Annotated in this window: 95 protein-coding genes and 2 pseudogenes (2 of these 97 cut by a window edge); 43 read left to right on the forward strand and 54 right to left on the reverse strand. The window is 34.2% G+C overall.

The window, feature by feature from the left end:
• The 3 genes from K6T82_RS12550 to K6T82_RS12560 all read right to left on the reverse strand — a co-directional run.
• Positions 1–1,864 carry the start of a T9SS sorting signal type C domain-containing protein gene (locus K6T82_RS12550; protein ID WP_223706223.1) on the reverse strand. 2,348 nt of this gene lie to the left of the window's left edge, so 1,864 of the gene's 4,212 nt are visible here — the first part of the coding sequence; its start codon is at positions 1,862–1,864; the stop codon falls past the left edge of the window.
• Between the two features lie 483 nt (positions 1,865–2,347).
• Complete coding sequence (locus tag K6T82_RS12555; RefSeq protein ID WP_223706224.1) at positions 2,348–6,202, reverse strand: T9SS sorting signal type C domain-containing protein; 3,855 nt, start codon at positions 6,200–6,202, stop codon at positions 2,348–2,350.
• A gap of 149 nt (positions 6,203–6,351) precedes the next feature.
• Entirely contained in the window at positions 6,352–11,181 is a 4,830-nt protein-coding gene (locus K6T82_RS12560; protein ID WP_223706225.1) for a T9SS sorting signal type C domain-containing protein, read from the reverse strand.
• 292 nt (positions 11,182–11,473) lie between these two features.
• On the opposite strand from K6T82_RS12560, the gene K6T82_RS12565 reads away from it, so the two are divergent.
• Positions 11,474–11,944 carry a regulatory protein RecX gene (locus K6T82_RS12565; RefSeq protein WP_223706226.1) on the forward strand — a complete coding sequence of 157 codons (471 nt, stop codon included), beginning with the start codon at positions 11,474–11,476 and terminating at the stop codon, positions 11,942–11,944.
• Between the two features lie 407 nt (positions 11,945–12,351).
• Positions 12,352–16,575 (forward strand): Ig-like domain-containing protein, encoded by a 4,224-nt coding sequence (locus K6T82_RS12570; RefSeq protein ID WP_223706227.1) that lies wholly within the window; start codon positions 12,352–12,354, stop codon positions 16,573–16,575.
• Between the two features lie 44 nt (positions 16,576–16,619).
• On the opposite strand, the gene K6T82_RS12575 is transcribed toward K6T82_RS12570, so the two are convergent.
• The 13 genes from K6T82_RS12575 to K6T82_RS12635 all read right to left on the reverse strand — a co-directional run bounded on the left by K6T82_RS12575 (position 16,620) and on the right by K6T82_RS12635 (position 32,324).
• Positions 16,620–17,237, reverse strand: a complete 618-nt coding sequence (locus tag K6T82_RS12575) for a hypothetical protein (protein WP_223706228.1) — start codon at positions 17,235–17,237, stop codon at positions 16,620–16,622.
• On the reverse strand, positions 17,227–17,730 hold the full coding sequence (locus K6T82_RS12580; RefSeq protein ID WP_223706229.1) for an RNA polymerase sigma factor: 504 nt from the start codon (positions 17,728–17,730) through the stop codon (positions 17,227–17,229). Before K6T82_RS12580 ends, K6T82_RS12575 begins: the two co-directional genes overlap by 11 nt.
• A 7-nt stretch (positions 17,731–17,737) precedes the next feature.
• Positions 17,738–18,601: a TraB/GumN family protein gene (locus tag K6T82_RS12585; RefSeq protein ID WP_223706230.1), complete on the reverse strand. Its 864-nt coding sequence runs from the start codon at positions 18,599–18,601 to the stop codon at positions 17,738–17,740.
• Positions 18,602–18,683: 82 nt separating this feature from the next.
• Positions 18,684–18,872 carry a hypothetical protein gene (locus K6T82_RS12590; protein ID WP_223706231.1) on the reverse strand — a complete coding sequence of 63 codons (189 nt, stop codon included), beginning with the start codon at positions 18,870–18,872 and terminating at the stop codon, positions 18,684–18,686.
• 268 nt (positions 18,873–19,140) lie between these two features.
• Positions 19,141–20,277 carry an aminotransferase class I/II-fold pyridoxal phosphate-dependent enzyme gene (locus K6T82_RS12595; RefSeq protein WP_223706232.1) on the reverse strand — a complete coding sequence of 379 codons (1,137 nt, stop codon included), beginning with the start codon at positions 20,275–20,277 and terminating at the stop codon, positions 19,141–19,143.
• Positions 20,278–20,353: 76 nt separating this feature from the next.
• Complete coding sequence (locus K6T82_RS12600; RefSeq protein WP_223706233.1) at positions 20,354–20,992, reverse strand: NAD(P)-dependent oxidoreductase; 639 nt, start codon at positions 20,990–20,992, stop codon at positions 20,354–20,356.
• 190 nt (positions 20,993–21,182) lie between these two features.
• Positions 21,183–21,464 (reverse strand): F0F1 ATP synthase subunit delta/epsilon, encoded by a 282-nt coding sequence (locus K6T82_RS12605; protein ID WP_223706234.1) that lies wholly within the window; start codon positions 21,462–21,464, stop codon positions 21,183–21,185.
• Between the two features lie 82 nt (positions 21,465–21,546).
• The gene (gene atpD / locus K6T82_RS12610; RefSeq protein WP_179002957.1) at positions 21,547–23,058 is read right to left on the reverse strand and encodes a F0F1 ATP synthase subunit beta; all 1,512 of its coding nucleotides are present in this window, start codon (positions 23,056–23,058) and stop codon (positions 21,547–21,549) included.
• Between the two features lie 235 nt (positions 23,059–23,293).
• Complete coding sequence (locus tag K6T82_RS12615; RefSeq protein WP_223706235.1) at positions 23,294–24,865, reverse strand: SGNH/GDSL hydrolase family protein; 1,572 nt, start codon at positions 24,863–24,865, stop codon at positions 23,294–23,296.
• An 84-nt stretch (positions 24,866–24,949) separates the two neighbouring features.
• A complete protein-coding gene (locus tag K6T82_RS12620) occupies positions 24,950–27,742 on the reverse strand; it encodes a TonB-dependent receptor (protein WP_223706236.1) in 2,793 nt (930 codons plus the stop codon).
• 310 nt (positions 27,743–28,052) lie between these two features.
• Positions 28,053–29,903: a glutamine--fructose-6-phosphate transaminase (isomerizing) gene (gene glmS / locus K6T82_RS12625; RefSeq protein ID WP_223706237.1), complete on the reverse strand. Its 1,851-nt coding sequence runs from the start codon at positions 29,901–29,903 to the stop codon at positions 28,053–28,055.
• Between the two features lie 9 nt (positions 29,904–29,912).
• Positions 29,913–31,496: a BamH family beta-barrel-assembly machinery protein gene (locus K6T82_RS12630; RefSeq protein WP_223706238.1), complete on the reverse strand. Its 1,584-nt coding sequence runs from the start codon at positions 31,494–31,496 to the stop codon at positions 29,913–29,915.
• A gap of 21 nt (positions 31,497–31,517) precedes the next feature.
• Entirely contained in the window at positions 31,518–32,324 is an 807-nt protein-coding gene (locus tag K6T82_RS12635; protein ID WP_223706239.1) for a glycogen/starch synthase, read from the reverse strand.
• A gap of 77 nt (positions 32,325–32,401) precedes the next feature.
• Between K6T82_RS12635 and panC the strand changes: the two genes are divergently transcribed.
• The 5 genes from panC to K6T82_RS12660 all read left to right on the forward strand — a co-directional run bounded on the left by panC (position 32,402) and on the right by K6T82_RS12660 (position 38,500).
• A complete protein-coding gene (gene panC / locus K6T82_RS12640; RefSeq protein ID WP_223706240.1) occupies positions 32,402–33,280 on the forward strand; it encodes a pantoate--beta-alanine ligase in 879 nt (292 codons plus the stop codon).
• Positions 33,281–33,294: 14 nt separating this feature from the next.
• Positions 33,295–33,645: an aspartate 1-decarboxylase gene (panD, locus tag K6T82_RS12645; RefSeq protein WP_008465481.1), complete on the forward strand. Its 351-nt coding sequence runs from the start codon at positions 33,295–33,297 to the stop codon at positions 33,643–33,645.
• 204 nt (positions 33,646–33,849) lie between these two features.
• Positions 33,850–35,001 (forward strand): alpha/beta hydrolase, encoded by a 1,152-nt coding sequence (locus tag K6T82_RS12650; protein WP_223706241.1) that lies wholly within the window; start codon positions 33,850–33,852, stop codon positions 34,999–35,001.
• Between the two features lie 3 nt (positions 35,002–35,004).
• Positions 35,005–36,366: a DNA repair protein RadA gene (gene radA / locus K6T82_RS12655; protein ID WP_223706242.1), complete on the forward strand. Its 1,362-nt coding sequence runs from the start codon at positions 35,005–35,007 to the stop codon at positions 36,364–36,366.
• 169 nt (positions 36,367–36,535) lie between these two features.
• On the forward strand, positions 36,536–38,500 hold the full coding sequence (locus tag K6T82_RS12660) for a transglycosylase domain-containing protein (RefSeq protein ID WP_223706243.1): 1,965 nt from the start codon (positions 36,536–36,538) through the stop codon (positions 38,498–38,500).
• Positions 38,501–38,657: 157 nt separating this feature from the next.
• Here K6T82_RS12660 and K6T82_RS12665 read toward each other — a convergent pair whose 3' ends face one another.
• The 3 genes from K6T82_RS12665 to K6T82_RS12675 form a co-directional block, all read right to left on the reverse strand.
• The gene (locus tag K6T82_RS12665; protein WP_223706244.1) at positions 38,658–39,695 is read right to left on the reverse strand and encodes an aldo/keto reductase; all 1,038 of its coding nucleotides are present in this window, start codon (positions 39,693–39,695) and stop codon (positions 38,658–38,660) included.
• Between the two features lie 271 nt (positions 39,696–39,966).
• The gene (locus tag K6T82_RS12670; protein ID WP_223707091.1) at positions 39,967–40,911 is read right to left on the reverse strand and encodes an OmpA family protein; all 945 of its coding nucleotides are present in this window, start codon (positions 40,909–40,911) and stop codon (positions 39,967–39,969) included.
• 147 nt (positions 40,912–41,058) lie between these two features.
• Positions 41,059–41,820, reverse strand: a complete 762-nt coding sequence (locus K6T82_RS12675; protein WP_223706245.1) for an exodeoxyribonuclease III — start codon at positions 41,818–41,820, stop codon at positions 41,059–41,061.
• Between the two features lie 118 nt (positions 41,821–41,938).
• On the opposite strand from K6T82_RS12675, the gene K6T82_RS12680 reads away from it, so the two are divergent.
• Positions 41,939–43,747, forward strand: a complete 1,809-nt coding sequence (locus K6T82_RS12680; RefSeq protein ID WP_223706246.1) for a GNAT family N-acyltransferase — start codon at positions 41,939–41,941, stop codon at positions 43,745–43,747.
• Positions 43,748–43,814: 67 nt separating this feature from the next.
• Here the strand turns inward: K6T82_RS12680 and K6T82_RS12685 are convergent, their stop codons facing one another.
• From K6T82_RS12685 to K6T82_RS12700, 4 genes are all read right to left on the reverse strand, one after another.
• Positions 43,815–44,915 (reverse strand): suppressor of fused domain protein, encoded by a 1,101-nt coding sequence (locus K6T82_RS12685; protein ID WP_223706247.1) that lies wholly within the window; start codon positions 44,913–44,915, stop codon positions 43,815–43,817.
• Positions 44,916–45,087: 172 nt separating this feature from the next.
• The gene (locus tag K6T82_RS12690) at positions 45,088–45,360 is read right to left on the reverse strand and encodes a TM2 domain-containing protein (protein ID WP_223706248.1); all 273 of its coding nucleotides are present in this window, start codon (positions 45,358–45,360) and stop codon (positions 45,088–45,090) included.
• A gap of 79 nt (positions 45,361–45,439) precedes the next feature.
• Positions 45,440–46,087 (reverse strand): RDD family protein, encoded by a 648-nt coding sequence (locus tag K6T82_RS12695; RefSeq protein ID WP_223706249.1) that lies wholly within the window; start codon positions 46,085–46,087, stop codon positions 45,440–45,442.
• Positions 46,088–46,259: 172 nt separating this feature from the next.
• Entirely contained in the window at positions 46,260–47,207 is a 948-nt protein-coding gene (locus tag K6T82_RS12700; RefSeq protein ID WP_223706250.1) for a 2-hydroxyacid dehydrogenase, read from the reverse strand.
• Positions 47,208–47,450: 243 nt separating this feature from the next.
• Here K6T82_RS12700 and nhaA point away from each other — a divergent pair, with 243 nt between their 5' ends.
• Together nhaA and K6T82_RS12710 are read left to right on the forward strand one after the other, a co-directional pair.
• Complete coding sequence (gene nhaA / locus K6T82_RS12705; RefSeq protein WP_223706251.1) at positions 47,451–48,608, forward strand: Na+/H+ antiporter NhaA; 1,158 nt, start codon at positions 47,451–47,453, stop codon at positions 48,606–48,608.
• Positions 48,605–49,105, forward strand: a complete 501-nt coding sequence (locus K6T82_RS12710; protein WP_223706252.1) for a hypothetical protein — start codon at positions 48,605–48,607, stop codon at positions 49,103–49,105. Before nhaA ends, K6T82_RS12710 begins: the two co-directional genes overlap by 4 nt.
• A gap of 193 nt (positions 49,106–49,298) precedes the next feature.
• On the opposite strand, the gene proC is transcribed toward K6T82_RS12710, so the two are convergent.
• The 10 genes from proC to K6T82_RS12760 form a co-directional block, all read right to left on the reverse strand.
• Positions 49,299–50,075 (reverse strand): pyrroline-5-carboxylate reductase, encoded by a 777-nt coding sequence (gene proC, locus K6T82_RS12715; protein WP_223706253.1) that lies wholly within the window; start codon positions 50,073–50,075, stop codon positions 49,299–49,301.
• A gap of 111 nt (positions 50,076–50,186) precedes the next feature.
• Positions 50,187–51,536, reverse strand: a complete 1,350-nt coding sequence (gene mgtE, locus K6T82_RS12720; RefSeq protein WP_223706254.1) for a magnesium transporter — start codon at positions 51,534–51,536, stop codon at positions 50,187–50,189.
• On the reverse strand, positions 51,520–52,305 hold the full coding sequence (gene rsmA / locus K6T82_RS12725; RefSeq protein WP_223707093.1) for a 16S rRNA (adenine(1518)-N(6)/adenine(1519)-N(6))-dimethyltransferase RsmA: 786 nt from the start codon (positions 52,303–52,305) through the stop codon (positions 51,520–51,522). Before rsmA ends, mgtE begins: the two co-directional genes overlap by 17 nt.
• A 45-nt stretch (positions 52,306–52,350) precedes the next feature.
• Positions 52,351–53,004 carry a hypothetical protein gene (locus K6T82_RS12730; RefSeq protein WP_223706255.1) on the reverse strand — a complete coding sequence of 218 codons (654 nt, stop codon included), beginning with the start codon at positions 53,002–53,004 and terminating at the stop codon, positions 52,351–52,353.
• A gap of 163 nt (positions 53,005–53,167) precedes the next feature.
• Positions 53,168–53,479, reverse strand: coding sequence for a DUF4286 family protein (locus tag K6T82_RS12735; RefSeq protein ID WP_223706256.1), 312 nt, complete (start codon positions 53,477–53,479; stop codon positions 53,168–53,170).
• A gap of 60 nt (positions 53,480–53,539) precedes the next feature.
• A complete protein-coding gene (locus K6T82_RS12740) occupies positions 53,540–55,321 on the reverse strand; it encodes a tetratricopeptide repeat protein (protein ID WP_223706257.1) in 1,782 nt (593 codons plus the stop codon).
• A gap of 228 nt (positions 55,322–55,549) precedes the next feature.
• Entirely contained in the window at positions 55,550–56,380 is an 831-nt protein-coding gene (lgt, locus tag K6T82_RS12745) for a prolipoprotein diacylglyceryl transferase (RefSeq protein ID WP_223706258.1), read from the reverse strand.
• A gap of 89 nt (positions 56,381–56,469) precedes the next feature.
• The gene (serS, locus tag K6T82_RS12750; RefSeq protein ID WP_223706259.1) at positions 56,470–57,741 is read right to left on the reverse strand and encodes a serine--tRNA ligase; all 1,272 of its coding nucleotides are present in this window, start codon (positions 57,739–57,741) and stop codon (positions 56,470–56,472) included.
• Positions 57,742–57,900: 159 nt separating this feature from the next.
• On the reverse strand, positions 57,901–58,812 hold the full coding sequence (locus tag K6T82_RS12755; RefSeq protein WP_223706260.1) for a hypothetical protein: 912 nt from the start codon (positions 58,810–58,812) through the stop codon (positions 57,901–57,903).
• 147 nt (positions 58,813–58,959) lie between these two features.
• Positions 58,960–59,499, reverse strand: a complete 540-nt coding sequence (locus K6T82_RS12760) for a DMP19 family protein (protein ID WP_223706261.1) — start codon at positions 59,497–59,499, stop codon at positions 58,960–58,962.
• A gap of 69 nt (positions 59,500–59,568) precedes the next feature.
• On the opposite strand from K6T82_RS12760, the gene K6T82_RS12765 reads away from it, so the two are divergent.
• Entirely contained in the window at positions 59,569–60,123 is a 555-nt protein-coding gene (locus K6T82_RS12765; protein ID WP_223706262.1) for a hypothetical protein, read from the forward strand.
• A gap of 242 nt (positions 60,124–60,365) precedes the next feature.
• Complete coding sequence (locus K6T82_RS12770; protein ID WP_223706263.1) at positions 60,366–60,818, forward strand: protease complex subunit PrcB family protein; 453 nt, start codon at positions 60,366–60,368, stop codon at positions 60,816–60,818.
• 11 nt (positions 60,819–60,829) lie between these two features.
• Here K6T82_RS12770 and K6T82_RS12775 read toward each other — a convergent pair whose 3' ends face one another.
• The 3 genes from K6T82_RS12775 to K6T82_RS12785 form a co-directional block, all read right to left on the reverse strand.
• Positions 60,830–62,386 (reverse strand): patatin-like phospholipase family protein, encoded by a 1,557-nt coding sequence (locus tag K6T82_RS12775; RefSeq protein WP_223706264.1) that lies wholly within the window; start codon positions 62,384–62,386, stop codon positions 60,830–60,832.
• A gap of 154 nt (positions 62,387–62,540) precedes the next feature.
• Positions 62,541–62,768: a CDGSH iron-sulfur domain-containing protein gene (locus K6T82_RS12780; protein ID WP_144216700.1), complete on the reverse strand. Its 228-nt coding sequence runs from the start codon at positions 62,766–62,768 to the stop codon at positions 62,541–62,543.
• A gap of 355 nt (positions 62,769–63,123) precedes the next feature.
• A complete protein-coding gene (locus tag K6T82_RS12785) occupies positions 63,124–64,623 on the reverse strand; it encodes a family 43 glycosylhydrolase (protein ID WP_223706265.1) in 1,500 nt (499 codons plus the stop codon).
• 425 nt (positions 64,624–65,048) lie between these two features.
• On the opposite strand from K6T82_RS12785, the gene metG reads away from it, so the two are divergent.
• The 13 genes from metG (at position 65,049) to K6T82_RS12850 (ending at position 79,491) form a co-directional block, all read left to right on the forward strand.
• A complete protein-coding gene (metG, locus tag K6T82_RS12790; protein ID WP_223706266.1) occupies positions 65,049–67,184 on the forward strand; it encodes a methionine--tRNA ligase in 2,136 nt (711 codons plus the stop codon).
• Between the two features lie 165 nt (positions 67,185–67,349).
• A complete protein-coding gene (locus K6T82_RS12795; protein ID WP_223706267.1) occupies positions 67,350–67,913 on the forward strand; it encodes an NfeD family protein in 564 nt (187 codons plus the stop codon).
• 16 nt (positions 67,914–67,929) lie between these two features.
• Positions 67,930–69,444, forward strand: a complete 1,515-nt coding sequence (locus K6T82_RS12800) for a flotillin family protein (protein ID WP_223706268.1) — start codon at positions 67,930–67,932, stop codon at positions 69,442–69,444.
• A gap of 130 nt (positions 69,445–69,574) precedes the next feature.
• Positions 69,575–71,056: a hypothetical protein gene (locus K6T82_RS12805; protein ID WP_223706269.1), complete on the forward strand. Its 1,482-nt coding sequence runs from the start codon at positions 69,575–69,577 to the stop codon at positions 71,054–71,056.
• Positions 71,057–71,093: 37 nt separating this feature from the next.
• A complete protein-coding gene (locus K6T82_RS12810; protein WP_223706270.1) occupies positions 71,094–71,981 on the forward strand; it encodes a DMT family transporter in 888 nt (295 codons plus the stop codon).
• A 273-nt stretch (positions 71,982–72,254) separates the two neighbouring features.
• Complete coding sequence (locus K6T82_RS12815; RefSeq protein WP_223706272.1) at positions 72,255–72,962, forward strand: HAD family hydrolase; 708 nt, start codon at positions 72,255–72,257, stop codon at positions 72,960–72,962.
• Positions 72,962–73,591, forward strand: coding sequence for a chloramphenicol acetyltransferase (locus K6T82_RS12820; RefSeq protein ID WP_223706274.1), 630 nt, complete (start codon positions 72,962–72,964; stop codon positions 73,589–73,591). Before K6T82_RS12815 ends, K6T82_RS12820 begins: the two co-directional genes overlap by 1 nt.
• Before the next feature lie 25 nt (positions 73,592–73,616).
• Complete coding sequence (locus tag K6T82_RS12825) at positions 73,617–75,014, forward strand: hypothetical protein (protein ID WP_223706276.1); 1,398 nt, start codon at positions 73,617–73,619, stop codon at positions 75,012–75,014.
• 139 nt (positions 75,015–75,153) lie between these two features.
• Complete coding sequence (locus K6T82_RS12830) at positions 75,154–76,278, forward strand: OmpA family protein (RefSeq protein WP_223706278.1); 1,125 nt, start codon at positions 75,154–75,156, stop codon at positions 76,276–76,278.
• Between the two features lie 121 nt (positions 76,279–76,399).
• Entirely contained in the window at positions 76,400–77,851 is a 1,452-nt protein-coding gene (locus K6T82_RS12835) for a hypothetical protein (RefSeq protein WP_223706280.1), read from the forward strand.
• A 75-nt stretch (positions 77,852–77,926) separates the two neighbouring features.
• Positions 77,927–78,445 carry a ferritin gene (locus K6T82_RS12840; protein WP_144216678.1) on the forward strand — a complete coding sequence of 173 codons (519 nt, stop codon included), beginning with the start codon at positions 77,927–77,929 and terminating at the stop codon, positions 78,443–78,445.
• Between the two features lie 82 nt (positions 78,446–78,527).
• Positions 78,528–78,713, forward strand: a complete 186-nt coding sequence (locus tag K6T82_RS12845) for a hypothetical protein (RefSeq protein ID WP_144216676.1) — start codon at positions 78,528–78,530, stop codon at positions 78,711–78,713.
• Positions 78,714–78,795: 82 nt separating this feature from the next.
• Positions 78,796–79,491: a DUF2461 domain-containing protein gene (locus tag K6T82_RS12850; protein ID WP_223706281.1), complete on the forward strand. Its 696-nt coding sequence runs from the start codon at positions 78,796–78,798 to the stop codon at positions 79,489–79,491.
• Positions 79,492–79,590: 99 nt separating this feature from the next.
• Here the strand turns inward: K6T82_RS12850 and K6T82_RS12855 are convergent, their stop codons facing one another.
• A complete protein-coding gene (locus K6T82_RS12855) occupies positions 79,591–79,923 on the reverse strand; it encodes a single-stranded DNA-binding protein (protein ID WP_223706283.1) in 333 nt (110 codons plus the stop codon).
• A 177-nt stretch (positions 79,924–80,100) separates the two neighbouring features.
• Here K6T82_RS12855 and K6T82_RS12860 point away from each other — a divergent pair, with 177 nt between their 5' ends.
• From K6T82_RS12860 to K6T82_RS12920, 13 genes and pseudogenes are all read left to right on the forward strand, one after another.
• The gene (locus K6T82_RS12860) at positions 80,101–81,630 is read left to right on the forward strand and encodes a bifunctional GNAT family N-acetyltransferase/carbon-nitrogen hydrolase family protein (RefSeq protein WP_223706285.1); all 1,530 of its coding nucleotides are present in this window, start codon (positions 80,101–80,103) and stop codon (positions 81,628–81,630) included.
• Positions 81,627–81,974, forward strand: a complete 348-nt coding sequence (locus tag K6T82_RS12865) for a hypothetical protein (RefSeq protein ID WP_223706287.1) — start codon at positions 81,627–81,629, stop codon at positions 81,972–81,974. The genes K6T82_RS12860 and K6T82_RS12865 overlap by 4 nt, the downstream gene beginning before the upstream one ends.
• Before the next feature lie 16 nt (positions 81,975–81,990).
• Positions 81,991–84,381: a M28 family peptidase gene (locus tag K6T82_RS12870; protein WP_223706289.1), complete on the forward strand. Its 2,391-nt coding sequence runs from the start codon at positions 81,991–81,993 to the stop codon at positions 84,379–84,381.
• A 32-nt stretch (positions 84,382–84,413) separates the two neighbouring features.
• Positions 84,414–85,283 carry a tetratricopeptide repeat protein gene (locus K6T82_RS12875; RefSeq protein ID WP_223706291.1) on the forward strand — a complete coding sequence of 290 codons (870 nt, stop codon included), beginning with the start codon at positions 84,414–84,416 and terminating at the stop codon, positions 85,281–85,283.
• A 136-nt stretch (positions 85,284–85,419) separates the two neighbouring features.
• Positions 85,420–86,235, forward strand: a complete 816-nt coding sequence (locus K6T82_RS12880; protein ID WP_223706293.1) for a Rossmann-fold NAD(P)-binding domain-containing protein — start codon at positions 85,420–85,422, stop codon at positions 86,233–86,235.
• A gap of 180 nt (positions 86,236–86,415) precedes the next feature.
• Positions 86,416–86,892 (forward strand): methylated-DNA--[protein]-cysteine S-methyltransferase, encoded by a 477-nt coding sequence (locus K6T82_RS12885; RefSeq protein WP_223706295.1) that lies wholly within the window; start codon positions 86,416–86,418, stop codon positions 86,890–86,892.
• Positions 86,893–86,905: 13 nt separating this feature from the next.
• Positions 86,906–87,130 (forward strand): hypothetical protein, encoded by a 225-nt coding sequence (locus K6T82_RS12890; protein WP_223706297.1) that lies wholly within the window; start codon positions 86,906–86,908, stop codon positions 87,128–87,130.
• A 71-nt stretch (positions 87,131–87,201) separates the two neighbouring features.
• Positions 87,202–87,915 (forward strand): 3'-5' exonuclease, encoded by a 714-nt coding sequence (locus K6T82_RS12895; RefSeq protein ID WP_223706298.1) that lies wholly within the window; start codon positions 87,202–87,204, stop codon positions 87,913–87,915.
• Between the two features lie 84 nt (positions 87,916–87,999).
• Positions 88,000–89,073 (forward strand): winged helix DNA-binding domain-containing protein, encoded by a 1,074-nt coding sequence (locus K6T82_RS12900; protein ID WP_223706300.1) that lies wholly within the window; start codon positions 88,000–88,002, stop codon positions 89,071–89,073.
• A 109-nt stretch (positions 89,074–89,182) separates the two neighbouring features.
• A complete protein-coding gene (locus K6T82_RS12905; protein ID WP_223706302.1) occupies positions 89,183–90,622 on the forward strand; it encodes a nucleoside recognition domain-containing protein in 1,440 nt (479 codons plus the stop codon).
• Between the two features lie 309 nt (positions 90,623–90,931).
• Positions 90,932–91,392, forward strand: a pseudogene (gene tnpA / locus K6T82_RS12910) (IS200/IS605 family transposase).
• Positions 91,393–91,397: 5 nt separating this feature from the next.
• Positions 91,398–92,138, forward strand: a complete 741-nt coding sequence (locus K6T82_RS12915; protein ID WP_223706304.1) for a hypothetical protein — start codon at positions 91,398–91,400, stop codon at positions 92,136–92,138.
• A gap of 70 nt (positions 92,139–92,208) precedes the next feature.
• Entirely contained in the window at positions 92,209–93,813 is a 1,605-nt protein-coding gene (locus K6T82_RS12920) for a fumarate hydratase (RefSeq protein ID WP_223706306.1), read from the forward strand.
• Between the two features lie 136 nt (positions 93,814–93,949).
• On the opposite strand, the gene K6T82_RS12925 is transcribed toward K6T82_RS12920, so the two are convergent.
• Together K6T82_RS12925 and dinB are read right to left on the reverse strand one after the other, a co-directional pair.
• Positions 93,950–94,450, reverse strand: a complete 501-nt coding sequence (locus K6T82_RS12925; RefSeq protein WP_223706308.1) for a PAS domain-containing protein — start codon at positions 94,448–94,450, stop codon at positions 93,950–93,952.
• Positions 94,451–94,547: 97 nt separating this feature from the next.
• Complete coding sequence (dinB, locus tag K6T82_RS12930) at positions 94,548–95,630, reverse strand: DNA polymerase IV (RefSeq protein WP_223706310.1); 1,083 nt, start codon at positions 95,628–95,630, stop codon at positions 94,548–94,550.
• A gap of 139 nt (positions 95,631–95,769) precedes the next feature.
• Between dinB and K6T82_RS12935 the strand changes: the two genes are divergently transcribed.
• Entirely contained in the window at positions 95,770–96,504 is a 735-nt protein-coding gene (locus K6T82_RS12935) for a metallophosphoesterase family protein (RefSeq protein ID WP_223706312.1), read from the forward strand.
• Between the two features lie 51 nt (positions 96,505–96,555).
• A pseudogene (locus K6T82_RS12940) lies at positions 96,556–97,082 on the forward strand (DUF6646 family protein).
• 146 nt (positions 97,083–97,228) lie between these two features.
• Here K6T82_RS12940 and K6T82_RS12945 read toward each other — a convergent pair.
• The 6 genes from K6T82_RS12945 to K6T82_RS12970 form a co-directional block, all read right to left on the reverse strand.
• Complete coding sequence (locus tag K6T82_RS12945) at positions 97,229–97,885, reverse strand: CoA transferase subunit B (protein ID WP_223706314.1); 657 nt, start codon at positions 97,883–97,885, stop codon at positions 97,229–97,231.
• A gap of 282 nt (positions 97,886–98,167) precedes the next feature.
• Complete coding sequence (gene bla, locus K6T82_RS12950) at positions 98,168–99,049, reverse strand: class A beta-lactamase, subclass A2 (RefSeq protein ID WP_223706316.1); 882 nt, start codon at positions 99,047–99,049, stop codon at positions 98,168–98,170.
• A 131-nt stretch (positions 99,050–99,180) separates the two neighbouring features.
• Positions 99,181–99,882, reverse strand: a complete 702-nt coding sequence (locus tag K6T82_RS12955) for a CoA transferase subunit A (protein WP_223706318.1) — start codon at positions 99,880–99,882, stop codon at positions 99,181–99,183.
• Between the two features lie 166 nt (positions 99,883–100,048).
• Positions 100,049–102,349, reverse strand: coding sequence for a penicillin-binding protein 1A (locus K6T82_RS12960; RefSeq protein ID WP_223706320.1), 2,301 nt, complete (start codon positions 102,347–102,349; stop codon positions 100,049–100,051).
• A 10-nt stretch (positions 102,350–102,359) separates the two neighbouring features.
• Complete coding sequence (locus tag K6T82_RS12965) at positions 102,360–102,839, reverse strand: gliding motility lipoprotein GldH (protein ID WP_223706322.1); 480 nt, start codon at positions 102,837–102,839, stop codon at positions 102,360–102,362.
• Positions 102,823–104,214: a PSP1 domain-containing protein gene (locus tag K6T82_RS12970; protein ID WP_223706324.1), complete on the reverse strand. Its 1,392-nt coding sequence runs from the start codon at positions 104,212–104,214 to the stop codon at positions 102,823–102,825. Before K6T82_RS12970 ends, K6T82_RS12965 begins: the two co-directional genes overlap by 17 nt.
• Positions 104,215–104,563: 349 nt before the next feature.
• Here K6T82_RS12970 and K6T82_RS12975 point away from each other — a divergent pair, with 349 nt between their 5' ends.
• The 3 genes from K6T82_RS12975 to K6T82_RS12985 are packed head-to-tail and all read left to right on the forward strand — an operon-like array spanning position 104,564 to position 107,664.
• Positions 104,564–105,739, forward strand: a complete 1,176-nt coding sequence (locus K6T82_RS12975) for an ankyrin repeat domain-containing protein (RefSeq protein WP_223706326.1) — start codon at positions 104,564–104,566, stop codon at positions 105,737–105,739.
• A 21-nt stretch (positions 105,740–105,760) separates the two neighbouring features.
• A complete protein-coding gene (locus tag K6T82_RS12980; RefSeq protein WP_223706328.1) occupies positions 105,761–107,104 on the forward strand; it encodes an ankyrin repeat domain-containing protein in 1,344 nt (447 codons plus the stop codon).
• A 17-nt stretch (positions 107,105–107,121) separates the two neighbouring features.
• Positions 107,122–107,664 (forward strand): ABC transporter permease, encoded by a 543-nt coding sequence (locus K6T82_RS12985; protein WP_223706330.1) that lies wholly within the window; start codon positions 107,122–107,124, stop codon positions 107,662–107,664.
• Positions 107,665–107,727: 63 nt separating this feature from the next.
• Here K6T82_RS12985 and K6T82_RS12990 read toward each other — a convergent pair whose 3' ends face one another.
• From K6T82_RS12990 to K6T82_RS13030, 9 genes are all read right to left on the reverse strand, one after another.
• Positions 107,728–107,958, reverse strand: coding sequence for a ferredoxin (locus tag K6T82_RS12990; RefSeq protein WP_223706332.1), 231 nt, complete (start codon positions 107,956–107,958; stop codon positions 107,728–107,730).
• Positions 107,958–109,199, reverse strand: coding sequence for a peptidase U32 family protein (locus K6T82_RS12995; protein ID WP_223706334.1), 1,242 nt, complete (start codon positions 109,197–109,199; stop codon positions 107,958–107,960). The genes K6T82_RS12990 and K6T82_RS12995 overlap by 1 nt, the downstream gene beginning before the upstream one ends.
• Positions 109,200–109,685: 486 nt before the next feature.
• Positions 109,686–110,129, reverse strand: a complete 444-nt coding sequence (gene tnpA, locus K6T82_RS13000; protein WP_223706336.1) for an IS200/IS605 family transposase — start codon at positions 110,127–110,129, stop codon at positions 109,686–109,688.
• A gap of 23 nt (positions 110,130–110,152) precedes the next feature.
• Positions 110,153–111,511: an oxygen-dependent tRNA uridine(34) hydroxylase TrhO gene (gene trhO / locus K6T82_RS13005; protein WP_223706338.1), complete on the reverse strand. Its 1,359-nt coding sequence runs from the start codon at positions 111,509–111,511 to the stop codon at positions 110,153–110,155.
• Between the two features lie 245 nt (positions 111,512–111,756).
• Complete coding sequence (locus K6T82_RS13010; protein WP_125718339.1) at positions 111,757–112,167, reverse strand: BrxA/BrxB family bacilliredoxin; 411 nt, start codon at positions 112,165–112,167, stop codon at positions 111,757–111,759.
• A gap of 124 nt (positions 112,168–112,291) precedes the next feature.
• On the reverse strand, positions 112,292–112,735 hold the full coding sequence (locus tag K6T82_RS13015) for an ArsR/SmtB family transcription factor (protein WP_223706340.1): 444 nt from the start codon (positions 112,733–112,735) through the stop codon (positions 112,292–112,294).
• A gap of 128 nt (positions 112,736–112,863) precedes the next feature.
• The gene (locus K6T82_RS13020; protein ID WP_223706342.1) at positions 112,864–114,021 is read right to left on the reverse strand and encodes a lycopene cyclase family protein; all 1,158 of its coding nucleotides are present in this window, start codon (positions 114,019–114,021) and stop codon (positions 112,864–112,866) included.
• Between the two features lie 18 nt (positions 114,022–114,039).
• Positions 114,040–114,504, reverse strand: coding sequence for a thioredoxin family protein (locus tag K6T82_RS13025; protein ID WP_223706344.1), 465 nt, complete (start codon positions 114,502–114,504; stop codon positions 114,040–114,042).
• A 251-nt stretch (positions 114,505–114,755) separates the two neighbouring features.
• Positions 114,756–115,343 carry the end of a TonB-dependent receptor gene (locus K6T82_RS13030; RefSeq protein WP_223706346.1) on the reverse strand. The gene runs 1,665 nt beyond the window's last position, so only the last 588 of its 2,253 coding nucleotides appear in the window; its start codon lies off the right edge, out of view — the gene reads right to left on this strand; it ends in the stop codon at positions 114,756–114,758.

The following is a 115,343-nucleotide window of genomic DNA, read 5'->3' on the forward strand; positions in this document are numbered from 1 at the left end:
AAGAAAAAGTAAATGGTGTAGTATTCTGAGCAGCCAATGTGGTCCAGGCAATCGAATAACTTATAGGTGAATTTGTGGTAGCAGTGTATGCTAAAGAAGCAGTTGCTGTGTTTTGACAAACAGTTAAATTTCCAGTAGTTGTAATTGTTGGAAGCGGATTGACTGTAATAGTAAAAGTATTACCGGTAGAAGAACAGTTATTCGCATTTTTCACTACAAGCGTTCCCGTGTAAGTTCCCGCCAATGTACCTGCTGGAACTGGTATCGTAATCGAACCGCCCGTTAAAGTTGCATTTGAAACTGGCGCAAAAGTATTCGTTGGGTTTCCTGCAGACCAAGTTATACTATAGGCATTGGGTGCATTAGTTGGCGAACTATAAGTCAAAGTTGCATTTTGTACTGCCGAATTAAAACAGACCGAAGCATTGCTAACCGCAATTGTTGGCAATTCATTTACAACTACATTAAAATTAGCTGAAGTAGATACACATTCTCCCGCATTTTTCACGATAATTGTCCCAACATAAGTTCCTGCCGCAGTCCCCGCTGGAACAGCAATAGAAATCGGACTAGCTGGCAAAGGTGCATTATTCACCGCAGCAAAAGTATTCGTCGGTGATGTAGCCCATGTAATACTATAGGTTGTTGGAGCATTTGTTGCCGTATAATTTAATGCCGTAGACTGTGCACTCGCACTTCTACAAACTGCAGCTACAGACCCTAATGTTATTGTAGGAGGTAAAGCACTAACACCAATTGTAAAAGTATTTCCTGGACCTGAAATTGCACTTGTACAGTCCTGAGAAGCTATATTCGTTACTGTAATTGTACTGCTACCTGCAGCAGTTAATCCAGTTGCTGTAAAAGTACCTTTTCCGCTTCCATCGTTGATAACCATTGTTGCTGTCGAGGCAGGTCCTGAAGGAAGACTTTTAGTATAAGTTACAACATAACTACCGTTTGGTAAAGTCGTAGGTGTACCTGTCAATTCAACCAAAGAGGTAGTTCCATTTGCCAAACAAACATTGGCAGCTTTCATAGTGGTAAAACTATAGGTTTTACAAGTATATGAAAGGGTCATATGACCAGCAGCACCGGCACCTCCATTCATTCCATTTCCCGAACTGACAGCACCGCCACCGCCACCGCCATAAGTAGCTCCTGGATTTCCAGTGAAACTTGCCAATATTAATGTGTTAATTACAGCTCCACCAGCACCTCCACCTCCAGCTGTATTACCTGCGGCACCACCACCACCAGATGCAAGGCCTAAACTTACTGCAAAAGTACCTCCTGCTGTTCCGCTGACACCATTTGCCGTTGTTTGATTTCCTACAGCAAGAGGAGCAAGAACTCCTCCTCCTGATCCACCATTGGGTGGATTACCATTTCCACCAATACCTCCGACACCTCCGGGGGCATAAAAAGAAGAATTAAATCCGGTTATAAAAGATGCACCTCCATTCGCACCATCACCAGTGCCTATTGCTGTTGTTCCTCCTACGTTGATAGTTAAAACCTGAGATGGCTGAACAGTAATTGTTCCTTTTGCGTAGGCACCACCACCACCACCACCACCGCTTCGACCAGATAAAAATGCAGCACTGGCACCACCACCTGAACCACCAGCTCCCCATCCTTCGACGGTTATGCTTGTTAGTCCAGCAGGAACAGTTAAGCTACCATTGGATGGAAACTGACGAACTATATTTTGTGCTGTTAAAGGATTGCAGAAGAAGGATACAAACAAAATCAGAAGCAACCTTAATTTGAAAAGTATGTCAATTTTTTTTTGCTTTTCAATAATTCTTTCGAAAGACAAAAACTTTTGAAGATTAAACTGTATAAGTAATTTTTTTTTCATCTTGTGGTATTTTAATAATTGAAACATAAATTCAAACTCAATACAAGATCAATTGAAAAATCAGGAAAATTTAAATACCAAATAGTCTGAATGATAAATGTTATGCCAATTTATCATTGAGAACTATTTCCAGAATTTTGAATATTGCAATTTTCCAATCAACTTTTAGGCAGATAAAAATGATTTAGGCGTGATAAAAAAAATATAAAAAAGGCTTAACAAAAAAGCACTTTAGTCGATTTAAAATGCATTTTGTCGACTAAATACTACAACAAGGTACGATTTTATTTACATTGAAATTGTAATTGTAGTATTAAACTTTAAATTTTAACACCTAAATTGAGGAATTTATAAAAAATAGGAAAAAACTGTTAATTTTGATTTTAAACACATTTAAAATACTGATTATCAAAATTGTAAAATAAAAAAAGCCTTTTACTTATGAAAAATGTAAAAGGCTTTTTTAATTGGTACAAATCTATCTTAAAAGAGTATTTTCTTTGAAATTATGCTTCCGTTTTCTAAAAGCACTTTGACAAATAAAACTTGACGTACAAATAATTTTTGAACTGTTAATTTTCTTTCTTCGATCTTATCTTTTCTGTACAATTTCTTACCAGAAACATCATATACAATCACTTCTTTTAAATTTTCATTTGATGATTCTATGACAATTATTTGATTATTAACCGACACAAAAATCTCGTCCGGTTTTTTCTCAATATCATTTGTATGGAGCTGTTTATCATCAAAAATAATTAGAAATCGATTGTTAAAAGTTCCTGCTTCAGACTCAAACTCATATGCTTTTTCGCTAAGATTATGGATTCTATTTAAAGTCTTATCGACCAAAAAAATGTGCTTTTGATCAAAAAATTGATCTTGCTGCTCTTTTTCTAATTTAAAAATACCTTTGTTGGCTGTTTTATACCCTAAAACAATCGAATCACTTTCTACAAATGGCAATGCTTTTCCTTGAATTACGAGTTTTTTATTTTCCAAAAAGCTATAAAAATCAAACATCGGATTTGAGGATAAAGATTCTGCATCATAATTAAAATCCAAATCATTGGAAGCACCATCAATGTAACCAACCAGAATTTGTTTAAAGTTTCCTTCCTGAGTTTTTAAATTGAGCCAAAAACGATATTTTTCTATTTCGTTTATGGTTTTCAGGTCTTTCGCAGGTTTAAAAAAGGAACTATTGTTGCTTGAAATTCTCATTGCGTTGTTAAATTCTAAAGAACCAATTTCATTTGATTTCAAAAAGAATCCCTGACCCGAAGCAATTGTTCCATCTGGAATGACATTATTAACTCCAAAACTAGAAGCCTTACTTGTTCCAACTCCACCCAAAAGATTGTAAGTTGCAAAATCATCATTTGTATATTGATTACTTGTCAGTGGAGTGTTGTGTGTCCAAAAATATATTGCTCCTTTTATTTTGGTCAAGTTCTGCTTTAAGAAAGCATCTGCGCTCATGGCGGAAGGATACGGATTACCGACCAAATAGCAACGATTAGCAAACTCAACATCAACATAAAATTTTCCATTATTCGGAATTCCTTTAAAAATCCCTTCAAATACAGTTCTTTCGGTTATTGAAAAATTTTGTGGAGCTCTAATACTATACCCGTGGCCAGGCTTCATTATCATCGAGCCCCTTAAATCTGAGACCCAACCGGAAACAGGGTTGTACCAATAAAATTTATCCAGCAAAGTCTCAGGAGAAAAATCAATCATTTTTTGATTGTCGACGGGAGAAGACCAATATGTCAAATCATATCTAAGCAGAGGATTTGTCTTTCTTTTTAGATTGATAATTCCCGTATTGATTATCTCATCATCGTTCTGATAAAGACTCGCGGCATTTTCAAGCACCAAGGTACCGAAACCGGTATAGGCAAACTCAATGGAAAGTGTATTGTTTTCTAGTAACGTAACTATTTTATCCTTTTCTATATGGCATCCGCATATTGAGGTTGTGGTAAGATTTGGATAATTTTCATTAAAAAAAACATCTTTACCCACAGATGGAAAACCGTTTGACCATGAAATTCCGTTCCAGATGGTGGTATTTACACAAAGTTTCAAACGAGCAATTCTGTGCTTTGAAATTCCTGAAACTGAATTAAAATTACCTCCAATTAACAAGCGATAATCTTCGGTAAAATTCATTGAAAAAAGAGTATTATTTAAAGGTGCTGAAAACGAATTATCATAAGAGCCCGATGGCAATAATCGAATTAATCTTAAAGCTGTTACATCTTTATAAGTTCCAGAAAACGTTCCTCCGACCAAGATTCTGTCATCTGGCTGTATCAAAATAGTTCTAACATCTCCTTTGTTGAAAGCAATTCCTGAATCAAAAGTATTGTCTAGACTTCCATCATTGTTTAAACGAAGTATTCTCTTTTGCGAACTTCCATCGAAAGTTAAAAATGATCCTCCAACTATAATCTTTTGATTCGTTTGTAAAGCGATCGTATACACATTTTTATCAAAACCGGCTTTGATATTAAAATTAGAATCGATAGTTCCATCCGAATTTAAACGAACCAAACCTGCAAAAGGCAATCCGTTAAAAGTTTTAAAATGACCACCAACCAAAATCTTTCCATCTAGTTGCAACACTACACTTTCGATGATATTATCTGCACCTGAACCAATATTAAAATCCGAATCTTTTGTACCATCAGGAAGTAATCTCACTATTCTGTTTGTATTAACTGTAGATCCGTTGTATTTTGTAAATGCACCAGCAGCAATTATTTTAAAATCAGATTGAACTGCTATTGTATATACCTGACCATTAAACCCTTCTCCACTAACAAAAGAGTCGTCAATGGATCCATTTTGCAAAATCCGGACAATTCTATTATTTAAAACATCATTATATTTTGTAAAATTACCTCCCACAATTATTTTCTGATCGGTCTGTAGAACAGTCGTTTTGACCAGGTTGTTTGCCCCAGACATTCCTTCATTAAAAGAAGTATCTATGGAACCGTTTTCTAAAAGACAAACAATTTTTGAAACCGCAACGCCATTAAACTTTTTAAAATTTCCGCCAACAATAATTTTTTTATTTGGAAGTGGTAAAATATTCAAAACAGAACTATCAAATCCGATTCCTGAAGACAAATATTCAATATCATGTTCTCCCTCATTACTAATCTTAACCAATCTCCCTTGATTTTGTCCGTTAAAAACAGAAAAGGAACCTCCGGCGAACCATGAACCTTCATCATCAAATTCGAGCGCTAAAATGGAAGCTGAGGCGGGTCCTGAACCAATATCAAAATCCGGTTTCGCTTTTCCGTCAGGGTTGAGAAAAACCAATCTGGTAACTGGTGTAGTATCATAATAACCAGTAAAAGAACCTCCAATCATTATTTCATCATTTTGGTTGATTTTAATTACTTCAACTCCTCCTTTGCCAAAACCCGTCCCGGATATAAAACTTGGATCTATGGTTCCATTTTCATTTAAGCGAATAATCCGATTTGCATCTATAGAATTGTAAGCTGTAAAATCGCCTCCTAAAACAATCTTTCCATCTGATTGCATAGCAATTGCATTAACATCATCATTAAAACCATTTCCGGTTGCAAAACTTGTATCGACACTTCCGTTGTTATTTAAACGAATTATTCGATTCGCCGGCGTCCCATTAAATCCTGTAAAATTTCCGGTAAGAATTATTCTTTGATCATGCAAAATTTTTACATGAGTTACATTTGTGGCTGATCCTGAATTAGTGAGAAACGAATTATCTAGTGAACCGTTGGAAAATAAACGGGCAATTCGATTTACGGTAACTGAGTTATATTTTGTAAAACTGCCTACAATAATTAGTTTTCCATCCGATTGTAAAGCGATATCATAAACAATTCCTGTTGTGGCCCCAATTTTTGTATCAAAACTTGGATCGTAAGTTCCATCTGCATTTAAGCGTATGATTCTTCCGGCGCTGATTCCGTTGTACATTGTAAAACTTCCTCCAACTATAATTTTACCGTCGTCCTGCAAGATTGAAGAATAAATTTTTCCATTAAATCCAGTTCCCGTATCGAAACTTTCGTCTATTGAGCCATCGGGATTTAAACGGGTAAGATACGAAACCGGAATTCCGTTTAGACTTAAATAATCTCCGCCGACTATGAGGTTTCCATTTCTTTGAATTAGTAGTGTTCGTACTGTACTATTAAAACCGTCTCCGTTTTCTCCGTTATCTACAACATTAAACGAATTATCGACTTTGCCTTGCTGTGCAAAAACTATTGCTTGTAAAGAAAATAAAATCAATATCAACAAATAAGGTAACTTTTTAATCAAAACAATATAATTAAAGTTAAAAAATGTAAGAATTAAACTAAAATTATAAAGGATAGTTAAATTCTACAATACCTAGATTTAGGGATATTGCCAATAAAAAAAGCCCATTCTACAATAAGAATGGGCTTGGGGTTTATGTTTGTTTTTTATTATAAATTAGAGTAAATAACTTTTTTACTAAATGAATACCCATTCTCTAAAGTCACTTTTACCAATAAAACCTGATTACTTGAATTTAAATTTGAAATCACTAATTCAGATGAATTGACATTGTTCTTAGTATACATTAATTGTGCTCCGACATTGTAAATGCTCACTTCTTTTATTTCCTCTTTAGAAGAATTAATTTTTAACACTTTATTTTTTATCGAAACTACAACACTGTTTTCAAGATCTTCAAACTCTTCGTTTCCTAATGTTTTAGAAGTATAACGCAGTTTGAAACGATCTGTAAAAGTCCCTATTTCTGTTTTAAACTTATAATTTTCAGTACGTAAATTTATTATTTTACTTGTAGTCAAATCTTCCAAATAAACTTCCTGACTATCGAAAAATCCATCAGCGTCTTCAATTGCAATGGTAAACTCTCCAGCAATTGTTGTTTTGTATCCTAACGGAATGACATCTGTATTTACAAACGGAAGCGCTCGTCCCTGAATTGTAAACTTTTTAGATTCATTGATCGTGTAGAAATCCACATAACTATTAGAAGACATTGTCGTAGCATCATAATCAATATCAATACCGTTTGTTGCCCCCTCAATATATCCAAGTAGCAATTGTTTATAAGCACCCTGCGTATTGGTAAAACTTAGCCAGATACGATTTCTTTCCAAATCATCTGCATTATTGTTTTTGTAGAATTGTGAGTTGTTACCCGCTCTACGCATTGAATTAGTGAAATGAATAACTCCTCCCGCTGGTGGTTTTGCCAAGAACCCTTGTCCTGCTGCTATGAATCCGTCAAAGTTTCTTCCATTAAGCATGGCTCCTGCAGGTCCAGAAAGGTTATATGCTGCGTAATCTGTACTACCATAGTAAAAGTTTGTATCTCCTGGAGCTCCACTTTGTATAGGAAGTGAATTATGAGTCCAGAAATATACTGTCCCTACACCTGTATTTCCGGTAATAAATGCATTTGCGCTTACTGCCGAAGGGTACGGATTACCGATTAAATTAAATTTTCCTGATACTACAGTTACATCGACGTTTCCGTTATTCGGAACCCCTACAAACCTACCAATGAAATCTGCAGGCGTCGTAGGATCAAAATATTGTGGAGCCCTGATGCTATAACCTATTCCTTTTTCCATAGGCCATTCTCCGTTAAGCTTGGAAACCCAACCCAAAGTAGTATCATAAATGTAATATTTATCTAATAAAGTATCTTCCGATAAATCATGCATTGTAAAACCACCAACTTTTGTAAGCGGATTTGACCAATACGTTAAATCCATACGTCTTACAGTTATCTTTCTTTCGTATGTAATATTTCCTGAATTGGCAACGTCTGTAGTTTGCATTAAACTTGATTCACTTTCAAATGTCAATTGTCCATCGGTTGTTACAGCATTGGTAATTACCAAAGTTACTTCCTTAGGAACTGTGACATTTATACCTGGATTGATGGTCAAAGCACAACCGTTTACAACTGGTGTACCAGAAGGGAAAGGCGTACCGACGTTTGAATTAATTATAATTCTTTTTGTACTATCTGGATTTCCATTTGACCATCCTGTCGCCGTCCATGTTGTCGATGAATTATCGCTAATTGTTTGTACAGCAGTAGCTGCCGATACACAAGTATTCGGAGTTTCGACTGTAAAAGTATAGTTTCCGGCAGCAAGTCCCGTTATTTGACGAGATGCTCCTGTACCTGTTATGGTAGAAGTTGCTGATCCTGGCCCTGTTTGATTTATTGTCCAACCTGAAGCCGTTAAATTTCCTAATGTTATTGTTCCTGAACCCACACAATCGATATTAGTTTTGTCTAATATTGTTGGCGTTCCTTGTATTTGTTTTACTGTAATTACTGCATTTCCTGACATACCAGATGCAATAGCACTACAATTGGCATCACTTAAAGCTGTGATAGCATAGGTTGTAGTCGTTGATGGGCTAACAGTAGCTGTATAAGGATTTGTACTTGTGGTAAAAGTACCCGATGTTGCTCCGTATGTATAAGATATGTTCCAAGGTGCTGTACCTGTCAATGCTACAGAAACTGTTGTACTTTCTCCGTTGCATATTGTTCTTGTACCACTTACCGTTGAAGTTGGTCTTTCATTAACTCTTATTAATATTACTGGTGAAATATTTGTACATCCGCTTGAAGTAACAACTCTTCGGAAATAAGTAGTCTGAGTTAAAATTCCAGGCGAATAATTCTGCACATTACTACTCGGTATAGGTGCAAAACTTCCTGAAGTTCCCGTTGTACTACTTTCCCAACGATAAGTATAACTTCCCGGACCTGTTGGTGCACTTCCTGAAATAACTCCTGCATCTGTTCCATTACAAACTGGCTGAGAGTAAGAAGCTGAACCTCTATAACGTTTACCAGTTCCGTAACAAGGATCTCCAAAAGTATCATTATCTGCTCTGAAAGTTATTGTGTTGGAATTACCCAAAACCCTTCCTTCAGTTACCGATTGACTTGTAAGAGAATGACAAGTAGCTCCTACTGCATAAGAACCACATCCACCACTTGGTAAACCATAGCTAGCAAAAGTAACGGTATTGAAATAAGTTCCAGCCGGAGCAGTAAAAGCAACCGGATCATTCTCATTTACTTCTACACAAACTGATCCTGATGTACCATTATTATATGTTAGAACATTATTTCCAATACCAACAATGATATTACCACTCGCAGTTGCTACAGTACAAGAGTTACCCGTTGTTGTTATAGAATAACTATACACATCAATTACTGTTGGAGTACCACTAATTGTTAAAGTATTACCTGAAACGGAATAACTTACACCCGGTGGAAGATTCGACACAGTTGCATTTGTCGCACCACCGCCTAAAGTAAATGTAATATTACTCATGGCACTGTTTTGACAAACAGTTTGATTTACTGCTGTCGTTGCAGAAATAGTGTGGACTGGATTTACTGTAATGGCACCAGACACAGCGCTTGTAGTTGTACAATTATTAGAGTTTGTAACAATCGCATAATAGTATAATGTACCAGAAGTTGCACTAGACGGAGTATAACTGTTAGTTGTTGCACTTGAGTTAGCATTTTGAACTAATGTTCCTCCAGTATTTGAATTTGTGGTATTGCTATACCATTTGTAATTTGAAATTGTACCACTTCCTGCTGAAGCCGTTACAGATAATGCCGTCATAGCAGCATTTATACATACCGTCTGACCAGCCGGAGATGGCTGACTTAAAGTAGGACCTGAAACTACTGTTACTGCTAAATTTTTAACTGCAGTTGTCCCGCATGCATTTGTTGCTGTTACTCCAATATTCCCATTTTGTCCAGAAGTTCCTGTAGTTACTGTAACAGTATTTGTACCTTGTCCTGCTGTTATTGACCATCCTGTTGGAACTGTCCAAGTGTAAGATAAAGCATTTGTTGCTGTTACAGAATAAACCTGACCAGCTAAAGAAGGACACTGCGTTACTGTCCCGCTAGTTGGCGTTGTTTGTAAAACCGGCAAAGCAGGACTTGTTGTAATAGTAACTATATTGCTATCTGCATAGGTACATCCTCCTTTTACTCCGTTAACATCTGCCATACTACTGGCAAAAGTTACTACTCTTTTATAACGTTTCACAACATTTACAGATGTAGTTGTTGCAGGTGGATCATATGTTCTTCCTGTTGCACCTGCTATATTTGTAAAAGCACTTCCGTCTGTTGAAATTTGCCACTGAAAATTTAATTGAGGATTCTGCAAAGATGCATCACTAGAGCTATATTGCAAAGAGCCTCCAATTACCGCAGGATCGCCACCTGAACAAAAATTAACTGTAGCCGGTGCTGTAATAGTATTAGAATTGGAATCAAATGGAACCATTGAAAAACCAACGACATTACTTCCGGAATTTTCATAATAGTCCAGAATAAAATTATCATTTCCTGTCAAACGGACTAGAACATTACTGTATGTAGTTGAACTTTGCTGAACCCACCTGTCAAAAATTTGTGTTCCATTTAAAGATAACCTAATTCCATCATCTCCTGTTATCGAGACAATATAACATCCTGATTTAGTAGTATTCATTTTATATCTCACAGCAAAACCTTCTGTATACATTTGTGCTCTTTGGACATCATCTGAATATACCGGAAAACAAGCACCATCACCACCAAAGTTTTCATTTATAGTTTCTGAGGAAACATTATAATAACCTGCATAATTTGCAAGACTAAAAGGCTCCGGTGTAGAGCCACCTGCATTATAAATATGTCCAACCCAAGTATTTGATGCCGTTTCATTTTGGGTTTCTTGTGTATTTCCTAAAGAATTTAGCGTAATCGTTAATGCTCTATTTCCAGATCCATTTGTTGAACAAGTACCATTAGTCAACAAAACTTTTATTTGCCCGCTAATTGTTGATGTCCAAGAAAGATTGGTCCCACTACCTCCAGAACTATACCCAGCTGATCCAAAATTTACGTTTGTCGCTGCATTAAATAATGTCAAATTTTCATTTCCACTAAATGCATTGCCGACAGCAAAAGTATAATTAAAGCCCTTTATAACATTTAATGTAACATATTGTCCAGATGAAACATTTGATGTGTTTATCGTATTAGAATTATCTATACAAAAGCTATATACCGATCCAACTTGTGTAGCTCCACTAGGATATGAACATTGCCCATAATTTTTTGAGAACACAAAAAACAGCATTATGCAAGTAACACTTAAGCTTGGATTTAAAATCTTTCTCGAAGTAAGATCAAAGATTCTTAAAAATAAAAAGCGAATAAACAAAAGTAGTTTTCGTTTCATATCAATGTGGTATTTATTTTAAATTTGTTTTTGGTTGCTAAAAAGCAAAAAGGGCATTTTCTTTTGAAAAAGAGTGTGTTTTTTTATCTTTTTTCAGTCAAATTTAAAAGTTAAAATCCTGTTTATTAGCGGGATTACAAATCAGTTAAATTCTCGTACAAAAATATTTAAATTCGGCACATACACAACATTTTACAATCATTCTTTTCCAAAAATCTTAACAAATTTTAGAAGTTTTTTGTAAGTATTTATCCGTTTTTAGATTTAATCGTTAAAATGCAGGAAAAACCCGATGAAGAGCACATTTACACTCAAAGAAGCTTTACAAAAACTGGAACACTTTTGTGCCTATCAGGAACGTTGTCATGAAGAAGTTGTTTCGAAACTTTATAGTTTAAAAATGACTTCTGACGAAATTGACACTATTATCGTACAGCTTATTGAAGGTAATTTTTTAAATGAAACTCGGTTTGCTTGTAGTTTTGCACGTGGCAAACATCGTATTAAACATTGGGGAAAAATCAGAATCACCAACGAACTTAAAGCAAGACAAATTTCATCGACAAATATCACTTTGGCTTTAAAGGAAATTTCTTCGGAAGAATATTTCGAAACTTTCGAAAATCTGGCAGAAAGATGCTGGAATAGTTTATCAGAATCTAATGCATTAAAAAAACGCAAAAAATTTTGTGACTATATGCTTCGAAGAGGTTATGAAAGCAATTTGGTTTACGAAAAAGTAAAAGAATTAGAATCGAACTAATTCTACTTCGATCAAAAAAAGACAATTCTATAATTATTTAAAAATCAAAATACTTCCTTTTAAAATTGTCTTAAATTCCATACAAAAACACCTTACAACACTTGGTTATAAATTAATCCGATTTTGACGATTTTATAGCCAAACTAGCGTTTTTGAGTCCAAAAATTGAAAAATGTATCAAAAAAAAGCCCGAATATTGCGATTATTCTTATATATTTTTTCTGGTTTTTATAAGAATATCCGCAAATTGTTAATTTTTTTTATGCATTTCGTCGAGTATTTTAACAATTCATCGGATATATCTAGGTATTGAAAACCCTCCTTATTTCTAGCTCGTAGATGTATTTATCTTTGCGACGGCAAAAAAGTCCTATGCCAGCATAACAAACTGATAGAAAACATTTAACATGAAAAAAACTTTACTTTTATTTTTATTGTTGCCTTTTTTGGGGTTTGCTCAAAATGCGAATTTAGTAAAATGGGATAATCCTGCCGACAACGATCCTATCGTTCTTTCCCCTTACACAAACTCCGTTGAAGCTGAGCCGGTAAGCGCAGGGCCTGATTTAACTTTAGCTCCGCTAGATTATCAAGGATTTAGAGGAAGTCCTTGGACAACATCTTTTTCTATTGATGAAAGAAAATATTTTCAATTTGTTGTTGGCTCTAAACCTGGCTATAAAATTAAACTGAATACATTCAATTTTACTTACAGAGCAGAGAACATTAACAGCTTACAAAGATATCAAGTTCGTTATTCGAAAGATGGCTTCGCAACAAGTACGGTACTAATCGATGAAGCAACACAAAGTGGCAAAGTGAATAAATCTTTAGATTTATCAAAAATAACTTTGTACAATGGCGAAAAAATAACAATTCGCATCTATGGATATAAAATAAAAAGTCGCTCAGACTTAGGGTCACCTCTTTTTTTAATTAACAAAAACACTGTAGAAGCAGGAAACACAACACCGACAATTAACGGAGCTGTTTCGGTTTACAATCCAGCAGATTTAAATGCAAATGACGATCTTATCACAACACAAGAAAAAACAGCCATTTCTTTTAATCCGTTAACAAATGATACAAACACTACTGGTGCAACTATCACCAATACACAACCTCCATCAACAGAAGGAACAGTTTCTAGAAATGGCAATATTTTCGTATTTACACCTACAGCGACATTTACAGGAACAACTTCATTTACTTACACTCTGACGATTGGGGCAAAAAGCGCCACAGCAACTGTAGTAATATATGTTAATGCACTTACTCCTAAATTAATTATCTGGAATGGTGCAGATCAAACGCCAAAAGCAGTAGTGACTGATCAAAATATAACAGGAAATGACTTAACCGTTTCTCCACCAACTGCAAATCAAGCCAATTTGGAACTTGGTACATATAGTAACTATTTTAACATCAATGGCCTTCAAAATAATGGCTCAACCGCAGAAACTTTAAATCGCTACATTCAATTTAGTGTGACAGTTAAGGAAAAATACAAACTAACACTTAAACAATTAAAATTTGCTTATTTCTCTCAAAGTGATGATCAGGGAGCTTCAATGTTTCAAGTTCGTTACTCTAAAGATCCCAATTTTGCAGACAATGGTACTGTTTTTCTAGGTCCTACAACAGCTTTTAGAGGAACTGATACAGACGTTACTTTAAATTTTCCAAGTGGCACAACAATATCGAGCACTAAAAACGAGACTTTATATATAAGAATTTATCCTTATGCTGTTAGTAATTTATATAATGGATACTTTAAACTAAGAAACGACACTGGTGGAGAAGTTGGACCAACCATTTCTGGTATTGTGGAGCCTGCAAATTTGATTACTGCCAATGCCGATTTTATACAAACTAATCCAAATACAGCCGTTGTAGTTCCTATTTTATCAAATGATGAAAATTATACTCCCTTAGCATCAATAACAGCAACTCAACCAAGTTCTGGCGGAACTGTACAGGTTAATGGTACAAATAACATAACATTTACGCCAACAGCTGGTTTTACAGGAACTTCTAAATTTGAGTATACAATTTTTAATGGATTGAATTACTCAACAGCTACTGTAACAGTAAATGTTAGTTGTCAAATATCAGGTAATCAAGTAGCTTTTGGTAATGGATCATGGATTGGATATGTTTACAGTTTCACCGGAAATACGGCTCCAAATCCAGCATACAATACTTTACCAACAGGTACAGGTGTAAATTATTTAGGAACTGTTACTGAAACAACCCAAAACTTTGACAGAAATGTTGAAGCTGGTGCCGTAAACGGTGCTACGAGAAATTTTTGTGACCCAGCACCAACCGACAGGTTTTTTGTACGATACAAAATGACTGCAAATATTGCCGAAGCAGGACAATACAATTTCATGCTTGGAAGTGATGATGGAGTAAGACTATATGTTGATGGAGTTAAAGTTTTGGAACGTTGGAACCAACATAGTTATACGGTAGATTCTGTTCTTAGAAACATCACAACAACTGGAACACACGAATTTATTCTTGAATATTTTGAACTTGACGGTTCTTCTAGAGTTCAGATTTCTTTTGGCTTAGTAAAAGGAGACCAAACTCTTCCTTATGGTGACAAAGTTTGGAATGTTTATGGTTTTGTTAAAAACGACCTTAATTTAAGCAATGTAGTGTACGCTGGAAATTTTGTTGATCCTAGCCTTAATGTAAAATCTACAACATATTGGCCAGTTGACAAATCACCTGCAGCTGCAACAGCTTGGCAAGGTGCTCCAATGCCAAATGATAATTTTACTGTTTCGTACAGACGTCAAGGTTTTCCTTGTGGAACGTACAGAATAGAATTAGCAAATTCTGATGATGCAACTCAAATATATTTAGATAACAATTTGATATTTACTCAAGCTGGATATACAAATACACCTGCATATATTAATACAGGAGCAACATACATTTTAGGAAGTAACTCTAAAATTGAAGTTCGTTTAAGAGAAGACGGAGGAAATGCAAACGTAGCAGTCAATTTCGTAAGAGTAATGACACCTTACACAGGAAGTGAGACGGTTAACTCAAACAGTTCTATCGAAATTAGTTCAACCGTAAATTTAGGTTCAGACATTAGAGTTTGTTCTTGTACTGTAAAAGCAGGGGCTACGTTAAATATTCCTGCCAACAGAACACTTACTGTTGACGAAGACATAAATGTAATCAATACAGGAAAATTTGTAATACAAAGTGGCGGATCACTTCTTCAAACTTCTACAAGCACAACAATGTTTACAGGAAATAACGCAAATGCGCTTGAAGTTCAAAGAAAAATAACTGCAAGACGTATGGATTTGACGTATTGGTCTAATCCGATTACAAAAGCTGGTGGTTTTACAATGCACGATTTATCTCCAGACACTTTATTGGATAAATATTATATTTATGATACTTCTTTAGGATGGGTTTCCAAGCTTAACGGAGAATGGCCTATGGAAAAAGGAGTAGGTTATAGCATCAGGGCTCCACAATATTTTGATCCTACGACGCCTGCAGAATTTACAGGTACCTTTAAAGGAGGTGTTCCTAATAATGGTGATATCAATGTAGATGTAGTACAAGGAAAATTCAACTTAATAGGAAATCCTTATCCATCAGCAATTTATGCAGATGACTTAATTAGAGGAAATACTGGTTTGGGTACATTGTATTTCTGGACACATAATTCAGTTCCTACGCAAAGTAAACCAGGAGATACTAATTTCTATTACGGAAATGCGGATTATGCAGCTTACAATTTATCTGGAAATGTTGGTGGTGCAAAACTTAACGGAAAATATTTCGAAGGATATATCGCTGTAGGACAGGGCTTTTTGGCAAAACCATCTTCAACAAAGGTGAATTTCAATAATACAATGCGTAGAGCTGGTAATAACTCACAATTTTATAAAAGCAATACTACAGGTGAGCTTGAAAAAAATCGTGTATGGTTAAATATGAGCAACGATGAAGGTGCTTACAAACAGCTTTTGGTTGGATACATCGAAGGTGCAACAAACAGCATCGATATTGACTATGATGCCACAACTATGGGATCGAACAATTATGTTGATTTTTATAGTATTAATGAATCTAAGAAACTGGCAATCCAAGGACGTGCGCTTCCTTTTGATGATACAGATGTAATTCCTTTAGGATACAAAGCAACGACTGCTGGAGAACTAACAATTTCAATTGACCATGCAGATGGATTTTTTGACAAACAAGCTGTTTATTTAGAAGATGCAATAACAGGTAAAACAATAGATTTACGTACAGAAAATTATAAATTTACAACAGAAGTCGGAACTTTTGCAGATCGTTTCAAACTGCGTTATACTTCTAAAACATTAGGAACAGGAGATTTTGAAACGGCAGATAATACTGTTTTTGTTTCTGTAAAATCAAAAGTTGTAAAAATTAACGTTACTAAAGAAAACATAAAAGACGTACAGATTTACAACATCAGCGGACAATCTGTTTATAATAAGACTAAAATTGATTCAAATGAATTACAGATTACAAATCTTCCTTCAGGTTATCAGGTTTTATTAGTCAAAGTCATTTTAGAAAACGGCTCTCAGGTCACTAAGAAAATTATTTTCAATTAATATAAAAATAAGAAACCCATCGATTAACGATGGGTTTCTTGTTTTTATTCTTCTTTTAATTCGTCTATTACCTTTTTAATTTCCTTAGCATATTTTCCATAAAAACACTTTACCGACCATTCGAGAGAAAATCCCATAAATAAAATCGCAAACACTACAGTGACAAAAACACTAATTAATTGTCCATTGCTAAAGTCCGTTATTTGAAATCTACCAGGTTTCATAGAAAATTTTTCATATAAAAAACCAAGTAAAAACAACACTAAAAATGGTGTTAATGCAAATCCAAAAGTTTTATATAATTCCATATTAAGCCTTACATCAAAGTACGTTTCATACAAACTGTCCTTAGTTTTCAATGTAATATTATTTAGCCTTTTATAAAAGAAATAAAGTTTGGTCAAGTAGTAAACACAAATGGCAAAAAAGATACTGAAAAGCAAGTAAAATGGTGCAATCCATTTTTGCGAGAAACCATATAAGTAAGGTGTAACACCAACAACTACAACAGCTATAGTCTGCGTTATAAGATCATTTCTCAGATTTCTCTTGATCTTGCCTAAAGGCGTATTTGCCGAATTAATTTTTTCTAAATTATTTGGAAGAACTACATTTTCGGTCTTTTCGTTATTCCAAGCGTTTTGTATATCGTTAAAATCCATATCCTTGATTTTTAATTATCTCTTTTAATTTTTCTTTTGCTCGATTCAGCTTAACTCTCGCATTTCCTTCTGAAATTCCCAGATTCTCTCCTATTTCTTTATGAGAAAAGCCTTCCAGCTGATAAAAAATAATCGCTTTATCTATTTTTTCAAGTTTTTGTACCGCTTTATAAAAATGATCCAGCTGACTTTCTTTTATATGCGAATCGCTTTCATCTTCTTTGATGTTTTCTGAAGCGATTTCATATTTGTCTATTTTTTTCTTCTCCTTTCTAAGGAAAACGATCGCCGTATTTACAGCCACTCGATACATCCAGGTTGAAAATTGACTTTCATTTCGAAATGTATCATACGATTTCCAAAGCTGACAGACGATTTCCTGAAATAAATCTTGCTGATCATCATGATTATCCATGTACATCTTCGAGACTTTGTACAGAATTCCCTTGTGACTTTCGATCCGATTTAAAAACTCTTGTTCTTTTTCTTTCAAAATAGTTTTAATTCATTACTGGTTTTACAATATATCCTGCCTTTCTTAATAAATTAATCACTCCAAATTCTCCTGCCAAATGCCCCGCTCCAACTGCAAAAAATACACTTTCTTTTTTCATCATCTGAGGCATATCTATAATCCAGTTCAAATTTCTTTGATCTAGAATCATTTTTTTTGTTTTCTCGCTTGTAAATCTTTTATCTGTTACCGTATTATATATCTCTTCAATATTTTCGCTTTTATATGTAGCCACTAATTTAGTAGTTTCGTTTTGATTTGATTCTTCTAACATCGTAATCATTTCATCATTTGTATAAGCATTTCCAAGAATATCCAACTGCGATTTCACCGTTTCAAGTCCGCCAATCTGCATGTTTTTCTTTTTAGCCATTTCGATAAATTCCATCTCATAAAGCTTCATATCTGTACAGCCAAAAGTTTTCATAGAAATCAGACTCATTACCGTCATTAAACTAAAACCATCCACTTGCTGCACCGTAATTCCTGCTGTTCTCTTTAAGATCTCATCCAATTCAGACAACTGCTTCAAACTTAATGTTTTACTTAAAGGTTCTTTTCCCATCGCCATTTTTTGCATATTTGACATTTCTGTCGGATCAGCAAAGTTGATTTCTAAAATCAATTTATTTGATGCGTTGAATGCTTTTTTTGTTTTTTCAGAAAGAAAATAATCTGGTCCGCAAATCATATGAACCGTTCCATATAAATAGGAAGGTTTATCTAACCCATTTCCTGAAACTTCCCATAAAAGACTGTTTTCAAGTTTTACAGATTTTGCTTGTGCTTTGGCAGAAGAACTAAAAAGAATTACGATTACTGCGATTATAGATTGAATAAAATTTTTCATTTTGTTGATTGATTTAAGTTGATAATTGATTAATGATTTTATAATTGATTGATTTTTTTGATGATTGAAACTCTCTAAAATTTTATTTGCTGTATTTATTTCGTTGCCACGAAGAAACAGTTCCCAGGATTAAAGCTCCCATCATAACTAAAAAAACAACACTAATAATTTTGAATAAAATTTTGCAAAGCAAAGCGAATAAAAATCCTGCTAATGCAGCTAAGACACATTTGTAAATAGTATGTTTCGAAAAAGATGATTGTGTTTTCATAATTGTTTTGGTTTATTTGATTACGACTCGTAAGTGACCAAACATTCAAAACGTTACAAAAAAAATTAAACTTTTTTTAAAAAGTGAGGAAATTCAATCGTTGAGTAAAGAAAAAAAATAATCAGCCACCGATAAAACTGATTAAACTGGTTATCACAGATTTGTCAGGTTTTGTTTTCTGTCATTAGTATAAATAAGCCTCTTAAACTCCTGAGTTTCTCCAAAATTCAACAATAAAACCTACCCGTATTTGAGTATAGTCAGTGAGCTAAAACAGGTAATTTCTTACCAATAACAACACCTGATTAATTTCTTCTTCCGAGTTATAACTGTGAAGACAAAAACGCAAACGTTCCTGACCTTCTGGAACTTTTGGCGAAAAAATGGCCTGAACATCAAATCCTTTATCTTGAAGTTGCTCAGCCAACTGTTTTACATTTTTATTTCCCGGAACAATAGCCGAATGTATAGCCGATTTACTATGAACAAACATAGGTTTCAACCCCAATAAATTTTTCTGCTGATTGAAAAATACAATATTCTGTCGAAGTTTTTCGATACTTTCCTTTTCAATTTCCAACTGCTGGTAGGCTGTCAAAATTGTTGCGATTGCCTGAGGAGGTAAAGCTGTGGTATAAATAAAACTATTCGCAAAATTGATAAGATATTCTTTGAGTCCAATACTTCCTAAAACTGCGGCGCCCAAGCAACCTAAACCTTTTCCCAAAGTCACAATTCGGGCAAAAACACGATTATGTAATTTTAAATACTGCAAAAGTCCCTCTCCTTTTTCTCCAAAAACACCCAATGAGTGCGCTTCATCAACAATCAAATAACAATTATACTTTTCAGAAAGTTGTACTAGTTCTTCCAAATTCGGACAATCCCCATCCATAGAAAAAACAGTTTCAGTGACAATATAAATTGTTGTATTTGGAAATTTAGCAATTAGACGTTCTAAATCTTCAAAATCGTTATGAATAAATGAATGTGATTTTGCCTTAGACAATGAAATCCCATCTTTTATTGAAACATGACATAATTCATCGTACAAAACGACATCATTTTCTTGCGCTACAGCACTAAAAAAACCAATATTGGCATCATAACCCGAATTAAAAATTAACGCCGCTTCTGCTTCATGGAATTCAGCGATAAAACTTTCTGCAATTGGATAGACCGAATGATTTCCAGTACTTAATCTTGATCCAGTTGAACCATTTTGAAAAATTTCATTTTCCAGCAAATAAGCATGAGTGTGCTTAAAAATGACTTCTGATTTAGAAAACCCCAGATAATCATTAGAAGAAAAATCTACGAGATTATTAAAGGCAGGCAGTTTTTTAAACAAATCACTTTGTCTATGATTTTCTATTTTCTGATTAAGATGTTTCGGTAATTCCATAAAAACAAAGTTAGCCATTTGAAAGTTAGCATAAAAAAACAGCGGATCGTATCAACCCGCTGTTTTACATTCGAAATTAAATGCCACTAATAAAAGGCGATTGTCTGTTATATTTTGATTCAATCATTTCTTTGATCATAAAAGATGCAATATCTACCACATTAATTTTATCTCCTAAACAATCTTCAAGATTCACATTTATTTCAGAACTATCATCAGAAAACACAATAAGCGGAACACGAACTTGAGTCCAATCGACTGTACTTGCAACCAAAAGTTCATAAGCCAATTGTCGGTCTTTCTGGATTTCAGGAAAATTGGTTTTCATCCAATCCGTTGCTATAATTGTTTTAGGACTCTTATGATCGAATGGCGTGTCTATATTTAATCCTGCAAGCAAAATATATCTTCGAATATTATACATATTCATACTTTTTAAGATATTTTTGGTTGCTTGACTAGCTACCATTTGTTCTCCCGGACGCTGACCCACTGTATTCATTACAACTTGACAATCTTTAAGCAACAAATGAATTGCGCTTTCATCAACAGCATCACCTTCGATAATTTCTAAATTAGGATTTTGAATCGTAAAATTTTCAGGATTTCTTACTAATATTTTGACCGTAAATCCTTTTTCTAATAACTGGTTTACAAGATATTTTCCAGTTCTTCCTGCGCCGCCAAGAATGGCAACTTTTGATATATTTTTCATATACACTCTTTATAAAATTTGACATAAATAAATTGTGCCTCATCATTCAAGATGAAGCAAAAGTGCAAAAGCTTACTACGCTTTTACAATCAATCAAATATTTTATAAAGAGATTTTGATACTTCAAAAGTAAGAAAATAAAAAAAGCCAGACAATACTGTCTGGCTTCTCTTCTTATTTTCAAATTGTTTTAGTCAACTAATACAATTATTTTATTGTCTTTCATCTCGATTGTTCCTGACTTAATCTCTAAAGTATAAGTTTGGTCATTCACTTTCTTGAATTTATCAGCAGCCTCTTTCGTAAAATTGAAGCTTGGAGCAGCAATTTTAATTGTTCCTTTCTCTAAAATAGAAACAATTGGCGCGTGATGATTTAAAATCTGAAAGCTTCCATCAACTCCTGGCAAAGTAACCGAAGTAACTTCTCCTGAAAATAATTTCGCTTCTGGTGATACTATTTCTAAAATCATATTTTTTTTAGTTAATAGTTGATGGTTGATGGTTGATGGTTGCTTCTAACAACTAACAACTAACAACTAACAACCAATATTATTATGCTTCAGCTAACATTTTTTCTCCAGCTTCGATTGCATCTTGAATAGAACCTTTCAAGTTGAAAGCAGCTTCTGGAAGGTGATCTAACTCACCATCGATAATCATGTTGAAACCTTTGATAGTATCTTTAATATCAACTAATACACCTGGGATACCTGTAAATTGCTCTGCTACGTGGAATGGCTGAGACAAGAAACGTTGTACACGACGTGCTCTAGATACAGCAAGTTTATCTTCTTCAGATAACTCTTCCATACCAAGGATAGCGATGATATCTTGTAATTGTTTGTATTTTTGAAGAATTTCTTTTACTCTTTGTGCACAGTTGTAGTGCTCATCTCCTAAGATGTGTGGAGTCAAAATTCTTGAAGTAGAATCTAACGGGTCAACCGCAGGATAGATACCTAACTCAGCAATTTTACGAGACAATACCGTTGTTGCATCTAAGTGCGCGAAAGTTGTAGCCGGCGCCGGGTCAGTTAAGTCATCCGCAGGAACGTAAACCGCTTGTACAGATGTAATAGATCCTTTGTTTGTAGATGTAATACGCTCTTGCATAGCACCCATCTCAGTTGCCAATGTTGGTTGGTAACCTACCGCAGATGGCATACGTCCTAAAAGTGCTGATACCTCAGAACCTGCTTGTGTAAAACGGAAGATGTTATCAACGAAGAACAATACGTCTTTTCCTTGATCAGATCCAGCTCCATCACGGAAATACTCAGCGATAGATAATCCTGAAAGTGCCACACGTGCACGAGCTCCAGGTGGCTCATTCATTTGTCCGAAAACGAAAGTAGCTTTAGACTCTCTCATTCCTGGCATATCTACTTTAGATAAATCCCATCCTCCATTTTCCATAGAGTGCATGAAATCATCACCGTATTTAATAATTCCTGACTCTAACATCTCACGAAGCAAGTCATTTCCTTCACGTGTTCTTTCACCTACTCCAGCGAATACTGAAAGTCCACCGTGACCTTTTGCGATATTGTTGATCAACTCCTGAATCAATACTGTTTTACCAACACCAGCACCACCGAACAATCCAATTTTACCTCCTTTTGCGTAAGGCTCGATCAAATCGATTACTTTAATACCTGTAAATAAAACTTCAGATGAAGTTGATAAATCTTCAAACTTAGGAGCTTGTCTGTGAATTGGCAAACCGTTTTCTCCAGTTTTTGGTAATTCACCTAAACCATCAATTGCATCTCCAACAACATTAAATAAACGTCCATATACGTCTGGACCGATTGGCATTTGGATTGGATTTCCAGTTCCAACTACCTCATATCCTCTAGACAAACCGTCTGTAGAGTCCATAGAGATTGTACGAACAGTGTTTTCTCCAATGTGAGATTGTACTTCTAGAACTAAGATAGTTCCGTCTTTTTTAGTGACTTCTAGAGAATCATAAATTTTTGGAAGTTCAACATCTTTACCGTTGAAAACTACGTCTACTACTGGTCCAATGATTTGAGCAACTTTTCCTATTACTTTTGACATTACTTATGTATTTATTAAATAGCTATTTAGGTTTATCGAAAATACCTCTTTTTTCAGAGCGCAAAGATAATTTTTTAAAATATAAAATCAATTTTTTTTTCATAAAAAATAGCATGATTTTGTTTGATTCCTAAAACTCATCAAAAAAACAACCAAAACTCTCATTTTTTAGTTAAAAGAAAAAAGCCACTACATTCTAAAAATGAGTGGCTTTTTCTGTTTTCTTTTTATATTATCATGGAAGTGTTGAAGGATACTGAATTGGATAGATCGACAAATCAACATGACGCAATGTCGAACCATATTTCGCATTAATTGCATCAATAAAGATATTTGCAATCAAACCATAACCTCTTGCACTTGGATGTACACCATCTAGAGAAAATGCTCCACCAGTTGCAAAAGAAGAACTCATTACGAAATTTCCAAATCTAATTCCCCCGTTAGCCAACTGTGTCATAGTTGCTCTTGTATCTACAAATGCAAGGCCTTTTTCTTTAGCCACAGCCTCAATTGTCACGTTATAGGCATCAGTAGCTTTTTTAATCTCTGCAATTTCTGTTGGAATTAATACATGTTTATCTTGTAAAGGATAAGATATTCCAAATGCATTCAACGGAGCCGGAGGTGCAATACCAATTCCAGAATTCGCAGCTGTTGGCGCAGTTCCAATATCTGCTCTAGCTGTTAAAACAACTAAGTCTGTAGCTTTAGCTTGTCTTGCTTGCCCAAAAACAGCTCCATAAAAAGCCGCATTTTGCGCCCCAAGTGTTGGTGTAAATGCTGCAGTTAATTGCGCAGACAAATTTGTCAAACTTTCATCTTTTATTAATAAAGGACTTGCACCAGTCTCAGAAAGCAAATTAATTCTATCACCAGCATTAAAAGCTGTCAAGGCTTGTTTTAAAGGACCATATAATTGTGCATTAAGCGCTTTTATTGTAGCCACACCCACAGCTTCATTGTTTTTACCAATTAACTTAGGCGTAAGCGGATTATACGGAACTGTTGTAAAATGCGGCAAAGTAGTAATGTATGGCAAATTTGCCACAACACCTTTTGCTCCTTTTACTGTTAAAGCCGTCGCTAAATTAGTATACACACTTGCAAAAACTGAAGGATCTGTTATATCACTCGCTCCATAAGTTGCCGGATTAGGATTTCCAGTTTGATCTTTTCCTGTTCCCCCAGAAGTCGCATATCCTAAGACATCATTACCTCCAATAAACAAAGAGAAAAACGTTGGATCCTGCGAAATAGCATCTCCTAAAACTGTAGCTGTAGCAGTACTTGAAAATCTCGCATAATATGGATTTGCAGCACCTGTTGCCACACCAGCAACATTACCATAGCCAGCAGCTAGCAAATGATAACTTTTAGCACCCGGAACTCCTAAATTATTAAATGTTCCCGAAAGATGGGCAGTAACTTCTGTGGTTGGTTTCCCCACTACATTTACTGGAGTTTGGGTTGGGCCATCAAAATACAAACGCGTTGCCGCTACTACATTTCCTCCCAAAAGCAAGCCTCCAATATTATCATTCATTAGCGGTTGCGCAAAAGCTCCTCCTCCTGCAGCCACAAATTGTTGCGCCAAAATATTCGGATATGAATTCTCTTGTCCTTTCTTAAACAAAGCATTATCGCTATAACCTGCCGCAAAAGAATCTCCAAGAGCTACATATTTTGTAAAAACAGCAGAACCTGGCACTACCGGAACTTCTGCCGGAGCATTATTATCATCATTATTACAAGCTGCCATAACGGATAAAGAAACCAACAACAGCATTTTTATATTTTTTTTCATAATTAGTACTTTTAGATTTATTACCTCTTCATTTTTAAATAACTTCAGTGAAGCTATATCAATTTCACATAAATAATTACCTCGTTATGGGTTGATTGTCCAAGACGCAAACCACATTTGACCAATCATACCCGCTCCAATAACCTGAAGATAATCTGATCCAAAAAGATTTGTTGCTCCAACTTTGATTACTGATTTCCATTTTGGAAGCGCATAATTTACTTGAGCATCAAGAACCGTATTTTCAGGAATCATACCATCTCCAAAAGAAGATTCCCATAAATATTCAGAATTCCATCTTACATTTACATTAAAACCTAAGTTTTTAATCACTTTTGCATTCCCTAAAGAAGCTTTGATTCTGTGCTTTGGAGTATTAAATCCTGCAACGAAATCAGGGTCATCTTGCTGATTGAAATTAAATTGAGAATAATTATAATTTACACCAACCTCAAAATCTTTATATACTTTTTTAGACAATCCTGCTCCAAAACCGAAAGATGAAATCTGAGCAGTTGTATTGGTATATACCTGATACACTCTTCTATCGCCAAACGCAAGTGCTTGATATGTTTGTTGTACCGCAGGATTTGTTGCATCTGTTCCAACTGTTCCATAATATGGCGAAATAACTCTCGCTGTATTCATGAAATCATTATAAATATTATAGTAAGCATTCAAATCTACTGATAAGTCATTTTGAACTACTGTACGGTATCCTGCTTCAAAAGCCTGAACTTGCTCTGGTTTTACTAAGCCGATATCTGCCACCTGAAGATCTCCAGGATTAGATGAAGCTGCAAAAGCCTGCACAGATGCAACTGTATAAGCATTACGATAAGCATTTTGACCCGACATATTTACAGTTGCTGGCTGACCAGCTATTGCCTGACCTGCCGCACTTACATTTACTGTTTCTTGAAAACGATCTAAGTTTTCTGGAGCAGAACCAATTAAAGCAAATGGCCCTAGATCTAAACCAATATATTGATCTTGTGTAGTTGGATTACGAAAACCTGTTTGATAAGACAATCTGAAATTATGAGTTTTTGATGCTCCCGCAGAATACACAAACGAAATTCTTGGAGACACATTTCCATCAAAGTTCTGACTTTTGTCATAACGTAAAGATCCAGTAAATTTCAGCCTGTCGTCTAAGAATTTTTTCTGCAACTGAGCATAAGCACCATACTCTTTATATTCAATTGGACCATCATAATCTGTAAAAATAGTCCCTTCAGAATCCATGATATATTTTCTCCATGAACCCCCAACTTGAACTTCTGCCCATTTAATAATATCTCTAAAATTATAATTCACATCTGAGTGATATAATTTTGAATGATCAATAAATTTAGCTCCTTGTGTCAAATCTGGATTTGCTACTACATTTGCCAAAGCATTATTAAACTGAGCGCTTCCCGGTTCGAATCTTGGAGAACCCGTTGGTTTTGGAAGAAATGAAATTGCAGCTGGCAATACATTGTAATCTGCAAAGTTTCTTGCAATTGAAGCCGATTCATTTGCATTAGTTCCCATAACCGCTCCAGCATATTGATAAGCTGTAGCATAATTTGTAAACCACTCCTGATCAGATTTTGCCGCTCTGTTAACGTTCCATGCCGCAAATCTCATATCATAAGAATTCCCAGCGTCTTCGCTTGTAAAATAAACTCGTCCGAAGAAGTTTTTTCCTTTAACCTCAAATTTACCTTGTTGCATTAAGAAATCTTTCAAAGCATATCTGTTTGCTCCTTGATAAATGGTACTTCCTGTCCCTATTTTATATTGTAAAATGAATTCTGTATCATCAGCCCAAGGTTTAATATGCGCACTAAAGTCCGCTTTCATACTTTGAACCTTATTATCCGTCAAGTCCTGCTCGCGATAACCTGTTCTACTAACCTGCCCAACATTCGGAATAAAAGTTGTTACCTCGTCACCATATATATTCAAACCATCATAATTCTGATTTACTGCATGGCTATCGCCTCCGCTTGTCATACTTCTTTTATCAGCAGCAATCCACTCACTTGCTTCCATATAAGTAAAATTAGCCTTCATTGCAAAATGCTTTGTAAACGCTTTTGCTGCTCTAATTCCAAAATCATTATAATCATTTGTACCAGCAGCATCTTGACTTGTTTGTCCGTATTTGTAATAAACACTTATACCTTCATTTGTAAAAGGACTTTTACTAGTCATAAACATGATTCCGTTAAAAGCATTTGCACCATACAACGCAGAAGAAGCTCCTGGCAATAACTCAACACTTGCCACATCAATGTCCGATACCCCAATAAGATTTCCTAAAACGAAATTCAAGGCTGGAGAAGAATTATCCATTCCATCCACCAGCTGCATAAAACGCGTATTAGCTACTGTTGCAAAACCACGAGTATTTACAGATTTAAAAGAAATACTACTTGTATTAAAGTTTACCTCTTTCAAATTTTCCAAGCCATCGTAAAAAGTTGCAGCCGTCGTATTTTTAATTTCCTGAATTCCCATACGCTCAATTGTAACTGGCGATTCAATTACACGTTCTGGAGTTCTTGATGCAGAAACTACGATTTCGTCTAGTTTTGTTTCTTCATCTTTTAAAATCACATTAACTTTTTGATTTGCCGATGTCACGTTTATCGTTTTAGACTCAAATCCTATTGCCGAAACCTTTACAGAAAAAGGCAATTTAGCATTAGTAGTTAATTTAAACGATCCGTCAAAATCTGTGGATGCACCACTAGATTCTCCGACAACAACAACATTAGCACCAGGAATAGATTGTTTGTTACCATCTGTAACCGAACCTGTTATTGTATTCTGCGCAAAAGATACTCCGCTGAACAACAACATAATTAGCAAGTAGACTCTCATTTGGGTTTAGTTTTTTCGTTAGTATATATAGCCAAAATACATAAATATTTTAATATGCATAAAAAAACGTTAAATAAAATTCATATTTACCACCTTTTTTTACAATATTTTAACTATTTCTTAATTCAATTTATTAAACTAAAATCAAAGAAAACAAGAAGAAAAACCAATATACTATGCATACATATAAATTTTTATCAAAAAATTGAAAAATTCATAAAAATACATATGCCGAAAAAAATTTTTGACAATAAAAAAAAGCGAGACCTAAATCTCGCTTTTTTAACATTATTTATATTTAAAAATAAATTTATTCTACCGTAACAGACTTCGCTAAATTACGTGGTTGGTCCACATTACAACCTCTCATTACAGCAATGTAATAAGAAAGCAATTGCAACGGAATCGTTGTTACCAATGGAGATAATGCATCTGAAGTTTCTGGAATTTCAATTACATAATCTGCCAATTCACGAACCTGAACATCACCTTTTGTAACTACAGCAATAATTTTACCACTTCTTGATTTAATCTCTTGAATGTTACTTACAATTTTATCGTAATGTCCTTGTTTAGGAGCAATTACAATCACCGGCATTTGCTCATCAATTAAAGCAATTGGACCGTGTTTCATTTCTGCAGCTGGATAACCTTCTGCATGAATATAAGAAATCTCTTTTAATTTCAAAGCTCCTTCTAACGCTACAGGGAAATTGTATCCTCTACCTAAATAAAGACAGTTTGGAGAATCTTTAAACGCAGCAGCAATTTCTTTTGCTTTATCATTAGTTTCTAAAGCCTCAGCTACTTTCTCAGGAATAATTTCTAATTCTTGAAGATACGTATGGAAATCTGTATTTGACAATGTTCCTTTTGCTTTTCCTAATTTCAAAGCAATCATAGTTAAAACAGTGATTTGCGTAGTAAAAGCTTTCGTAGAAGCTACTCCAATTTCTGGTCCAGCGTGTGTGTAAGCACCCGCATGACTTTCTCTTGAAATAGAAGAACCAACAACATTACAAACTCCAAAGACAAACGCTCCGTTTTCTTTAGCCAATTTAATTGCGGCCATAGTATCTGCAGTTTCACCAGATTGTGAAATAGCAATAACAACGTCATCCTTATTGATAATAGGATTTCTGTATCTAAACTCAGAAGCATATTCTACTTCAACAGGAATACGTGTAAATTCTTCAAAGATATATTCTGCAACTAAACCTGCATGCCATGAAGTTCCACAAGCTACAATTAGAATACGTTTTGCGTTTAAGAATTTCCCTAAATTATCTTCAACACCAGCCATTTGAACAATCCCTTCATTTGCATGAAGCCTTCCTCTGTACGTATCTTTAATTACACTTGGCTGTTCGTAGATTTCCTTTAGCATGAAATGATCATACCCCCCTTTTTCAATTTGCTCCAAATTCATTTGAAGTTCTTGAATATAAGGATCTACTAAAGAGTCATCTTTAATTTTTCTGATTTTGATATCTTTATGCAGTCTAATATTTGCCATTTCACCATCTTCCAGGTAAACAGCATTAGAAGTATATTCAATAAATGGCGACGCATCTGAAGCAACAAAGTACTCTCCTTCACCAACACCAATCGCTAATGGACTACCTAATCTTGCCGCAACAATTTCGTTTGGATTTTTTTTATCAAAAACAGCAATTGCATAAGCCCCAACAACTTGGTTTAATGCAACCTGAACCGCTTTTCCTAATTTAATATTTTCTTTCTTTTGAACTTCTTCTATTAAATTAACTAAAACTTCTGTATCGGTATCTGATTTAAAAGTATATCCTCTTTTTATAAGCTCTTCTTTTAGAGGAGCATAATTCTCAATAATTCCATTATGAATAATTGCTAAATCTCCAGAATTAGAAAGATGAGGGTGAGAATTCACATCATTTGGAACCCCGTGAGTTGCCCAACGAGTATGTCCAATTCCAATATTACCGTTTACAGCAAAACCTTCATTGGCTTTAGCTTCAAGATCAGAAACCTTACCTTTGGTTTTGCAAACTTTAATGCCCGACTCTTCGTCATACAGCATAACGCCGGCACTATCATATCCTCTGTACTCAAGACGCTTTAATCCTTTGATAACAATAGGATAAGCATCTCGATGACCGATATATCCAACAATTCCACACATATATATTTATTAATTTGGTTTCGTGTAGTAGACTTCAAGTTTCAATCTCTTATCTGCAGCGGAAGCTTTTCCTCCATACAAGATTGTACCTAAAGTGCTCATAACAGATCCTCTTGGTACCTGAGAAAAATATTTGACTGGATCTGCCTGAAGCTGAATTCTGTCTTTCAACACATTTGAAGCCACAGCAGCGGTTCCACTTGATTGGGAAACAGAAATTCCTAAATCTACATTTTCAGCTGTTGCATCTTTGATAAGATTGCGAATATGATTTGTAATTCTAAATTTATAATACGTTCCTCTTTTGTCGGTGCCTTTGGTAATTGCTCCCCCATACGCCTCAGTCGAATAATCGGCTAAAACTGTATTATTTGTTAAATTATATAGATACAATCTCATTGGCTCAGTAGCTCCGGCCATTTTATCAGCATCAATATAGAAAACAAGATTTGCTTCATTAATTTTCCAGTTTTTATCTCTGATTGTTGCCAATTGCGACCCAAAACCGCTTAGACGAATAACAGCCACAGATCCCTGACCTCCTTTTAAATAAAGTCTTTCATCGCCATCCGTTTTATTCACATTTGTAGTGATAGCCGCTTCATAATCGGGTTTTCTAACATTTTGAAGGAAACTAGCTGTACTGGCACTGCTAGCTGTTGTACCACCTATATTAAGATTCAAAACAAGTGATTTTCTCTCTGTTAAATTAGGATCATCCGTTGTAGAAGCTGTTTTAGCTTTATAATATACAGTAATTTTCCCTCCAACAAAATTCAAAAGAGCCAAATTACTCGGACTTGATCCTGATCTCGCAACACTAAAATACAATCCTCTAAAATATTCAAGAAAAACATCCTCAGAAGCCAACTTTGATGCAGGCGCATTTAAAATTTTCTGTTGAAAAAAGTCTTTATTAAGATGCAGTACCATTTGAGGTGCTGTTCTTGTAATTACTTCCTTTTTATCAGCATCTAGTGTTTTGGTTACAATCTCCTTAGGATCAAAAAAGAATGCCGTATTTTCTGCTGGATTTGCTAAACTATCATTCAAAAAGGTTCCTTTTTTATCGTAAAACTCAGCATTCTGATCTGTATAATAGAATTGAGGCAATTGAGAACCACCACTAAAATAACTATTCCTCATCTGAATACCAGAATCATAAACTTTTAAATCAAGCTTTCCGTTTTTATCTCCATAAATTGAATCCAAAACATACGTACTATTTCCTTCTGCATCAGTCACTTTATTTTTAGTAAAATATGGAATAGTCAGAACAGCGCTTTCAATAACCGGAGACTCTCCAATAGTTGGAGAATAGCTTTCCAGCGATACCTGTGTAACAAAATTTGCAGTTGTAGTTCCAAAAAGCGGGTCATCATAAATACCTAAAGCATTTATAGGCATTAGATTAGACTGAACAGGAGTTACTTCTTGATTAAAGGCTAAAACGTCGTAATTTTCAGGTTCAAGACCAAAATGATCATCTACAATCAAACCATCACCAATCGCATTAAAATCTTTATCGCAAGAATATAAAAAAACTACAGTTAAAGCTAAAAGAAATTTCTTAATAAAAGAAGTATTAATCATTTTTTATAATAAGTTAAAATTTTAAAGTCCAAACGTTCTATAGAAATTTGTATAAGCTTCAGCAAATGCATCTTTCGTGGCGAAAGGTAAAAAAGGTTTTCCTGAAGATTCTATAAATTTTGTTAAACTTGGAGAAACATTTTCAGACGCAATGATTACTCCATCAGAATGTAAAATACTAGCTTTTAAAACATTCTCATAATTTGGAACTTCTAAATCTGATACGGAATCATGAGGAACACCGTCAAATTTGACTTTATTAATCATTTCTAAATCTAAATTTTCATCAAAAGATTGTCCATAAACAGACGTTATGATTTTAGTTTCAGAAAATAAGGCTTCATGCTTATAATAATGTTTCATGTAAATTGGAAGCATTGCAGCCAACCATCCATGAACATGAATAATATCCGGAACCCAGTTTAATTTTTTAACTGTTTCTACAACACCTTTAGCAAAGAAAATTGCTCTTTCGTCATTATCAGGATACAAAACACCTTCTTCATCAGCGAAAGTTGCTTTGCGTTTAAAGTATTCGTCATTATCGATAAAGTAAACCTGAATTCTTTCTTTCGGAATTGATGCTACTTTGATAATCAATGGCATATCTAAGTCATTCACTACCAAATTCATTCCAGAAAGTCTAATCACTTCATGCAATTGATGTCTTCTTTCATTGATATTCCCATATCTTGGCATGAAAATTCTTATCTGACCCCCTTGGTCATTAATCATTTTCGGAACGTCATAAGACATTAAAGAAACCTCATTTTCAGCCAAATAAGGCACGACTTCAGATGATACATATAATATCCTCTTATCTTTCATAATAGTATTTTACTTAATTTTGGTAATAAAAACGTCGCAAAATTACAAAATTTTATGCAGTTTATAACTAATATATTATGTTTGCACTAAATTTTAATAATACCTCAATGCATATTTTCTACAGTAAAGCCGCTTTGATAGCCTATTTAAAAACTATCAAAACTGCAAATTCAACCATCGGATTTGTACCTACAATGGGCGCTTTACACCAAGGACATTTGGCTTTAATGCAGCGTTCGATCAAAGAAAACGACGATACGGTCGTAAGCATTTTTGTCAATCCAACTCAGTTTAATAATCCGGAAGATTTAGCAAAATATCCTCGAACCCTTGAAGAAGATGTTAAGAAAATGCGTACATTAAGTGACAAAATCATTTTATACGCACCTTCTGTCGAAGATATTTACGAAGGAAATACTGTTTCACAAACATTTGATTTTGACGGATTAGAAAATCAGATGGAAGGAAAATTCAGACCAGGTCATTTCAACGGAGTTGGTACCATTGTAAAAAGGTTATTTGAAATTGTAACGCCGACAAATGCTTATTTTGGAGAAAAAGATTTTCAGCAACTTCAAATTGTAAAAAAACTGGTAGAGAAAAATAACTTGCCAGTACATATTATTGGATGTCCGATTTTTAGGGAAGACAACCAACTGGCAATGAGTTCGCGCAATGAACGATTAACAGCAGAAGAAAGAAAGGAAGCTTCTATCATTTACAAGACTTTAACCGAAGCAAAAGAGATTTTTCAAAACAAATCTCCGCAAGAAACAATCGAATTTGTAGAAAATTCTTTCAAAGACAATCCACAGTTTGAATTGGAATATTTCGTTATTGCTGACGAATCAACACTTTTATCTATCGATCAAAAAGAGAAAGACAAAAAATACCGTGCATTTATAGCAGTATTTGTTAATTCTATAAGACTGATAGACACCATTTCATTAAATTAATCTAACTTTGCACCATGCAAATTCAAGTTATAAAATCAAAAATTCATCGTGTTAAAGTAACCGGAGCCGATTTAAATTATATTGGCAGCATTACTATTGATGAAACTCTACTCGAAGCTTCCAATATTATTGAAGGCGAAAAGGTATCTATTGTTAACATTAATAATGGCGAGCGTTTTGAAACTTACGCTATTAAAGGTGAAAAAAATTCGGGCGAAATTACTTTGAATGGTCCTGCAGCAAGAAAAGTACAGAAAGACGATATCATTATCATTATTTCTTACGCTACTTTGGATTTTGAAGAAGCTAAAACCTTCAAACCATGGATTATTTTCCCGAATGAAAATGACAATTCTTTAACCTAAGATTTTCTTTTTCTTATTGAATTTTCTTGCCTTGTCAAAAGTCAATTTTGCACAAGACAATCTTCTTTTGCCTAACTCAAAATATTTTTAGGTTATAATTTTCTTTGCTTCAATTTTAAAAACCTACTTATAAAGAAGCAAATAAAATAGTATATTGCTACCCTGTTTTCAATACTTTTTAATACACTGAAATCCCCACAAATCATGAAAAAAGTTTACCTACTAATTCTTTTTATTTCATTTTCGTCGTTTGCTCAAAAAACATTCGACAACATTAAATCGGAAAAACTCGGAGAAGAACGAAGAATCACCATCGGGCTTCCTGCTTCTTATGAAGCCAACAAAGACAAAAAATACCCTGTTCTTTATTTATTAGACGGAGATTATTTGTTTGATCCTTTTTCTGGAGCTGCAAGTTATGGTAATTATTGGGATGATATTCCGGAAATGATCATTATCGGAATTCATCAAAATAAAGACGGAGAACGTTTTGACGACACAACAATAGACCAAAACGAAGGTTTGCCTTTTGAAAAAGGAGCAAAATTCTTCGAATTCATCGGAGCAGAATTAGTTCCGTACATCGAGAAAAAATATCGTACCTCTCCTTTCAGAATGATTGCAGGTCACGATTTGACGGCTAGTTTTGCTAATTTTTATTTGTATAAAGAAGTTCCACTTTTCAATGCTTATATCTGCTTAAGCCCAGAACTTGCGCCAAAAATGGAAGTACGTATCGCTGAAAAGTTTGCTAAAATAAAAAGTCCGGTTTTCTATTACCTTTCAGCAGGAGAAGGTGATATTAAGAAAATAAAAGAACCAATAGATAAATTAAACGGCAATATTAAAATCGCTAATAATCCGTTAGTGAATTATAAATATGATGTTTTTAAAGGCGCAACGCATTACACAGAAGTTCTACACTCTATACCAAGTGCATTGTACCAGATTTTTGAAGTTTACCGACCTATAAATTCTGCCGAATACAACGACAAAATTGCGGTTCTTCAAGAAGGTTATGCAGAATATTTAGAAAAAAAATATGCAACTATGTCTGAAGTTTTAGGAGTTCAGATTCCAGTTAGAATAAGTGATTTTAAAGTAGTTGAAAATCTTATTTTAAAAAGAAATGCTTACAGCGAACTAGGAAAAATGGCCGAAATAGGAAATGTAAATTACCCAAAAGCCATGTTGGGAGAATATGAATTAGGTTTGATGTACGAAAAACAAGGCGATCCGAAACATGCTTCAAAAAAATACCAAAATGCTTCTCAAATGGAGCCAATTGGTGATTTGAACAAAGACATGATGTATGAGAAAATCGACGAAATGAATACACTTGCGAAAAAAAAATAAATAATGTCAAAAGTTAAAACTTCCTTTTTTTGTCAGAACTGCGGAACTCAATATGCCAAATGGCAAGGTCAATGCAATGCCTGCAAAGAATGGAATACGATTGCCGAAGAAATTATCCAAAAACAGGATAAAGTTGCCTGGAAAAGTGAATCTGCTCCAACTGGAAAAGCACCGAGACCTTTAAAAATAAACGAAATTGATTCTGCTCAGGAAGTCCGTATGGATACGACCGACAGCGAATTGAATCGTGTTTTAGGCGGCGGACTAGTTCCTGGATCTTTAACACTTTTGGGTGGAGAACCCGGCATCGGAAAAAGTACACTTTTGTTGCAAGTCTCTTTAAAATTACCTTATAAAACTTTATATGTTTCTGGAGAAGAAAGTCAGAAACAAATTAAAATGCGTGCAGAAAGAATTACGCCAAACAGCGAAAACTGTTATATTCTAACCGAAACCAAAACGCAGAACATTTTCAAACAGATTGAAACGATTCAGCCAGAAGTGGTCATTATCGACTCCATTCAGACTTTGCATACCGATTATATTGAATCGACCGCAGGAAGTATTTCCCAAATTAGAGAAACAACTGCAGAATTGATCAAATTTGCCAAAGAAAGTAATATTCCAGTTATTTTAATTGGACATATCACGAAAGACGGAAACATCGCTGGTCCGAAAATTTTGGAACATATGGTTGATACCGTTTTACAGTTTGAAGGTGACAGAAATCACGTGTATCGCATTTTGCGTTCGCTGAAAAACCGTTTTGGATCGACTGCAGAATTGGGAATCTACGAAATGCTCGGAAGCGGATTAAGAGAAGTGAACAATCCTTCTGAAATTCTAATTTCTCATAAAGATGAAGAACTTTCAGGAACTGCAATTGCCACAACTCTCGAAGGCATGCGTCCGCTAATGATTGAAATTCAATCTTTGGTTAGTACCGCAGTTTACGGAACACCGCAAAGAAGCACAACAGGCTACAATGCTAAAAGACTGAATATGATTTTGGCTGTTTTAGAAAAAAGAGCGGGATTCCGTTTAGGCGCAAAAGATGTTTTCTTGAATGTTACTGGTGGAATTTCTGTTGATGATCCTGCAATTGATCTGGCTGTTGTGGCTGCCATTTTATCTTCAAACGAAGATATTCCAGTCGGAAAAGGATTCTGTTTTGCTGGCGAAGTTGGTCTTTCTGGAGAAATTCGTCCTGTAAATCGTGTGGATCAGCGTATTCAAGAAGCTGAAAAACTAGGTTTCGACACTATATTTGTTTCTAAATACAACAAAATTGCTTTAAAAAACACAGGAATTAAGATTGAATTGGTTGCTAAAATTGAAGATGTTGCCAGTATTCTTTTCGGCTGATTTTTTTTCACCACAAATTTCACAAATTAAACACGAATTTTATTTTTAAATTTACGTTCATTTCAAAATAAATACCACATCAGTTATAATTCGGGAAATTAGTGAAATTCGTGGCTAGAAAACTATCATTCTTTGCGAACAATCCTAAAATCTTTATGAAATCGACTTTATGAATTTTCCAAAACAAAAAATATACAAAGCCTTAAAAGTACTAGGAATAATAGTGGTTTTGCTTTGCATTGCACTTTACTATTTCCGTGATTCTCTTTTAAAGCAGGCTATAGCCAAAGTGACTCATAAAATGGCTGTCGAATACAATAGTAATTTCTCTGTAAAATCGGCAACATTTGATGGTTTGTCTACCATCCATTTGACAGATGTGGTTTTGGCTCCAATAAATGCTGATACACTCTGCAAAATTAAAAATGTAGAAACCAGTATCAGTCTAAGCAATTTACTAATTGGAGATGTTCAAGTTGGAACTTTAAAAATTGACAACGGTTACATTCAGCTAGTAAAAAAAGGCAAAAAAAGAAATTTTGATGCTTTTCTAAAAAGAGATCGCGAAGAAACAGAATCCAACGAAAAACGCAAATACGCTGCTTTTGCCTACAGAATTATTTCGAAAGTTTTGAATTTGGTTCCAACCGACATGGATTTGAAAAACTTCAAATTCAAAATCAACGATAATGACAAACTAACAACTGTCGATGTAGATAAACTGGTTTTAAACAACAAACAATTAGAAACCAATCTTCATGTTCAAGCCAAAGATTTTGATCAGCGCTGGAACATAAAAGGATTTGCTGATCCGAGAAACAAAAAAGCCGATATTCGTTTTTTCAATTTAGATACAGGCGCCATTCGTGTTCCTTATTTAGATCAGCGTTATAACTTAAAAGCAAGTTTTGATTCGATTCGGTTGAATGTTCAAAACATTGACAAAAGTGGTAGCGAATTGCATATTGACGGTTATACTTCTATCGCCAATCTTACCATCAATCACCCGAAAATTGCCAGCAAAGATGTAGTCATTAAAAATGCCCGTTTTGATTACCGCTTTTTACTAGGAGATAGTTTTATTTCGATTGACAGCACTTCGACAATGCAGTTAAATAAAATAAAAGTTCGTCCTTATATTTCTTATGATACTGAAAAAGACACGGTTTATACTTTGAAAGTGGATATTCTGAAAATGAAAGCGCAAGATTTTATCGTTTCGCTTCCTGACGGATTATTTACGCATTTTCAGGGAATGCAAGCAACCGGAAATTTTGATTATAAATTGGATTTCAAATTCAATAAAAACAAACCCAATACCCTTGTTTTTGATAGTAAACTCAACAAAGAAGATTTACGAATTACCAAATATGGAGAAGCCGATTTAAATAAGCTAAACGGCGAATTTGTATATCGAGCAATTATTCAGAATGTTTTGCAAAGACCTGTTTTGGTTGGAAATGCCAATCCGAATTACACGCCTTTGGATCAAATTTCTCCTTATTTGAGAAAATCTGTTTTAACTACAGAAGATCCTTCTTTCTTCTCACATCGCGGATTTATCAATGAAGCTTTCAAACAATCAATTCTTAAAAATATAAGAACTAAGAAATTTTCTCGCGGCGCGAGTACAATTAGTATGCAATTGATTAAGAATGTCTTTTTGACTCGTGAAAAAACGCTTTCGCGAAAGCTTGAAGAAATTCTTTTAGTTTACATTTTAGAAAACAACCGAATTGTAAGCAAGGAAAGAATGCTGGAGGTATATTTCAACATTATCGAATGGGGGCCAAACGTTTACGGAATTGGCGAAGCAAGTCATTTCTATTTCCAAAAAAGTCCTTCTGCTTTAAATGTGGATGAATGTTTATACTTGGCAACGATTATTCCGAAACCAAGAAAATTCATGTATCAGTTTAATGATCAAGGCAATTTGAAGGATTACGCCATTAAAAACCAAAAATTCCTAAAGAATTTGATGTTCAGAAGAGGGCTTTTAGTTCCTGAAGATACGACAGGTATATTACCAGTTTACATTTCTGGAAATGCACGTTCTTTCATAAAAATTAAAGTACCAGATTCTACAGCAATCAAAGCAGATTCTTTGGCAGTTGATGATGAATTTGATTTATAATTTGGAGCAAAGTTTAACCGCAAAGTTCGCAAAGATTTACGCAAAGCACACAAAGATTTTTCTACTCTAAAAAGGAAAATCTTTGTGTGCTTTTTTATTAATCAAAACATTGCGAACTTGGCGTAAATCTTTGCGCCCTTTGCGGTTAAGTATATTTTTAAGGTGCAGGATCAGGAATTACAGCCTGAACAGCATCAATTTCTGCCAAGATTTGTTTAGAAAGAACCACATCAATTGTATCGACGTTTTCTTTTAATTGCTTCATAGTTGTTGCACCAATAATAGCACTTGTTAAGAATGGCTGCTGCAAAACAAATCCCATTGCTAATTCGGTTAGTGTTAAACCATGTTTTTTAGCGATTTCCAGATACAATTTTGTTGCCTGAGTACATTGGTCGCTTTTGTAACGGGTATATTGCGGAAAAAGGTTAACTCTCGCTTTCGGGTGACTTTCTCCTGTTAAGAATTTTCCAGTCAAAACTCCGAACGCCAAAGGTGAATAACCTAACAAACCAACGTTTTCATATTTTGAAACTTCGGCAGAATTCACTTCAAACAAACGGTTCAATAAAGAATACGGATTTTGAACGGTTTTGATTCTTGGTAGATTGTTGTATTTGCTTTCCTCCAACAAACGCATCATTCCCCAAGCATTTTCATTAGAAACCCCGATATGTTTGATTTTCCCTTCTTTGATTAATCCGTCGAAAGTTTCTAGAATTTCTCTGAAATTATCTTCCCAAACATCATCATGTCCGTGAAAAGCGCGTGTTCCAAAATTATTCGTTTTTCTTTGTGGCCAGTGCATCTGATACAAATCGATATAATCTGTTTGCAGTCTTTTCAAACTATTTTCAACCGCATATTTAATACTTGCTGGAGAAAAATCCAGTTTCTCGCGCATATATCCAAAATTCGGATTCGGACCAGCGATTTTTGATGCTAAAATAACCTTCTCACGATTTCCTGATTTCTTAAACCAAGTTCCAATGATTTTTTCTGTGCTTCCGTAAGTCGCCTCGCTCGCAGGAACCGAATACATTTCGGCTGTATCGAAGAAATTTATACCTCTTTCAAGAGCATAATCCATTTGTCCGTGTCCTTCTGCTTCTGTATTTTGCTGTCCGAAAGTCATCGTTCCAAGACAGATTTTACTAACTTTTATATCGGTGTTAGGTAATGTAGTGTATTTCATTTTTTTCTTTAGGTTCAAAGTTGCAAAGAGACAAAGGTACAAAGTGATTTTTCAAATCGAAATGTGAGAAAGGTTAAAAAAAGTACAAGGTTTTTTATGCTTTCCTGCAAGGTTTCCAAAACCTTGTAGGTAATTGTAAGTTTGATTCAAACACAAAGCTAAACCTACAAGGTTTTATAAACCTTGCAGGATGACAATTCTAGAAATTGGAAAATTAAAAAAGGCTCAAAAGTAAAACCTTTGAGCCTTTGCACCTTAGAACCATAGTTCCTTAGTTTATGCTATTTAACATCTCAGCAATCTCATCTAATCTTGGCGTCAAGATAATTTCGATTCTTCGGTTTTTAGCTTTTCCTTCTGGAGTTGCGTTACTTGCCAAAGGAGAAAATTCGCTTCTTCCTGCTGCTGTTAATTTTTGTTTATTGATTTTTGGGTTTTCGCTCAAAATAGCCACGATTGCTGTTGCTCTTTTTGTAGATAAATCCCAGTTGTTTGCAATTGGTCCTGAACCTGCATACGGATCGTCATCTGTATGTCCTTCGATTAAAACAGAAAGATCTGGATTATCACCTAAAACTTTTCCAAGTTCTACAACGGCTCTTTTACCTTCTGTTCCAACAGCCCAGCTTCCTGAGTTGAAAAGCAATTTGTTTTCCATAGAAACATAAACTTTTCCGTTTTTGTGCTCCACTGTTAAACCTTTACCTTCAAAACCAGTTAATGCTTTAGATAAAGTTTCTTTTAGTTTACGCATTGCTTCTTCTTTCGCAGCAATCATATCTTCCAATTCTTTCAAACGATTTGCTGTTTTGTCCAAACGAGCTTGTTCGTCTGCAAGAGCTTTTCCTTTTGCTTCTAATTGTGCTAACAATTCACGGTTTTTAGCCAAATTTTTCTCTAACGCATCGTTGCTGTTTTTTTCTAATGCATTATAAGAATCTTGAAGCACTTTATATTTCTTTTGTTCCGCCGCAAGATCTGCTTTTTGTTTTGCCAAGTCATCTTTTGTGCTCGCCAAATCTTTAGTTAGTTTATCGCGATCCAGTTCTAACTGATTTTTTGCTTTCTTTAAATTATCATTTTCATCAGTTATAGAACGATTTTCTTTCTTCAAATCTGAATACTTCGTTTCTAAATCATTATAAATTTTCTTAGAAACACAAGACGTTGTGGACAAGGCTAATGCCAGCAATCCGATGGAAACTTTTTTAATCATCATTTTAATTGGTTTTATTTCGGGGCGTTTAACAAATCTGATTTTTCATCAAACTCCAAATTTTAAATTCTAAATTCCAAAAGCAAGAACTTGAACTCATACTTGAAATTTAAACTGCATTTTACTTTACAAGAACAATACCAAAGATTACTCAATTTCGACTAAAATCGGACAATGATCTGAATGCATAGCATCTGGTAGTATAACAGCTCTTTTTAATCTGCTTTCTAATGAGTCACTTACTAAATTATAATCGATACGCCAACCTTTGTTGTTACCTCTCGCCCCTGCACGGTAACTCCACCAAGAATAATGATGCGGTTCTTTATTAAAATGACGGAAACTATCAATAAATCCAGATTTCATAAAAGCATCCAACCAAGCACGTTCTGCCGGAAGAAATCCTGAAACCGTTTTGTTACGAACCGGATCGTGAATGTCAATTGCTTCGTGGCAGATGTTATAATCACCACAAATGATCAAGTTCGGAATCGTAACTTTTAATTCATTAATATAATTTTGAAAATCATCCATAAACATAAATTTATGATCCAATCTTTCGATGTTTGTTCCCGACGGAAGATACAAGCTCATAACAGAAACATCGTCAAAGTCTGCACGAAGATTTCTACCTTCAAAATCCATGTGATGAATACCTGTTCCAAAAACAATATTATTGGGTTTTGTTTTAGAAAGAATAGCCACGCCGCTGTACCCTTTTTTGGTTGCAGGATAGTAATACTGAAACGGATAACCCGCCGCTGTTATATCATCAACTGGAATTTGATCTTGTATTGCTTTTATTTCCTGAAGACATATTACATCAGGATTTGCTTGCTTTAGCCACTCAATAAAACCTTTGTTTATTGCTGCTCTAATTCCGTTTACATTATAAGAAATAATTTTCATCAGTGATTTTTTTAGGATTTCAAATGTAATAAAAAAGTGCAAAGTTTGTCTTGGAAACAATGAAAAGTAGACTTTTTTGTTATCTTTGCTCGCTGTTCTAATAAATTAAAAGTAGTACATGGGTTTAGTTACCGCGAAAGAAGTTGCAAAGGCAATAAATGTTGAAAAGTACGGAGTTTTCGGTACGTTTTCTGGCTGGATTCTTATGAAGGTTCTTAAGATCTCAACCCTTAATAAAATTTACGATCGTAATAAACATTTGGAAGACCTTGCTTTTTTGAATGGAATTTTGGATGAGATGGAAATCAAATTTGAAATACCTGAAGAAGATTTAAAACGTCTGCCAAAAGATGGTGCCTATATTACTATTTCAAATCATCCGCTTGGAGGAATTGACGGAATTTTACTTTTGAAATTAATGCTTGAAAGAGAGCCAAATTTCAAAATCATTGCCAATTTCCTATTACACAGAATTGTTCCGATGAAAAAATACATTATGCCGGTTAATCCTTTTGAAAATCATAAGGATGCAAAATCGAGTGTAATTGGTATTAAAGAAACTTTACGCCACTTGAGCGACGGAAAACCTTTAGGAATTTTTCCTGCAGGTGAAGTTTCTACTTATAAAGATGGCAAATTAGTTGTCGATAAACCTTGGGAAGAAGGTGCACTGAAATTAATCAGAAAAGCAAAAGTTCCTGTTGTTCCAATTTATTTCCACGCCAAAAACAGTAAATTATTCTATTGGCTTTCTAAAATCGATGATACTTTAAGAACCGCAAAACTTCCTTCTGAACTTTTAACGCAGAAAGACCGAGTTATTAAAGTTCGTATTGGAAAACCTATCTCTGTTAACGAGCAAAATGAAATCGAATCTTTTGAAGAATATTCAGAATTCTTAAGAAAGAAAACCTATATGTTGGCTAATCCTTTTGAAAAGGACACGAAACTGATCGATACAGCAACGGCAAGTCTTAAAATCACAAAAGCGCCAAAGAAAATTGCTACTGCAGCAAATGAATCAAAATTAATTGATGAAGTTCAGGCCTTAAGAAACAGTGACAGCAGATTTTTACAAAGTAAGAATTATGAAGTTTTCTTTGCTAGTGCAAAAGAAATTCCGAATATTTTACATGAAATTGGCCGTTTACGCGAAATCACTTTCCGTGAAGTTGGTGAAGGAACGAACGAATCTATTGACTTAGACGAATACGATCAATATTATCACCATATGTTCTTATGGGATGACGAAACCAAGAAAATCGCTGGAGCATACCGTATGGGATTAGGTTCTGAAATTTATCCAAAATACGGAATTGAAGGTTTCTATTTAACGGATCTTTTCAGATTTGAACCAGAACTTCATGATATGATGCACAAATCGATCGAAATGGGTCGTGCGTTTATTGTAAAAGAATATCAGCAAAAGCCAATGCCTTTGTTCTTATTATGGAAAGGTATTATTCATACTACTTTGCGCCATCCGGAGCATAAATATTTAGTTGGTGGTGTAAGTATCAGCAATCAGTTTTCAGATTTCTCTAAATCATTGATGATTGAGTTTATGAAATCAAACTATTACGATCCTTATATTGCACAGTACATTCACCCGAAAAAAGCATATAAAGTTAAACTGAAAGACGCAGACAAAGATTTCATCTTCGACGAAGCAGAATCGGATTTGAATAAATTTGATAAAATCATTGACGAATTAGAACCAGGAAACTTACGTTTGCCTGTTTTAATTAAAAAATACATCAAACAAAATGCAAGAGTTGTGGCGTTCAACGTCGATCCTCTTTTCAACAATGCTATTGATGGTTTAATGTACATTAGAATTGCAGATATTCCAGAAAGCACCATGAAACCTGTTATCGAAGAGTTTCAGATCGAACTGGAAAAGAAATTGTCTGAGAAAGAAGATTAAACTATATCATCATACAATAAAAAACTCATAAGTCTACACTTATGAGTTTTTCTTTTTTATAGTGTTCTTAAACCACTTCTTCCCTTTCTAAATTGAATATTTCTTCGCCAATGCTGTCCAGTTTATCCAATACAAATTGCGAACCAGATTCTTTCATTACTTGCCATTCTGCATTTGAAACAGGTACAATCCACAAGAAATTGGTTTTTGAATTTCCTAAAGTTGGCACACTCATTTTAGGCAAGACTTTTAATTTATTAGTAAGAACCGCATACTTGAATTTTTCGCTAACAGCGGCTTGAAATTCAACAGTATGTCCTTCTGCCAAAAAAGTGATATAATCCCACGGTATTGCTGTAGTGCCGCTTACAAAACTTGCCACACTATTGATTTGCTCGTTGGTTAATCCTGATTTCAAAATAATTCCAAGTTCAATTCTATTTATTTCGTCAGGATTTTCAAAATACATTTCGATTTTGGGCTGCGATCGCAATGATACTGCTACGGTAGCAAAAACAATCTTTTCTGGACCTTCATACACATACAAACCTTTCGGAGGCCATTCTGAATTATCTATTGCATAATACTTTTCGCTTTTCCCAAATACTTCATCATAATAATCCAAAATTTTTGGTTGTAATAACTGAAAAGGATTCTCATCTTCCTCCCATGCTTTTGCAAAATAAATTGCTTCTTTAATCCTTTTGTTCATTTCATTATCTGCTGAAAGTTCCCAAGCAAAATGTCCTTCTCCTTTACAATCACGTGCATATCCATAAAAATCACCACTGCCTCCCCAACTCGGAATTACACACAAAATTTCTCCATTTTCCAATAATGCTGCTCCATCTCCTTCTTCCAGCCAGACGATTTCAAGATCTTTAACATTAAGTAATTCCTGTCCTTGTGGAAATTTACAAAACTCTTTGGTCAACATAGGAGGAACGCCTTTTTCCATCAATTTTACCTCTATCTCTTCTGGTGCAGCAGTTAAATTTCTTATCCAACAGCTTTTTACACCAAAATCTTCATTATCTCCAAACAAATAAAAATAAGCCGTCCTGTTATCTTGTTCTACAATTGCTGTTAATGGACAACTAGGGCTTCTAACTTCAAGAACAACTTCTGGTTTTTCAATCTTATTATTGTTTCTACTAAATAATCCCATAATTTTATGATTAATATTTTTAGATTTAAACTTTACTCAAGTAACGAATTTTATTTAAAAAACACAAAAGCTCCATTTGCAAATGCCGACTAATTTTCATTATAAAAAAGCAAAATCTTTAAACATAAAAAAAGTCCCATTCAGAAATGAATGGGACTTTTTTTTATGTTTGTCAAAACCAGCCTTTGTAACCAACCTGATAGGTTTCGTAAAATTCGCGATCTGATTTTGTGAGGTAAATAATTCCTTCAATTATTCCTATCAAGGCTCCTATTCCTAAAGCCGCCGTTAGAAGTATTTGAATTAAACCTTCTTTGGTATAACCTAGATAGAATTTATGAATTCCTAAATACCCAAGTAAAATAGCCAAAATTCCGGCAATTATTTTTTTATTTTCCTGATCGTACCGCGGATTATTCCAATCTTCTCTTTTTGTATTTTCCATTTTTATTCCCTTTATAGTTAATAATACAGTTTTACAAATCGTTAAACTTCAGATTCAATCCGCGCAAACAAATCTACTTTTATTTGTCAACAACCATTGTTCTGGCAGCTAAATCATGAAGGGCTCTTTTATCGTCATTCAACAATGATGTCAAATAGATAAACGGAAAAACAGCACACATACCTTTAATTAAATTTCTCAAAATAACATTAAATGCAAGAATATCTCCATTTTGTTCATAATCAACAGCTTTGATAGACAAAGCTAATTTCCCTAACGAAGAACCTTTCAATAAAAGATCGCAGGCAATAAAATAAATAAAGGCAAACAAAATAACAAACAAAGTTGCTTCAGGCGCAATAAACGCAAGAGCAATATTTACAGCGTAGATTATTACTACATCCAAAATAAAAGCTCCTATCCTTTTTCCAAAATCGCAAGGAACAAGGCCAATGGCATGATTTTCTTCTTGCGACGTATTTCCTAATCTATTTCTTGTATCATACTCATGCGATGACAATACAGATCCAGGAACGTAAGTTGAGTTACAAAAGAAACAGTTTAATTCATCGCCCAGTTCTCTAATTTTAAGCAATGGAATAAAGAAAATATGAAAATAAAGTTGATAGTTTTTTAATTGATAACTTTCTTGTCTTCTGCAATTCGGGCATTCAAATTTTCCAGATTTAATAGTACTTTGAACTGTTTTTCTTCCGTAAATAATCATAAGGTTTTAAAATTTATAGGTTATGTTTCTTGTTTTTGGGGGAGTTTTGATTTAACAATCCAAAAAAATTGTTAAAAAAACCGAAACAATATTATTAAAAATTAACATACAAAACTAGTCTGCCCTATAATTAAAAAAGAAAAGATCTTCTACTTTAAATCTTTGCAACAATCTAAACGTTATAAATCGCTTTTATCTTATCTACAATTACTTGCGCCAAACGCTCATGGCTTTCAAAAGTCCATCCTGCGATGTGGGGCGTAAGTAAAACATTTTTTGATTCCATCAGATATTGAAGAGCTTCTGGGGTATTGTTTTCTTGAAAAAGCGTTTCAAAAGATAGTTTCTCATATTCCAAAACATCCAAACCAGCGCCAAATATTTTCTTTGCTTTCATCGCTTCAACCAAATCGGCAGTCACTATATTTTTACCACGAGAAGTATTTATGATCCAGAATGGCTTTTTAAATGCATTTATAAAGCTTTCATCGACCATTTTATCCGTTTCTGGTGTCCAAGGAAGGTGAAGACTTAAAACGTCTGTTTTTTCGCGTAATTCTTCAAGAGAAACTTGTTTGGCATTTTCGTCTCCAACATTATCCAAAATATCATAACATAAAACCTCTACATCAAAACCTCTCAACTTTTTAGCGAAAGCTTTGCCCATATTTCCGTAACCGATAATTCCGACTGTTTTCAAATCCAATTCATGTCCGCGGTTGCTTTCACGATTCCATTGTCCCGCTTTTACTTCGGCGTCGGCCTGATTCAAATTGTTGAATAAGGATAAAATTACACCAAGTGAATGTTCTGCAACAGCGTTGCGATTTCCTTCTGGAGCCGCAATGAGATGAATTCCTTTCGAGGAAGCATACTCACAATCAATACTTTCCAGACCTGCGCCAACTCTTGCAATAAATTGCAACTTTGTTGCAGCATCTAAAAAAGTCTTATCAATCTTGAATCGGCTTCGAATTACGATTCCGTTATAGTCTTGAATTTTTGCTTCGATTTCTTCTTTTGAAGATTTGAAATCAGCGTGATTTTCGAAACCAGCCTCTTCCAATTGATTCCAAAGAATTGGATTATTGCTGTCAATATGAAGAATTTTTATACTCATTTTGTGTTGAATTTTTATTAATACAAAAATACGGGAAATGTTTAAGATTTCATTTCAAGCGCTATGTTTTAATCTCGCAAAGAAGCAAAGTCGGAAACAAGAAACTCTAACAGCTAAAAAACAAAAAAATTTGTGCCTGTGTGCCTTCATGGCAAATCTCTTTTTATTGCACGATTTTTTTTTTAACTTTGAAAGTATTAGAATGACAAAGATCTGTCATAAATCTTCAGAAAATCTTCCCAAATGAAACTAACCAAGACTTTTAAAGCCTTTTTTGAAAACGAAAAATCAGGAGGAATTATCTTGCTCTTTGTCACGCTTTTATCACTTTTTCTTGCTAACTCATCTTTTCATGTTCCTTATGTTGCATTTTGGGAAAAAGAAATTGCAGGACACACCATAACCGATTGGATTAACGATGGATTAATGACAATCTTCTTCCTTTTAATAGGATTAGAATTGGAACGCGAAATTTACCACGGAGAATTATCTAATTTTAAAAATGCTTCATTACCAATAATGGCCGCATTTGGCGGAATGTTAGTTCCTGCTGCCATTTTTCTTGTTTTAAATTATGGAACTACAACGCAAAACGGCGCCGGAATTCCGATGGCGACCGATATCGCTTTTGCAATTGGTATTTTATCACTTCTTGGAAATAGAGTTCCCACTTCTTTAAAAGTCTTCTTAACTGCTTTAGCCGTAATTGACGATTTAGGAGCGATTATTGTCATTGCGATATTTTACACCACTTCGATCTCTTTTCTAAATCTCGGCATTGCGCTAGGAATCTGGATTATCTTGTTTGTTTTGAATCGAATGAAAATTCATAATCTTATTCCATATCTCGTTGGTGGCGTTATTATGTGGTATTTTATGCTGAATTCGGGAGTTCATGCGACAATAACTGGAGTTATTCTAGCATTTGTTATTCCGTTTGGCGATGGTGGCGAAAAAACTTCTTCGTACAAGTTACAGCATTTTCTACATCAGCCCGTCGCTTTTTTTATTTTGCCTCTATTCGCTGTTGCAAATACTGCTTTAACCATCGAATCAAACTGGCATGAAGGTTTAAACCACTCCAACACGTACGGAATTATTCTTGGCCTTGTAGTTGGAAAACCGCTCGGAATATTACTGTTTTCTTCTGTTGGTGTTACTTCTGGCCTATGCATGCTTCCAAAAAATTTAAAATGGTCGCATATTTTGGGCGCAGGAATGTTGGGCGGAATAGGTTTTACGATGTCCATTTTTATTACTGTTCTGGCTTTTAAAAATCCGGAAGTAATTGTTTTCTCAAAAATCGCTATTCTTATCGCCTCTTTCTTAGCCGGACTTTTAGGATTTATATTCTTAAAGTATGTTTTGAATAAAAAGCATAGTAATTTGCTCGATTTATGAATAAAATCCTAATCCTTATATTGTCTTTTTACCTGATTTTGAGTTCTTGCAATCAAAAAACAGAAACTGTTGCTGTTACCGAAAATGCAAAAAATGAAGCTATTTCAGCAGTAAACAATTCAAAAGATGAAATTGAAGGAACTTATAAAGCTGACGGATGTGATCTTTCGATAATAATTTCAAAAATCAAAAATGATTATCAATATGTTTTCAAATCCAATCTTAGAACTTTAAAAGGAAAAGCAAAGTATTCAAAAAGCAGTTCGGGTGAAAACTATATTACTTTAGAAGGAATTCAATGGGATGAATACGAAGGCGACATTAGCAATGAGGACGAAAATGATTCAATTCCCGAAAAAGAACTAGAAATCCCGATTGGAATTGATGCTTTGTATGTAAAAGATACGTTGACAATTCAGAATTACGGCAATGCAATGAATTATTACACAAAGATTTCGGAATGCGGATTGAAGTATATTCAGCTAATTAAAAAGTAATTCAGGTTGTCATCCTGAGGAACGAAGGATCACACCAGAAATTCTACAATCTAAATCGCCAATCTTTGCGGAATCTCAAGTGTGATCCTTCGTTCCTCAGGATGACAAATAGCACTTAACTAAAAAACAAAAATTCCAAATTCCACTAATAAATTGGAATTTGGAATTTTAAAATATTGGAATTTCTTTAAACCTATCCTTTGATTTGTTTCAAAGAAGTCTTGATTCCTTTAATTAATGACGAACTGAAACCATTGTGCTCCATTTCATTTAAACCCACAATTGTACAGCCTTGAGGCGTTGTTACGCGGTCGATTAATTGTTCTGGATGTACTCGTTCTTCTAAAAGCATTTTCGCAGCTCCTTTTACAGTTTGTGCTGCAATTGCTAAAGCGGTGTTAGAATCAAAACCGATTTCGATTCCTGCTTGCATAGACGCACGAATATAACGCAATGCATACGCTGTTCCGCACGCGCCTAAAACTGTCGCCGCATCCATTAACTTTTCGTCGATTACAGGAGCAGTTCCTAAATCTTGGAATAAATCAACAATTGGCGTAGCGTTTGCCGCATATTTTTCTGGGAAAGAAATACAAGTTGCCGATTCTCCAAACTGAGCCGCAATATTTGGCATAATGCGAACTACCGGATATTCGTAATTTGTTTTGGTTTGAAGCACTTCCAAAGACAATCCACTAACAGCAGAAGCTATTGTTTTGTTTTGAATGACAGGTAAAATTTCAGCCAAAACAGTATCAACCTGATACGGTTTTATGGTTAAAATTACCACATCTGCTTCCTGAATATTATGTTTATTATCATTTGAAACTGTAATTCCATATTCAGATAAATACTGAATACTTCCTGTGTTTCTTCTTGTGACAGTAACTTGGTTGTTTTTCGAGAATTTAGCAATTCCCAAGGCAATAGAAACCCCAAGGTTTCCTCCTCCAATAATGTGTACTTTCATTCTGGTTGGCTTTAATTATTTCTGGCTGATAAACAGCATTTTTTCCGCCTGTAAATTACGGAGATTTTAGAGATCTTAAATCACTGTAATCCGCTAATTTGTGGCAAAAATCTAAAATCCAAGAATTAAGTTTGCTACTCCAAAGTAGAGCATAATTCCAAAAACATCGTTGGTTGTCGTGATAAACGGACCAGTTGCAATTGCGGGGTCTATTTTATTTTTGTTAAGAAAGAGCGGCACTAAAGTTCCTAAAGTTGCGGCAAACAAAATCACCACAATCATGGAGATTGAAATCGCAAATCCGACCAAATATTGCTGATACATTATGGAATGATATCCTAACAAAAGCAATGAAATTATACTTCCAGAAATCATAGAAACGGTAATTTCTTTAGTAAAATAACCACGACTGAATTCTTTTAAAGTTCCGTTTGCCAAACCTTGAACCACGATTGCCGAAGCCTGAACTCCGATATTTCCTGCAGTTGCAGAAAGCAAAGGCACAAAAATGATTAAAGTTGAATATTTTTGAAAGGTACTTTCGTTTCCTTTTAAAACAAAAGAAGCCACAATTTCGATTACCATTCCGATTAAAAGCCAAGGTAAACGCGCTTTTGTCAATTCGTAAACGCTGTCATTCGATTCAACGTCTTGGGTAATACCCGCTGCTAACTGATAATCTTTATCGGCTTCTTCCTTGATTACGTCTACGATGTCGTCAATGGTAATTCTTCCAACCAAACGACCTAATTCGTCTACAACCGGAATTGCTTCTAAGTCATACTTCTGCATGATACGAGCGACCTCAATATCTTCTGTATCAACTTTTACAAAATTTAATTTTCGGATATAAACGTCACCAATTTGTGTTTTGGTTGACGAAGTCAATAGATCTTTAAGTGATAATCTTCCTTTTAAACGGTTTTCATCATCAACAACATAAATAGAATGTACTCTTGAAACGTTTTCTGCTTGAATTCGCATTTCCTTCACACAGGTCAAAACATTCCAGTTTTCATTTACTTTTACCAACTCTTTTCCCATCAAACCACCGGCCGTGTTCTCGTCGTAACGCAAAAGATCAACAATGTCTTTGGCGTGTTCAACGTCTACTAATTCCGAGATTACTTCTGCTTTGATATCATGCGAAAGTTCGGCAATAATATCGGCAGCGTCATTGGTTTCTAGCTCATCAAGCTCTTCCGCAATTTCTTTTGGTGAAAGTCGGCTTAAGATATTTTCACGTAGATCTTCTTCCAATTCCAGAAGAATTTCGGCTGTTTTATCACTATCTAAAACCTTAAAGATATAAGTAGCTTCGTCGAATTCTAGTTCTTCTAAAATTTCGGCTATATCGGCATGGTGCAAATCATTCAATAAAACTTCAAGTTCATTGTCGTTTTTACTAATGATTAGCTCTTCTAACTGGTGTATAAATTCTTTACTAACTTTGAACTCCATCGGCTTCTATTTTTTGAGTTAGTTCAATAAATTCATCGACACTTAACTGCTCGGGACGTTTATCAAAGATAGTGTCTTCTCGCAATTGGTCTGATAAATTTAATGTTTTCAAACTGTTACGTAATGTTTTTCGTCTCTGCTGAAAAGCCGTTTTTACAACCGTAAAAAACAACTTTTCACCACAAGGAAGACTGTAATCTTCCTTTCGGGTCATTTTCATCACACCCGATTTCACCTTGGGCGGAGGAATAAAAACATTTTCGTCTACAGTAAACAAATACTCAGTATCATAGAAAGCCTGTGCCAAGACAGACAAAATTCCGTATGTTTTTGATCCTTTTTTCTCGCAGATGCGCTCTGCAACTTCCTTTTGAAACATTCCAGAAAATTCTGGAATCTGATCTCTAAATTCTAATGTTCTAAAAACAATTTGAGAAGAGATGTTATAAGGAAAGTTACCAATAATAGCGAACTGCTTATTTTCGTAAACTTGATTTATATTGTATTTCAGGAAGTCTTCTGAAATAATTTTGTCTTTTAACTTTGGATAATTAGCATCTAAATACGCAACAGATTCCGTGTCAATCTCGATTACTCGAGTCACAACTGGTTTGTCAAGTAAATATTTAGTAAGCACACCCATCCCTGGTCCTATTTCTAAAACCTCATCATACCCTTTCATACTCAAAGTATCTGCAATGGCTTTTGCAATACTTTCATCTTTAAGAAAGTGCTGTCCTAAATGTTTTTTGGCTTTTACTTTTTCCATATTCATTATTCGCTTTCTGCTTTTATCAAAATATTAATACAATTTTTAATGAGCAGATCCTATAATCGTATTCATGAACATATATTGAAAATGAATAACGTCAAATTGAATTTTTTCTAAACCTGTCAACAGTCCAATGTTGGCTTTGTAACCGAATTTATAGTTTAAAAAATCTACACTTTTACCTTCCTTATTGATGAAGGTTTTATTCGTGTTAAATAGCTTTTCATTGTCCGCTTTAAAAGAAGCATAAACTCCAGGAGAAGACGTAATTATTTTATTTTGTTTGTAAAATTTATCTATTTTACCTTTTAAAACAGTATATTTTTGTTTTACAAATGCATCATAAAGTGCAGTATCATTTGTTACAAAACAATCTTCTTCTGAGATTTCTGATTTGATTTCGTCAATGTATTCATTAATTTCATTACCCGTATCATAAATCTGTGTTGCAAATCCTGTCATTTCTCCAAATGATTTAGGCGACTCTTCGTTTTTTACTTTCAACACTTGATATTTGGAAAAGACAATATTCTTTAAAATTTCCTTCGAAGTATTGTCAATTTCCCTAAATTCATTCAGCTGTAAAATAATCGATTTTGCTGTTTCTTCATCATTCTGCCCCTCTTTATTACTTTGACAACAAACATTCAGACTTAGCATTAGAAATAAGACGAGTTTAATTTGTAGTTTTTTCATAAAAAAGATGAGTGGACAAATACAATTTATTAAAAATTAATTTTTTGCAAATATACTTTTTTTAGCTATTAAGCAGATAGACCTGTTAATTTTAATCTTTAATATTATTATATCTTAGAAAACTGTTATTTCAGGCAAATTATAGTTGCTTCAAATTAAAAAATTAATGTTCTGAAATCACTTCCAATTCTGTTCTGAAAGAAAGCATTTTATCTGCAAACAAACTCAAAGCTTCTCTGTGAAATTCTGGTTCGTCTTCGATATAAAACTTATCCAAAGTTTCTTTGCTATCTGTTACATATTGTACAGAATAAGTAATGCCGCCCATTTCTTCTTCAACCAGAACTTTTACAATTCTTGCCGAGGAAAATTTCTGAGTTGCTAAAATTTCTGGTATGTGTTTTTCCTGCATCCATTTCAACCATTTTTCGTGGACGCTTTCGTGTATATTGGTGGTAACGTTGTAAATAATCATTTTTTCTTGTTTAATCGTTTATTCGGTTAAACGGTTAATCGATTAACCGCTTAAACAGAATTACAAATTCTTATCTCCTCTCAATTCTCGGTATTTTTTTCTGGCATCGACAAAGTAAATACTGTCTTGATGGTTAAAAATTACCTTTTCATATAAAGGCTTTGCTTTTTCTGGATCTTTTAGTTCGTCGTTGTAAATTTCAGCTGAGAAAAACAATGCTTCATCAACATAAATTCCGTCACTGTGATTGTCAATTATTTGTTGGTATTGGCTTAAAGCCGAAACATAATCCTTCTGACTTTCGTAAACCTTTCCCAAACGAAGTAATGTTACCGCTTCAATTTCTTGTCCTTTGTAGGTTTTTAAAATATTCTGAAACTGCGTTATCGCTTCTTGTTTTTTATTCTGATAAATTAAGAAATCTCCTTTTGCAAATTGTTTTAAAGCAACTTGAGTCGAATCTGCTGCCGTATTATCATTAATTAAAAGAAAATATTCAAGAGCGTCGTTTGCAATTAATTGTGTATTGGCTGCTTTTAATTCTTTGAATTGTTTGTTCGCCCATTCAAAATCGCCTTTGTAATAACTTGTTTTGGCTGCTTTCAAACTGGCTTCGTGCGCCATAACATCATTCTTTAAATCCAATTGAATCTGCGAATAATAAATCAATGCCTGATTGTACTTTTCTTCCAAAAGCAAAATATCGGCCAATTCCATTTTGGCATCGGCTTTTTGATATTCGTTTAAATTCAATTCTAACGCCTTTTTGACTACTGCCTTTCCTTCTTCTGTCTTCTTTAAATTAAAAGCCAGAAAATGAGCTTGAATCAGCTGCAAAGATAAGGTAAAAGGATTGATTTCGTAAGTTGCCAGCAATTGCTTTAATTCCTGATCGATTACCGGATAATCTTTTTCTTGTGCATTATTGATTTTGATCTGCATTAAATTCGCATTCGACTGTATCAATAAATCCAGATCTTTCGTGTTTTGAAGAATGAAAGTCAGAATTTCGATAGCTGTTTCATCATCCTCTTCATTCATTGCAAACTGACTCAAATTAACAATGCTCAATAAAGATTCTGGCTCACGTTTGTAAATTGCTTTTTCCTGAATAAATGCCTTTCCAAATTCTTTTTGCTGTACATAAAACCAACTCAAATAATGATTCCAGAAAACATCTTGATCTTTTTGGGTTTTTAAGATTAATGCTTTTCGCATGGCATCTTTAAAAGCGGTATTATCTGTTTCACCATTCATAAAACGAGACAATTGTGTCTGAATCAAATTCGTGTTTTGCGGATTGTTGAAAGATTCTGTCAATAATAAATCGATCATCTGATCGGTTTTCCCTAATTGACCGTACAACATTCCGATCTGAAAATTGAAATTGAAATTCGGCTGAATCTGCATCGCTGTTTGATAGGCTTTTAAAGCATATTCCAACAATACTTTTTTCTCAAATGAACTCGCAATTCCGTAAACATCGTTCGGACTTGTTTTTATTTTTTCGATTGCTTGTTCGTAGTAGTTTTTAGCTTTTGAATCATTTTTTTGCAATTGAAAATTATAACCTAATTCAACTAAAAAAACGCCTTGTTTGTAACGATTGTAACGATCCTGAATGGCTTTTTCTGCATTCGCAAATTGTTGCAATTGCTGGTAACAATCTACAGTTCGCAAAAAATATTGTGTATTGGAAGGAGCAGCTTTTAAAAGTTCTTCGTAACTGATTTTAGCTTTATCAAAATCTCCTTTATCATAATAATATTGAGCCAGCTGCTCGTTTTGACCAAATGCAAAACCAGAGTATAGTAAAACGATACAGATTAGAATGTCTTTCATATTTTTTAGTTTTCAGTCTCAGTCTCAGTTTTCAGTCGCAGCTCTCAGTCTCAGTCGCAGTCTCAGTTTACAAACTGTTACTGTAAAGTTTTCAGTTGCGGTCGCAGTTTTCAGTCTCCAAACTGTAAACTGTCACTGTAAACTGAGACTTTTTTAAGTTTCAAGTCGCGGTTGCAGTTTTCGGCATCACAAACTGTAAACTGCGACTGTAAACTGCGACTTTTTCAATTACTGTAAACTGTGACTCTTTTTACTTTTCCAAAAAATCAAACCTAAACCGATTAAAATAAACGGAATACTCAGAATCTGTCCCATATTAATCAGCATATTATTCTCGAAAGCTTCTTGATTTTCTTTGAAAAATTCAATTATAAAACGAGCTGTAAATAATAAAGTTAAGAAAGTTCCAAAGATTAATCCCTGCGCATTTCTGATTTTTTCTGATTTGTACATGTAAAGCAGGATTCCAAAAATCAACAAATAAGCAAAAGCTTCATACAATTGTGTTGGATGTCTCGGAATCAAATCGTCTCTTTGAAAAACAACTCCCCAATTTCCGTTGGTTGGTTTTCCGTAGATTTCAGAATTCATAAAATTCCCCATTCTGATAAAAGCGCCTGTTACAGGAACTGCGACCGCCATTTTATCCAAAAGTCCTAAGAATTGTACTTTATATTTTCGACAATATAAGATCATTGCCGTAATTACTCCGATTGAACCTCCGTGACTTGCCAAACCTTGATAACCCACAAATTGATAAACTCCTTTTATTTTTTGAATTGGTAAAAGAATTTCTATCGGATGTTTGAAGAAATAATCAGGTTCGTAAAAGAAACAATGCCCAAGTCTGGCACCTAAAACGGTTCCGACGATGACATAAATAAGTAAAGAATCGAGATTGTCTAAAGAAAGATTTTCTTTTTTGTAAATGTTTCTGACAATGTAAAAGCCAAGTAGAAGTCCGCAGGCAAAAAGAGCTCCGTAATATTTAAGAGGAAAACTATCTGTAATCCAGAATATAACGGGATCAACGTTCCAGTTTAAGATACCGTTTTTCATGTAGTCTCAGTTTTCAGTCTCAGTTTTCAGTTTTCAGTCTCAGTTAGCAGCCGAAACTGTAAACTGAGACTGTGACTGTAAACTAAAAACTAGTTTATAATATCAAATCCGCAGTAAGGACGTAAAACCTCTGGTATTACGATACCTTCTGGAGTTTGGTAGTTTTCAATAATTCCAGCTAAAACACGTGGAAGCGCCAATGAACTTCCGTTAAGTGTATGAGCCAATTGATTTTTTCCGTCTTTGTCTTTGAAACGTAATTTCAAGCGGTTTGCCTGGAAAGTTTCAAAGTTAGAAACAGAACTAATCTCTAACCAACGATCTTGTGCAGTAGAAAACACTTCAAAATCATAAGTCAAAGCAGATGTGAATCCCATATCGCCTCCACAAAGACGTAAAACTCTATATGGTAATTTCAATTCCTGAAGAATTTCTTTTACGTGTTCTACCATTCCGTCAAGCGCCGCATAAGAATTATCTGGATGCTCGACACGAACAATTTCTACTTTGTCAAATTGATGCAAACGGTTTAATCCACGAACGTGTGCTCCGTAAGAACCTGCTTCACGACGGAAACATGGTGTATACGCTGTATGTAAAACCGGAAGATCACTTTCGTTTAAAATAACATCACGGAATAAATTCGTAACTGGAACCTCAGCCGTTGGAATCAAATACAAATCATCAATTGTAGAATGATACATTTGTCCTTCTTTGTCTGGCAATTGACCTGTTCCAAAACCAGAAGCTTCGTTTACCAAATGCGGAACCTGAACTTCGTTGTATCCTGCAGCGGTATTTTTGTCTAAAAAGTAGTTGATCAAAGCACGTTGAAGTCTTGCTCCTTTTCCTTTATAAACAGGAAATCCTGCTCCGGTGATTTTTACACCTAATTCAAAATCAATGATATCGTATTTCTTTACCAATTCCCAGTGTGGTTGTGCGCCTTCGTGTAAAACTGGAATATCTCCTTCCTGAAAAACATTTAAGTTATCGTCTGGAGTTTTTCCTTCAGGAACAATATCAGCCGGAAGGTTTGGTAAAGTGTATAATTTATTGGTTAACTCAACAGCCAAAGCTTCTGCTTTTTCGCTCAGTTCTTTACTTTTTTCTTTTAGTGAAACTGTTTTTTCTTTTAAGATTGCTGCTTTAGCTTTCTCACCAGCTTTCATCAATTCACCAATATCTTTGGACAATTTATTAGATTCTGATAAAGTATTGTCTAATTCTACTTGTGCAGCACGACGGTTTTCGTCTAATTGAACCACTTCTTCAACAACGCTTTTAGCATCGATATTTCGTTTTGCTAAAGCTTTGATTACTTTCTCTTGATTGTCTCTAATAAATGCAATTTGTAACATAGCTTGTTTTTTATAACTATTCTATTTTTATAACGGAAGCAAATTTAATGAAATGTTTGTTAACATAAGGACAAAGTTTTAAAGGAAAACTTAAAACTCTTACAAACAGCAAAAGCACTCAAAAAGTGCTTTTGTTATGATTTGAAATTCGCAAAAAAATTACTCCAAGAAACGATGTCTGTCATCACGGTGAAAAGCATATTCTTTGCCATTATACTTTAGCTTTTCGGCTTCTTTTTTAGTTTTAAGATTGCTGTGTTCCTCTATACCATTTTCTGGATCACTTTCGACTGCTTCTTCGTAAGAGAAATTTTTAGTCACAATTAAATCGTAATAACCGTTTGTTTTTTGATCTCCAAAACTCATTCCGGTTTCTAAAGTCTCGATTTGGAAAGTTCCGCTTCCGTTAGAATCGCCGTTGGTTAAGAAAATTGGATATTCGTATAAGACTTTTTTAATTTCATTATTATCCAAAGTCAGCAAAGTAAATTTCTGTTCCGAGTACAAGACGATTCTGCTACTTGCACTTGCCTCTGTATAAAAAGCAACTGCCGGAGTGGTTTCGTTTAAATATACCAAATCTTTGAGAATATGCGATTTAGAAAAACGAATTGCTTCGTTATCATAATAACCTAAATTATTATCAAACTCTTCTGCAATTACACTTCCGTCTTCTCTATTTACAAACAAATATTTACGTTGAAAATAATTCCCAACTTCTCCTTCTTCTTCAGATTTGAGTATTTTTTTATTTTTTTCAACCGTAGTTAGGACAAAAAAAGTGGTTTTATCATCGTAATTGATAGAACTAGTTTCCCTAATTCTAATTGTAGAATATTTGATTTTAAGATTGGAGGCTACTTTTGAAAGCAATTCCAAATTCAATTCTTCTGAATCTGAAATGTCTTCCAGTTTTTTGAAAACCAGTTTTTTGAAAGGCTTTTTCAAACCTGTTTTTGTCTGCGAAAACAAATCCTGATTTTGAAAGTCTGTTTCGTTTTTGATTTTTTCGTTATTTCCGCAAGAAAGCAAAAACATCAAAACGGCACTTAAAAGTATAGTTTTTTTCATAGGCTAGATTTGGTTTGAAATTTTTGGGCGCTTCAAATATATAATTTTCTTACAAATACTACTAGAAAAATTAAAGTTTCGAAACCGTATTCTTAAAAACATTACTTATTTGCAACTAAAATACAGTTTTGTTATTACCAAAACAATTTAGTCTCTTTTAATTTCATGTCCGACAAACTCTTCTATAGCGGCAAACATTTCTTCAACCGAAAGTACTTCTGTGTCAGGATGCGATTTTAGAAATGCCGCATTCAATTCAACCAAATTTTCATCCAATTCAAAATAGGCATTGTTATTTAACACATCACGGAATGCACTTGGAACATCAAATTTTTCTTTTAGAAATTTCCCTAATTTAATGTTACTCTGCAAACGCAGTTTTCGACATTGTTCCTTAAATAACTCCAAATGTTTTTCGGCACCGATTAATGCCAAACCTTCTTCGATTAATTCGTTCAGTTCTTTATTCCAGCCTGAATCGTATACAAATTTCGAAAAGTTTCCTTCTGTATATTTTGAGGCATAAAAATCGAGATAATAACTCATCAAAGCATCTTCGTGAATCAGATCGTCGTCTATTTTTTCTTCGCGCATTAAATTGATTACTGAAATATTCGAATTCACAACATCTTGTGGATTTTCGCTGTTTGCCGCTGTTTCTGAAATAATGATTCTACCGAATTCCATTTGATTTTCTGTTTAAATGATAGTTTTGCAAAGTTGAGGGAAATAATTGATATAAAATTACTTTTATAATTGATTCACAAAAAATATCTTTGGATTACACAATCCTTTTACTCTTATTATATGTATAAGTCGTTTTTCCTCATAGCATTATTACTCATTGTGTTATCAAGTTGTCAAAAAAAAGAAATTGAGAAATATCAAATTGATGAAATTACATTCTCTTATCAGGGTGGATTAAAAATTCCCTATAATAAAGTCACAATATATGTCTTAAAAAATAACGACAGCGCAAAAGTTATTGTTCAATCTCGACCTTTGTTTGACCAACCAAAATGGAAATACAGCAATATTGACAAACGTTTTAACATCAATACAAAAACCTTTGAAGATTTTGCTGAAACCGCAAGGTCTTTTGATCAAATAAATATCGATAAAGCATATATCGTAGGCAATGACGGAAGTACGTGGGAAATAGAATTTGGTTCGAAAGGAAAAAATAAAAGCTATAGTTTTTGGAATCCTGAGTCAGAAACAAAAAATAGAGGTCTTACTGAATTTAGAAAAATGTTTGAGCGAATTATAGACATCTCTAAATTAAACAAAAAAGAAATTTTAGAGAATTAAAGCCTAATTTGTCTGATTTGGATTTGAATTGTAATGATAGAAATATTGAATAAGTAAAGGTCTAAAGAAATAGATTGAAATTTTTATTGTTTTTAAAGATATTCAGTACAATTTTTAATCAAAACTTTCGTTATCTTTAGATTAAATTGGAAATAACCTTCCTATTTAACGCAACCTTTTAAAAAGAATCACATCTTTTTAATAAAAGAACTTGCAAAAGTTCGACACCAAAACCAGAACTCATGAGACAGATTTACTTAATTTTCAGCATTCTGCTTGTTTTTTTAACAAGCTGTGATAAAGATGATTTACCACAATCTGATGTGCAATTTTCAGTAATTGGAAAAGGAGATTCTTTTCCTACTGATAAAAGCACAGCTCAAAGACATTTGGTTATTAACGACATAAAATCCTGGAACAACCTTAAAAAAGAAATGAATACTGCTGGCAATTTGTCTAAAAATCTAAAAGAAACCAACATTGATTTTAGTACGTTTCAGGTTATTGCTGTTATCGACAAAAACCAGAACAACAGCGGACATTCTATAGACATTATTTCACTAAATGAAAACCGAAACACGATAATTGTAAAAGTCGAAAAGCTAAAAAACGGTAATTCTTCTACTAAAAAATCGAGACCGTACGACATTATCAAAATAGCAAAAACAGACAAAAAAATTGTTTTTGAACAATAGTCAAATCGTTTTTACAATCCCTTATTCTCCGTCAACAAAGCTTTCAGTTCGTCTGTTTTTAGATATGCTGCAAAACGGCCGGAAAGTAATAACATTTCTTTTTCTTCGGGCGTTATTTTTAGTTTCGTTTCTACATGTGATGCATATTCATACAGCATCAGAAGTTCGCTGGCTCCGAAATCCTTAAAAGTTTCTTTGTCTAAACTAGAGAGCAAAGGTTCGCCAATTTTATCTTTTTTAAAACGTTCAACACCAAACTTTTCAATCAGATTGGCTTTAAAATCATCATGAAGTTTTAACCAGCTTGCCGCTTCGTCATCGGTATTTTTTAATTGCGTTACCAAATCTTCATATGCTTGATCTTTCTTCAATTTCAATAATTGATCACGTAAAGTCGTGAAACCGATAATCTGATAATTTGAAGTTGGAATTTTATAGCGATCCAAAATATTTTCGACATCTTTTTCAAAAGTCATATATCGGGTCTGAACCGTATATAAAGAAGCCGTTTCCAGCAAAGAAAGCAATCTTATTTTCTCATCATTTATAAAAGGAGCCTTTTTTCCTTGTCCCAAACAATCAATAAAAAGCGCTTTTTTATTTTTGTCTTTCACTTTTGAATCATTGTGAAGCAATTCAATCAACGTTTCATACCCCATATTATCAGATGCACCACCATCAATTACACATAAAATCTTATCTTGGTTTTTGATTCCGAATTTGGTTTTAGGAAGAACCCCTGGAAAAGCAGAACTTGCCGTAATAGCATAAGTAAGCGGAAAGTCGTAACCATTATTAATTTGATTTCCGTCAAGCGGAAGAGACGCTTTATTGGGAGCCAAAGACGAATTGATTTTCAGAGCACGAATAATATGCGGCATAAACGGAAAACGTTCTCCATTGTTATAAGCCGTTCCGTTGGCTACCATAATCGGCAATTGCGGATTGAGTTTGCTGTCTTTCGGAATAAAAAAATCAGATAATAACATTTGAGTTTTAAATTTATTCTGATTTTCTGGATTTGTGCTGTCGTATTGCAGTACTTCCAAATCTAAGCGCTGCGCCATAGAAACTTTCTCTCCTTTTTCGTTTCGACTATTATTTAAGAGCGAAAAAAGTGTTGCCGATTTATTGACATCCGATTTAAAAGCATCTGCCTTTGAAAAGTAAAATTCGTTAAAGGAACAATTATCATATTGCAATTTGTTTTTCAGAATCGTCAAATAATATCCCGCAGAATAGCAACCTCCAGAAACGGTAGAGAAATAATCAATTTCATTCAGAAAATTACGATTCGCATTGTCTTCCTTAACGTCTTCCAAACCCAAAAGAACGCCCATACTGAAAAACTGTGCCCGCGATCCACCACCAGAAATTCCGACTCCCAAAGCAATATTCGGATTCTGAATTCGATTATCACGATCCTGAACCGATTTGTATTCGTTTAAATTAACAGCCGGAATCGAATTATAATTGATCTCAGAAAAAAGATTGATCTTATTTTGAGCAATTCCTTCATTCATTAGAAAAAGAAAAAATAATCCTATCGAAAATCTTTTAAACATCATAAATGACAACTTTGTTTTTGATGGTTTAAAATTAGTTGAATTAATTCAAAATGAAAGATTTATGTCTCAATTTTTAACTTTTTTATAAAATATTAAAATAAAAAAACCGCATCTGGCAGAATACGGTTTAAATTATTTAAAACTAGAAAACTTCTTAGTTCGTTTTCATTGGTGGTAAATCGAATGCAACAGAATCGTGTTCGAAGTTGTTTCTGTGTCCTCCATCGCAGAATGGTTTGTTTTTAGACAATCCACAACGGCAAAGACCTAGTGCAGATCTTCCTTGTAAACCGTAAAGTGCTCCTTCTGGATCCATGATTTCAAAATCTCCTTCGATCTTGATAGAACCGTTTTTATTGATGATTAATTTAGTCTTGCTCATAAATTTTGTTTTTTTCGGCTGCAAAGATTGCGAAATATATTGTCATTTATAAGCTCGAAACGTAGTTTAAACTGGTTCTATTTTATTTGAGTTTTGCCACGAAGGCACTAAGGCGCAAAGTTTTTTTCTACATTAAAAGTTAAAGTAATCTCGCAAAGGCGCAGAGTCGCAAAATATTTTGTTTTAAGCTAAACATTAACCATGGGTTTGTCATTTCGAGGAACGAGAAATCACACTAGAAATTCCGTAAAGAAATTCACCAATCTTTGTCGATTAACGAGTGCGATTTCTCCTCCGTCGAAATGACAAACTAGAACAAAAATCTTCGTGCCTTAGCGTCTTAGCGGCAAAAAACCTAAAGCGTCTTATAAACAAAGTTTTTAAACTTTACACTTCCTTTTCCAATAGAACAAAGACCAATTCTTAATCCCAAGAAACCACTCAAAACATTATGATTGTATCCTGAAACTTCTACCGAGTTTTCGATTTTCTTCCAATCTTTTCCATCAAGGCTGTAGAACATATCAACCGTATTTTTGATATTTTTTAGTTTAAGAAAGACTTTTCGTTTATGCGTATTTTTCTCTGTTGGAAATTGCCACCCTCTCAAATTTGCCAAAATATTGTTCTGATCGGCTAATATTCCTGAGTAATATTTATTATCGTAAAAAAGCGTTAATCCGCCTATGGCATTGCCTTTAATTTCCATTTCAACCTCAGCAGAGTACGAATGTCCGCCTGGAACTACAACAAGTGGAGAACTGTTTCCTACTCCATCGCCTTCTCCTTCAATTGTTAATGTGTTGTTGGCTACTTTAAATCTTGAAGCTTCTACTCCATTATAAAATTTCCATTGTGGTTTAAGGGCCGAACCTCCGAAATTGTCACTCAAAGAAAATTCAGGAAGCGTTTTGCCTTTTGGTTTTGCAATGGGTTTATCGGTCTGTATGTTATCAGGAATTTTGTACCAACCATCTTTTGTCCATTCAACAGGTTGCAATAAAGTTTGGCGTCCTAAATTGTAATAATCTTTTTCGTAACCGTGAAAAATCATCCACCATTTTCCGTTTGCATCTTCAAAAACGGTGCTGTGCCCTTTTGACCACCAAGTTTCAGAACTGCTATTGGTTCTCACAATCGGATTATGTGGCGAGTTCTCCCAAGGGCCAAAAGGCGATTTTGATCTTGCCGAAATTACCATATGACTTGTCGCTGGTCCTGCGGTTCCGCCTTCGGCAACTGTCAAATAATAATATTCTCCGCGTTTGAACAATTTCGGCCCTTCCATACAAAAACATTCAATGCTCCATTCACGCGGAATTTTCCAACCATCGTAAACATGTTTTAATTCACTTGTTACCGAAAGTCCGTCTTTTGATAACGCTACATAACCGCCATTGCTGAAATATAAAAAGCGATTTCCTTTATCATCTGTCACGTGTCCCGGATCAATATTTCCGATTTTCAAATCTACAGGCTCACTCCACGGACCATTTATAGAATCGGCTGTTACGACAAAATTGGTATTATTGGCAGGAAAATAGATGTAATATTTGTTGTTGTATTTGATTAAATCGGGCGCCCAAACGGCTCCAACATATTTATGAAGCGCATTGGTTACAGGTTGCCAATTCATTAAATCGGTCGAATGCCAAATTAAAAGTCCAGGATAATAATCGAACGAAGAATGCACCACATAATAATCTTTTCCATCACGCAACAAACTCGGATCTGGATAATCGCCCGCAAAAATCGGATTAGAATATTGTCCTTGTTTTAGACTTTCTGCTGATTGCGATTGAGAATAACCACAATACGTAAACAATACTAAAAAGGTTAGATATATTTTTTTCATGTTTTTGATATTTTTTTCAAATATAGTCAAAAAGACCATAATGTTTTTGTGAAGGAGAATTTTGTTGGGTTATTACGCGGAGATGCGCTAAGGATTTTTATAGTTCTCGCAAAGACGCAAGGTCGCAAAGTTTTATTTTAAGCCAATAATTTACCGCACAGTTTGTCATTTCGAGGAACGAGAAATCACACTAGAAAATCCGTAAAGAAATTCACCAATCTTTGTCGATTAGCGAGTGCGATTTCTCGTTCCTCGAAATGACATACTAAGGAAAAAAACGCTACGTCTATGTTCCTTTGCGAGATTAATTTTCACTTCTTTCAAAAAAAATCTTTGCGAATCTCAGCGAAAAATCCTCCGTGCATCTCTGCGTAATAATGAAATCTCAATTCTATTGCTTATTTTTGCACTCTAAAATTCATATAATGACACAGAATCCAAAGAGATATACGATCACGGCGGCATTGCCTTACACCAACGGACCTATTCATATTGGTCACTTGGCGGGAGTTTATGTGCCTGCAGATATATATTCGAGATATTTAAGATTGCAAGGAAAAGATGTAGCATTTATTTGCGGAAGCGATGAACACGGGGTTGCGATCTCTATGAAAGCCAAAAAAGAAGGAGTTACACCACAGGAAGTTATTGATAAATATGATGGAATTATTCGCAAATCGTTCTCAGATTTCGGAATTTCATTTAACAATTATTCTAGAACTTCGGCAAAAATCCATCACGATACGGCTTCGGAATTCTTTAGAACATTATATGATAAAGGTGATTTTATCGAAGAAGTAACCGAACAATTATACGATGCAAAAGCAAATCAGTTTTTGGCAGACCGTTTTGTTGTGGGTACTTGCCCGAAATGTGATAATCCGGAAGCTTACGGAGATCAGTGTGAAAAATGTGGCTCTACGTTGAACGCGACCGATTTGATCAATCCAAAATCGACTATTACAGGAGAAACTCCTATTCTTAAAGAAACAAAACACTGGTTTTTACCTTTAGACAGATATACAGATTTCTTAACTAAATGGATTTTAGAAGGCCATAAAAGTGACTGGAAAACGAACGTTTACGGACAAGTAAAATCTTGGATCGATGCAGGATTAGAACCTCGTGCAGTAACACGTGACTTAGATTGGGGAATTGATGTTCCTGTTGAAGGTGCCGAAGGCAAAAAACTTTACGTTTGGTTTGATGCGCCAATTGGATACATTTCTTCTACAAAAGAATGGGCTGCTCGCGAAGGAAAAGATTGGGAACCATATTGGAAAGACGAAGAAACGAAATTGGTTCACTTTATCGGAAAAGATAATATTGTTTTCCACTGCATCATTTTCCCAGCAATGCTTAAAGCTGAAGGAAGTTATATTCTGCCAGACAACGTTCCAGCAAATGAGTTCTTGAATTTGGAAGGAAATAAACTTTCGACTTCTAAAAATTGGGCGGTTTGGTTGCACGAATATTTAGAGGAATTTCCAGACAAACAAGATGTTTTACGTTACGCTTTAACATCAAATGCGCCTGAAACAAAAGACAACGATTTTACTTGGAAAGATTTCCAAGCTAGAAATAACAACGAATTGGTTGCCGTTTTCGGAAACTTCGTGAATCGTGTTGTGGTTTTGACCAACAAATATTATGATGGTGTAATCCCAACTCCAAACGAATTTAGTGAAATTGACGAGGCTACTTTAAACGAATTAAAAGCTTATCCAGCTGTTATTGCAAGTTCGGTTGAGCGTTACAGATTCCGTGAAGCTTTGGGCGAATTGATGAATGTGGCTCGTTTAGGAAATAAATACTTGGCAGACGAAGAGCCTTGGAAAGTGATGAAAGACAATCCAGAGCGTGTAAAAACTCAAATGTATGTAGCGTTGCAAATTGCTGCTGCGTTGAGCGTTTTGGCTGAGCCATTTTTACCGTTTACAGCGGCTAAATTATCAAGAATCTTGAATTTAGGTGATTTGAAAGAACACTTTAAAGGATTCAGCAAATTCTTGAAAGAAAATCATCCAGGAGCTACAGATGTATTTTTGGATAAAACATTAGGTTGGAATGATATTTCTGAGCATTCAGATCTATTGCCAGCAGGACATAAAATTGGTGAAGCAGAATTGCTTTTTGCTAAAATCGAAGACGAAGAAATACAAAAACAAATAGATAAATTGGAAGCAACAAAAACAGCTAATTTGGCTGAAAACAAACAAGCTGAACCACAAAAAGATTTAATTCAGTTTGAGGATTTCGCGAAAATGGATATTCGTATCGGAACTATTTTGGAAGCTGAAAAAATGCCAAAAGCAAACAAACTTTTAGTGCTTAAAGTAGATACAGGAATCGATGTTCGTACCATTGTTTCGGGAATTGCTGAAAGTTTTTCTCCAGAAGAAATTATCGGAAAACGAGTTTCTGTATTAGCGAACTTAGCTCCAAGAGCTTTACGAGGTGTTGAAAGTCAAGGTATGATTTTAATGACAACAAATGCTGAAGGAAAATTAGTTTTCGTAAATCCAGATGCTGATGCACCAAATGGAGCGACTGTAAACTAAGATTTTAGACATTACAAATATTAAGCGTGAATCGATTGAATTTCTCAATTGATTCACGCTTTTTTCATTCTACAAATAGCTGTAAATACATTTTTCATCGAAATTAGTTTTCTTACAAAAAAAATGAGATATTAGCGCCAGAAGTTATTCGAAAAACTGAAAATTATGGAGCTATTAGAAAGTTTACCTACGTTGCTTAAATCTTTTTGGTACATCGCGATTCCAACAAGTTTGATTTTTCTTATTCAAACCATTATTACCTTTTCGGGTCTTGACATTGCCGATGGTTTCGACACCGATTTTGATGCACATCTTCATGATGGAGGCGATTTTCAATGGTTCTCTTTAAGAAACCTAATCAACTTTCTTTTAGGTTTTAGCTGGACCGGAATATCATTTTATTCTACGATTGGCGAAAAACCTTGGTTTCTAATTACGCTCGCTTTTGTTGTTGGAGTTTTGTTTGTGCTTTTGTTTTTCTTTGTCATCAAACAAGTGCAAAAACTAGCCGAAGACAATTCTTTTAAAATCACCAATACACTCGATAAAACTGCCAAAGTTTACCTGACCATTCCAGAAAACAAAACCGGAAAAGGCAAAATTATGATCAGTGTTAATGGCGCTTTTCATGAATTGGAAGCCATGACAGAAAAGGAAAGAATTCCTTCTGGAAGTGCAGTAAAAGTCATCAAAATCGAAAACAATATTTTAATCGTAGAAACCATATAACATAAATACAATGATAATGAACCCAATTATTTTGATTGCAGTTGCGGCAATCGTTCTATTCGTAACCATTTCGGCATTAATCTCGAGGTACAAACGATGTCCTTCAGATAAAATTTTAGTTATTTACGGTCGCACCGGCGGAACCTCAGCACGTTGTGTACATGGTGGAGGTGCTTTCATCTGGCCCGTTATTCAGGATTACTCTTTTCTGGATTTAAAACCGCTTTCTATCGAAGCCAATTTAACAAATGCTTTAAGCCGTCAGAACATTCGAGTTGATGTTCCTTGTCGATTTACCATTGCGATTTCTACAGAATCTGACAGTATGAATACGGCTGCTGAAAGATTGTTAGGTTTATCATCAGAACAAGTTCAGGAATTGGCAAAAGATATTTTATTTGGTCAGTTGCGTTTGGTTATTGCTACCATGACTATTGAAGAAATCAACTCGGACCGTGATAAATTTTTGGATAATATTTCTAAAAACGTTGATAGTGAATTGAAAAAGATTGGTTTGAAGTTAATCAACGTAAACGTTACCGATATTAGAGACGAATCTGGTTATATCGAAGCTTTAGGAAAAGAAGCTGCTGCAAAAGCCATCAACGAAGCAAAAATTAGTGTTGCCGAACAGGAAAAAATCGGGGAAATTGGTAAAGCTCTTGCCGATAGAGAAAAAGATACTCAAATTGCAGAAACGCACAGAGATCGTGATGTAAAAATCGCCATTACTCAAAAAGATAAAGAAATTAGTATTGCAACAGCTTCTAAAGATGAAACCATTGGTAAAGCCGAAGCTGAAAGAGATACAAGGGTAAAAACCTCTGAAGCCAATGCAATTGCGATTCAAGGAGAAAACGAAGCGAAAATTGCCATTGCAAATTCTGAAGCTATTCGTAGAGAAAGAGAAGCAGAATCTTTGCGTATTGCAATAGCAGCCGAAAAAGTACAACAAGCAAAAGCATTAGAAGAATCTTATCTTGCAGAACAAAAAGCTGAGTTGGCGCGTTCTGAAAGAGAACGTTCTACTCAAATTGCGAATATTGTAGTTCCTGCCGAAATTGCCAAACAAAGAGCGATTATCGAAGCACAAGCTGCTGCGGAAACCATCAGAGAAAACGCAAAAGGAGAAGCTGATGCCATTTTCGCTAAAATGGAAGCAGAAGCAAAAGGTCTTTTTGAAATCTTAACCAAACAAGCAGAAGGTTACAAAGATGTTGTGGCTGCAGCAGGCGGAGATCCTAGCAAAGCATTTCAACTTTTATTATTGGAGAAACTTCCTGAATTGGTTAAAACTCAAGTTGAAGCCGTTAAAAATATTAAAATTGACAAAATCACGGTTTGGGATTCTGGAAACGGTCAAGGCGAAAATGGTTCGACAGCCAACTTTGTTTCTGGAATGATGAAGACAGTTCCACCATTAAACGATTTATTCAATATGGCAGGATTAAATTTACCAACGTATTTAAAAGGTGAAGATACTCCGCCAGAAGTACCTCCAACAATTCAAGTTGAAGAAACGAAAGAATAAAAATCATTCTTTTTAAAATAAAAAAGCGCGAACCGATTATTATTTGTAATTGATTCGCGCTTTTTGCTTTTTGAATAACCAAAAGTGCTTAGATTTGTAAAAGAAAAACTTCTCAAAAACAAATCTTTTTATGCTCAAAAATTACATATTCTTAGTTCTTTTATTTTGCTGTTCAAGTATATTTTCTCAAGAAATTGTAAAAGAATTTGATTTTAAACTAGAAAGAAAAAGAGATTATTTTCAGGTTACAAACGAAGCCGAAAAAGAAGTTATTTTATTTCTAAATGATAAAGAAAAAATATCCTCCGTAAGATTTGATAGTAAATTTGAAATCAAAGATTCTCTTTCAACAGCAAGACCAGAAAAAACATATGCAGAAATCATCGGCTATAGCCAAAAAGAACACAATTATTTTCTTTTCTGGGGATCCAAAGACAGAAAACAGATAAATGTGCAGTCGTTTGATTTTGAAAAAAAAGAGATACAAGCAAAACCGCTTAATTTATCACTAAAAAAGGAAAAAGTAATTAAAGAAATTACGATCAACAATACATTTTATTTGATTACTATTATCAAAAACACGAGTATATTAAAACTCTATATTTCTGATGCTGATGGAAATTTAAATGAAAAAACGGTAGACTTGTCTAACTTTCAATTTAAGAATGATCTTGGTCACGATGTAGGTTTGTATTATATCTTATCTGATTTATTCCAGGATCCTACCATTGAAACTATTCATAATGATAGTCCGCCTTCATTAGCATTAAGCTCAAATAAACTTAAGGTCTACACGTATAAAAACGATGAAATCATTTTTACTTTTGACAACAATACCGATTTAACGGCTATACTGAAAATTAACCTCAACGATTTTACTGCAAGCTTAAAATCGATTGAACAACCTAAATTAGACAAAGAAGAATCTGATTTTATTTTACCTAAGTCAAATTCCTTTTTAATTGATGATAAGATTCTACAAATAAAAACAACCCCAAATGTTTTATTTTTCACCATTAGTGATCAAGATGGAAATAGAATTAATCAGTTTAAAACTTTACGAGATGAAGAGATAAGTTATAAAAACACAGATGTTTTTCAGGAAATGAAAAGCATTAAAAATAAAAAGGTTCTAGAAAAACCAAAACAGTTTATACGAAAAATCAATAACTCGGCTCCAGGAATATCTTGTTATAAATTAAATGGGTTGTATTATACTGTGATCGGAAGTTCACAAGATATCTCTCACAGTAGCGGTGGCGGAATGGGTCCAGGTTTTGGCGGTGGCGGTTTTGGCGGACCATCAATATCCTTCGGGTTTACATCCCGCTATACAATTGGAAATTTGGTTTCTTACCAAGACAAAAATGTTGTTTACACCAATTGTTTATTTGATGCTAATTTTAATCATTTAAATGATAAGATTGCCATTTCAGCGTTTGAAAAAGCGAGATTATTTTTAGAAGATAACAAAGAGCTTAACGAGAATACACCCCTTTTTAGCAAAGAAATATACAAAGACTTAATCGTTTTTAAATTCAACACCTCTTTGTATTTAGGAAACTATAATAAACAAAATAAAAAATATCAAATTTTTAGCTTTTCAGAGTAAACATTTCGTTTAGATAAGCTAATCAATATTACTTTCAATGAAAATTACCAAACCAAGATTAGCCTTAATTGCGGGAATACTTTGTATTTCAATCTTTCCAATCTTGGTAAAATTACGTTTAACTCCAGGGTTAATTTCGGCATTTTACCGAATGGCTTTTGCAGTTACTTTACTTTTACCTTATGTCATTATTACAGGAAATTTTAAACTTCCTAAACCAAAATTTTTGCTTTTGGCGGCTCTTTGCGGCGTTATATTCTCGTCGGATGTTGCCGTTTGGAATATCGCCATTCAGGAATCAAGCGCGACGCAGGCTTCGCTTTTGACAAATTTATCTCCAGTTTGGGTCGGAATCGGTTCCTTTTTCTTTTTGAAAGTTCGTCCAGCCACTAATTTTTGGATCGGAACTGTAGTTTCACTTTTCGGAATGATTACTTTGGTGGGTTTTGAGTTTTTTGTGGATCTGAATTTTGATAAAGCATTTCTTTTTGCGGTTTTATCCGGAATCTTATATTCGATTTATCTTTTAATCAGCAAAAATGTTTTATCGCAAGTTGATGTTCTTTCGTTCATGACGATCAGTTTGACCTCTTCCAGCATTTATTTGGGAATTTTATGTTATTCTCAAAACGAACCTTTTACAGGTTTTACAAATGCGGGCTGGTTTGTTTTGGTACTTCAAGCTGTAATTTGTCAATTGTGTGCCTGGCTTTCGATCAGTTACGCAACACAACACATGCGCGCAACCAGAGTTTCATTGAGTTTATTGAGCCAAGCGGTAATTACCTCGATTTTGGCTTGGTTGTTTTTGGAAGAAAAAATAACTTTACAAATGGTTTTCGGCGGAATCATTCTGCTTTTCGGAATCCGAATTACTTTTTACGATAAAACGATTTCTTTGAAAAGATTGTTTTCTAAGAGTTAAAGAACAGAACGCGGATGACGCGGATTTAAACGAATTTATAAAGATTAATTTTTGTATCTTAACAAAAAGGAATTTGTGCTAATTTGCGGAATTTGCGGTAAAAAAACAGATTAAACTCTAGACATTCAAGGCAAAAAATCCTCGCAATCATTTTAATCTGTGGCTAAAAAATTAGTGGAAATTCGTGAAATTGCTTCGCCAGTTCGCTATTGCTCTGGTCGTGGCAAACGAACCTGAAACTTGAAACAAAAAACACTTGAAACAAAAAACATCATGTTACATAAAACTAAAATACCAAACCTAAAAGTAATTGCATTTGATGCCGACGATACTTTGTTTGTAAACGAACCGTATTTCCAAGAAACCGAACATAAATTTTGCGCTTTGATGGAAGATTATCTTTCGCATCAAGGAATCTCTCAGGAATTATTCAAAATTGAAATTGCCAATCTGCCTTTTTATGGATACGGAATAAAAGGTTATATTCTTTCGATGATTGAGGCTGCGATGAACATTTCAAATAATACCATTCCTGTTGAAGTCATTGCAAAAATCATTCAATACGGAAAAGAACTGCTTGAAAAACCAATCGAACTTCTAGACGGAATCGAAGAAACTCTTGAAGCCTTAAAAGGAAAATATAAATTGGTTGTTGCCACAAAAGGCGATTTAAAAGATCAACACAGTAAATTACATCGTTCTGGTTTGGGACATTATTTTCATCATATCGAAGTAATGTCAGACAAACAAGAAGTTGATTACCAAAAATTGCTTGGACGTTTGGACATACAAGCACATGAATTTTTGATGATCGGAAACTCATTAAAATCAGATGTTCTTCCCGTTTTAGGAATTGGTGCTTATGCCGTTCACATTCCGTTTCATACGACTTGGGAGCACGAAAAAATTAATCATACCATAGAACACGAGCACTTTAGTTCCTTTGAAACTATTGCAGAAGTTGTTCCGAATTTATTATAATGAAAACACTTTTAGACTTAGAAAACTGGAATAGAAAAGAGCATTTTGCGCATTTCAAACAGATGGAAGAACCATTTTTTGGTGTCACTGTAGAAATAGATTGTACCAAAGCGTATCAAACCGCAAAAAGCTTGAATGCTTCTTTTTTCATTTTCTATTTGCATAAAACCTTGGCTGCTGTCAATGCCATTGAAAATTTTAAATATCGAATTTCAGACAATCAAATCTTCATTAATGATCGTGTTGATGCATCGGCAACAATCGGTCGCGAAGATGGCACTTTCGGATTTTCATTAATCGAATATCATCCAGATTTTAAAACATTTGAGCAAATTGTATTAACGGAAATCGATCGTATTCAAAAAACGACAGGACTTTTTACAAGATCTTTTGATGATGATAACCTAATACATTTCTCAGCAATTCCATGGTTGAATTTTAGCTCCATTACACACGCAAGGAGTTTCACGTATCCAGACAGCTGTCCAAAAATTTCATTTGGCAAAATGATGATTTCTGAAACCGGAAAAAGAACCATGTCGATGGCCGTTTACGTTCATCATGGATTAATGGACGGAATGCATGTGGGGCAGTTTGTAGATTATTTTCAAGAACTTATGAATGATTAAGAAATAATCCTTTTTAGTGTAAAACATGAAACAAATCTTTCTTTTTTTCTTTTTACTCTTTAGTACTGTTTTACTAAGTCAAACAGTATTGACTTCTTACCCCGTAGATTTTAAAAACAAGAAAGAACAAAGTGCCATTTTAAACGCAGAAAACAGCGTCACTCATGAGATATTTGCTTTTATAGCAACACCAGACAGTCTCTCTATATTAAAATACAACAGTGCCATTTTTTTAAAAGAAAAAATAACTACCTCACGAAAATTCGTTGAAGACAAATCTTTAATCGGTTATAGTTTTAGCGAAGATGGAAATCCAACTTTATACTGGTTTTCTGCGGTAGAAAAAAGCATTGTTTTGATCAAGTATTATCTGGAGAACAACACGAATAGAGCCTTAAAGTTTCAAATTCCGCTTGACGAAAAATCACTTTTGACTTACTATCAAAAAGACAATAATTTTTATATTTTGATGAAAGATAGGAAAAAACAGGGATTGACTGTTTTTATCTTTAAGAACGGAATAGCAGAAGAAAAATTCCTTGACTTCTCTCCTTTTGTTTTCCGTGATCGAAAAACCCAGCAAAAATCATTTAATCAGATTCTGATGGAAAATCCGATTGAAAAAATGGATGCTGGAGAATATAATCCGTTATTTAAAGTTTCGGCTAAAAGCAAATTATACACACTTCCCAATCGGTTAATTTTAACTTTGGATCAAAGTCTCAGAAAGACTCAATTGTTTGATATTAACTTGGAGAATTTAGAGATTAAAGAGAAGACTTTTTTACAGCCTGTTCCTCAAAAAAATCCAAAAAGAACAAATTCTTATTATCATGAAAACAAGTTGTATCAAATCTGTGTTAATTCTGATCAGCTTTTATTTGATATTAAAGATTACGAATCGGGCGAATCCGTAAAAACATTTTCAGTTTCAAAAAAAGACACGATTCAATTTAAAAATTCTCCTTTACTACTTCAAATCAATGATCGCAAACCGAAAGAATTAAAAAACACCGCTAAGTTTTTGCAATCGTTATCCTCTACAGATGTTGGTATTTCAGTTTTCAAAAACAGACAAAATCTCTTTTTTACTTTGGGAGGAACAGGTATAGAATCAAAATCAATTTCTATAAATCCTTTCAGTTTGATGGATGATTTTTATGGCGATTTTGCTTCTCCGAATTATTATAATCTGGACACCTATTATTCTGTCTTTTTCGAAAGTGTTTGGACCAAAAAACTGGAAACAACCAACCAAAACCAAGAACCTTTAGCAGCTGATAAAATCTATTCGTTTATCAACAGTCGTAAAGAAGTTTTTCTTCCAAATATTCTAAAATTAAACCATTACAGTATTTTAGGTTACTATGACCTATATTCCAAAGAATATGTTTTGCGAAAATTTACAGATGGATTCAACTAAAGTCAAATTACTTTTTAAAAACAGATTAACCATCCACAAACCCAAATTAACCTTATACTAACATATTTTAGACTTTTAAAGGAAGTTTTTACTTACAAAATATTGTTGTTTTGAGTCAAATTTAAAATCTCAAATAACAATGAAAAAAATTGTAATGACTCTTGCACTTGCCCTGGCTTTAACAGGAGTACATGCGCAAACAGAAAGTAACAACGGATTTAATAAATGGTCTATAGAATTAGCTGGTGGGCTTAACAAACCTCAACGCCCATTCTCAGAGAATTATTTTACTTCTACGCCAAGCCCGTTTGTAGCTGATTTAGGAGTTCGATATATGTTTAACAACAAATTTGGTTTAAAAGTTGACTTTGGCTACAACAGTTTTACTGCAAAATCTAGCTCTCTTGATTTTGATTCAAAATATTATAGAGTAGATTTACAGGCTGTTGCCAATTTAGGTCGAATCATGAATTTTGAAACTTGGACTAATACTTTTGGTTTATTAGGTCATGCTGGTTTTGGCTATGGTCAGTTAAGAAATGACAATTTTAAAGGAGCTGATGAAGTGGGGAACTTTATTGCTGGTGTAACTGGACAAATCAGATTATCAAACAGAATTGCTTTAACTGGAGATTTCTCTACTATTTTAAACGCATCGCAAGATCGTACTTTTGACGGAGCATATGTTGCAGATAACAGAGGTTTTTCTGGGTTGATTTTTAACGGAACTGTTGGTTTAAATATTTACTTAGGTAAAAACACAAAACATGCTGACTGGACGGTAATTTCAAATGACAACGTTGATCTATCTCCTTTAGAGAATAAAATTGCAGAGCTTGAAAATAAAATCAAAAATATCCCTGCGCCAAAAGAAACAATTATTGAAAAACAAATTGCTCAGCCAGTTGATAATGATTTGATCAAAAAAATGATCAATGACAAATATTACAGCGTGTATTTCGATTTCAACAAAACAACTCCAATCGAAAACTCAACTGCTGCTATCGATGTTGTTTTAAATTATTTAAGAAAAAATCCATCTGCATCACTTGATCTTGTGGGTTATGCTGATCAGGTTGGAAGTGCACAATACAATGAAAAATTATCAAATACTAGAGCAAACAACGTAAAAACGATTTTCGAAAAGGCAGGAATTGCTTCTTCTCGTTTAAATGTTATTGCAAATGGAGCAGATACATCAATTCAAAAAGATTCTGATGAAGCTAGAAGATTAGCCAGAAGAGTTACTTTCATCGTAAAATAATTCTCTTATTAATTGTTTTTCAAAAGTCCTTAAGAAAGTTTCTTAAGGACTTTTTTATTGCGTAAATTTAATACAATATAAATGTCTTTACGTTTGGAATAAAATTTGATGCATTATATCTATGAAAAAACTACTACTACTTTCACTTTTGTTTTCTAAAACAATCCTGTTGAGTCAAACAGTTTTAAATACTTTTCCCCTAAATCTAAATAATTTAGGACAGACTCAAATTTTAAATGTAGAAGATGAAAAAACGAATGACATCTACGCATTTGCATGGGACAATAAAAACATAACCATTTTGAAATACAATAAATCTGTATTTCTTACCAATCAATTTACTGATTCCATAAAGTATGAAAAGGACAGAAATTTACTTGGTTACACCATAAATCAGGAAAACAAACCAATGTTATTCTGGATTTCCAAAAATTCTAAAAATATCTTAATTAACAAATATGATCTAGATACCAAGACTTCGAAATCCTTAAATTTCAATTTCCCTGGTAATCACGAATACATCATTACCTCTTTCCAACAACACGATGCTTTTTATATTCTTGCAAAAGAAAAAGACTTCGAACATTTGCTTCTTTACAAATTCAAAGACGGTAATTGCGAAATAAAAATGCTTGATTTTTCAACTTTTGTTTTTAAAAATGACAGAAACGTAAACTTTTCTTTTAACGCACTGATAAAATACTTTCCCATTACCAAAATGGAATCGGATATTCTTAATCCAATAGACCTTGCCTCAAAAATAAGCAAGCTTTATGTACTTGACGATAGTATGATTCTGACATTTGACAATAGTTTGATAAAAACACAAGCCTTTGATATTGATATGAAAAGTGGAATCATTAAGGAAAAAACTTTTAACTTACCTGATTCTCAAAAAGAATCGCGAACATCAAATTCATTTTATAATGATAAAAAACTATTTCAAATGTTTGCCAGTAAAGAAGAGCTTTTGTTTGAAGTAAAAGATTTTGATTCAGGAAATACAATTAAGAAATATTCAATTTCAAAAAATGATAGTATTCCGTTTAAAACTTCTCCTTTCTTTGTTCAAATTGACAATAGAAGGCCTCAACAAATAAATAATACTGCAAAATTTTTAAAACATCTAGACGGACTTCCAGCTGGTATTTCTGTACTTAAAAACAAAAAAAGCAATTTTATTACTTTTAGCGGCTATGGAGAATATTCAGACTTCTATTATCAACCTGATTCTTTTGGTGATTTCGGAGAACGGGTACCTTACTCTATAAGCAAAATGGTTTATTTCGATGCTGTATTTGATGAAAAATTTGATCTTACAAAAGACAAAAAGCAAGAGCCATTTGCAATAGATAATTTATTCTACTTTTTAAATATCAATAAAAAGATATCATTGTTTACTACATTGAAACTAAAAGATTATTACATTTTAAGTTACTACGACAGTGCTACCAAACAATTTATTATGCGAAAATTTACCGATGGTTTTATGATGGAAGACAACGGAAATCCAATTATGAATAAGGCATTATTTTCAAACCCAGCTTCTTTTGGCAGCATTAAATCGCAATAATTTCATTGCGTTTTTCGTGTTCCCGAAAAAACGGAATGAATAATTTTTATTAATTTTACCAAAAAGACACATATTATGCTATCAAAAAATATTGAATCGGCTTTAAATAAGCAAATCAGAATAGAAGCAGAATCTTCACAAACTTATCTTTCAATGGCTTGTTGGGCTGAAGTACAAGGATTAGAAGGAATTGCTCAATTTATGTACACTCAGTCAGACGAAGAGCGTGCGCATATGCTTAAATTGGTAAAATACGTAAATGAACGTGGCGGACACGCTCAAGTTACAGATCTAAAAGCGCCTAAAACAACGTATTCAACTTTCAAAGAAATGTTCGAGGAGCTTTACAACCATGAACTTTTTGTTTCTCAATCAATTAACGAATTGGTGCATATTACTTTTGAAGAAAGAGATTATGCAAGTCATAATTTCTTACAATGGTACGTTTCTGAACAAATTGAAGAAGAAGCTACAGCAAAATCAATCTTAGACAAAATCAATTTGATTGGTGATGACAAAGGTGGACTTTACTTGTTTGACCGTGATATTCAGCAATTAACAGTTACTAGCTCAATTGCTATTAATCCAAAATAAAAAAAGTTAAAGTTTATTTAGAATATTTAAAAATTACTTTTTTCCTTTATATTTGTCTCTGTTTTTATAATACAGAGGAAAATTGGGCAAGAAAGAAAAAGACAAGGACAAAAAAAAGGATAAAAAAGACAAAAAAAATAAAGTTATCCTTGAGAAGATTAAGAAGATTGAAAACTGCAAATCTTCTTGCTGTGAGAAATATAAAAAAAGCGAAAAGAAGCGTTGCTCACGTTGTCCTATGTTTGATTTATTCAAAAAAACTGCTTAACAAAATATAGAAAAACCCATCAGATTTCTCTGGTGGGTTTTTTAGTTTTAAATTGCAGTCTCTTTCGATTTTTAAATTCATTATGGAAAACACTATTACAATCCCGAAATCAAGTCTTGATTTTTTAGTTCAATTAAAAGAAAACAACAACAAACCGTGGTTTGAAGCCAATAAAACACAATATTTAATCGAATTAAACCATATTGAAAACTTTGCTGGTGCTTTGCTGAAAGAACTTTCCAAAACCGATGTTTTAGAAAACACTTCGGGCAAAAAAAGCGTTTACAGAATTTATCGAGATATTCGTTTTTCTAAAGACAAAACTCCTTTCAAATATTATTGGGGCGGAAGTTATACTCGTGCAACTGCTGCAAGACGCGGTGGCTATTATTTTCATCTGGAAAAAGGAGGAAACAGCTTTTTCGCAGGAGCTTTTTGGGGACCAAGCGCTGCGGATTTGAAAAGAATAAGAGCAGAGTTTGCACAGGATCCTGAAACTTTTCAGAAAATACTAAATTCAAAAACTTTCAAAAGCAACTTTGGAACTTTACAAGGAGAACAATTGAAAACAAAACCAAAAGGTTTCGAAATGGACCATCCTGCAATTGATTTGCTTCGTTACAAACAATTTTTGGTTATAAAACGATTTTCGGATGAAGAAGTTTTGAGTGAGAATTTTTTGGAGCTCGCTTTAGATGCCTTTAAAAACATGCGTCCATTTTTTGATTATATGAGCGAAGTTTTAACCACAGATGTAAATGGAGCATCCATAATTTAACGTAAGTTATAAAAATAGCAAACCCGAAAGGTTTTAAGACCTATCGGGTTTTATTAAGTTAGCTTTGTCAAAATTTAAAACTTTGATAAAGCTTTTAATTTATTTGCTTAGAAGTAAAATTTCATTGACAACAACTTCTGTCACATAACGTTTTTCTCCGTTTTTATCATCGTAACTTCTGTGTGTCAATTTTCCTTCAACTGCAATTTCTTTTCCTTTTACGACATACTTCTCGATAAGTTCTGCAGTTTTTCCCCAAGCAATAACGCGATGCCATTCTGTTTGTTCTACTTTTTCACCTTTGTCATTCGTGTATTTTTCGTGCGTTGCAATGGTAAGTTGCGCATTTTTCTTACCATTATCAAAATTCTTGATTTCCGGATCATTCCCTACATTTCCGATTAATTGTACTTTGTTTCTCATTGCGTTCATGGCGTATATTATTTTAAGGTTATTATTAAATTGAATTCTTTTCCAAATCCAACAGTGCAAAGATGAAACAACCCAACAAAAACAGTCGGTAACTAACTATTTACTATCGAATGTAACTATTTGTAAGCGTTTGTAATTGGAAATTGTTTTTTGTATATTTGAGATAAATCTTACTATATGCAGGCAAAAATTAATAAAGTCGAATTACGAAATTTAGAAATTGAAGACTATAAACAACTGAAAAAATCAATGATTGAATCGTATCCTGAAATGGCCGATTCATATTGGGGTTCTGAAGATATTGAAAGACTTCTTTCTATATTTCCTGAAGGGCAATTGGTTATTTTGGTGGATGGAATTGTAGTAGGTTCTGCATTATCTCTTATTGTTGATGAAAAACTAGTAGAAAAAAGACATAATTACCAACAGATTAGTGGAGATTACACTTTCTCTACACATAATGACAACGCAGAAATTTTGTACGGAATTGATGTTTTTATTCACCCAAACTACAGAGGTTTGCGTTTAGGGCGTCGATTATACGATGCTAGAAAAGAACTGTGTGAGCAATTGAATTTGAAAGCCATTGTATTTGCAGGTAGAATTCCGAGTTATAGAGAACATGCTAAAAAAATGTCCCCTAAAACCTATATTGAAAAAGTACGAACCAAAGAATTATATGATCCCGTTTTGACTTTCCAGTTGAGCAACGATTTCCACGTTTTGCGAGTTATCAAAAATTATCTGGAAGGCGATGAAGAATCCAAAGAATTTGCTGTTTTACTGGAATGGAATAATATTTATTATGATGATAGTCCAAAACTGATTAATCTAAAGAAAAATGTAATTCGTTTGGGATTAATCCAGTGGCAGATGCGTCCGTTGAATAATGTGGAAGCACTTTTTGAACAAGCAGAATTTTTTATTGACGCCGTCTCTGGTTACGGATCTGATTTTGCCTTATTTCCCGAATTATTTACGGCACCATTAATGGCCGATTACAATCATTTATCTGAAGCAGAGGCAATTCGTGAACTCGCGAGACACACAGATCCAATTAAAAAGCGTTTTCAAGAATTTGCTATTTCATACAATATCAATATTATCACGGGAAGTATGCCTTATGTAGAGGGCGGAAATCTTTACAATGTCGGTTTTTTATGCAAACGAGACGGAACTTACGAAATGTATACCAAAATTCATATTACACCAAATGAAGTAATTCATTGGGGAATGAAAGGCGGATCAGAATTTAAAACTTTCGATACCGATTGTGGTAAAATCGGAATTTTGATCTGTTATGATGTCGAGTTTCCGGAACTTTCCAGACTTTTGGCAGACGAAGGAATGAACATTTTATTTGTACCATTTTTAACGGATACACAAAACGGTTACACGCGTGTAAAACATTGTTCACAGGCTCGTGCGATCGAAAATGAGTGTTATGTAGCCATAGCAGGTTGCGTTGGAAATCTTCCAAAAGTAAACAATATGGATATCCAATATGCGCAATCTTCTGTCTTTACGCCATCCGATTTTGCTTTTCCAAGTAACGGAATCAAAGCGGAAGCTACGCCAAACACAGAAATGACGCTTATTGTTGATGTTGATCTGAATTTATTGAAGGAGCTTCACGAACATGGAAGTGTAAAAACGCTAAAAGACCGTAGATCTGATCTTTATGAAATTAAAAAATTGAATTCATGAAAACCTGTCCCGAATGTTCTGCCAAAATTGTTGGCCGTGAAGATAAAAAATTTTGTTCCGATGGCTGTCGCAACGCCTTTAATAACAAAATGAATAAAGATAGTACGAATTTCATGCGAAATATAAACAACAAGTTACGCAAAAATTACCGTATTTTGGCAGAGTTAAATGTAGATGGAAAATCTAAAGCTACTCGGGACAAAATGTTAAACAAAGGTTTTGATTTTGAGTTCTTTACCAATATATTGCAAACCAAGACAGGAAATACATATTATTTCTTGTACGATCAGGGCTATCGTTCCTTGGACAATGATTATTTTATGCTTGTTAAAAAAGAAATATAGATAGTATTTATTCACCATGAGAAAAAACCAAACCTCAATTCTAGCCATAACCTGCGTTTTAGCTTTACTTGGCATAATATACGCCACGATGATGCCGCAAGGAATCTCTAAAGATGATGAAGCGCTCGCAGAATTTTCGACGGAAAGAGCCTTAAACCAAGTTGAGATTATTGCACAGAAACCGCATTACGTCGGATCAACCAATCATGAATTGGTTGCTAATTATCTTAAACTAGAACTAAACAGGATTGGTTTAGAAACAAGCGTTCAAGAAGGTTTTACTCTAAATGATAAAGGTCTTTTAGTAAAGTCAAAAAATATTTTGGCTCGCATTAAAGGAACAAACAATACCAAAGCACTTTTACTACTTTCACATTATGACAGTGCGCCCCATTCTTTTTCAAAAGGAGCGAGCGATGACGCTTCGGGAGTTGCCACTATTTTAGAAGGTGTTCGTGCTTTTCTTTACTCCAAACATCCTCAAAAAAATGATATTATTATCTTATTTTCTGATGCTGAAGAATTAGGTCTAAACGGAGCCGCTTTATTCGTAAACAAACATCCGTGGGCAAAAGATGTAGGTTTGGTTTTGAACTTTGAAGCTCGAGGGACTTCTGGACCAAGTTATATGCTGATGGAAACCAATAAAGGAAATGAAGCGATGGTAAGAGAATTTTCTAACGCCAAAACTACTTATCCGGTTTCAAACTCATTGATGTACAGCATTTACAAAATGCTTCCAAATGATACTGATTTAACTGTTTTTAGAGAACAAGGAAATATTCAAGGCTTCAATTTTGCTTTTATCGACGGACATTTTAATTATCATACACAACAAGATGATGTTCAGCATTTGAACAAAACAACTTTAGCTCATCAAGGAACTTATTTAATGCCTTTATTGAGATACCTAACCAACATTGATTTAACAAAAACAGAATCTACCGAAGACAATGTTTATTTCAGCGCTCCATTTTCATTCATCAGTTATCCTTTTTCTTGGGTAATGCCAATGACTTTGATTGCCTTTGGATTATTGGTTTTATTTTTATTTGTTGGAAAAGCAAAAAAAATCATTTCATTTAGAGATATTTTTAAGGGGTTTGTGCCACTTTTAGGTTCTATAATCATCTCCGGATTAGTAACTTTTTTAGGATGGAAACTTATTCTTGAAATTTATCCGCAATATTCTGATCTCTTAAACGGATTTACTTATAATGGTCACGCGTACATTGGCGCTTTTGTAACTTTGAGTATCGCAATCTGTTTTGCTTTTTACCATCATTTTTCTGAAGCAAAAATTACGATGAACCATTTTGTTGCGCCTTTGCTACTTTGGATTGTCATCAATGCTTACTTAGCCAATAGTTTAACGGGTGCAGGTTTCTTGATTATTCCGGTCTATTTCGGCATATTATTGTTCGGAATATTTGTCTTTACCCAGCATTATAGCTTAGGAATGAACTTAATCTTCAGCATTCCTGCTTTGGCAATCATTGCTCCTTTTATTGTAATGTTCCCTGTTGGTTTAGGACTTAAAATTTTGTTTGGAAGTGCCATTCTAACCGTTCTACTCTTCGGATTATTGTTGCCAATTTTTGGCGCATTCGCCAGAAAAGGCGCTTGGATAGTGGTTTTCTTTTTGGCTTCAATTTCATTTTTCGTATACGCAGGTTATAATTCTGGTTACGAATACGGAAAAGCAAAATCGAACAGTTTGTTGTATGTTTTAAACGCCGACAATAATTCTGCTTCTTGGACCACTTACGACACCAATTTAGACGAATGGACAAAATCTTATTTGGGTGAGAAAAATCAAAAAGCGGTTGGCTTAAATACGCTTCCGCTTGCGAGCAAATACAATACAACATTTACTTACAGCGCTATCGCTCCAGTTGTCGAGGTTCCGAGACCAACAATTGAATTTTTAAGAGACAGTGTTATTGGAAATAATAGATATTTGAAAATCAAGATTACTCCAAACAGAAAAGTAAATCGTTATGATATTTATGCCAATCCGAAAATGACGTTTTATAACTTTAAAGCAAATGGAGTTGCAACTTCAGGAGAAAAAGGAAACCGTTTACAAAGGGAAGACAGCAAAATTTTATGCTATTATGTTGTGGGGAATGAACCACTTGTAATGGAATTCTACATTCAGAAATCATCTCTTTTTGATATGGATTTAATGGAAAGCTCTTTTGATTTGATGAGCAATCCGTTGTTAAACGTTAAACCAAGAAGCAATTGGATGATGCCAACACCTTTTGTTCTTAATGATGCCGTTTTACTGCATCAAAAAATAAAAAGATATACTGCTCCTGTAAAAACCATTGAACCAGTTGTTGTAAAAGATAGTTTGGCTGTTTCTAAAGACAGTATAATACCCGTTGCGAAACCTGAATAGATATTCTGCTAACCCTTACATTCGACCATAAAATGAAAAAAAATTACCTTCTTTTTTTAGTTTTTACGAGTTTCTCTGCGATGCATTCTCAAACTATTGAAGAGAAAATTGCTTCAAAAGCATGTGAATGTCTTCAGAAAAAAACGAATATTACAAGAGATATTTATATAGAATGTCTAACCAGTAATATGGGCGAATTGGTTTTGACAGATAAAGATCCGAAGATTCGGGAATCAATTAATACTGTTGACGGAATTCAAAATATGATTCTGAGAGCCGAATCTTTAGTTGCTAAGAAATGTCCTGATTTGGTACCGCCTGTAGTGGAAAATAAAGAAGATATTTTTTATGGTAAGTCCAAAAATAAGAATGCGCAAAATTCTTATACAATCGGGCAGGATTTCATGAACCAAGAAAACTATAAGATGGCCGTTGAAAGTTTTCAGTTAGCCATTAAAGAAGATCCTACTTTTGTTTTGGCACTAGATGACATGGCCGTTTCTTACAGACAATTAAATGACTATGAAAATGCCATAAAATATTATAAAAAATCTCTAGAAATCTATCCTGAAGGTAGTTTTGCTTTAATGAATATTGGCGTTGTTTATACTTTTAAATCAGATTACAAGACCGCTCTTTCGTATTATGAAAAATTAATACAATATCATCCTGATAATGCCGAAGGATATTTTGGAGCTGGAAAAAGTTATTTCTTACTCAAAGACGATGAAAAAGCATTGGATAACATTTGTATAGCACATATCATTTATACTAATGAAAAGTCAGATTATGTTAAAGATTCTGAAAAACTTTTAGCGGGAATCTACCAAAAAATGAAATCGGAAAACAAAGAAGAAGTATTCAAAAAAATTGCCGCAAAAAACAATATTAAAATAGATTAAAAAGACAACAGGTATTTCTATAAACATCCAGGAGATCTTAAAAAAAGTAATTCTTCAGACATAAAAAACAGCCGTAGAGTCTTAAAGGCAATAATCATTTGCAACTTTGTACCTTTGCGTCTCTGAACTTCGCAAAATGACAAAAATAAGCATACTCGGCTGTGGTTGGCTAGGCCTTCCTTTGGCAAAAAACTTAATTCTCAAAGGAAATGCTGTAAATGGCTCAACTACATCTGAAAACAAACTCTCTATTTTAAAAGATGCCGGAATAAATCCGTTTTTAGTAACGCTTGAAAGCGAAGGTGTTTCTGAAAGCATTCAAAATTTTTTGAACGAAAGCGAAATCTTAATTATTGATATTCCACCAAAATTACGAGTAGATAATCCTGACTCTGACAAGAAAGTTTTTGTAGAAAAAATCAAAAATCTGATTCCATTTATAGAAAAATCAACTGTTACAAAAGTTCTTTTTGTAAGTTCAACTTCTGTTTATGGTGATAATAATGATTTTATCACAGAAGAAACTATTCCAAACCCAGAAACAGAAAGCGGCAAGCAATTGCTTTTGACCGAAAAAATCCTTCAAGGAAATCAAAACTTCGAAACCACAATTTTACGTTTCGGCGGATTAATTGGCGAAGATCGTCATCCTGTGAAGTTCCTGGCTGGAAAGGAAAACTTAGAAAATCCAGATGCTCCCATCAATTTAATTCATCTAAATGACTGTATTGCTATTGTTGAAAAAATCATCAATGAGTCCAAATGGAATGAAGTTTTTAACGCCGTTGCGCCTTTTCATCCAACAAGAGAGGAATATTATACACAAAAAGCCATCGAAATAAATTTGGCAACTCCAAAATTCAGTTCAGAAAAAACGAATATCAAAAAGATAATTTCCAGCGAAAAAATTGAAAGCATTTTACAATTTTCTTTTAATTTAGAAAACTATTAGATTTATATGTTAGGCTGAGCGAAGTCGAAGCCATTACAAATTTAATAAGACTTCGACTTCGCTCAGGTTGACACTCGTTTAAGAACAGGAAATAAGTTTTAAATGAACTTATATCACTTATCTGGTTCAAAAATATTTGCGAACTTTGCGTAAACCTTAACGCCTTTTCGGTTAAAAATTATGGAAACAGTTTTCATCAACTCGCCTCTCGGAATCACCAAAATTATTGGAGATGAGAATGGTATTTCGGTAATTTCTGTTTCTGATGTAGGTACAAATGATGTTTCGGAAACCATTCCAGAAGTTTTACAAGATGCCGTTTCGCAGTTAAATGAGTATTTTGAAGGCAAAAGGACCGATTTTGATCTGAAATTAAATCCAAAAGGAACCGAATTTCAACAAAAAGTTTGGAAAGCATTATTGGAAATTCCATACGGAAAAACGGTAAGTTATACGGATCAAACTAAGAAATTGGGAGATGTAAAAGCAATTCGCGCCGTAGCATCTGCAAATGGTAAAAATCCGCTTTGGATTGTAGTTCCCTGCCACCGCGTTATCGGAACAAACGGATCTTTAACTGGATATGCCGGCGGATTGTCTCGCAAAAAATGGCTTTTGGAACATGAATCGCCATCTCAACAACAAAGTTTGTTTTAATGTTTATTAGATTATGGCTAAAATAATTTTAGAAAGTTGGAGAGAGGGTATAAAAGGAGTTTCGTTTGTAAAAATGCAAAATGAAATCTTAAGAATAGGTTTGAAAGAAAGCAAAGCTAATTTTGATAGTCTTTTAGAAAATATTCCAATAACTCTCGAAATTGAAGATGAAAATTTAGCTCAATATTTTTTTAAAGAAGCAGTAAGACTTGGAGTCAATTGTCAATTTATAAAATAAAATCTTAAAAATAGTAAGAATTTTACGCATATTTGCAAAACTTAAATCTAATATCTAAGAAGTCTAAAAATATGATTGAAAAAATAAACCTCAATAACATTTTATTTCTTGATATAGAAACCGTTCCAGAAGAAGAGAATTTCAATTCGCTTGACGCGGAAATGCAATCACTTTGGGATTTAAAAACACAATATCAACGAAAAGATGAGTTTTCTCCAGAAGAATTCTACGAACGCGCCGGAATTTGGGCTGAATTCGGAAAGATAATCTGTATTTCTGTTGGCTTTTTTACTATCAAAGGAGATATTAGAAATTTTAGAGTAACTTCATTTTTTGGCGAAGAAAAGAAAATCCTAAAAGATTTTTCGAATCTAATCAACAATCATTTCAATCAGCCGCAGCATTTAATGTGCGGACATAATTCAAAGGAATTCGATATTCCGTTTATTGCAAGAAGGATGATCATTAATCAAATACCCATTCCTGAAAAGCTGAATTTATTTGGCAAAAAACCTTGGGAAATTCCGCATCTAGATACTTTAGAATTATGGAAATTTGGTGATTACAAGCATTTTACCTCTTTAAAATTGTTAACCAAGATTCTCGGAGTTCCTTCTCCAAAAGGCGATATCGACGGAAGTCAGGTGGCACATGTTTTTTATGTAGAAAAAGACATTGACAGAATTGTAACGTATTGCGAAAAGGATACGATTGCCGTGGCGCAGATTTTTCTTCGTTTAAGAAGAGAAGATTTATTGATTGAGGAAGAAATTATTCATGTGTAATTGAAGCGACAAAGCGACAAAGGGACAGAGAAACAAAGGCACAAAGTTTTAAATGAACTTATATAACTTATATGGTTTAAAAAAATGACACACGAGGAGATTTCACATTATCGTTTGGTTGCTCAAAAGCTTTACAAAACAAGTTTGTGTTCGCCACAGGAAGTAGTCAAACATTTTGGTGCCATGCAAGCTCAGGATTATGCAATGGCAAAATGGGCAATTGGTTCTCGCTGCGATTCATCTGAAAAAGAGATTGAAGAAGCTATTAATTCAGGAAAAATTATTCGAACTCATATTTTGCGCCCAACCTGGCATTTTGTTTCTCCAGACGATATTTTTTGGATGTTAGAACTTTCAGCTCCGCAAGTGAAACGTTTTACAGCTTCTGCAGCCAAAAATTTTGGTTATGATGAAAAAAAGCTAAATCAAACCAATAATTCAATTGAAAAACTATTAGCTGGAAATAATCATTTAACCCGAAATGAAATCATGCAGGCACTTGGAATTACAAAAACCGGAAGCGATGATTATTTGAGTGCTGCGATTATGATGAACGCCGAATTGGATGGTTTGGTTTGCAATGGACAAATGAAAGGCAAACAAATTACTTACGCTTTGCTTGAAGAAAGAGTTCCGAAACCAAAAACTCAATTATCAAAAGAAGAGGCTTTAGCAAAACTCGCTCTCCGTTATTTTGAAAGTCATGGTCCTGCAACTGTCTCTGATTTTTCGTGGTGGTCAGGATTTCCTGTTACCATCTGCAAGAAAACACTAAATGCAATAGAGTTGCAATTAAATCAAATTACCATTGATAATCAGCAATATTGGTTTAAAAAAGGGCTTTTAGATCAAGATAACTTTCGCGAAAGCGTACTTTTTCTTCCTTCTTTTGATGAGATTTTAATTTCGTATAAAACGCGTGAAGCTTCTTTTAATACCGAACATCAATCTAAAGTTTTTACCAACAATGGTATTTTTAAACCCATCATTTTAGAAAACGGAAAAGTAATCGGAATCTGGAAAAGGACTGTTAAAAAGGATCATGTTAAAATAGAAACGGAATTTTTTAAAGAAATTGAATCAAGCAAAAAACAGATTCTTTTTGAAGGAATTAAATCTTTTGAAACGTATTTGGGAACTAAAAGTGTCATTGAATAGACTTTTTTTGATTTAAAAAATACCTTTCATATCCATTCTATCTTGTTTCGTTACTAAAATCTTTATGCTTATTATTGCTAAATAATTACATTTACAAAAAATTAGAATTATGGTATTGAGCAGATTTTGGTTAACGATTTTTATTTCTTCTATTGTTTTTATTGTGTTCAGTCTGTTTACAGTCAATACGTATACCATTGATTCTGTTTTGAATGGAAAGAAAGACGATCCTATTTTAGTTTCAGAAAAATACATCGAAGAACTTCCTTCTTTCATCAAAGACAGCATAAAAAAGGCGCCAGATCAGACCATGATTGTCAATCGTGATACGCTAAATGCTGACTCGACTTACGTTTACAAAAATAAAACAGTAAAAATTTATAGTGGACTACAAAAATCTGATGGTTTATTACCAACTTGTAAAAGCACTTTGGTAGATTTAATTCTGCCACTTATTGCCTATCTGGCCTTTTTCTGCGGATTGATGGAACTTTTAATCGTTTCTGGAGCTTCTGGGAAATTAGCAAAAGGTTTAAGTCCAGTTTTTGTGAAGGTATTTCCAAGTATTCCTAAAAATCACCCGTCTATTTCATATATGACATTGAATTTTGCTGCCAATTTCTTGGGATTAGATTCGGCTGCAACTCCATTTGGATTAAAAGCCATGGAAAGTTTACAGGAAATAAATCCAGAAAAAGATAAAGCAAGTGATGCACAAATCATGTTTATGTGTCTTCATGCTTCTGGATTGACCTTAATTGCCACTTCAATTATCGGATATCGCGCAGCTGCAAACGCAAGTAATCCAGCTGATGTTATGTTGCCATGTATAATTACTTCCTTTATCGGAACTATTGCGGCGTTCTTAATTGTCGGAATCAAACAAAAAATCAATTTTAGAAGTGCTTCACTTGTAATTGGTTTGATGGTTCTAATTGCTGCAATAGTTGGTTTACTGATGTATGTGAATCATTTGGATTTAATTGGAAAAAACTACTTCACCTCTAACCTTTCGGGATTAATTTTACTTTCAATTGTTGTTTTTACTTTGATTTTTGCATTCGTACATGAGAAAAAATTCAAAGAAGCAGATACTACTCCTTTTGACACTTTTGTTGTTGGAGCCAACAATGGAGTTAAAACCGGCGTAACCATTTTTCCTTATGTTTTAGGAATGTTAGTTGCTATTTCATTATTCAGAAACAGTGGTTTATTCGAAATTATTAGTGACGGAATCGGATTTGTATTTTCGAATTTGGGAGTAAGCAAAGAAATTACCAATGCTCTTCCTGTTGCAATGCTTCGTCCTTTTAGTTCTGCTGGTTCAAGAGGATTCTTAATTGACTCGATGAATACTTTTGGAGCTGATTCTTTAACGGCAAGATTAAGCAGTATTTTTCAATGTAGTGCAGAGAGTACCTTCTACGTAATTGCCGTTTATTTTGGTTCTGTAAATATCAAAAATACGCGTTATGCTCTAGGCACTATGCTTTTGGTTGATTTAATCTGTGTTATTACAGCAATTTTTGTGGCGACCTGGTTTTTTTAAAATTTGATAAATCATTCATTATCAATATCAATACCCATTATCAATTATCAATAACCATAAACTGGACTGAAGTCCAGCCCTACAATATGGTTTGAGCCGCTGGCTCATTCGCTGTTCTAAAGGAACAAGCAAATAGCGGATCTGAATATCCATAAGTGAAATGAGCCAACTGCTCATTTTTCTGTTCCAAAGGAACAACCCATATTATAGGGCTGGACTTCAGTCCAGTTATTAGCATGAAATGGAATAATTATTTTTATAAGATATTTCGTATTTTTATCAAAAATAGTAATCGATAAAAAATACACAATGTCAAACACATTTCATCAAGTTTATATTCAAGTTGTTTTTGCAGTTAAATACAGAGAAGCGGTAATTGAAAACGAATGCAAAAATGAAATATTCAGCATCATTGGAAATTTAATAAATGAAACAGGTTGTAAAACCTTAATTGTAAATGGTTTTGAAGATCACGTTCATGTCTTTTGGCGCTTAAGCCAACAATCTCTATTTCAGATTTGATGAAAGCCATAAAAGGAAAATCATCAAGATATATCAACGAAAATAAATTGACAAAACAAAAATTTGAATGGCAAGAAGGTTACGGCGCTTTTTCTTACAGTAAATCTCAAATTGATTCTGTTTATAAATATATAGCCAATCAGGAACAACATCATAAAAAGCAAAGCTTTCAAGATGAATATCTGAACTTTCTAAATAAATATAATATTAATTACGATGAAAAATATATATTTGGGAATCTAATATAACCACTATGAAATTAGCCCCCCTCTTCTTCGTATTGCTTTTGATCGGATGCCAAAAAACAAGACCTACAGACGCACCTCCAATTGCAGAAATACTTGAACCTCAAGAAATATTAACAATTGCAGATGACGAAAAAATCATCAAAACCGATACTATCGGAATTTATACCGATGGAACAGAATCTTCAACAGATTATATTTTAGCACATCTAGTAGATCAAAAAGCAGATCAGGATAGTGTTGTTACCGTAAAATACCGATTAGATTTTTATCAAAATAAAACGAAGACTGCTTCTTCTGGAATTGCCATTAAAGGTTTTGAAAAAGGTTCAGAATGGATGGCTTCTTACGGACTGACTTCAGATAACGCCAAAAATTCTCCATTTTTACAAATCTCCGTTGGATATCCAGCTTGTGGTTATTCGCATGAAAATTATTTATATTATCTAAAAAATAAAGATTTGCAATTGGTACACCAATGGAGCACCATGTCAGACAGCGGCTGGGGTAATTGGCTGGAAATCATCAATCCAGGTAAAAATTCTGATCCAAAATCTTTTTATTGCAAAACTGTTGCATTTGTCCCAGATGATGAAAATGAGAACCTTGATATGGGAATCCTAACTTATTCTGATTCAATTGCTTTTGAATTAAAAGGCAATCAATGGAAAAAGAATTTACTCTCTGCAAAAGACAAAGCATACTTCGAAAAGAAAATGACTTTTGATCAATTTAATAGTCAAGAATAAAACTGTCTAGAGCGCTTATTCAAACTCTTTCTAAAATAAATTCTTTCTAACTTTGTGAAAAAACAAAGCAATGATTGATTTTATATACCAAGATCCTTATCCGATCTTAAAGGATGATACGCAGTACCGCAAAATCACTTCAGATTTTGTGAAAGTAGAACAGTTTGGAGAACGTGAAGTTTTGACCGTAGATCCAAAAGGTTTAGAATTATTGGCTGAAGAAGCTTTGACTGATGTTTCGTTTATGTTGAGAACGACACATTTACAAAAATTAAGAAAAATCCTTGATGATCCTGAAGCAACAGACAATGATCGTTTCGTAGCTTACAATTTACTTCAAAATGCTTCTGTAGCTGCTGAAGGTCAGTTGCCAAGTTGCCAAGACACAGGAACAGCAATTGTAATGGCTAAAAAAGGTGAAAGTATCTTCACAGGTGTTGATGATGCAGAATGGTTAAGCCGTGGAATTTTTAATACTTATCAAAAAAGAAATTTACGTTATTCGCAGATTGTTCCGATTTCGATGTTTGAAGAAAAGAATTCAGGATCAAATCTTCCGGCACAAATCGATATTTATGCTAAAAAAGGAGCTTCTTACGAATTTTTGTTCATGGCAAAAGGCGGAGGATCTGCAAACAAAACATACTTATACCAACAGACAAAATCGTTGTTGAATGAAAAATCTTTAGACGAGTTCATTCGTACTAAAATCAAAGATTTAGGAACTTCTGCTTGTCCTCCATACCACTTAGCTTTGGTAATTGGTGGAACTTCTGCGGAAGCGAACTTAAGCGCTGTTAAAAAAGCATCTGCAGGATATTACGATCATCTTCCAACTTCAGGAAACATGTCTGGCCAGGCTTTTCGTGATTTTGAATGGGAAGAAAGAGTTCAGAAAATCTGCCAAGAAAGTGCGATTGGAGCACAGTTTGGAGGAAAATATTTCACGCACGACGTTCGTGTAATCCGTTTGCCTCGTCACGCGGCTTCTTGTCCAGTTGGATTGGGTGTTTCTTGTTCTGCGGACAGAAACATTAAAGGAAAAATTACAAAAGACGGAATTTTTGTGGAGCAGTTAGAGGTAAATCCTAAACAGTTCTTACCAGAAACAGCACCGCATTTAGAAGCTCCTGTCGAAATTGATTTAGATCAGCCTATGGCAGATATTTTAGCAAAATTGTCTCAATATCCAGTTAAAACCCGCCTAAAATTAAACGGAACTGTAATTGTTGCAAGAGATATTGCTCACGCAAAAATCAAAGAATTATTAGACGCCGGAAAACCAATGCCGGATTATTTTAAAAATCACCCTGTTTACTACGCTGGACCAGCAAAAACCCCAGACGGAATGGCTTCAGGAAGTTTCGGACCAACAACAGCGGGTCGTATGGACGTTTATGTAGACGAATTCCAGAAAAATGGCGGAAGTATGATTATGTTGGCTAAAGGAAACCGTACCAAACAAGTTACTGATGCCTGCAACAAATACGGCGGATTCTACTTAGGTTCTATTGGAGGTCCTGCTGCAATTTTAGCTCAGGATAACATTCTAAAGGTTGAAGTTGTTGATTTTGAAGAGTTAGGAATGGAAGCGGTTCGTAAAATCACTGTTAAAGATTTCCCTGCTTTTATTATTACAGATGATAAAGGAAATGATTTCTTCGCTAATTTGTAGTTTTTCTTAACCGCAAAGAACGCAAGGATTTACGCAAAGTTCGCAAAGAAAAAAACCGTCCTATTTGGACGGTTTTTCTTTTTTTATGGTAGCGTGCCTTGCGTCAAACCTTGCGTTCTTTGCGGTTAAACAAAAGCTAAGCACTTAAATCCTCTTTTTCGAAAGCCATAAAGTGCGATATTTCGCCTTTTAGGTTATAAACAGGAGAAGCATCTATTTTACATTTATACGTTTTTCCGTTTTTTCTATAGTTTTCAATTGTTTTTACAAAAGGAACTTTCTTTTTTAGAGCTTCCCTAATTTCTTTCAAATCTCTTTGTGAAGTAGCTGGCCCTTGAAACATTTTTGGTGTTTTGCCTAGAATTTCTTCTTCTTTAAAACCAGTCATCTTTTTTATTCCGCTTGACGCGAAAACTATTTTCAATTCCAGGTCAGTAACCACAACAACTTCTTCTTTAATTCTTTCCTTAATATTGAGTTTTTGTTCATCCCAAGTAAATTGGCTTGAAATTTCATTTAGTTTTTTTAAATCAATAGCAAGTGCTTTCAATTCATTAATATATTCATAATGAAAATCCCATGCGAGAATTGGAACTGAATTTCGTTGTAAAAAATCGTCCGAGTTAGTATTTTTCATAATAAACTTTTTAGATAATCAACAAATCTTTACTCAAAGATAGAGGAAAAATCTTGTTATTAAAAATAGATCCTCCTATTTTAAGTCCAACACATTATCAAAATGTAAACTTTAACTGTACTACCACTGCTTTTTTAACTTCATTATTCAAATTGCTGAGCGAAATACCGAGCAATCTAACCGAATCTTTCATTTTTTCTTGATATAATAATTCTTTAATATTTTCCATAATCAAACTTTTATCTGAAATAAAATAGGGAAGCGTTTTACTTCTTGTCTGTTGCGAAAAATCACTATATTTTATTTTTAAAGTTATTGTCTTTCCTGAAAGCTTATGTCTTTCCAAACGTTTTTCGAGTTGAGCTGCAATTCTTTCCAGCTGTTCCATCATAAAAATTTCTGAAGATAAATTCACATCAAAAGTATGTTCAGCCGCAACCGATTTTGTAATTCTCGACGATTTTACTTCACTATTATGAATGCCACGAACCACATGATAATAGAAAACTCCAGATTTCCCGAAATGCTTTTCTAGAAACTCTAATGATTTGCTTTTTAAATCTGTTCCTGTAAAAATGCCCAGTTGATACATTTTTTCGGTGGTAACTTTCCCGACACCATAAAATTTCCGAATTGGCAAAGCTTCCAGAAAATCTTCCACTTCATCAGGATTTACCGTTTTCTGTCCGTTTGGTTTGTTGTAATCGCTGGCAATTTTGGCAACGAATTTATTGATTGAAATTCCCGCAGAAGCCGTTAAACCTACTTCATTAAAAATTCTTGCTCTAATTTCCTCTGCCAATAAACTTGCGCTCGGACTTCCTTTTTTATTTTTGGTAACATCTAAATAGGCTTCGTCAAGCGAAAGAGGCTCAACCAAATCGGTATATTCATTAAAGATTTTATGAATTTTGGCTGAAATTTCTTTGTAACGATCAAATCTTGGACGAACAAAAATAATATCTGGACAATATTTTTTTGCCAAAACCCCACTGATGGCGCTTCGAACTCCGAACTTTCTTGCCTCATAACTTGCTGCCGAAACCACTCCTCTATTTTCTGAACCACCAACTGCAACAGGTTTACCACGAAGTTCAGGATTGTCCATTTGTTCTACCGACGCATAAAAAGCATCCATGTCAATATGAATAATTTTGCGATATGTGGGCATTTCAGACATGCTACAAATTTACAGCGGAAAGCAATAAAAAAGCGCTTCAAATAGTTATAAATAGTATCAATTTTTAAAGAATATAAATTAGGTGGGTTCAAACCAATAATTCTTTTTATTTTTGTTCTTCTACTCGAAAAATTAAATAATGAGAACATTTGTTATAGGTGACATTCACGGCGGATTACTTGCACTGCAACAAGTGTTGGAAAGAGCCGAAGTTACCACAGAAGATACTCTAATTTTTTTGGGCGATTACGTTGACGGCTGGAGTCAGTCTGTTGAAGTGATCGACTATTTGATCGATTTGAAAAGCAGACAAAACTGCATCTGCATAAGAGGGAATCATGATCAGCTGGCTTTGGATTGGCTCGAAGAAAGAAATGATGATTTTGACGAGGAAATGTGGTACAAACATGGCGGAAAAGCTACTGTTGAAGGATATGCCAAAATTTCTCCTGAAAAAAAGAAAACCCATATCGAATTTCTGGAAAATCTTCAGGATTATTATCTTGATGATCAAAATCGTCTGTTTGTTCATGCCGGTTTTACCAATTTAAATGGTGTAAAATGGGAGTATTTTCCGAAACTATTTTATTGGGACAGAACACTTTGGGAGTCTGCACTTGCTTTAGACCCAAAATTAAAGGAAGACGATGTACACTATCCGAAAAGATTTACCGTTTATAAAGAAGTTTACATCGGTCATACGCCTGTTACCAGAATTGGGAAAACTGTTCCTGTGAATAAAGCATGTGTTTGGAATGTCGATACAGGTGCTGCCTTTAGAGGTCCATTGACTATTTTGAACGTTGACACCAAGGAATACTGGCAAAGCGAACCGTTAAACGAATTGTATTTTAACGAAAAAGGTAGGAATTAATTGATATAAAATTTATTTTTGCCTAAGCAAAATAATTAATATTTAAAGTTTATGAAAAAAGTTTTTACACTCTTGTTTTTAGTATCATTCGGATTTATTAATGCACAAAGCGCCTTTACTGGAAAAGGTGATACAAGAGTAAATGTTGGGGCAAATCTTCAAGATGGTGGTTCTGGAATTCAGGGATCTATAGATTTTGGTTTAGGAGAAAATTTCTCATTTGGTTTTGTTGCTAATTACCTACTTGGAGTGGATAATTTTCCGGCTTTTATAATGGAAATACAACCTCTTATACTGAAGCAAAACCAGATTTTGGTGACCGTTTTGATGCAAAAGCAAGAATTAACGCGAACTTATCTAGCGTAATTGGCGTGGAGCAATTAGATGTCTACCCTGGATTAAGTTTAGGTTTACATAATTTTGGTGCCCACGTTGGTGGTCGTTATTTCTTCACTGACGGATTCGGAGTTTTCACAGAAATCGGTTTTCCAATTGCAAAATACGGTTCAAACAATGATCCATTTTATCATTTGAATAATCAGGCTACTTTTAGTTTAGGAGCTTCTTTCAACTTGTAGTTTTTAAAAGTTGCTGAGATGCTGAGATACTAAGTTACTAAGACTTAAAAAAACCGCTTTTAGCGGTTTTTTTCTTTTTTTATAAAATCTACTTACAACTTGCACTCTTAGCAACTTAGTATCTCAGCATCTTAGAATTCTTAGAATTAAATCACCATCTCAGGAATTTCGCCTTCAATTATCAAATCAGCTTCGGTTGAAGCGATGATGTGCTCGACTGAGACACCTGGCGCTCGTTCTAAGAGCTTAAAACCTTTTTCTGTTACTTCGAGAACTGCAAGCTCAGTTACAACCTTTTTAACGCATCCTACGCCTGTTAATGGTAAAGTGCATCTTTTTAAAATTTTTGACTCGCCTGCTTTGTTCACGTGCATCATCGCTACAATGATATTTTCGGCAGAAGCCACCAAATCCATTGCGCCTCCCATTCCTTTTACCATTTTGCCCGGAATTTTCCAGTTGGCTATATCTCCATTTTCAGAAACTTCCATTGCTCCCAAAATAGTCAAATCTACTTTTTGGCTGCGGATCATTCCGAAACTGAAAGCCGAATCGAAGAAGCTGGCACCTGGAAGCGTTGTAATGGTTTGCTTTCCTGCGTTAATAATATCGGCATCTTCTTCTCCTTCAAAAGGAAAAGGTCCCATACCAAGAACCCCATTTTCACTTTGGAATTCAACTGCTATATCTTCTCGAACATAATTCGCAACCAACGTCGGAATTCCAATTCCTAGATTTACGAAATAACGGTCCTTTACCTCTTTTGCAATTCGCTTTGCTATATCTTCTTTACTAAGTGCCATAATTTTTTAATGTGTCTTTTTAATGTGTCAATTAGTCAATTTGATAATTAGATAATGCTTTCGCAATCTGAAAGAATTGTCTAATTATCTGTATTATTTCAATGTGTCAATTTGTGAATTTGCTAATTAGAGAATTCTTTTCACAATCTGAAGAAATTATCCAATTGCCAAATTGTCTAATTATCTGTATTATTTTCAATGTATCAATTTGTGAATTTGCCAATTAGAGAATTCTTTTCGCATTGTCAAGTAATTATCTAATTGCCACATTTTCTAATTATCTCAATTATTAAAATAACTCCAGACTGCTTTTGTTATATCTGCAATTATCTTTTCTGTATCTTCTCTTTTCTCTGTGATATCTTTCAAATAAACCGACAGAATGAAATGTTTTCCGTTTGGAAGCTTTACAATTCCAATGTCGTTCATTGCTACTCTCAAATTAGCATCATTAGTTCCAGAAATTCCAGTTCTGTGTGCTAATTCAGTGTTTTCAGGAAGTCCGGCTTTCATCCAAGTAAGACCTCTTGAGGTTTCAACCATTATTTGATACAAATACTTTGTTGTATCTTCTTTTAAAACTTCACCTTTAAAAAACTTCTCCAGCAATTCTGTGGTTGCCAGCGGAGTTGTGGTATTGACATAAAGATTTTTCCAAGTCCTCATTTGATCTTCGTTCATTTTAATAACGAAATCCTTGATTCCCTGATCATTTATAAACTTCTGAATGTACTTTGTACCGCCAACTAAATTGATCAAAATGTCGCAACCATTATTGTCACTATGTGAAACCGTGTAACGAAGTATTTTATCCAAAGTCAAACTTATATTTCCTTCTGGATATTCTTCTTTCATAGGACTCCATGTATCTTCCTTCAAATCTTTCTTTTTTATAAAGATTTCTTGTGAAAGATTGAATTTTCCTTCGTCAACTTTATGCAAAACTGCCAAAGCAATATGAAATTTAAACACGCTCATCATTGGCATTTTCAAATTTCCATTAATACTCAAAGTATCCTTATTTTCAACACCTTTTACAGAAACACCCACAGTAACGCTTTTACTCGAAATGATTTGTTTCAATTGATTTCGAAGTTCAATTGTACTTTGAGAAAAAGCTTGAAACGATAAGAACGAAAAAAGAACTATACTAAATCTTGTCATATTTTTTAATGTGTCAATTGGGGGCAATGTGTTAATTAGTCAATTTGATAATTAGAAAATGAGGCAATTAGATAATTTGATAATTTTTCGCAATCTAAGATAATTATCTAATTGCCTCATTTTCTAATTGTCTAATTTCTAGCTCTCACTGTTCGTTGCTCGATTCTTTTCTCGAATTTTTCTCCTTGAAAGATACGCTGTACCATAATTCCAGGAATATGAATTTGATTTGGATCTAAAGTTCCAACAGGAACCAACTCTTCCACTTCTGCAATTGTGATTTTTCCAGCACCAGCCATACAAGCGTTGAAGTTTCTTGCAGTTCCTTTAAAAATCAGATTTCCTGCTTCATCGCCTTTCCAAGCCTTTACAATTGCAAAGTCAGCTTTAAAAGCTTCTTCCATAATGTGCATTTTGCCGTTGAATTCACGAGCTTCTTTTCCTTCTGCAACTTCGGTTCCATAACCTGCAGGTGTAAAGAAAGCTGGAATACCTGCTTGTGCGGCCCGGCAACGTTCTGCTAGAGTTCCTTGAGGAGTCAATTCAACTTCTAATTCTCCTGAAAGCATTTGACGTTCGAATTCCGCGTTTTCTCCCACATAAGAAGAAATCATTTTTTTGATTTGCTTTTTCTGGAGCAACAATCCCAAACCAAAATCATCAACTCCTGCATTGTTTGAAATACAAGTCAAATCTGAAATTGAAGTGTTTACCAAAGCCGCAATTGTATTTTCTGGAATACCGCATAATCCAAAACCTCCAAACATGATCGTCATGCCGCTTTCGATTCCGTTAATAGCTTCCTGAACGTTATTTACTTTTTTTGTTATCATAACAAACTATCTTTATTACTGTATATTTTTGATAAAAATAAGATTTTTAGATTAAATTATAACGATTTCGTAAAAATAAAACCCAAATAAAAATCCCTTTACGAATCTTTTGAAAAGAGTTGTAAAGGGATTGAAATATAATTAGATATAATTTATTGCAACATTGTTACAATTCAAACTCATCTGTATTTTGTTCTGTTTGCGTAGTATCTTTTACAATTGTTGGTCTAACGTAACAGTCTACTTTAATAGAAAGGTTTGCTGGACGCTCAAACTCAGATTTAGAAACCTGAAGACTTTGATCAGCATAACATTTTTTCATAAAATAACCCCAAATTGGAAGTGCCGCTGTTGCTCCTTGTCCGTAAGTTAAACTTTTGAAACGAGCTGAACGATCTTCACATCCAACCCAAACTCCTGTTACTAAGTTCGGAACCATTCCCATAAACCAACCATCTGATTGATTTTGCGTTGTTCCTGTTTTACCAGCAATTGGATTTTTAAACATATATGGATATCCTGTCCAACGATTATCTCCACTTCCTCCGCCTTGCGTACGTAAACGTGCTCCAGAACCAGTTTCTGTAACTCCTTGAAGCAATTTAATTACGGCAAAAGCGATATCTTTATTTAAAACGTCGTGAGATTCTGGAATTGGCTCATAAATAACTTCGCCACTTTTGTTCTCAATTCGGCTTAAAAACTGTGGTTTAACATAAACTCCTTGGTTAGCAAATGTACTATAAGCTGCAACCATGTCTTCAACTGTAATATCTACCGCACCTAATGCAATTGATGGTTGTACAGGAATTTCTGTTTTAACTCCTAATTTTCTAGTCAAGTCTACAACTGCTTCTGGACCTGTTCTATCAATTAATTTAGCAGAAACGGTATTAATCGAAGCGGCTAGAGCTTGTTTTAAAGTTACCATTCCGCGGTATCTGTTGTCAGAGTTTCTTGGTTCCCAATCTTCTGTTACGTGGTGACGTCCTTTATGAATCATAAACGGTCCATCTAAAATAGAGTCACAAGGAGACATATTCAATTCTTCGATAGCTGTTGCGTAAACGAAAGGTTTGAAAGTAGAACCTACTTGTCTTGCTCCCTGCCCTACGTGATCGTATTGGAAATATTTGTAGTTGATTCCTCCAACCCAAGCTTTAATTGCTCCAGTCTGAGGTTCCATAGACATTAAACCTGATTGTAAAAAGTGTTTGTAGTAACGAATAGAATCAAGTGGTGTCATTGTTGTGTCGCGTTCTCCTTTCCAAGTAAAAACGCGCATTTTTGTTTTTACTTTGAATGAAGCGATAATATCATCTTCGCTTTTGTCCATCTCTTTCATTTGAGCCCAGCGAACAGAATTTTTCATTGCCTGCATCATGATTCTCTCCGTTTCAGCTTGCGTAATGTTTACGAATGGTGCGTTTTTATTGGTTTTCATTTCAATAAAAAACTGCTGCTGTAAGTTTTTCATGTGCTCAGAAACTGCTTCCTCTGCATAAGCCTGCATTCTAGAATCGATAGTGGTATAGATTTTTAAACCATCTTTATAAATATCATAATCAGAACCATCAGGTTTTTTATTTTCTGCCATCCATTTTTTCATGTAATCACGAAGATACTCTCTAAAATAGGTTGCCATACCTTCACGGTGGCTTTCTAATTTAAATTTCAAAGCAATTGGTAATGCTTTGTATTTTTCTTTTTGAGCCTCAGTAATCATTTTGGCTTTAACCATTTGTCCTAATACAACATCACGACGGTTTTTTACTCCAACTGGATTACGTAACGGATTGTAAAGAGAGGAATTATTAAACATTCCCACTAAAATTGCCGATTCGTCAATTGTTAAGTCTTTAGGATCTTTAGAAAAATAAGTTTGAGCTGCTGAACTTACCCCAACCGCATAATTTCCGAAATCATAAACGTTGCAGTACATTGCCAGAATTTCATTCTTAGTATATTGTCTTTCTAGACGAATAGCAATAATCCACTCTTTTATTTTTTGTACTATCCTAAAAGGCAAAAAGCTAGATCCACCACGGTGAAATAACTGTTTTGCTAATTGTTGTGTTAATGTACTAGCTCCTCCATTTGTTCCCAAAGAAAAAGCGGCACGCAAAGTACCACGACCATCAATTCCTGAATGTTCGTAAAAACGAGCATCTTCAGTTGCAACCAAAGCATCTACCAGATTTTTAGGTAAATCAGAATATTTAAGTTGTGATCTGTTGGTTTTGAAATATTTACCAATTACTACTCCATCAGCAGAAATAATTTCTGTTGCAAGGTTTGAATCTGGATTTTCTAAATCTTCAAATGAAGGCATAGAACCAAATAATCCCCATGAAGCAAACAAAAAGAAGGCTAAAATCCCCAGCAATGTGTAGGCAAAAACCCGCCAGAATTTCTTTTTGTAATAATTAATATCCTTGTTTGATTGATTGTTTTTTTTAGCAGCCATAACTATTTATCTAATCTTTTTGTTCTATTCTAAAACCAACGTCTGTAATTCCTTCTAAAGCTTCAACACCAGGTATTTTTCCTGATTGTCTTACCGCTTGTTTGATGTGTACTTTATAAGTTCCCTTAAATTTCACATCTTCTTTGTAAAACAATTTACTTTCTTTAATATCAGTAAATCCGTTTCCTAGCAAAGTTCCGTCTGGAGCAGCCATTTGGTATTCTAAAGTATCCACTTTTGTAAATCCGCTTGGCGTTTCAATAGCAACAATTAAAAACAAATTATTAAAAGGATAATTGTTGTTGTCTCTAACGTTTACAAATAAATTGTACTTTTTTGTAGAATCTAAAGCCGGCAGATCAAAGCTTATAATACTGTCTTTATGCCAAGCACTTCCAACAGACTTATACTCGTCAAATACTCTTTTTTTATCGCAAGAAAAAAGAAGTATTGCTGCCAAGAGAAGAATTCCGCTATTTTTTATTCTCATTTTTAGTAATTATTGGTTTTCTAGGTTCAGCAGATTTGTTTTCATTAGAATTTTGCTTGTTCGAATTGTTTTGTCTATTCGGATTCGGCTTATTCTTATGATTTTGCTTATTTGAATTATTCTGTTTGTTCTGCTGATTCGGATTTCCATTTCCAGAAGGTTTGTTATTTCCTGCAGGTTTTGGATTATTGTTCGTGTTTTTTTCTTGTTGTGGTTTCTGCGGCGTTGCCACACCAGCAGGTTCAGCATTTTTGCGTTTGCGATTTGGTTTTTTCTTTCTTTTTGGCTGATCGAAACGAGTCAAACTTTCTTGTCCCATCGCGTTGTTGAAGTCTTTTTCTGGTTCTGCAACTACCTCAACCGCAAAATCTTCTAAAGAAGAAACTTTATTTTTTTGTTTATTTTCTGCAATAATTTCTTTTACCTGATCGATTTTTAAAACGTGCCAGTTTGCGAAATTGTTCGTGTAAGCAAACCACATTAAACCTTTAAAAATATCTTGTTTTTGGCAAACAGCATCTCCTTTTTCTGTGATAAGTTTGGTATCGTAATCAGGAAAATCCTTTAATGCATCCATGTAGGTGTCTAACTCATAGTTTAAACAGCATTTTAATTTTCCGCATTGTCCCGCTAATTTCTGCGGATTCAATGATAATTGCTGATAACGTGCTGCAGAAGTATTTACACTTCTAAAATCAGTTAGCCAAGTCGAACAGCAAAGTTCACGTCCGCAAGAACCAACTCCACCTAAACGAGCTGCTTCCTGACGGAAACCAACTTGTTTCATTTCTACTCTCGTGCTAAATTCTTTAGCAAAATCTTTAATCAGCATTCTAAAATCGACACGATCATTTGCGGTGTAGTAAAACGTCGCTTTTGATCCGTCGCCCTGAAATTCAATATCAGAAATTTTCATTTCCAATTTGTGCTGAATCGCCAATTCACGTGCACGAACTTTCATTGGTTCTTCACGATCTCGTGCTACAGACCAAATATCAATATCTTTTTGAGATGCTTTTCTGTAAATTTTTGGAACCTCATTACTTTCGTAATTTACTCCTTTTTTCTTCATTTGAATCTTTACCAATTCTCCTGTAAGAGTCACAATTCCAATATCATGTCCTGGCGAAGCAACAGTTGCTACAATATCGCCCATACTTAAAGTTAATTTCTCCGAATTTCTAAAAAATTCTTTACGGCCATTTTTAAAACGTACCTCAACACAGTCAAAAATCGCCTCTCCATTAGACGGACTCATGTTTGAAAGCCAGTCAAAAACCGTCAATTTATTGCAGCTATCGGTGCCGCAAGTCCCATTATTTTTACAACCTTTTGGTGCGCCACCATCTGAGGTTGAACAACTTGTACATGCCATAATTATATATGTAGTGCTGCCAAAATGCAGCTTAAGTTCATAAACGTTCGATCGGTAAAGATAGTATTTTTTTTATTTGGCTTTTTATCGATTAAAACTAATGGTTTGTTAAATAAAACATACTTCCGTTTTTTTCAATAATTTTTCTCCATTTTCCTTCACTTTGAAAAAATTTTTAACCAAAATCGGGCATTCGGTCACTTTCAGACTGTAAATAGTCGTTTTTACTTTTTATCCTGAAATATATTTCCGATTTTTATGTTTTATCTTACAGCAACGTTTGCAAAATCAATATTCGCAGACAAAACTGATTTCGAAACTTAAACTTTCATTTTTAAATATATTTCAAATGCAGACAAACCAGATTGAAAATTTCCTTTTTCAGGGAAAATTTGACGAGGCCAGAGAATGCCTAAATAACGGAGAAAAATTTAATGAACAATATCTTAAAAACAACTTTTCGCAGATAGCTTCCAAAATTATCGAAGCAAAAGAGCTTGATTTTATCGAAAAACTGATAAAAGCGGGTTTTATTGAAACTGATATTTATGAACTGGACAATTTTGACCAATCGATTTTTAGACCCTTGACGCTGTATTTAAAAGATGACGAAGAATCGGTTGCTTTTTTCAAAGAATTGATGTCGAAAATGGACAACATCAATGACGAAATCAGCGATAAAACGTTACTTGGTTATTTCCTAGAAAAAGGAATGTCTCCAAAAATAGTTCAAGTTTTAGTTGAAGATTTTGGAGCTAACACTCAGTATAAGAACAATGCAGGAGAAAATTTTATTTATACTATTCTAAACACTTATGGGCTTGATGCAGAAAAAGTAAAAGAATATAGCAGCATTTTGATCAACAATGGTGTTGACATTAACGAGAAAAATATTGTTGGGACTACTCCGCTAATTTGTGCTGTTAAAAGAAATCGAAAAGACGTTTTGTCATTTTTATTAGAAAATGGAGCCGATCCGAATGAAACTGATAATCAAGAAAACAGTGCTTTTTATTACGCTGCAGCTGAACAGTTTTCTTTTCCGATGTACGAACTTTTAGCAGAATCATCAGCAGCCAATTTTAATAGTATCAATAAAAACGGAAAAACTTTACTTACAGAGTTTATTAGAATGATGTCTGATTCTGAATACGATTTGAATTCATTACAAAGATTTCTCTCAGATGGAGCTGATTTAAACCACTGCGCTGAATATTACGGAAATCCTAAATCAGGTATAGATTATATTTCAGAGAAAAAATCGGGTATTCTAAAATCGGTATTAGAAAATGGTTCTATCGATATTAATGAACAAGATAATCTAGGAAACACTTTATTACACAAAGTCTGTGCGTACAATGTAAATTATGATGCCGAAGCTGCAAAAGAAACTTACAGAAAAGTAAAATTGCTTCTTGAAAATGGCGCAGATAAAGAAATTACCAACGATAAAGACGAAACTGCTTTAATGCTTGCCTCTGGTGACAACCTGAAGATTAAAACGGTTGAACTTTTAATGAAATAATAAAATCTAAAAAGCGAAAACATGTCAATGTCATTTATAGTTGCCTGTGAAAACGGCAACAGAAAAATAGCCGAATTACTGCTTCAAAACAAAGAAGTAGACGTAAAATATACCGATGAACTAGGAAGAACCGCTCTTCATTATGCTGCACATAGAGGTTATCTGGATATTGTAAAAATTTTAACCGAAGACGGAGCCGATATCAACTACGAAGATCATCAGGGAGAAACACCTTTGTATTTTTCTTGTCTTCAAAAACAAAAACAAACTGCTTTGTTTCTTTTAGAAAATGGTGCAGAAATAACTAAAAATGATAAGTACGGAAATAGTCTGTTGCATCTAGTAGTTCAGACGGCTCAAATTGAAATTGCAACAAAGTTGCTTGAAGCCGGAGTCGATGTTAACTTATTGAATAACAATGGAGAAACTCCGTTATTATTGGCTTCAGCAAAACTAAATCGTGAAATTATTCAGTTGCTTTTAGACAAAGGCGCCGATATTAATATAACCGATAAACAGGGAAATACACCTTTATTGTATGCTTGTTATACCAAATCGATTCCAATGGTTACTTTGCTTTTGGATAATGGTGCCGATGTAAATCACGTGAATCACTCTGGCGAAAATGCACTTTTGATTGCGTGTTATGAAACCAACAGAATGCTTGCCAAATTATTGGTAGAAAGAGGAGCCGATGTCTTTACTTCAAATAATAATGGATATTCTCCAATCTGGTACGCTTGCGCGAATAATCAAAAGGAAATTGTGTCTTTGTTTTTAGAAAATGGAGTTGATGTCAATTACAGCAAACCTGTCGCTCAAGATACTTCATCAATGAATGATTATCTGGATTGGATTGTGAGTGCAACTAATATTTCGAACGAGGCTAGTTTTACTTTAAACAATTCTTATACGTATGGTGGAGAAAGTCTTTTGCACGTGGCAACCAAAAAAGGTAATTTGAGTATGGTAAAATTGCTTATCGAATCAGGTGCAAACATCAATATTCAAGACGAATCCGGAAATACGCCTTTGCATTACAGCGCAGCAAACGGAAAAAAAGATGTGGTGAAATATCTATTGGATAACAAAGCCGATGCTTCAATTGTAAATGTGAAAGAACAAAAAGCAATTGATTATTCGAATGTAAAAGGCTTTAATGAAATTACAGAATTGATTTTGAAATACGCACCTTCTGGAACCGTTGTAACTCCAATTCATAAAGAAGAACCTCCAAAAACCGATTCAGGAAATTCGATGGAAGCCAAGAAAAAGGCTTTACTAGATTTGAAAGAACTTTTGGATGCCGGAATTTTAACGTCGGAAGAATTTGAAAGTGAAAAAAGTAAAATTTTAAAAGGATAAATAAACAAATTTAAAAAATGAAAAAAATCTTAAATACCACGATTCTATTTTTAATAACAATCATCGGAAGTCTAACTTTTACTTCTTGCAACAACTTTTCACCAGAGAAAACTTTTGATGTAGCCGTTTTAAATTCGAATCTATTATCTCGATTTGGAGGTAAGGAAATCAGCAGTAAATTAGAATCTGAAGCTCAGGTTTATGATGAAAGTCAAAAAAAGATGATTCCTTCTTCTTATCAGGATGCTTTTAAATATGACATCTCAAACTTAGAGATTCGGTTAAAATCTATTTCTGAAATACCAGAAGATGATGACAATAAAGAGATGCTACAGGCATCAAAAGACTTGTTTTCTTATGTAATTGCTAAACAAAAAGAAGGTTATTTGCCAATTGCTAAAATGAAGGATGAAAAAGCTTCTCCTGAACAAATACAACAAGCAATAGCCGATTTTGATGCTTCAACTCAAACTGAAGTTGATGCCAAATTCAACAAATTAATGGCTGTTGGAAAAGCCTATGCAGAAAAACATAATATTGATGCTAAATTTGGAATTTAACGAATTTGGAATTTTAAAAACAAGAAACCCTATTTCGTAATGAAATAGGGTTTCTTGTTTTTTCTAAGTTTCTTTAACCGTAATAATTTTAACCGGACAAGCTTTTGCAGCCAATTCACAGCTTTCTACAATAGTATGATTTGGCGATTTTAAGGTAAAAAATCCTTTTGCGTTCTGCGAATGGACTAATACTGATTTTCCATCTTTTTTAGACATTTGAAAATGAATCGGATCCATTTCGACACAGTAATTACAGCCAATGCATTTAGCTCTTTGTAAAGTAATAATTACCATTACGATTCAACGATTTTATATAATTTGTCGGACATTCGGATTCTGAATGGCAATTTGAAAGTACAATCGTCTCCTTTTGTTGCTTTTTCTGCTGTTAGGTCATTTACATACATTTCCTCAATAATCATTTCCTGAGCACCTGTACTTGGTCCGGTTACCAAAATTCTATCTCCGACTTTGATATCGTAAGCTTCAATTTTAAATTGTCCAATTGCTGCTTTTGGGAAATAATGTGTTCCTTTCCCCACATAAACCTTTTTCTGTGTTGCAGCAGATCCAGGAATTTCGCTCCACTCTCCTAATTCTTGTCCCAAATAATATCCAGACCAAAAACCACGATTGTAAACGGTATTTAAAGCTTCCATCCAAACTGCCGTTTTCTCTTTTGAGAAAGTGCCTTCGTAATAGGCATCGATTGCTTCACGGTACGTTTTGATAACCGTGGCTACATATTCCGGTGCACGTCCGCGGCCTTCGATTTTTAAAACCTGAATTCCAGAATCGATTACCTGATCTAAAAAATCGATGGTACATAAATCTTTAGGCGACATCATGTATTCGTTGTCCAATTCGATTTCGAAACCAGTCTCTTGATCGATAACAGTATATTTTTTTCGGCAGTTTTGTTTGCAAGCACCGCGATTTGCAGATGAATTGTGCGAATGCAAACTCAAATAACATTTTCCTGAAACTGCCATACATAAAGCGCCGTGACCAAAGATTTCGATTTCGACTAAATTCCCGTTCGGACCTTTGATTTGTTCTTTTTCAATTTGTTCTGTGATTTTCTTTACTTGACGTAAACTCAATTCACGGCTTAAAACCATTGTATCTGCAAACAAACTGTAGAATTTAATGGTTTCGATATTAGTAACATTCAATTGGGTCGAAATATGAACTTCCATTCCAATCGATCTTGCCATTGCAATTACAGCTTGATCTGATGCAATTACAGCTGTGATATTGGCTTCTTTAGCTTTATTCAATAGTGTTTTTACAACCGATAAATCATGATCGTAAATAATTGTATTTAAAGTCAAATAGCTTCGAACGTTTTTCACTTCACAGCGATTGGCGATTTCTTTTAGATCTTCGATAGTAAAATTGACCGTAGATCTTGCTCGCATGTTGAGTTGTTCAACACCAAAATATACAGAATCACAGCCATTGTCTAAGGCAGCCTGAAGCGACTCAAAGTTTCCTGCCGGAGCCATGAGTTCGATTGTATTGTTAATTGTCATTTTTGATTTTATTATTCCGATGACTTATTTTTCGAATTTAGCCACCTAACAATTGACAAAAATAATGTGGGATAAATTAGATTTCTATGATTTATATCATAGTCTGTATTTTTTAAAATTATTTGTAATGGGAACATTGCGTTGAGAATCCTATCACGAAGGTATTTCATAAATATTTTCAAACATAGCCCACGGTTTCAACCGTGGGAAACGTATTGTTACGTAACGTTAAGGATTTGCATTGTGTACCCACGGTTGAAACCGTGGGCTATGTTTTTCAGGTTGTTTCTTTATCTTTTTATCACATTCCATGTGTCAATGCTAAACCATTGGCCATGTCCATCATCGTTGCGCAATCTTTATCAAATATAGCCCACGGTTTCAACCGTGGGAAACGTATTATTACGTAACGTTGAGGATTTACATTGTGTACCCACGGTTGAAACCGTGGGCTACGTTTTTTTATAGATTATGGTAATTTTTTGTTTACAGATTGTTTGAATTCTCAAACCCATGCAATTTGACAAATTCATCAAATTCCTGTTGTCCATTCTTTTTGAGATGATGCTGTTTTTGATTTTTTATATAATTATAAACAACATCAAGCTGAGATTCGCTTACTGCAAAAGCCGCGTAACCATTTTGCCATGCGAATTTTCCAGGAATTAGACTTTCCCCATTTATGCAATGAGAAGAACCTCCTTTCGCTTGACGAATAACATCAGCAGTAGATTTTTGCGGATTCAATAAAAACAAAACATGTATATGGTCGGGCATTCCATTGATGATTCTAACCGGACAACCCAATTCAATTAATTCATCGTGAATATAATTGTATACCTTTTTCTCAATTGAATAATCAATTAATTCCGTACGATTTTTGGTTGCCCAAATGGCATGAATCCATAATTTGGCAAAAGAATGCGACATTGTAAATTAGGGTTTAAAAACCGCTAATTTACAATTTTATACAATTTATCTGACAAACGAATACGGAAAGGAACTTCAAAAGTAACCTTATCACCAATTTTAGCAGATTGAGTTTCTGCACCATCAACGATAAATTTATCTAAAACAATTTCTTGGTCACCTGTAGTCGGACCAGAAATAAGGATTTTATCACCAACGTTTAATTCGTGATTTTCTATAATAAATTGTGCCACTTGTGCTTTAACGTAGTAATGTTCCGCTTTTCCAAGAAGTACTTTTTTTACTTTTATTTTCTGACGGATATCAGCTGGCTTTTGTGCAGTTGCCAAAGCCGTTTCTGGCAATTCTCCTGAATGTTTGAATTTCAAGTTTTCAGATTTTCCTTTTCTGAACACTTTGTTTCCAACTTGTTTTCCAGTTCTTAAACGAACTTGGTCAACCAAAGGCATGTGAATAATTTCCAGACATTCTGTAGAACAACAGTTTTCCATTGCAGCTTTACATTCATCACATTGAATGAATAATAAATGGCAACCATCGTTTTCGCAGTTCGTGTGGTTATCACAAGGTTTTCCGCATTGGTGGCATTGCGAAATAATATCATCTGTAATTCTTTCGCCAAGACGATTATCAAACACGAAGTTTTTCCCAATGAATTTGCTTTCCAAACCTTCTTCTTTCAATTGTTTCGCATAGTTGATGATTCCACCCTCTAATTGATATACGTTTTTGAAACCTTGGTGTTTGAAATAAGCACTTGCTTTTTCGCAACGAATACCTCCAGTACAATACATTACCAGATTTTTATCGTCTTTATGATCCTTAAGCTGTTCATTGATGATTGGCAAACTTTCTCTGAAAGTCTCAACATCTGGAGTAATGGCTCCTTTAAAATGCCCAACTTCACTTTCGTAGTGATTTCTAAAATCTACTACAATTGTGTTTGGATCATCAAGGATTTCATTGAATTCTTTGGCTTTCAAGTGAATACCTACATTAGTAACATCAAAAGTATCGTCGTTTAATCCGTCGGCAACGATTTTGTGACGCACTTTGATTGTTAATTTTAAAAAGGAATGATCGTCTTGTTCTACAGCAACATTCAATCGGATGCCTTTCATGAAATCGTAAGCCTCAAGTGTTTCTCTAAAAGCTTCAAAATTTTCGGCAGGAACACTCATTTGAGCATTTATTCCTTCGTTGGCAACATAAATTCGACCTAATGCATCAAGGGCATTCCAGGCTACGAATAAATCATTACGAAATTTTTGTGGATCTTGAATTTTGGCATACGCATAGAAAGACAACGTTAGTCGTTGTTTACCTGCATCATCGATCATGATGGCTCTTTCTTCTGCGCTCAAAGTGTTGTACAGTTGCATGCTATAAACAGTTTTAAGTGAGAAATTATTTTTTTGAAAGGTGCAAAGGTAGGGAAAAAGTTGCAAAGTTGCAAAGGTGATAAGCCACTAAGGCTCTGAGATGCTAAGCTTCTAAGTTTTCAATTGTATTGCATAAAAAAAAGCACCAAACGGTGCTTTTATAAATCTTTGTTTCTTTGTCACTTTGAACCTCTGCCACTAAACTTAGAAGCTTAGCATCTCAGAACCTTAGCAACTTAAAAAAATTAACAAAACTCGTTAAAAGCGTCTTGTAAGTTCTCAGCGATTAATTCAGCTGGACGTCCTTCGATGTGGTGACGTTCTAACATGTGAACCAATTCTCCGTTTTTAAACAAAGCCATAGATGGAGATGATGGAGGAAAAGGAAACATGTGTTGTCTTGCAGCATCAACCGCTTCTTTGTCAACACCAGCGAAAACAGTGATTAAATGATCTGGTTTTTTAGCACCTTCTAAACTCATTTTTGCTCCTGGACGTGCATTTCTTGCAGCGCACCCGCAAACAGAGTTTACAACAACTAAAGTGGTACCTTCAGCTTTGATAGCATTATCTACAGCTTCAGCACTATGTAAATCTTGAAAACCTGCAGCTGTTAATTCAGCTTCCATTGGTTTTACCATATCTAGTGGATACATATTTTTTTGTTTTAAATTGTACTTTTTGAAATGCAAAGTTACAAAGTTTACTCGCAACTAGTTAATTTGAAGTATAAAGTTTTGTTATAGTTCGATATTAAATTTTTAGAGTCCAAATCTTAATTTAATTTCTACAAAAATTAAGATGCTTTTCTGTTACCTTTTTATGCGAAAATTGATAATTATACTGTTTCAAATGACTGTTTTTGCCTACTTTTAGTTTAGTTGTCAAAACGGTAGTTTTATTTTTTTCAGCAATTTCAATAGTGGAAAGATAACAGCTAAAGTATTTTTTAATTATCTGAATACTATCGATTTCAACAGAATAAATGGTTTTCTTGCCTTCGTTTTTTATCCTAACAAGACCTGCTTTTTTTAATTCTAAAAGATGTTTGGATATTGTGGATTGCGCAAGCGGAATTAATTCGACAAGTTCTCCACAAGTTCTGTTGTCTCTTTTCCATAAAAGTGTCATAATTTGAATTCGGACTGCATGACCAAGGGCTTTACAAATTGTGCTGATTGCGTCTATTTCTGAATCAAATTTTAAATGTTTGGAAATTCCCATATATCACAATACTAAGTTCATTATCGCAAAACATCGATTATACTTTGCTGCCAACAAATCTAAATGAACTTGTCATTTTTGAATATCCTCAAAAAGTCATAAAAACAAGAAAATAGGTCAATTTGTTTCTAAAGAAACACTCGAAACAAAGCTTTAAGAAATGGCATTTTCGGACATTTTAAAATCACCTTTAAATCTTCAATCAGATTCGTTTCTTCATCCAAAAACTTAAAAATCAAGGCAGGATTTCCTCTTTCAAATAAGGAAGAAAAAATAGAACTTCCCAATTCATTATGACGATACAGGATATCCAAAAGCAATAAATCGTAAAACCAAAATTTTGATTTTTTATTAAAGCTTTTCAATTGGAAATTTTCATTTTGAAGAAATTCTACCAATTCTGAAGTTTTTTTATCTGAATTTTTAAAAGTATAACCTGTACTTGCTTTTGTCCAGCCACCAGCCGTACCGATATTCAACACTCGTTTGGTATTCTTTTCCCAAAAAGGATAGCAAGTCATTGGAATACTTCCCTCCTCTTTTTCCAGAATTTCGTATTGTTCTGAACCAAGTTTCTTCAGATAGATTTCAATCTCTTTTTCGTATTCTTCTTTTGGAAGCAATTTTTCTGAAAACAATGTATATTCTACCAAAGCTTCGTTTTTTGAAGTTGGCAAAACATACATAAATCTCGTATTTCCTTTTTGCTCAACCGAAAAATCCATAAAAGTAACTTCTTCCGCATTGAAAACTTCTTCTTTCGTTTTCACAAACCAACCGACAAAATGCTGTTGCAAAACGGGATATTTGTTTTGCCTTTCGGCGAAAGCCCTAGTGTAAATACTATTGAACAGATAATTGCAAGTGTATCGATTTTCATCAGTTCCAACGAAAACGTGCGTTTCCAATTCATTAATATCAGTCACTTTTTCGTTTAGAAAAGTAATATTAGAATGCTTTGAAATTTCTTCGAAAACAAAATTATAGAAATCTAAACCGATTATTTTACTGTATTGATAAGGCTTTAACTCCAAATGACGATTAAAGTTTGTATTGGCAAATAAAGCCGAATCCCATTTTTTTGAAATAATCGGATTCCAAATACTATCTCCTTTTTCCCAAAAACACCAAGTTCTATCATTGGCTTTTTTCGAATCCTGATCTAAAAGCAAAATAGATTTATCAGAGAATTTTCCAGATACAATCATTTTGTAAACCGTCATCAAAGACGCGAGTCCTGTTCCTGTAAAAATGTAATCGAAATGTGGGATTTGCGAAGAATTCATTCTCAAAAATAAGAAAATTTATTTTTCCAGATTTTCTAAAAGTAGTTTAAAATCCTTTGGCGATAAATAGTTCGAATATTGAAATATAATTTCGTTTTTCTCATTTAAGACACACAAAACCGGATAGACAATTTGATTGTTTTGAGTTCCTAATTGCAAAGCCAGTTCATGAACTCCAACATTATTTCCCGAAGGCTGATATTTAAAAATATGATTATTGAACGTTATATCTCGTTTTTCTTCAGCATTAAAATCAATAAAATAGAAATCGGAGTTTAATTTTTCGATTATTTCCTGATTTTTAAAAGTCGTATTTTTCATTCGTTGGCAAAACTGACACCAATCAGTGTGGATGAAAACAATTATTTTTCGTTTTTGAATTTGCTGCAAGCTGTCTATTTCCTCAAAAGTTCTGCTCTTTAACTGGCAGAATCCTGTTGAAGTTATTCCGAAGAAAAGAATAAATAGAAGAAGCTTTTTCATCGTTTTTGTTTTTTTAGCCACTCCCGATAGCTATCGAGATAAAAGGATTAGAAAGTTTTTTCATCTCGCTTGTCTCCCTGAGCGGAGTCGAAGGGCGCTCCAATTGGAACGGGGCTTCGACTCCGCTCAGCCTGACAGACGAAAATCATGCTACTTAAAATTTAAACCCATAGAAGCTATGTGAATTAATGCAAGTGCAACGCCTTTCTACACAAGTTAAGCTATGTTTCTATGTGTTTAAAAAATTAAAATTACCTAAAAGTATACCGCAATCCCAAAAATCCGCGAATTGTTTGGTTCTGTCCGTAAACATAAGTCGTATCAAATGTCAAACCATAAGGATTATCAGGCGTAACCATCACTTTTCCAGCCGAATCGTATTGCACATTTTTATCGAAAGGATCATTCGTTCTCGAAATTAAAAACGGATTATTCTGCTTTGGTGTAAAGTTCAGCAGGTTTTTCACTCCACCATACACTTCAAAATCTTTCCAACCCGAATAGGTAAACTGAATATTCTGAATACTATACCAAGGCGATTTCGGACTTCTCGGATCGGTTTCGCTTAACAAAGGTAATTTCATCGGACTGTAAACATTTCCGGTATAATCCATCGATAAATTCCAAGGCTGAATTTTATATGAAATACTCCAAGTTCCTGTAAAATTCTCCGTCAAAAAAGGTCTTTCCGAAATTCCGTTTTCTACATTCTTGTTGTCTAAAACCGTAGCTCCCACGATAAATTTTAATCCAGAAGGAAAATTAAGATCTACATTGGTACTAATTCCTTGACTTATCGCATAACCATCAATATTGTCGTAAATAATCTCGTTTGGGTT

This window comes from Flavobacterium potami (genome assembly GCF_020026915.1).
Taxonomy (GTDB): domain Bacteria; phylum Bacteroidota; class Bacteroidia; order Flavobacteriales; family Flavobacteriaceae; genus Flavobacterium; species Flavobacterium potami.

Coding starts and splice junctions, on each gene's coding strand:
- K6T82_RS12560 (WP_223706225.1), bottom strand. CDS start 11,181: ATGAAACGAAAACTACTTTTGTTTATTCGCTTTTTATTTTTAAGAATC.
- K6T82_RS12565 (WP_223706226.1), top strand. CDS start 11,474: ATGAAGAGCACATTTACACTCAAAGAAGCTTTACAAAAACTGGAACAC.
- K6T82_RS12570 (WP_223706227.1), top strand. CDS start 12,352: ATGAAAAAAACTTTACTTTTATTTTTATTGTTGCCTTTTTTGGGGTTT.
- K6T82_RS12575 (WP_223706228.1), bottom strand. CDS start 17,237: ATGGATTTTAACGATATACAAAACGCTTGGAATAACGAAAAGACCGAA.
- K6T82_RS12585 (WP_223706230.1), bottom strand. CDS start 18,601: ATGAAAAATTTTATTCAATCTATAATCGCAGTAATCGTAATTCTTTTT.
- K6T82_RS12590 (WP_223706231.1), bottom strand. CDS start 18,872: ATGAAAACACAATCATCTTTTTCGAAACATACTATTTACAAATGTGTC.
- K6T82_RS12595 (WP_223706232.1), bottom strand. CDS start 20,277: ATGGAATTACCGAAACATCTTAATCAGAAAATAGAAAATCATAGACAA.
- K6T82_RS12600 (WP_223706233.1), bottom strand. CDS start 20,992: ATGAAAAATATATCAAAAGTTGCCATTCTTGGCGGCGCAGGAAGAACT.
- K6T82_RS12605 (WP_223706234.1), bottom strand. CDS start 21,464: ATGATTTTAGAAATAGTATCACCAGAAGCGAAATTATTTTCAGGAGAA.
- atpD (WP_179002957.1), bottom strand. CDS start 23,058: ATGTCAAAAGTAATAGGAAAAGTTGCTCAAATCATTGGACCAGTAGTA.
- K6T82_RS12615 (WP_223706235.1), bottom strand. CDS start 24,865: ATGAAAAAAAATATAAAAATGCTGTTGTTGGTTTCTTTATCCGTTATG.
- K6T82_RS12620 (WP_223706236.1), bottom strand. CDS start 27,742: ATGAGAGTCTACTTGCTAATTATGTTGTTGTTCAGCGGAGTATCTTTT.
- glmS (WP_223706237.1), bottom strand. CDS start 29,903: ATGTGTGGAATTGTTGGATATATCGGTCATCGAGATGCTTATCCTATT.
- K6T82_RS12630 (WP_223706238.1), bottom strand. CDS start 31,496: ATGATTAATACTTCTTTTATTAAGAAATTTCTTTTAGCTTTAACTGTA.
- K6T82_RS12635 (WP_223706239.1), bottom strand. CDS start 32,324: ATGAAAGATAAGAGGATATTATATGTATCATCTGAAGTCGTGCCTTAT.
- panC (WP_223706240.1), top strand. CDS start 32,402: ATGTTTGCACTAAATTTTAATAATACCTCAATGCATATTTTCTACAGT.
- panD (WP_008465481.1), top strand. CDS start 33,295: ATGCAAATTCAAGTTATAAAATCAAAAATTCATCGTGTTAAAGTAACC.
- K6T82_RS12650 (WP_223706241.1), top strand. CDS start 33,850: ATGAAAAAAGTTTACCTACTAATTCTTTTTATTTCATTTTCGTCGTTT.
- radA (WP_223706242.1), top strand. CDS start 35,005: ATGTCAAAAGTTAAAACTTCCTTTTTTTGTCAGAACTGCGGAACTCAA.
- K6T82_RS12660 (WP_223706243.1), top strand. CDS start 36,536: ATGAATTTTCCAAAACAAAAAATATACAAAGCCTTAAAAGTACTAGGA.
- K6T82_RS12665 (WP_223706244.1), bottom strand. CDS start 39,695: ATGAAATACACTACATTACCTAACACCGATATAAAAGTTAGTAAAATC.
- K6T82_RS12670 (WP_223707091.1), bottom strand. CDS start 40,911: ATGATTAAAAAAGTTTCCATCGGATTGCTGGCATTAGCCTTGTCCACA.
- K6T82_RS12675 (WP_223706245.1), bottom strand. CDS start 41,820: ATGAAAATTATTTCTTATAATGTAAACGGAATTAGAGCAGCAATAAAC.
- K6T82_RS12680 (WP_223706246.1), top strand. CDS start 41,939: ATGGGTTTAGTTACCGCGAAAGAAGTTGCAAAGGCAATAAATGTTGAA.
- K6T82_RS12685 (WP_223706247.1), bottom strand. CDS start 44,915: ATGGGATTATTTAGTAGAAACAATAATAAGATTGAAAAACCAGAAGTT.
- K6T82_RS12690 (WP_223706248.1), bottom strand. CDS start 45,360: ATGGAAAATACAAAAAGAGAAGATTGGAATAATCCGCGGTACGATCAG.
- K6T82_RS12695 (WP_223706249.1), bottom strand. CDS start 46,087: ATGATTATTTACGGAAGAAAAACAGTTCAAAGTACTATTAAATCTGGA.
- K6T82_RS12700 (WP_223706250.1), bottom strand. CDS start 47,207: ATGAGTATAAAAATTCTTCATATTGACAGCAATAATCCAATTCTTTGG.
- nhaA (WP_223706251.1), top strand. CDS start 47,451: ATGAAACTAACCAAGACTTTTAAAGCCTTTTTTGAAAACGAAAAATCA.
- K6T82_RS12710 (WP_223706252.1), top strand. CDS start 48,605: ATGAATAAAATCCTAATCCTTATATTGTCTTTTTACCTGATTTTGAGT.
- proC (WP_223706253.1), bottom strand. CDS start 50,075: ATGAAAGTACACATTATTGGAGGAGGAAACCTTGGGGTTTCTATTGCC.
- mgtE (WP_223706254.1), bottom strand. CDS start 51,536: ATGGAGTTCAAAGTTAGTAAAGAATTTATACACCAGTTAGAAGAGCTA.
- rsmA (WP_223707093.1), bottom strand. CDS start 52,305: ATGGAAAAAGTAAAAGCCAAAAAACATTTAGGACAGCACTTTCTTAAA.
- K6T82_RS12730 (WP_223706255.1), bottom strand. CDS start 53,004: ATGAAAAAACTACAAATTAAACTCGTCTTATTTCTAATGCTAAGTCTG.
- K6T82_RS12735 (WP_223706256.1), bottom strand. CDS start 53,479: ATGATTATTTACAACGTTACCACCAATATACACGAAAGCGTCCACGAA.
- K6T82_RS12740 (WP_223706257.1), bottom strand. CDS start 55,321: ATGAAAGACATTCTAATCTGTATCGTTTTACTATACTCTGGTTTTGCA.
- lgt (WP_223706258.1), bottom strand. CDS start 56,380: ATGAAAAACGGTATCTTAAACTGGAACGTTGATCCCGTTATATTCTGG.
- serS (WP_223706259.1), bottom strand. CDS start 57,741: ATGTTACAAATTGCATTTATTAGAGACAATCAAGAGAAAGTAATCAAA.
- K6T82_RS12755 (WP_223706260.1), bottom strand. CDS start 58,812: ATGAAAAAAACTATACTTTTAAGTGCCGTTTTGATGTTTTTGCTTTCT.
- K6T82_RS12760 (WP_223706261.1), bottom strand. CDS start 59,499: ATGGAATTCGGTAGAATCATTATTTCAGAAACAGCGGCAAACAGCGAA.
- K6T82_RS12770 (WP_223706263.1), top strand. CDS start 60,366: ATGAGACAGATTTACTTAATTTTCAGCATTCTGCTTGTTTTTTTAACA.
- K6T82_RS12775 (WP_223706264.1), bottom strand. CDS start 62,386: ATGATGTTTAAAAGATTTTCGATAGGATTATTTTTTCTTTTTCTAATG.
- K6T82_RS12780 (WP_144216700.1), bottom strand. CDS start 62,768: ATGAGCAAGACTAAATTAATCATCAATAAAAACGGTTCTATCAAGATC.
- K6T82_RS12785 (WP_223706265.1), bottom strand. CDS start 64,623: ATGAAAAAAATATATCTAACCTTTTTAGTATTGTTTACGTATTGTGGT.
- metG (WP_223706266.1), top strand. CDS start 65,049: ATGACACAGAATCCAAAGAGATATACGATCACGGCGGCATTGCCTTAC.
- K6T82_RS12795 (WP_223706267.1), top strand. CDS start 67,350: ATGGAGCTATTAGAAAGTTTACCTACGTTGCTTAAATCTTTTTGGTAC.
- K6T82_RS12800 (WP_223706268.1), top strand. CDS start 67,930: ATGAACCCAATTATTTTGATTGCAGTTGCGGCAATCGTTCTATTCGTA.
- K6T82_RS12805 (WP_223706269.1), top strand. CDS start 69,575: ATGCTCAAAAATTACATATTCTTAGTTCTTTTATTTTGCTGTTCAAGT.
- K6T82_RS12810 (WP_223706270.1), top strand. CDS start 71,094: ATGAAAATTACCAAACCAAGATTAGCCTTAATTGCGGGAATACTTTGT.
- K6T82_RS12815 (WP_223706272.1), top strand. CDS start 72,255: ATGTTACATAAAACTAAAATACCAAACCTAAAAGTAATTGCATTTGAT.
- K6T82_RS12820 (WP_223706274.1), top strand. CDS start 72,962: ATGAAAACACTTTTAGACTTAGAAAACTGGAATAGAAAAGAGCATTTT.
- K6T82_RS12825 (WP_223706276.1), top strand. CDS start 73,617: ATGAAACAAATCTTTCTTTTTTTCTTTTTACTCTTTAGTACTGTTTTA.
- K6T82_RS12830 (WP_223706278.1), top strand. CDS start 75,154: ATGAAAAAAATTGTAATGACTCTTGCACTTGCCCTGGCTTTAACAGGA.
- K6T82_RS12835 (WP_223706280.1), top strand. CDS start 76,400: ATGAAAAAACTACTACTACTTTCACTTTTGTTTTCTAAAACAATCCTG.
- K6T82_RS12840 (WP_144216678.1), top strand. CDS start 77,927: ATGCTATCAAAAAATATTGAATCGGCTTTAAATAAGCAAATCAGAATA.
- K6T82_RS12850 (WP_223706281.1), top strand. CDS start 78,796: ATGGAAAACACTATTACAATCCCGAAATCAAGTCTTGATTTTTTAGTT.
- K6T82_RS12855 (WP_223706283.1), bottom strand. CDS start 79,923: ATGAACGCAATGAGAAACAAAGTACAATTAATCGGAAATGTAGGGAAT.
- K6T82_RS12860 (WP_223706285.1), top strand. CDS start 80,101: ATGCAGGCAAAAATTAATAAAGTCGAATTACGAAATTTAGAAATTGAA.
- K6T82_RS12865 (WP_223706287.1), top strand. CDS start 81,627: ATGAAAACCTGTCCCGAATGTTCTGCCAAAATTGTTGGCCGTGAAGAT.
- K6T82_RS12870 (WP_223706289.1), top strand. CDS start 81,991: ATGAGAAAAAACCAAACCTCAATTCTAGCCATAACCTGCGTTTTAGCT.
- K6T82_RS12875 (WP_223706291.1), top strand. CDS start 84,414: ATGAAAAAAAATTACCTTCTTTTTTTAGTTTTTACGAGTTTCTCTGCG.
- K6T82_RS12880 (WP_223706293.1), top strand. CDS start 85,420: ATGACAAAAATAAGCATACTCGGCTGTGGTTGGCTAGGCCTTCCTTTG.
- K6T82_RS12885 (WP_223706295.1), top strand. CDS start 86,416: ATGGAAACAGTTTTCATCAACTCGCCTCTCGGAATCACCAAAATTATT.
- K6T82_RS12890 (WP_223706297.1), top strand. CDS start 86,906: ATGGCTAAAATAATTTTAGAAAGTTGGAGAGAGGGTATAAAAGGAGTT.
- K6T82_RS12895 (WP_223706298.1), top strand. CDS start 87,202: ATGATTGAAAAAATAAACCTCAATAACATTTTATTTCTTGATATAGAA.
- K6T82_RS12900 (WP_223706300.1), top strand. CDS start 88,000: ATGACACACGAGGAGATTTCACATTATCGTTTGGTTGCTCAAAAGCTT.
- K6T82_RS12905 (WP_223706302.1), top strand. CDS start 89,183: ATGGTATTGAGCAGATTTTGGTTAACGATTTTTATTTCTTCTATTGTT.
- K6T82_RS12915 (WP_223706304.1), top strand. CDS start 91,398: ATGAAATTAGCCCCCCTCTTCTTCGTATTGCTTTTGATCGGATGCCAA.
- K6T82_RS12920 (WP_223706306.1), top strand. CDS start 92,209: ATGATTGATTTTATATACCAAGATCCTTATCCGATCTTAAAGGATGAT.
- K6T82_RS12925 (WP_223706308.1), bottom strand. CDS start 94,450: ATGAAAAATACTAACTCGGACGATTTTTTACAACGAAATTCAGTTCCA.
- dinB (WP_223706310.1), bottom strand. CDS start 95,630: ATGTCTGAAATGCCCACATATCGCAAAATTATTCATATTGACATGGAT.
- K6T82_RS12935 (WP_223706312.1), top strand. CDS start 95,770: ATGAGAACATTTGTTATAGGTGACATTCACGGCGGATTACTTGCACTG.
- K6T82_RS12945 (WP_223706314.1), bottom strand. CDS start 97,885: ATGGCACTTAGTAAAGAAGATATAGCAAAGCGAATTGCAAAAGAGGTA.
- bla (WP_223706316.1), bottom strand. CDS start 99,049: ATGACAAGATTTAGTATAGTTCTTTTTTCGTTCTTATCGTTTCAAGCT.
- K6T82_RS12955 (WP_223706318.1), bottom strand. CDS start 99,882: ATGATAACAAAAAAAGTAAATAACGTTCAGGAAGCTATTAACGGAATC.
- K6T82_RS12960 (WP_223706320.1), bottom strand. CDS start 102,349: ATGGCTGCTAAAAAAAACAATCAATCAAACAAGGATATTAATTATTAC.
- K6T82_RS12965 (WP_223706322.1), bottom strand. CDS start 102,839: ATGAGAATAAAAAATAGCGGAATTCTTCTCTTGGCAGCAATACTTCTT.
- K6T82_RS12970 (WP_223706324.1), bottom strand. CDS start 104,214: ATGGCATGTACAAGTTGTTCAACCTCAGATGGTGGCGCACCAAAAGGT.
- K6T82_RS12975 (WP_223706326.1), top strand. CDS start 104,564: ATGCAGACAAACCAGATTGAAAATTTCCTTTTTCAGGGAAAATTTGAC.
- K6T82_RS12980 (WP_223706328.1), top strand. CDS start 105,761: ATGTCAATGTCATTTATAGTTGCCTGTGAAAACGGCAACAGAAAAATA.
- K6T82_RS12985 (WP_223706330.1), top strand. CDS start 107,122: ATGAAAAAAATCTTAAATACCACGATTCTATTTTTAATAACAATCATC.
- K6T82_RS12990 (WP_223706332.1), bottom strand. CDS start 107,958: ATGGTAATTATTACTTTACAAAGAGCTAAATGCATTGGCTGTAATTAC.
- K6T82_RS12995 (WP_223706334.1), bottom strand. CDS start 109,199: ATGACAATTAACAATACAATCGAACTCATGGCTCCGGCAGGAAACTTT.
- tnpA (WP_223706336.1), bottom strand. CDS start 110,129: ATGTCGCATTCTTTTGCCAAATTATGGATTCATGCCATTTGGGCAACC.
- trhO (WP_223706338.1), bottom strand. CDS start 111,511: ATGCAACTGTACAACACTTTGAGCGCAGAAGAAAGAGCCATCATGATC.
- K6T82_RS13010 (WP_125718339.1), bottom strand. CDS start 112,167: ATGTATCCACTAGATATGGTAAAACCAATGGAAGCTGAATTAACAGCT.
- K6T82_RS13015 (WP_223706340.1), bottom strand. CDS start 112,735: ATGGGAATTTCCAAACATTTAAAATTTGATTCAGAAATAGACGCAATC.
- K6T82_RS13020 (WP_223706342.1), bottom strand. CDS start 114,021: ATGAATTCTTCGCAAATCCCACATTTCGATTACATTTTTACAGGAACA.
- K6T82_RS13025 (WP_223706344.1), bottom strand. CDS start 114,504: ATGAAAAAGCTTCTTCTATTTATTCTTTTCTTCGGAATAACTTCAACA.